This is a genomic window from Microbispora sp. CSR-4 (assembly GCF_008033685.1).
Lineage (GTDB): Bacteria > Actinomycetota > Actinomycetes > Streptosporangiales > Streptosporangiaceae > Microbispora.
Window position 1 is genome coordinate 1 of sequence record NZ_VJVX01000025.1, and the last position, 112535, is coordinate 112535.

Annotated in this window: 110 protein-coding genes, 2 tRNA genes and 1 other RNA gene (1 of these 113 running past the window's edge); 51 read left to right on the top strand and 62 right to left on the bottom strand. The window is 70.6% G+C overall.

Going from position 1 to position 112535, the window contains the following annotated elements; translation table 11 throughout:
- From FLV34_RS19310 to FLV34_RS19320, 3 genes are all read right to left on the bottom strand, one after another.
- The coding region (locus FLV34_RS19310) for a DUF222 domain-containing protein (RefSeq protein WP_187280669.1) at positions 1 to 1038 on the bottom strand (1038 nt) is incomplete at its 3' end.
- Positions 1017 to 1448 carry a hypothetical protein gene (locus FLV34_RS19315; protein WP_147943729.1) on the bottom strand — a complete coding sequence of 144 codons (432 nt, stop codon included), beginning with the start codon at positions 1446 to 1448 and terminating at the stop codon, positions 1017 to 1019. The genes FLV34_RS19310 and FLV34_RS19315, both read right to left, overlap by 22 nt.
- Positions 1449 to 2402: 954 nt before the next feature.
- On the bottom strand, positions 2403 to 3041 hold the full coding sequence (locus FLV34_RS19320; protein WP_147943730.1) for a TetR/AcrR family transcriptional regulator: 639 nt from the start codon (positions 3039 to 3041) through the stop codon (positions 2403 to 2405).
- A 63-nt stretch (positions 3042 to 3104) separates the two neighbouring features.
- Between FLV34_RS19320 and FLV34_RS19325 the strand changes: the two genes are divergently transcribed.
- Both FLV34_RS19325 and FLV34_RS19330 read left to right on the top strand, forming a co-directional pair.
- Positions 3105 to 4667 carry an FAD-dependent monooxygenase gene (locus FLV34_RS19325; RefSeq protein ID WP_142652248.1) on the top strand — a complete coding sequence of 521 codons (1563 nt, stop codon included), beginning with the start codon at positions 3105 to 3107 and terminating at the stop codon, positions 4665 to 4667.
- A 182-nt stretch (positions 4668 to 4849) separates the two neighbouring features.
- Positions 4850 to 5506, top strand: coding sequence for a GNAT family N-acetyltransferase (locus tag FLV34_RS19330; protein ID WP_142620174.1), 657 nt, complete (start codon positions 4850 to 4852; stop codon positions 5504 to 5506).
- A gap of 61 nt (positions 5507 to 5567) precedes the next feature.
- Here FLV34_RS19330 and FLV34_RS40560 read toward each other — a convergent pair whose 3' ends face one another.
- Positions 5568 to 6116 (bottom strand): hypothetical protein, encoded by a 549-nt coding sequence (locus FLV34_RS40560; RefSeq protein ID WP_168066589.1) that lies wholly within the window; start codon positions 6114 to 6116, stop codon positions 5568 to 5570.
- A 228-nt stretch (positions 6117 to 6344) separates the two neighbouring features.
- Between FLV34_RS40560 and FLV34_RS19340 the strand changes: the two genes are divergently transcribed.
- On the top strand, positions 6345 to 9347 hold the full coding sequence (locus tag FLV34_RS19340) for an AfsR/SARP family transcriptional regulator (protein WP_147943731.1): 3003 nt from the start codon (positions 6345 to 6347) through the stop codon (positions 9345 to 9347).
- Positions 9348 to 9616: 269 nt separating this feature from the next.
- On the opposite strand, the gene FLV34_RS19345 is transcribed toward FLV34_RS19340, so the two are convergent.
- Genes FLV34_RS19345 through FLV34_RS19355 form a run of 3 tightly spaced genes read right to left on the bottom strand, consistent with a single transcriptional unit; the run spans position 9617 to position 12212 of the window.
- Positions 9617 to 11086: a methyltransferase gene (locus FLV34_RS19345; protein WP_261985833.1), complete on the bottom strand. Its 1470-nt coding sequence runs from the start codon at positions 11084 to 11086 to the stop codon at positions 9617 to 9619.
- A gap of 20 nt (positions 11087 to 11106) precedes the next feature.
- Positions 11107 to 11697 (bottom strand): TetR/AcrR family transcriptional regulator, encoded by a 591-nt coding sequence (locus FLV34_RS19350; RefSeq protein ID WP_142652244.1) that lies wholly within the window; start codon positions 11695 to 11697, stop codon positions 11107 to 11109.
- On the bottom strand, positions 11694 to 12212 hold the full coding sequence (locus tag FLV34_RS19355; RefSeq protein WP_260617545.1) for a GNAT family N-acetyltransferase: 519 nt from the start codon (positions 12210 to 12212) through the stop codon (positions 11694 to 11696). The genes FLV34_RS19350 and FLV34_RS19355 overlap by 4 nt, the downstream gene beginning before the upstream one ends.
- A 98-nt stretch (positions 12213 to 12310) precedes the next feature.
- Here FLV34_RS19355 and FLV34_RS19360 point away from each other — a divergent pair, with 98 nt between their 5' ends.
- The 3 genes from FLV34_RS19360 (at position 12311) to FLV34_RS19370 (ending at position 14876) form a co-directional block, all read left to right on the top strand.
- Positions 12311 to 12787, top strand: coding sequence for a helix-turn-helix domain-containing protein (locus FLV34_RS19360; protein WP_142652258.1), 477 nt, complete (start codon positions 12311 to 12313; stop codon positions 12785 to 12787).
- A gap of 37 nt (positions 12788 to 12824) precedes the next feature.
- The gene (locus tag FLV34_RS19365; protein WP_142652240.1) at positions 12825 to 13610 is read left to right on the top strand and encodes an SURF1 family protein; all 786 of its coding nucleotides are present in this window, start codon (positions 12825 to 12827) and stop codon (positions 13608 to 13610) included.
- A 69-nt stretch (positions 13611 to 13679) separates the two neighbouring features.
- A complete protein-coding gene (locus FLV34_RS19370; protein ID WP_142652238.1) occupies positions 13680 to 14876 on the top strand; it encodes an amidohydrolase family protein in 1197 nt (398 codons plus the stop codon).
- Position 14877: 1 nt separating this feature from the next.
- Here the strand turns inward: FLV34_RS19370 and FLV34_RS19375 are convergent, their stop codons facing one another.
- The 9 genes from FLV34_RS19375 to FLV34_RS19415 all read right to left on the bottom strand — a co-directional run bounded on the left by FLV34_RS19375 (position 14878) and on the right by FLV34_RS19415 (position 22874).
- Positions 14878 to 15639 carry an ABC transporter ATP-binding protein gene (locus FLV34_RS19375; RefSeq protein WP_147943732.1) on the bottom strand — a complete coding sequence of 254 codons (762 nt, stop codon included), beginning with the start codon at positions 15637 to 15639 and terminating at the stop codon, positions 14878 to 14880.
- Positions 15640 to 15647: 8 nt separating this feature from the next.
- Positions 15648 to 16484: an ABC transporter ATP-binding protein gene (locus FLV34_RS19380; protein WP_147943733.1), complete on the bottom strand. Its 837-nt coding sequence runs from the start codon at positions 16482 to 16484 to the stop codon at positions 15648 to 15650.
- Positions 16481 to 17362 carry an ABC transporter permease gene (locus FLV34_RS19385; RefSeq protein ID WP_147943734.1) on the bottom strand — a complete coding sequence of 294 codons (882 nt, stop codon included), beginning with the start codon at positions 17360 to 17362 and terminating at the stop codon, positions 16481 to 16483. Before FLV34_RS19385 ends, FLV34_RS19380 begins: the two co-directional genes overlap by 4 nt.
- Positions 17359 to 18336, bottom strand: a complete 978-nt coding sequence (locus tag FLV34_RS19390) for an ABC transporter permease (RefSeq protein ID WP_142652230.1) — start codon at positions 18334 to 18336, stop codon at positions 17359 to 17361. The genes FLV34_RS19385 and FLV34_RS19390 overlap by 4 nt, the downstream gene beginning before the upstream one ends.
- 22 nt (positions 18337 to 18358) lie before the next feature.
- On the bottom strand, positions 18359 to 19918 hold the full coding sequence (locus tag FLV34_RS19395; protein WP_147943735.1) for an ABC transporter substrate-binding protein: 1560 nt from the start codon (positions 19916 to 19918) through the stop codon (positions 18359 to 18361).
- A 74-nt stretch (positions 19919 to 19992) separates the two neighbouring features.
- Positions 19993 to 20715 (bottom strand): DUF1684 domain-containing protein, encoded by a 723-nt coding sequence (locus FLV34_RS19400; protein WP_147943736.1) that lies wholly within the window; start codon positions 20713 to 20715, stop codon positions 19993 to 19995.
- Positions 20716 to 20801: 86 nt separating this feature from the next.
- Entirely contained in the window at positions 20802 to 21137 is a 336-nt protein-coding gene (locus FLV34_RS19405; RefSeq protein WP_142652224.1) for a YkvA family protein, read from the bottom strand.
- Between the two features lie 74 nt (positions 21138 to 21211).
- Complete coding sequence (locus FLV34_RS19410; protein ID WP_222709558.1) at positions 21212 to 22153, bottom strand: LLM class F420-dependent oxidoreductase; 942 nt, start codon at positions 22151 to 22153, stop codon at positions 21212 to 21214.
- A gap of 73 nt (positions 22154 to 22226) precedes the next feature.
- Positions 22227 to 22874 carry a TetR/AcrR family transcriptional regulator gene (locus FLV34_RS19415; RefSeq protein WP_244312735.1) on the bottom strand — a complete coding sequence of 216 codons (648 nt, stop codon included), beginning with the start codon at positions 22872 to 22874 and terminating at the stop codon, positions 22227 to 22229.
- A gap of 154 nt (positions 22875 to 23028) precedes the next feature.
- On the opposite strand from FLV34_RS19415, the gene FLV34_RS19420 reads away from it, so the two are divergent.
- Positions 23029 to 23649: a hypothetical protein gene (locus FLV34_RS19420; protein WP_142652220.1), complete on the top strand. Its 621-nt coding sequence runs from the start codon at positions 23029 to 23031 to the stop codon at positions 23647 to 23649.
- A gap of 4 nt (positions 23650 to 23653) precedes the next feature.
- Here the strand turns inward: FLV34_RS19420 and FLV34_RS19425 are convergent, their stop codons facing one another.
- The 7 genes from FLV34_RS19425 to ffs all read right to left on the bottom strand — a co-directional run bounded on the left by FLV34_RS19425 (position 23654) and on the right by ffs (position 30145).
- Entirely contained in the window at positions 23654 to 24751 is a 1098-nt protein-coding gene (locus tag FLV34_RS19425; RefSeq protein WP_142652218.1) for an aspartate-semialdehyde dehydrogenase, read from the bottom strand.
- A complete protein-coding gene (locus FLV34_RS19430) occupies positions 24748 to 26022 on the bottom strand; it encodes an aspartate kinase (RefSeq protein WP_142652216.1) in 1275 nt (424 codons plus the stop codon). The genes FLV34_RS19425 and FLV34_RS19430 overlap by 4 nt, the downstream gene beginning before the upstream one ends.
- Before the next feature lie 98 nt (positions 26023 to 26120).
- Entirely contained in the window at positions 26121 to 26651 is a 531-nt protein-coding gene (locus FLV34_RS19435) for a DUF5063 domain-containing protein (RefSeq protein WP_142652214.1), read from the bottom strand.
- A complete protein-coding gene (gene recR, locus FLV34_RS19440; RefSeq protein ID WP_142652212.1) occupies positions 26644 to 27243 on the bottom strand; it encodes a recombination mediator RecR in 600 nt (199 codons plus the stop codon). The genes FLV34_RS19435 and recR overlap by 8 nt, the downstream gene beginning before the upstream one ends.
- A 3-nt stretch (positions 27244 to 27246) precedes the next feature.
- Positions 27247 to 27597, bottom strand: a complete 351-nt coding sequence (locus tag FLV34_RS19445) for a YbaB/EbfC family nucleoid-associated protein (protein ID WP_030508658.1) — start codon at positions 27595 to 27597, stop codon at positions 27247 to 27249.
- A 177-nt stretch (positions 27598 to 27774) separates the two neighbouring features.
- Positions 27775 to 30006: a DNA polymerase III subunit gamma and tau gene (locus FLV34_RS19450; protein ID WP_147943737.1), complete on the bottom strand. Its 2232-nt coding sequence runs from the start codon at positions 30004 to 30006 to the stop codon at positions 27775 to 27777.
- A 43-nt stretch (positions 30007 to 30049) separates the two neighbouring features.
- Positions 30050 to 30145, bottom strand: an RNA gene (gene ffs / locus FLV34_RS19455) — signal recognition particle sRNA small type.
- A gap of 86 nt (positions 30146 to 30231) precedes the next feature.
- On the opposite strand from ffs, the gene FLV34_RS19460 reads away from it, so the two are divergent.
- A tRNA-Ser gene (locus tag FLV34_RS19460) sits at positions 30232 to 30317 on the top strand.
- A gap of 69 nt (positions 30318 to 30386) precedes the next feature.
- Here FLV34_RS19460 and FLV34_RS19465 read toward each other — a convergent pair.
- The gene (locus tag FLV34_RS19465) at positions 30387 to 31112 is read right to left on the bottom strand and encodes an SDR family oxidoreductase (protein ID WP_142649479.1); all 726 of its coding nucleotides are present in this window, start codon (positions 31110 to 31112) and stop codon (positions 30387 to 30389) included.
- Between the two features lie 106 nt (positions 31113 to 31218).
- Here FLV34_RS19465 and FLV34_RS19470 point away from each other — a divergent pair, with 106 nt between their 5' ends.
- Both FLV34_RS19470 and FLV34_RS19475 read left to right on the top strand, forming a co-directional pair.
- Positions 31219 to 32067 (top strand): LysR family transcriptional regulator, encoded by an 849-nt coding sequence (locus tag FLV34_RS19470; RefSeq protein ID WP_147943738.1) that lies wholly within the window; start codon positions 31219 to 31221, stop codon positions 32065 to 32067.
- A 25-nt stretch (positions 32068 to 32092) separates the two neighbouring features.
- A complete protein-coding gene (locus FLV34_RS19475) occupies positions 32093 to 32950 on the top strand; it encodes an MBL fold metallo-hydrolase (RefSeq protein ID WP_147943739.1) in 858 nt (285 codons plus the stop codon).
- A 3-nt stretch (positions 32951 to 32953) separates the two neighbouring features.
- Here the strand turns inward: FLV34_RS19475 and FLV34_RS19480 are convergent, their stop codons facing one another.
- A complete protein-coding gene (locus FLV34_RS19480) occupies positions 32954 to 34492 on the bottom strand; it encodes a dolichyl-phosphate-mannose--protein mannosyltransferase (protein ID WP_261985834.1) in 1539 nt (512 codons plus the stop codon).
- A 130-nt stretch (positions 34493 to 34622) separates the two neighbouring features.
- On the opposite strand from FLV34_RS19480, the gene FLV34_RS19485 reads away from it, so the two are divergent.
- The 4 genes from FLV34_RS19485 to FLV34_RS19500 all read left to right on the top strand — a co-directional run bounded on the left by FLV34_RS19485 (position 34623) and on the right by FLV34_RS19500 (position 38517).
- Positions 34623 to 35480, top strand: a complete 858-nt coding sequence (locus FLV34_RS19485) for a neutral zinc metallopeptidase (RefSeq protein ID WP_142649482.1) — start codon at positions 34623 to 34625, stop codon at positions 35478 to 35480.
- 56 nt (positions 35481 to 35536) lie between these two features.
- On the top strand, positions 35537 to 35833 hold the full coding sequence (locus tag FLV34_RS19490) for a type II toxin-antitoxin system VapB family antitoxin (RefSeq protein ID WP_142649483.1): 297 nt from the start codon (positions 35537 to 35539) through the stop codon (positions 35831 to 35833).
- A 90-nt stretch (positions 35834 to 35923) separates the two neighbouring features.
- Complete coding sequence (locus FLV34_RS42550) at positions 35924 to 37327, top strand: AAA family ATPase (RefSeq protein WP_147943740.1); 1404 nt, start codon at positions 35924 to 35926, stop codon at positions 37325 to 37327.
- Positions 37321 to 38517 carry a lipopolysaccharide assembly protein LapB gene (locus FLV34_RS19500; RefSeq protein ID WP_147943741.1) on the top strand — a complete coding sequence of 399 codons (1197 nt, stop codon included), beginning with the start codon at positions 37321 to 37323 and terminating at the stop codon, positions 38515 to 38517. Before FLV34_RS42550 ends, FLV34_RS19500 begins: the two co-directional genes overlap by 7 nt.
- Positions 38518 to 38564: 47 nt before the next feature.
- On the opposite strand, the gene FLV34_RS19505 is transcribed toward FLV34_RS19500, so the two are convergent.
- The 4 genes from FLV34_RS19505 to FLV34_RS19520 all read right to left on the bottom strand — a co-directional run bounded on the left by FLV34_RS19505 (position 38565) and on the right by FLV34_RS19520 (position 40188).
- Positions 38565 to 38652 (bottom strand) — tRNA-Ser (locus FLV34_RS19505).
- Positions 38653 to 38713: 61 nt separating this feature from the next.
- Positions 38714 to 39169: a tRNA adenosine(34) deaminase TadA gene (gene tadA / locus FLV34_RS19510; RefSeq protein ID WP_142649629.1), complete on the bottom strand. Its 456-nt coding sequence runs from the start codon at positions 39167 to 39169 to the stop codon at positions 38714 to 38716.
- A 32-nt stretch (positions 39170 to 39201) separates the two neighbouring features.
- Positions 39202 to 39684 carry a tRNA adenosine deaminase-associated protein gene (locus FLV34_RS19515; RefSeq protein WP_142649549.1) on the bottom strand — a complete coding sequence of 161 codons (483 nt, stop codon included), beginning with the start codon at positions 39682 to 39684 and terminating at the stop codon, positions 39202 to 39204.
- Between the two features lie 15 nt (positions 39685 to 39699).
- Complete coding sequence (locus FLV34_RS19520) at positions 39700 to 40188, bottom strand: tRNA adenosine deaminase-associated protein (RefSeq protein WP_142649550.1); 489 nt, start codon at positions 40186 to 40188, stop codon at positions 39700 to 39702.
- 138 nt (positions 40189 to 40326) lie between these two features.
- Here FLV34_RS19520 and upp point away from each other — a divergent pair, with 138 nt between their 5' ends.
- The 6 genes from upp (at position 40327) to FLV34_RS19545 (ending at position 44385) form a co-directional block, all read left to right on the top strand.
- Positions 40327 to 40965: a uracil phosphoribosyltransferase gene (gene upp, locus FLV34_RS19525; RefSeq protein ID WP_142649551.1), complete on the top strand. Its 639-nt coding sequence runs from the start codon at positions 40327 to 40329 to the stop codon at positions 40963 to 40965.
- 173 nt (positions 40966 to 41138) lie between these two features.
- Positions 41139 to 41357: a hypothetical protein gene (locus FLV34_RS19530; RefSeq protein ID WP_142649552.1), complete on the top strand. Its 219-nt coding sequence runs from the start codon at positions 41139 to 41141 to the stop codon at positions 41355 to 41357.
- A gap of 75 nt (positions 41358 to 41432) precedes the next feature.
- Entirely contained in the window at positions 41433 to 41609 is a 177-nt protein-coding gene (locus FLV34_RS40565) for a hypothetical protein (RefSeq protein ID WP_168066201.1), read from the top strand.
- Positions 41606 to 42136 carry a PH domain-containing protein gene (locus FLV34_RS19535; RefSeq protein ID WP_030508643.1) on the top strand — a complete coding sequence of 177 codons (531 nt, stop codon included), beginning with the start codon at positions 41606 to 41608 and terminating at the stop codon, positions 42134 to 42136. The genes FLV34_RS40565 and FLV34_RS19535 overlap by 4 nt, the downstream gene beginning before the upstream one ends.
- A 138-nt stretch (positions 42137 to 42274) precedes the next feature.
- Entirely contained in the window at positions 42275 to 43597 is a 1323-nt protein-coding gene (locus tag FLV34_RS19540) for a helix-turn-helix transcriptional regulator (RefSeq protein WP_147943742.1), read from the top strand.
- Positions 43598 to 43695: 98 nt separating this feature from the next.
- A complete protein-coding gene (locus FLV34_RS19545; RefSeq protein WP_147943743.1) occupies positions 43696 to 44385 on the top strand; it encodes a FadR/GntR family transcriptional regulator in 690 nt (229 codons plus the stop codon).
- A 24-nt stretch (positions 44386 to 44409) separates the two neighbouring features.
- On the opposite strand, the gene dnaN (FLV34_RS19550) is transcribed toward FLV34_RS19545, so the two are convergent.
- From dnaN (FLV34_RS19550) to FLV34_RS19560, 3 genes are all read right to left on the bottom strand, one after another.
- Complete coding sequence (dnaN, locus tag FLV34_RS19550) at positions 44410 to 45501, bottom strand: DNA polymerase III subunit beta (RefSeq protein WP_142649555.1); 1092 nt, start codon at positions 45499 to 45501, stop codon at positions 44410 to 44412.
- 68 nt (positions 45502 to 45569) lie between these two features.
- On the bottom strand, positions 45570 to 46217 hold the full coding sequence (locus FLV34_RS19555) for a response regulator transcription factor (RefSeq protein ID WP_142649556.1): 648 nt from the start codon (positions 46215 to 46217) through the stop codon (positions 45570 to 45572).
- A complete protein-coding gene (locus FLV34_RS19560) occupies positions 46208 to 47707 on the bottom strand; it encodes a sensor histidine kinase (RefSeq protein ID WP_205830621.1) in 1500 nt (499 codons plus the stop codon). The genes FLV34_RS19555 and FLV34_RS19560 overlap by 10 nt, the downstream gene beginning before the upstream one ends.
- A 132-nt stretch (positions 47708 to 47839) precedes the next feature.
- Between FLV34_RS19560 and FLV34_RS19565 the strand changes: the two genes are divergently transcribed.
- The 4 genes from FLV34_RS19565 (at position 47840) to FLV34_RS19580 (ending at position 50880) form a co-directional block, all read left to right on the top strand.
- Positions 47840 to 48715: an ABC transporter ATP-binding protein gene (locus tag FLV34_RS19565; protein ID WP_147943744.1), complete on the top strand. Its 876-nt coding sequence runs from the start codon at positions 47840 to 47842 to the stop codon at positions 48713 to 48715.
- Positions 48712 to 49461 (top strand): ABC transporter permease, encoded by a 750-nt coding sequence (locus FLV34_RS19570; RefSeq protein WP_147943745.1) that lies wholly within the window; start codon positions 48712 to 48714, stop codon positions 49459 to 49461. The genes FLV34_RS19565 and FLV34_RS19570 overlap by 4 nt, the downstream gene beginning before the upstream one ends.
- Positions 49462 to 49539: 78 nt before the next feature.
- Positions 49540 to 50331: a helix-turn-helix domain-containing protein gene (locus FLV34_RS19575; RefSeq protein WP_261985835.1), complete on the top strand. Its 792-nt coding sequence runs from the start codon at positions 49540 to 49542 to the stop codon at positions 50329 to 50331.
- An 84-nt stretch (positions 50332 to 50415) separates the two neighbouring features.
- Positions 50416 to 50880 carry an SRPBCC family protein gene (locus tag FLV34_RS19580; RefSeq protein ID WP_142649559.1) on the top strand — a complete coding sequence of 155 codons (465 nt, stop codon included), beginning with the start codon at positions 50416 to 50418 and terminating at the stop codon, positions 50878 to 50880.
- On the opposite strand, the gene FLV34_RS40570 is transcribed toward FLV34_RS19580, so the two are convergent.
- Positions 50864 to 51025, bottom strand: coding sequence for a hypothetical protein (locus FLV34_RS40570; protein WP_187280670.1), 162 nt, complete (start codon positions 51023 to 51025; stop codon positions 50864 to 50866). The two genes, FLV34_RS19580 and FLV34_RS40570, sit on opposite strands and share 17 nt — an antisense overlap.
- Positions 51026 to 51137: 112 nt before the next feature.
- On the opposite strand from FLV34_RS40570, the gene FLV34_RS19585 reads away from it, so the two are divergent.
- On the top strand, positions 51138 to 51872 hold the full coding sequence (locus FLV34_RS19585) for a metallophosphoesterase (RefSeq protein ID WP_147943747.1): 735 nt from the start codon (positions 51138 to 51140) through the stop codon (positions 51870 to 51872).
- Positions 51873 to 51876: 4 nt separating this feature from the next.
- On the opposite strand, the gene FLV34_RS19590 is transcribed toward FLV34_RS19585, so the two are convergent.
- Together FLV34_RS19590 and FLV34_RS19595 are read right to left on the bottom strand one after the other, a co-directional pair.
- Entirely contained in the window at positions 51877 to 53250 is a 1374-nt protein-coding gene (locus FLV34_RS19590) for a carotenoid oxygenase family protein (protein ID WP_261985836.1), read from the bottom strand.
- A 13-nt stretch (positions 53251 to 53263) separates the two neighbouring features.
- Positions 53264 to 53836: a hypothetical protein gene (locus tag FLV34_RS19595; RefSeq protein WP_142649562.1), complete on the bottom strand. Its 573-nt coding sequence runs from the start codon at positions 53834 to 53836 to the stop codon at positions 53264 to 53266.
- Positions 53837 to 53914: 78 nt separating this feature from the next.
- Here FLV34_RS19595 and FLV34_RS19600 point away from each other — a divergent pair, with 78 nt between their 5' ends.
- Positions 53915 to 54469, top strand: a complete 555-nt coding sequence (locus FLV34_RS19600; protein WP_142649563.1) for a PadR family transcriptional regulator — start codon at positions 53915 to 53917, stop codon at positions 54467 to 54469.
- A gap of 227 nt (positions 54470 to 54696) precedes the next feature.
- On the opposite strand, the gene FLV34_RS19605 is transcribed toward FLV34_RS19600, so the two are convergent.
- Entirely contained in the window at positions 54697 to 55338 is a 642-nt protein-coding gene (locus tag FLV34_RS19605) for a TetR/AcrR family transcriptional regulator C-terminal domain-containing protein (protein ID WP_142649565.1), read from the bottom strand.
- A gap of 75 nt (positions 55339 to 55413) precedes the next feature.
- Here FLV34_RS19605 and FLV34_RS19610 point away from each other — a divergent pair, with 75 nt between their 5' ends.
- Complete coding sequence (locus FLV34_RS19610) at positions 55414 to 55839, top strand: ester cyclase (protein ID WP_142649566.1); 426 nt, start codon at positions 55414 to 55416, stop codon at positions 55837 to 55839.
- 231 nt (positions 55840 to 56070) lie between these two features.
- Here the strand turns inward: FLV34_RS19610 and dnaB are convergent, their stop codons facing one another.
- On the bottom strand, positions 56071 to 57438 hold the full coding sequence (gene dnaB, locus FLV34_RS19615; RefSeq protein ID WP_185949022.1) for a replicative DNA helicase: 1368 nt from the start codon (positions 57436 to 57438) through the stop codon (positions 56071 to 56073).
- A gap of 290 nt (positions 57439 to 57728) precedes the next feature.
- Here dnaB and FLV34_RS19620 point away from each other — a divergent pair, with 290 nt between their 5' ends.
- On the top strand, positions 57729 to 59057 hold the full coding sequence (locus FLV34_RS19620) for an MATE family efflux transporter (protein ID WP_147943748.1): 1329 nt from the start codon (positions 57729 to 57731) through the stop codon (positions 59055 to 59057).
- A 1-nt stretch (position 59058) separates the two neighbouring features.
- On the opposite strand, the gene FLV34_RS19625 is transcribed toward FLV34_RS19620, so the two are convergent.
- The 7 genes from FLV34_RS19625 to rpsF form a co-directional block, all read right to left on the bottom strand.
- Positions 59059 to 59802: an amino acid ABC transporter ATP-binding protein gene (locus FLV34_RS19625; RefSeq protein ID WP_142649568.1), complete on the bottom strand. Its 744-nt coding sequence runs from the start codon at positions 59800 to 59802 to the stop codon at positions 59059 to 59061.
- Positions 59799 to 60824 (bottom strand): amino acid ABC transporter permease, encoded by a 1026-nt coding sequence (locus FLV34_RS19630; protein WP_261985837.1) that lies wholly within the window; start codon positions 60822 to 60824, stop codon positions 59799 to 59801. The genes FLV34_RS19625 and FLV34_RS19630 overlap by 4 nt, the downstream gene beginning before the upstream one ends.
- Positions 60821 to 61702: an ABC transporter substrate-binding protein gene (locus tag FLV34_RS19635; RefSeq protein ID WP_147943749.1), complete on the bottom strand. Its 882-nt coding sequence runs from the start codon at positions 61700 to 61702 to the stop codon at positions 60821 to 60823. Before FLV34_RS19635 ends, FLV34_RS19630 begins: the two co-directional genes overlap by 4 nt.
- A 179-nt stretch (positions 61703 to 61881) precedes the next feature.
- Entirely contained in the window at positions 61882 to 62328 is a 447-nt protein-coding gene (gene rplI, locus FLV34_RS19640; protein ID WP_142649570.1) for a 50S ribosomal protein L9, read from the bottom strand.
- Between the two features lie 19 nt (positions 62329 to 62347).
- Positions 62348 to 62584 (bottom strand): 30S ribosomal protein S18, encoded by a 237-nt coding sequence (rpsR, locus tag FLV34_RS19645; RefSeq protein WP_076439843.1) that lies wholly within the window; start codon positions 62582 to 62584, stop codon positions 62348 to 62350.
- A gap of 87 nt (positions 62585 to 62671) precedes the next feature.
- Positions 62672 to 63208: a single-stranded DNA-binding protein gene (locus FLV34_RS19650; RefSeq protein WP_142649572.1), complete on the bottom strand. Its 537-nt coding sequence runs from the start codon at positions 63206 to 63208 to the stop codon at positions 62672 to 62674.
- A 102-nt stretch (positions 63209 to 63310) separates the two neighbouring features.
- On the bottom strand, positions 63311 to 63601 hold the full coding sequence (gene rpsF / locus FLV34_RS19655; RefSeq protein WP_142620127.1) for a 30S ribosomal protein S6: 291 nt from the start codon (positions 63599 to 63601) through the stop codon (positions 63311 to 63313).
- A gap of 271 nt (positions 63602 to 63872) precedes the next feature.
- Here rpsF and FLV34_RS19660 point away from each other — a divergent pair, with 271 nt between their 5' ends.
- Positions 63873 to 64118 (top strand): hypothetical protein, encoded by a 246-nt coding sequence (locus tag FLV34_RS19660; RefSeq protein WP_240971726.1) that lies wholly within the window; start codon positions 63873 to 63875, stop codon positions 64116 to 64118.
- 55 nt (positions 64119 to 64173) lie between these two features.
- On the opposite strand, the gene FLV34_RS40575 is transcribed toward FLV34_RS19660, so the two are convergent.
- Positions 64174 to 64350, bottom strand: a complete 177-nt coding sequence (locus FLV34_RS40575; RefSeq protein WP_168066207.1) for a hypothetical protein — start codon at positions 64348 to 64350, stop codon at positions 64174 to 64176.
- Positions 64351 to 64535: 185 nt separating this feature from the next.
- Between FLV34_RS40575 and FLV34_RS19665 the strand changes: the two genes are divergently transcribed.
- Positions 64536 to 65327: a deoxyribonuclease IV gene (locus tag FLV34_RS19665; protein WP_142649575.1), complete on the top strand. Its 792-nt coding sequence runs from the start codon at positions 64536 to 64538 to the stop codon at positions 65325 to 65327.
- A gap of 43 nt (positions 65328 to 65370) precedes the next feature.
- Here the strand turns inward: FLV34_RS19665 and FLV34_RS19670 are convergent, their stop codons facing one another.
- From FLV34_RS19670 to FLV34_RS19685, 4 genes are all read right to left on the bottom strand, one after another.
- Positions 65371 to 66606, bottom strand: coding sequence for a glycosyltransferase 87 family protein (locus FLV34_RS19670; RefSeq protein ID WP_147943750.1), 1236 nt, complete (start codon positions 66604 to 66606; stop codon positions 65371 to 65373).
- A gap of 114 nt (positions 66607 to 66720) precedes the next feature.
- Positions 66721 to 68088, bottom strand: coding sequence for a glycosyltransferase family 87 protein (locus FLV34_RS19675; protein ID WP_142649578.1), 1368 nt, complete (start codon positions 68086 to 68088; stop codon positions 66721 to 66723).
- A 103-nt stretch (positions 68089 to 68191) separates the two neighbouring features.
- Positions 68192 to 70855 carry a transglycosylase domain-containing protein gene (locus FLV34_RS42555; protein ID WP_187280671.1) on the bottom strand — a complete coding sequence of 888 codons (2664 nt, stop codon included), beginning with the start codon at positions 70853 to 70855 and terminating at the stop codon, positions 68192 to 68194.
- A 450-nt stretch (positions 70856 to 71305) separates the two neighbouring features.
- Entirely contained in the window at positions 71306 to 71689 is a 384-nt protein-coding gene (locus FLV34_RS19685) for a DUF5318 family protein (protein ID WP_142620120.1), read from the bottom strand.
- 125 nt (positions 71690 to 71814) lie between these two features.
- Here FLV34_RS19685 and FLV34_RS19690 point away from each other — a divergent pair, with 125 nt between their 5' ends.
- Both FLV34_RS19690 and FLV34_RS19695 read left to right on the top strand, forming a co-directional pair.
- Complete coding sequence (locus FLV34_RS19690) at positions 71815 to 72453, top strand: PadR family transcriptional regulator (RefSeq protein ID WP_142649582.1); 639 nt, start codon at positions 71815 to 71817, stop codon at positions 72451 to 72453.
- A 13-nt stretch (positions 72454 to 72466) separates the two neighbouring features.
- On the top strand, positions 72467 to 73546 hold the full coding sequence (locus FLV34_RS19695; protein WP_142620118.1) for an inositol-3-phosphate synthase: 1080 nt from the start codon (positions 72467 to 72469) through the stop codon (positions 73544 to 73546).
- A 76-nt stretch (positions 73547 to 73622) separates the two neighbouring features.
- Here FLV34_RS19695 and idi read toward each other — a convergent pair whose 3' ends face one another.
- Entirely contained in the window at positions 73623 to 74219 is a 597-nt protein-coding gene (gene idi / locus FLV34_RS19700) for an isopentenyl-diphosphate Delta-isomerase (protein ID WP_142649584.1), read from the bottom strand.
- 102 nt (positions 74220 to 74321) lie between these two features.
- Between idi and FLV34_RS19705 the strand changes: the two genes are divergently transcribed.
- On the top strand, positions 74322 to 75623 hold the full coding sequence (locus FLV34_RS19705) for an MFS transporter (RefSeq protein ID WP_142649586.1): 1302 nt from the start codon (positions 74322 to 74324) through the stop codon (positions 75621 to 75623).
- A gap of 31 nt (positions 75624 to 75654) precedes the next feature.
- Here FLV34_RS19705 and FLV34_RS19710 read toward each other — a convergent pair whose 3' ends face one another.
- Complete coding sequence (locus FLV34_RS19710) at positions 75655 to 76920, bottom strand: adenosylmethionine--8-amino-7-oxononanoate transaminase (RefSeq protein ID WP_147943752.1); 1266 nt, start codon at positions 76918 to 76920, stop codon at positions 75655 to 75657.
- Positions 76921 to 78318: a CCA tRNA nucleotidyltransferase gene (locus tag FLV34_RS19715; protein WP_261985838.1), complete on the bottom strand. Its 1398-nt coding sequence runs from the start codon at positions 78316 to 78318 to the stop codon at positions 76921 to 76923.
- 181 nt (positions 78319 to 78499) lie between these two features.
- Here FLV34_RS19715 and FLV34_RS19720 point away from each other — a divergent pair, with 181 nt between their 5' ends.
- From FLV34_RS19720 to trxA, 8 genes are all read left to right on the top strand, one after another.
- The gene (locus tag FLV34_RS19720) at positions 78500 to 79036 is read left to right on the top strand and encodes an aminoacyl-tRNA deacylase (RefSeq protein WP_142649592.1); all 537 of its coding nucleotides are present in this window, start codon (positions 78500 to 78502) and stop codon (positions 79034 to 79036) included.
- Positions 79037 to 79082: 46 nt separating this feature from the next.
- Positions 79083 to 81341, top strand: a complete 2259-nt coding sequence (locus tag FLV34_RS19725; RefSeq protein ID WP_147943754.1) for a hypothetical protein — start codon at positions 79083 to 79085, stop codon at positions 81339 to 81341.
- Positions 81342 to 81417: 76 nt separating this feature from the next.
- Positions 81418 to 83016 carry a murein biosynthesis integral membrane protein MurJ gene (gene murJ / locus FLV34_RS19730; protein WP_142649595.1) on the top strand — a complete coding sequence of 533 codons (1599 nt, stop codon included), beginning with the start codon at positions 81418 to 81420 and terminating at the stop codon, positions 83014 to 83016.
- 415 nt (positions 83017 to 83431) lie between these two features.
- On the top strand, positions 83432 to 84955 hold the full coding sequence (locus FLV34_RS19735) for a protein kinase family protein (RefSeq protein ID WP_142649597.1): 1524 nt from the start codon (positions 83432 to 83434) through the stop codon (positions 84953 to 84955).
- 60 nt (positions 84956 to 85015) lie between these two features.
- Complete coding sequence (sigM, locus tag FLV34_RS19740; protein WP_142649599.1) at positions 85016 to 85606, top strand: RNA polymerase sigma factor SigM; 591 nt, start codon at positions 85016 to 85018, stop codon at positions 85604 to 85606.
- A complete protein-coding gene (locus tag FLV34_RS19745; RefSeq protein WP_147943755.1) occupies positions 85596 to 86588 on the top strand; it encodes an anti-sigma factor in 993 nt (330 codons plus the stop codon). Before sigM ends, FLV34_RS19745 begins: the two co-directional genes overlap by 11 nt.
- A gap of 151 nt (positions 86589 to 86739) precedes the next feature.
- The gene (gene trxB, locus FLV34_RS19750; protein WP_142649603.1) at positions 86740 to 87669 is read left to right on the top strand and encodes a thioredoxin-disulfide reductase; all 930 of its coding nucleotides are present in this window, start codon (positions 86740 to 86742) and stop codon (positions 87667 to 87669) included.
- Between the two features lie 78 nt (positions 87670 to 87747).
- Positions 87748 to 88071 carry a thioredoxin gene (gene trxA, locus FLV34_RS19755; RefSeq protein ID WP_142649605.1) on the top strand — a complete coding sequence of 108 codons (324 nt, stop codon included), beginning with the start codon at positions 87748 to 87750 and terminating at the stop codon, positions 88069 to 88071.
- Between the two features lie 218 nt (positions 88072 to 88289).
- On the opposite strand, the gene FLV34_RS19760 is transcribed toward trxA, so the two are convergent.
- Entirely contained in the window at positions 88290 to 88910 is a 621-nt protein-coding gene (locus FLV34_RS19760) for a GNAT family N-acetyltransferase (RefSeq protein ID WP_142649606.1), read from the bottom strand.
- A 353-nt stretch (positions 88911 to 89263) separates the two neighbouring features.
- Between FLV34_RS19760 and FLV34_RS19765 the strand changes: the two genes are divergently transcribed.
- Both FLV34_RS19765 and FLV34_RS19770 read left to right on the top strand, forming a co-directional pair.
- Complete coding sequence (locus tag FLV34_RS19765) at positions 89264 to 90496, top strand: PLP-dependent aminotransferase family protein (RefSeq protein WP_142649634.1); 1233 nt, start codon at positions 89264 to 89266, stop codon at positions 90494 to 90496.
- A gap of 316 nt (positions 90497 to 90812) precedes the next feature.
- A complete protein-coding gene (locus FLV34_RS19770; protein WP_142649608.1) occupies positions 90813 to 91763 on the top strand; it encodes a D-alanine--D-alanine ligase in 951 nt (316 codons plus the stop codon).
- Positions 91764 to 93874: 2111 nt separating this feature from the next.
- Here FLV34_RS19770 and FLV34_RS19780 read toward each other — a convergent pair.
- The 8 genes from FLV34_RS19780 to rpmH form a co-directional block, all read right to left on the bottom strand.
- A complete protein-coding gene (locus FLV34_RS19780) occupies positions 93875 to 94891 on the bottom strand; it encodes a ParB/RepB/Spo0J family partition protein (protein WP_147943757.1) in 1017 nt (338 codons plus the stop codon).
- 674 nt (positions 94892 to 95565) lie between these two features.
- Positions 95566 to 96339 carry a ParA family protein gene (locus tag FLV34_RS19785; protein WP_142649611.1) on the bottom strand — a complete coding sequence of 258 codons (774 nt, stop codon included), beginning with the start codon at positions 96337 to 96339 and terminating at the stop codon, positions 95566 to 95568.
- 322 nt (positions 96340 to 96661) lie between these two features.
- A complete protein-coding gene (rsmG, locus tag FLV34_RS19790; protein ID WP_142649635.1) occupies positions 96662 to 97342 on the bottom strand; it encodes a 16S rRNA (guanine(527)-N(7))-methyltransferase RsmG in 681 nt (226 codons plus the stop codon).
- A 186-nt stretch (positions 97343 to 97528) separates the two neighbouring features.
- Positions 97529 to 98023 carry a R3H domain-containing nucleic acid-binding protein gene (locus FLV34_RS19795; RefSeq protein ID WP_142649612.1) on the bottom strand — a complete coding sequence of 165 codons (495 nt, stop codon included), beginning with the start codon at positions 98021 to 98023 and terminating at the stop codon, positions 97529 to 97531.
- Between the two features lie 18 nt (positions 98024 to 98041).
- Entirely contained in the window at positions 98042 to 98992 is a 951-nt protein-coding gene (yidC, locus tag FLV34_RS19800) for a membrane protein insertase YidC (RefSeq protein WP_142649613.1), read from the bottom strand.
- Between the two features lie 4 nt (positions 98993 to 98996).
- Positions 98997 to 99311: a membrane protein insertion efficiency factor YidD gene (gene yidD, locus FLV34_RS19805; protein ID WP_142649614.1), complete on the bottom strand. Its 315-nt coding sequence runs from the start codon at positions 99309 to 99311 to the stop codon at positions 98997 to 98999.
- Positions 99308 to 99685, bottom strand: a complete 378-nt coding sequence (rnpA, locus tag FLV34_RS19810) for a ribonuclease P protein component (protein ID WP_079314209.1) — start codon at positions 99683 to 99685, stop codon at positions 99308 to 99310. Before rnpA ends, yidD begins: the two co-directional genes overlap by 4 nt.
- Before the next feature lie 61 nt (positions 99686 to 99746).
- Positions 99747 to 99884 carry a 50S ribosomal protein L34 gene (gene rpmH / locus FLV34_RS19815; RefSeq protein WP_015772801.1) on the bottom strand — a complete coding sequence of 46 codons (138 nt, stop codon included), beginning with the start codon at positions 99882 to 99884 and terminating at the stop codon, positions 99747 to 99749.
- 435 nt (positions 99885 to 100319) lie between these two features.
- Between rpmH and dnaA the strand changes: the two genes are divergently transcribed.
- The 3 genes from dnaA to gnd all read left to right on the top strand — a co-directional run bounded on the left by dnaA (position 100320) and on the right by gnd (position 104740).
- Positions 100320 to 102026: a chromosomal replication initiator protein DnaA gene (gene dnaA / locus FLV34_RS19820; RefSeq protein ID WP_142649615.1), complete on the top strand. Its 1707-nt coding sequence runs from the start codon at positions 100320 to 100322 to the stop codon at positions 102024 to 102026.
- A 524-nt stretch (positions 102027 to 102550) separates the two neighbouring features.
- Positions 102551 to 103690: a DNA polymerase III subunit beta gene (dnaN, locus tag FLV34_RS19825; protein WP_142649616.1), complete on the top strand. Its 1140-nt coding sequence runs from the start codon at positions 102551 to 102553 to the stop codon at positions 103688 to 103690.
- A gap of 105 nt (positions 103691 to 103795) precedes the next feature.
- Complete coding sequence (gene gnd / locus FLV34_RS19830; RefSeq protein WP_147943758.1) at positions 103796 to 104740, top strand: phosphogluconate dehydrogenase (NAD(+)-dependent, decarboxylating); 945 nt, start codon at positions 103796 to 103798, stop codon at positions 104738 to 104740.
- Between the two features lie 40 nt (positions 104741 to 104780).
- Here gnd and FLV34_RS40580 read toward each other — a convergent pair whose 3' ends face one another.
- Complete coding sequence (locus FLV34_RS40580) at positions 104781 to 104954, bottom strand: hypothetical protein (protein WP_187280672.1); 174 nt, start codon at positions 104952 to 104954, stop codon at positions 104781 to 104783.
- Between the two features lie 178 nt (positions 104955 to 105132).
- Between FLV34_RS40580 and recF the strand changes: the two genes are divergently transcribed.
- The 5 genes from recF to FLV34_RS42560 all read left to right on the top strand — a co-directional run.
- Positions 105133 to 106320 (top strand): DNA replication/repair protein RecF, encoded by a 1188-nt coding sequence (gene recF / locus FLV34_RS19835; RefSeq protein ID WP_142649618.1) that lies wholly within the window; start codon positions 105133 to 105135, stop codon positions 106318 to 106320.
- Complete coding sequence (locus FLV34_RS19840; protein ID WP_312845764.1) at positions 106310 to 106843, top strand: DciA family protein; 534 nt, start codon at positions 106310 to 106312, stop codon at positions 106841 to 106843. The genes recF and FLV34_RS19840 overlap by 11 nt, the downstream gene beginning before the upstream one ends.
- 502 nt (positions 106844 to 107345) lie before the next feature.
- Positions 107346 to 109292, top strand: a complete 1947-nt coding sequence (gyrB, locus tag FLV34_RS19845; protein WP_142649619.1) for a DNA topoisomerase (ATP-hydrolyzing) subunit B — start codon at positions 107346 to 107348, stop codon at positions 109290 to 109292.
- Positions 109293 to 109321: 29 nt separating this feature from the next.
- Positions 109322 to 111823 carry a DNA gyrase subunit A gene (gyrA, locus tag FLV34_RS19850; protein WP_147943759.1) on the top strand — a complete coding sequence of 834 codons (2502 nt, stop codon included), beginning with the start codon at positions 109322 to 109324 and terminating at the stop codon, positions 111821 to 111823.
- A gap of 214 nt (positions 111824 to 112037) precedes the next feature.
- Positions 112038 to 112535, top strand: partial view of a DUF3566 domain-containing protein gene (locus FLV34_RS42560; protein WP_261985839.1) — the 5' portion only. It continues 246 nt past the right edge of the window; the window shows 498 of its 744 coding nt (coding positions 1-498); the start codon lies at positions 112038 to 112040; the stop codon falls past the right edge of the window.

Consider the following 112535-nt stretch of genomic DNA (forward strand, 5'->3'; position numbering starts at 1 on the left):
GTCAGCGGCTCCGTCGGCATCGGCATTGCTCCCCGCACCGGCACCTGCCTCGGCCTCGGCCGCGTCGAGGTCGTCGGACTCGCCGGGAGCAAAGTCGCCTGTGTGCTCCCGGCCTTCCTCGAAGTCCTCGGCGTCCCGCGCGTCCTCGACATGGTCGGCGGGGTCGTCGGTGGCCGGGGCAGCGGGGTCTTGGGTGGCCGGGTCGGTGTCTTGGGTGGCCGGGTCGGCGGGGTATGGGTTGTCGTCGGTGGGGTCGGTGGGGTCGGTGGGGTCGGTGGGGTCGGTGGGGTCGGTGGGGTCGGTGGGGTTGGTGTTTTCGGGGTCGGTGGGGAGGGATTCGGCGCTGACCACGACGAGGAGCTCGGTGACGATCTTCTGCTCCAGCAGGGCGATCAGCGCGTCCGCCTGACGTACCGTCAGCGGGCGGTCATCCCCCTGCGCCCTCAGCTTGGCGTACGCCTGCAACAACGCCATCAACCGGGCGCCGGCCTCACGCGGCAGGTAGAACTCCCCTTCCACGCCGCCGCCCTTGCCCGGGCGGACCCGCAGGAACCGCCGCCCGTAATCGGCCCGCTCATCCCGTTCTTCCCCGTCGGGGTCCAGCACCGCCCGCAGGTGGCGGCCGGCCTTGGCGACCTCCGCCGCCCCCGCTTTGCCGGCCAGGTCCACCAGGATCGGCTCCGCCAGGGTGGCTTGCTCGTCGGTCAGTCCGGCCACAGCGGCGCAGATGGCCTCCACCACCCCCGCTGCCAGCTCACCCGTGGCGAACTTCTCCCGCACGACGGGGAGGCGGGGCAGTTCCGCGCCGAGGGTGAGCAGGCGGCCAGCTCCGCCCACCGTCATCCCCCCACTGGTGCGCAACCAGCAGCGGGTGGAGGCATGCCCGTGCTGCTTGGCCTGACCTGCTCGGTGGACCCGGCCGACGCGGTCGGCCAGGGCGCTGGTGATCCGATCGCGGGCGAACAGCAACTCCTCCGCCTCGGCCAGGCACACATCCACGTCATCGGGAAGCGGCGTCAGCGCCAGCTCTTGGGCCACCTCACGAACCGACCCCACCACCACCCACGACGACCGCACACCACCCCGACCACGACCCCGACCACGATCACGCCCACCCACACCATCGGAAGCACCCGCACCCGCACCAGCACTCGGGCCGGCCGCGCCAGGGTCATTCGCGCCGGTGCCGTTTGTGCCAGCAGCTTCCGCGCCATCGGCAGCACCACGCGCGGCACCAAAGCCAGCGCCATCCGCGCCAGCGGCATCTCCACGGGCGGCATCCGCGTCAGGGCCATTCGCGCCAGCGGCAGCCGCACCATCACAAGCCCCGCGCACGGCACCGGCGGCAGCCGCGCCATCGGCAGCCCCACGGGCGGCACCCGCGTCAGCGCCGTTCGTGCCAGCGGCATCCGCACCGGCAGCAACCCCGCCCGTGGCATCCGCGCCATCGCTATCTGCCCTGTCGGTATGCGTGCCTGGGGCGTCCGCGCCCGGGTCGTCCACGCTCTCGACAACGGGTGCGTCGGCGCGCTGCCGGGGCCCGAAGTTGATGATCGGGAAGGGCTCCCGGGCGGACGAGCCATCAGAGGACCACAGTGGGGAATTGGCGATCAGACGGTCCCACCACTCACCGTCGGCATCGTTCGAATGACGAAGGCGCTCAGGATCGATGTCGAACAGATCCATCACACCTCCATCAAGCGATTCGAAAACTTGTATTAATTCTCTCCTCCCCCCGGAGCTTGTGCAAGATCAACTAGCAATCTCTTGGGATCACAGATTGAGGAGACCGCCCTGGTCACGGCGTAGTTCGCCGCCGCCATACAGGCCCGCCAGAAGCTATGGGCTGGACAAGCCCTGCCGGGGGCAGTGAAGGCGCCGCTCAGAGGGCGCGGAGGCACTACCCAGCAAGCATCAAAGCCCGGAAAACGGCGCAGACGCCGCCCAGAAAGCGGGGACGACACTGCTCGGAAAACGCCGAAAGCCCCGCAAAACGGCGACGGCACTGCTCAACCAGTAGGGACGGCGATACTCAGACAGCCAGGGCGGCGCTGCCCCCAAGGCACCGAAGACCCCGCAAAACGGCGACGGCACTGCTCAACCAGTGGGGACGGCGCTGCTCAGGCAGCGGGGACGGCGCTGTCCGGAAAGCGCCGAAGGCTCGGAACGGCGAACGCCGAGAACGACGAAGGCCCGGAAAACTACGACGGCGCAGCCCGGAACGCGCCGAAGGCTCGGAACGACGGAGGTCCAGAACGACGGACCCCAGAAAACGGGGGTGCTCGGATCGCGCCGAAGGCTCGTGACAGCGAAGGCTCGTAACTACGAAGGCCCAGAACGGCGAAGACCCGGAACGGCGAAGGCCGAGAACGACGAAGGTCCCGAATGGCAGGGCGGGCTGCTCAGAAGGCGGCGATGGCGTGTTCGACGGCGCGCAGGGCGCGGTCGAGCTGGACGGCGCGGTCGGCGATCACGTCCTGCATGGGATCACCGGCACGGATCCTGTCGATGCTGGTGATGTACACGGCGCGGTAGGCGGCGACCACCAGGGCGGCCGCGAGGCGCGGGGCCGGGTCGCCCGGATCGCTTCCGGCCGCCTCGGCGAACAGGCCGGCGATCACGCCCTCGAACTCCTCGACCAGCTCCCTCGCCCGGGCCCTGAGCGCGGGCGAGTCGAGGATCACCTGCCAGAAGACCTCATATCCGGGGGCGATCCCGCCGAGCGGGTGGCCGTCCCTGAGCATGCCGAGGAACAGCCGGCGCAGCGCGGCGACAGGGGTCTCCCCCTCGGCGCGTTCCCGTACGGCGCGGGTGACCAGCTCCACCGCCTCGGGATAGCGGTCGAGGAACAGGTCTTCCTTGCGAGGGAAGTAGTTGAAGACGGTCTTGGCCGAGACTCCGGCCGCCTCGGCGACTTCGGCGACCGTGACGTTGTCGAACCCGCGCTGCACGAACAGGCCCGACGCCACGTCGGAGATGAGCGAGCGGGTCTGCCGCTTCTTCCGCTCCCGCAACCCCAAGGTCTCCGTCACCCGCCTCATTCTAGTTGCTAAAAACTTATAGCGACAGTAAGTTTACAGCAACGGTAACTACGGGGAGGGCGAATGTCGTACGACGTCGTTGTGGCCGGCGGAGGGCCGGTGGGCCTCATGCTGGCCTGCGAGCTGCGGCTGGGCGGGGCGTCGGTCGTGGTGCTCGAACGGCTGACCGAGATCGACCCGACGATCAAAGCCGGCGCGCTCAACACGCCCAGCGTGGAGGCGCTCTATCGACGGGGCCTGCTGCCCGCGCTGAGGGAGGTGCAGGAGCGGGCGATGGAAGTCGTGAGGGCGTTCATGCAGAAGCGGGCCGCCGCGGGAGGACCGCAGCGGACTCCGCCCAGGTTCGCCGGCCACTTCGCGGGGATGATGCTGAGCGCCGATCTCTTCGACGAGGACGACCCCGACCTGGCCGGCCGGGGACCGATCACCGAGATCGGCCTGGTGCCCCAGCAGCAGCTCGAACAGATCCTCGCGGGACGCGCGGCCGAGCTGGGGGTCGAGGTGCGGCGCGGCGTGGAGGTGACCGGCTTCACCGACGACGGCGAGCAGGTCACGGTCGCCACGACCGAGGGCCCGGTGCACGGCCGCTGGCTCGTGGGCTGCGACGGCGGCAGGAGCATGGTGCGCAAGCTGGCCGGCTTCGAGTTCCCCGGGACGGACCCGGAGATCACCGCCTACCAGGCCATCGCGGAGATGGAGGGCACCGACGACCTCGGCGTGGGCTGGCAGGCCACTCCCACCGGGATCTACTCCCACGGCCCGGTGCCGGGGCGCATCCTCGTCGTACGCTTCGACGACGGCGCGCCAGGCAAGGCCGACAAGACCGAACCGGTGACGACGGAGGAACTGCAGGACGCGGTCAGGCACGTCACGGGCTCCGACGTCGTCGTCAAGGGGATCACGTCGGTCACGCGGTTCACGGACAACGCGCGGCAGGCGACGACCTACCGGCTCGGGCGGGTGCTGCTGGCCGGTGACGCCGCGCACGTGCACTCGCCCTTCGGCGGCCAGGGGCTGAACCTGGGACTGGGCGACGCCGTGAACCTCGGCTGGAAGCTCGCGGCGGTCGTACGCGGGCAGGCCCCGGAGGGGCTTCTCGACACCTACACGCGGGAGCGGCACCCCATCGGCGCCTGGGTGCTCGACTGGACGCGGGCCCAGATCGCCCTGATGCGTCCCGACGCCCACGCCCGGGCGGCCCGGACGGTGGTCGCCGACCTGCTCGGCACGGTCACCGGCACCACCTACTTCGTGAAGAAGATCTCCGGTGTCTGGCAGCGGTACGACATGCCCGGCGGCGGACACCCTCTGATGGGGCGCAGCGTGCCCGACTACGAGTTCGAGGACGGCTCACGGCTCGCCGACCACCTCCACGACGGCCGCGGCCTGCTCCTCCGCCAGACCGGATCCCGGCTCGGCGGCGCGGCGGCGGACGGGTACGGCGACCGGGTCGCCACCGTCACGACGGCGATACGCGACGCGCACGCTCCCGGCGCGCTGCTCGTCCGCCCGGACGGCGTCGTCGCCTGGGTGGAGGACCCGGAAACCACCGATTCCGAGGGGCTCGCCAACGCGCTGGAGACCTGGTTCGGCGCGCCCGCGGACGTCCCCGTGACCCTCGCCTGAAGCGTTCGCCGGGCCCCATGGATCTTTGGCCAAATCTTTACCCTGGCCGCCCGCCGCGCGGGGCCCGGATCAACGCTCTGACCTGCGGTTTCATCGGGCACCACACCCCTTAACCCGCACCCCGCCAAGATGTCTCGTGTCATTTGGTATCAGGCGTGGTCAGCAGCCCCCATCATGTGCTCATGCCCGCTTTTGTCACCCTGTCCGGGCGCTCCGTGCGCCTGGAACCGCTCAGCCTCGCGGTGCTCGACGACCTCGTCGCCGCGGCGAGTGAAGACCGTTCCACATACGCCTTCACTCGCGTTCCCGCTGGCCGGGATGAGATGGCCTCCTACGTGGAGGCCGCCTTGGCTGAGCAGGCGGAGGGCCGCACGCTGCCCTTCGCCATCCGGTGGCTGCACACCGACCGCGTGGTCGGTGCCACCCGTCTGATGAACCTGGAGTATTGGCAGGGCCCGATGCCCTGGCCGCCGGGAACCAAGGGCGCGGTGGGCGAGGTCCCGTCCGTCGCGGACATCGGGTACACCTGGCTCGCCGCGTCGGCCCAGGGCACCGGTGTCAACCGGGAGAGCAAGTATCTGATGCTCTCCCTCGCCTTCGAGACCTGGCAGGTTCACCGGATCACCCTCAAGGCAGACGTACGCAACACCCGATCCCGGGTCGCCATCGAGGCCCTCGGCGCGCACCTCGACGGTGTGCGACGAGCGGACAGCCGAGGCGCCGACGACACGGTCCGAGATACCGCGTACTACTCGATCCTGAGTCCCGAATGGCCCGCCGTGCGCGAACGTCTTCGCGCGAAGCTGGGCATTCTGGAGCCGGCGTCGGAAGCAGCTTGATCAGTCAATAGAAAGGGAGCGGCCCGTCCCGGAAGGGACGGGCCGCGTCATGCGAGGGTGATCAGGCGTCGTAGCCGTAGTCCTCGTCGTAGGCGTTGTAGATGTCGCGCCAGTAGCCGCACTTGACGGGCACGTTGCTGTACAGGCCGATCTGGCAGACCTTCGCCTGGACCTGGGCGACGTCGTAGCGCCAGAAGTTGATCTGCTTGTAGCCGCCGGCGCCGCAGTACTTGTACGACTTGTAGCTGGAGGACCAGTTGTCCTCGCCGTCGTCCCAGTAGGACACCCGGAACTTGATGTACGCGCACTTGCCGCCCTGCCGGTAGGTGCGGTGGTCGTTGTCGTACAGCTTGCCGGTGATGTGGACCCGGTTCGACTCCTCGTGGTCGTAGTTCACGTCGACGTAGCCCTTGGCCTTGGCGAGGTGGTTGGAGGACCAGTAGGTGCCCCACCAGCCGTCGTAGTCCCAGTCGTGGTGGTGCGGGGCGGAGGCGGTGGCGGCGGAGGAGGCGGAGGCGGGGGCGGCGTTGGCCGCGGTCGCCAGGGCCGGCAGCCCGAGGGCGGCGACGGTGGTGGCGGCGGCGAGACCGAGGGTGATGGAGCGTCGCATTTCGGTTCTCCTGTTCGAGGACGATCCCCCCGATACGGGGTGCGTGTCGGGGTTGCAGCTCAGTGATAGGCCCGCCCGCCTGCAACCCGCTTTCAACGCTCTCGCCGTGGTTTGCAGGTCGCTTTCAAGCACCTGTACGCAAACTGAACCAACGCCCGCGGTCCTATTGCCGCCGCGTCGCACGATCTATCATTTGGTCGGAAATCTTGCCATCGGGAGACAGGTCACATGCCTGATCACGCCGCCGTGGACGGCCTGCGCTTCGCCGTGCTGGGACCCGTCCTTGCCTGGCGCGACGGCGTGGAGCTCGACCTTGGCACGCCATTGCAACGCTCCATTCTCGCGATGCTCCTGCTGAGGGAGGGGCACGCGGTCACGCCGGACGAGATGATCGACGGCGTGTGGGGCGAGGACGCGCCCCCGCGCGCGCTCGGCGCGCTGCGCACCTACGTTTCCCGCCTGCGCACCGTCCTGGAGCCGGACCGGTCCCCCCGGACCCCGCCGCGGCTGCTGACCTCCGTGGGCCGGGGATACGCGCTGCGGCTCGACTCCGGCCCCGCCGGCTTCGACCTCGCCGTCTTCGAACGCGAATGCGCCGCCGCCGAGTCCGACCGCCGCACGGGCCGGGCCGGGGAGGCCGCCCGGCGGCTGCGCGGGGCCCTGCGCCTGTGGTCGGGCGAGCCGCTGGCCGGCGCGGTCGGCCCGTACGCCGAGCACCAGCGCGACCGGCTCGCCGAGCGCCGGATGAGCGCGGTCGAGACGCTCATGGAGCTCGACCTCGAGCTGGGCCGGCACGCGGAGATCGTCTCCGAGCTGGTCGCGCTCACCGCGGAACATCCGCTGCGCGAGCGGCTGCGCGCCCAGCTCATGCTGGCCTATTACCGGTGTGGCAGGCAGGCCGAGGCGCTGTCGGTCTTCACCGACACCCGGCGGGCGCTGGTCGAGGAGCTCGGCATCGAGCCCGGGGCCGAGCTGTCCCGCCTCCACCGGCGGATCCTCGCCGCCGACCCCTCCCTCACCCCCACGCCCCCTCCCGTACGGCTCTCGCAGCAGGATGTCCACGATGACGCCGCGGCGGCCGAGACGGGCCCGGTCATCGAGATGCCGAGACCGGCCCAGCTCCCGGCGGCGGTGCCCGACTTCACCGGACGCACCGGCCTGGTGCGCAGGCTGCTCGCGCTGCTGCGTGGCGAAGGGGCGCGCGAGGGCGTGCCGATCGCGGCGATGTCGGGCATCGGCGGCGTGGGCAAGACGACCCTGGCCGTCCACGTGGCCCACCTCGCCGACGACCTGTTCCCCGACGGCCAGCTCTACGCCGACCTGCGGGGATACAGCGCCGAGCCGACCGCGCCCGAGACCGCGCTGGTGGCGTTCCTGCGGGCCCTCGGCATCCCGATGGACGTCATCCCCGACGGCCTGGCCGAGCGCTCCGCGCTGTTCCGGTCGCTGCTCGCCGACCGCAGGATGCTGGTGCTGCTCGACAACGCCCGCGACGCCGAGCAGGTCGAGCACCTGCTGCCCGGCTCACCCGGCTGCGCCGCGATCATCACGAGCCGGGGCAAGCTGGCCGACCTGCCCGCGGCCCGGCTCATCGACCTCGACGTGATGGAGCCCGAGGAGGCGTTGTCGCTGCTCGCCGCGGTCGCGGGGCCTGAGAGGGTGGCGGCGGAACGTGCCGCCGCCATGGATGTGGTCGCCGCCTGCGGTTTCCTGCCGCTGGCCGTGCGGATCGTCGCGGCCCGGCTGGCCTCCCGCCCGTCGTGGACGGTCGCCTCGCTCGTCCCCCGGCTGGCCGACGAGCGCCGCCGCCTCGACGAGATGAAGATCGGCAACCTGGCGGTCTCGGCCACGTTCGCCCTCGGGTACGGCCAGCTCGACGCCCGGCAGGCGCGGGCGTTCCGACTGCTGTCGCTGCCGGCGGGCTCGGGCATCTCGGTATTCGCGGCGGCGGCCGTGCTCGACCTCACCCCGTCCGAGGCCGAGGACGTGATCGAGTCGCTGGTCGACGCCAGCCTGCTGGAGGCGCCCGCGCCGGGCCGCTACCGATTCCACGACCTGCTCAAGCTGTTCGCCCGGCGGCAGGCGGAGGCCGCCGAGGAGCCCGCGGCCCGCACGCTCGCCCTGCGGCGGCTGCTGGGCTTCTATCTTGCGTCGGCGGGCGCGGCCCACCGGCTGGCGTACGAGGGCAGCCGGATCGCCGACGTCCTCACCGATCTGGGCATGCTCGGCCACTCCTTCTCCTCCGCCGACGAGGCAGTTGCCTGGCTGTCGGCGGAGGCCGAGGACATGTTCGGAGCGGTGGCCCAAACGGCAGGGGCACAGGACGAATCGGGCGACGACCTGCTCGCGGCGGCCGACCTGCTGCTGGCGATGGAGCCGCTGCTGGAGTCGGGCACCAACCAGCGGGACTTCGAACAGCGCACGTCGGCCCTGCTGGCGGCGACGCGCCAGGCCGGTGCGCGGCGCGCCGAGCTGCGCTGCCGCTACGTGCTGGGCCGGGTGCTGTTCGGCGCGAACCGGCTGGCCGAGGCCGAGAGCCATTTTCTCGCCGCGCGGACGCTGGGCGAGGAGACCGGCGACCACATCGTTCTCGGCGAGACGTGCAACGCGCTCGCGGTCGTCGCCGGGCGGCGGCGCCGCCACACCGAGGCGCTCGAATGGTTCGACCGGGCGACGACGGTCCACCGGCAGACGGGCAATCCCGCGGGCGAGGCGCTCGCGTCGTGCTACTCCGCCCGCGACCACCTGGGCCTCGGACGGCCGGACGACGCCATCGCGGCGGCCGAGCGGGGGCTGGCGGTCTTCACCGAGATCGGCAGCGGCGCGGGGGTGGCGCGGGCCCGCTATCACCTCGGCAACGTGCTGTCCTTTGTCGGGCGGCTCAACGAGGCGGTCGTCCACCACGCCGAGTGCCTGGCCTTCTTCCGCGCGAGCAACCAGCGAGTCTGGGAGCAGCGGGTCTGCTACCGGCTCGCCGCCACCTTCATCGCCGCCGGACGGTTCGCCGAGGCCGCCCGGCACGCCGAGCAGGCGCTGACCGTGAGCCGCGAGATCACCCACCCGTACGGCGAGGCGCAGTCACTGGCCGCGCTCGGCAAGGCCCTCGCGGGGCTCGGGGAGACCGGCCGGGGCAGGCAGGCCCTGGTCAAGGCCCTCGACATCTTCACCCGGCTCGGGTCGCCCGAGGCCGACGACATCCGTGCCCTCCTGCGCGAACAGGTCGAGACGTAGGTCATCGTCGAGCCGGCTCATCCGGACGTGGTTGATCACACCGAACACCCATCTTCGCGTGCGGGAGGCTGGACGCCCGGCCGGCCGCCCGTCGTCACACTGGGACGCGCAGGGGGCCCGGATCCTACCGGTGCGCCCCGTGACGACTCGCCGCCTCACGTCGACGACCGGCCGGGCTTGGTGCGCGGGCTCCGAAACCCCCCCCGAAGCCCGCTCACGACCACTGTCCGCCCGGCCGTTCAAACTCCGATCAACGTGGGCTTGCAACGTCAGCGTGGGCTTGCAACGTCGAGAAAGCCCTCGGCGATCAGGGACCGCAGCGCGGCGGGCGCCCGCCCGAGCACCTCACCGGGATCCTCACCGGTCAGCTCGGCGATGGCGGCGAGCAGCGGGCGCGTGGGCAGTTCGCCGTCGCACACGCCCGCCAGGGCCGCCTCCACCGTCCCCACGGCGGCCGTACGGCGTGCGCCCCGGGTCTGCCGCAGGACGATGCGGGAGGGGTCGTCGGCGCCGGGCGGGCCGACGCGCTCCTCCACGACTCCCTCGGCCGGCTTCAGCCGCGCGTCGAGCAGGTCGTCGTCGGACAGCTCGTGGGCGGTGCGCGCCGCGCGCAGCACCTCCTCGACCAGCGCGCCGGACGGCGGCTCGACCGGCTGGGTCATCTCCTCCCCCCGCACGAGCGGGCTCAGCGAGCCGGAGTCGTGCAGGGCGATCCAGCCGAAGCCGACGCCGGTCACGTCCATCGACTCGAACCAGCCGAGCCACTCGTCATATCGCTCCCGGTAGGCCGAGGTGCCGTGTTCTGCGGAGTCCCGCAGCCACAGCTCGACATATTCGGCCGGGTCCTGCACGTCGCGCTGCACGGCCCAGCCGTCGCAGCCGGTCTCGGTGAGCCAGCCGCCCACCCTGTCCTGCCAGTCCTCGCCCTTGACGTGCAGCCAGTTGGCGAGGAAGCGCGCCTGACCACCCTGGGCGAGGTGCCGGGGCGTGCGCCGTACGAGGTCGCGGCAGAACTCGTCGCCGCGCCGCCCGGCCTCCCGGTAGGTGTATCTGGCCTCGGGCGCGATGACGAAAGGCGGGTTGGACACCACGAGGTCGAAGCGCTCGTCGTCCACGGGGTCGTACATCGAGCCCTCGCGCGCCTCGACGCCGGTCACGCCGGACAGGCCCCAGCTCAGGCGGGCCAGCCGCAGCGCCCTGCGGTTCACGTCGGTCGCGACGATGTGCTCGGCCCTGGGGGCCAGGTGCAGCACCTGCACACCGCAGCCGGTGCCGAGGTCGAGCGCCCGCTCAACCGGCGCGGCCCAGCCGAGCTGCGCGAGGTTGGCCGAGGCGCCGCCCGCGCCCACGACGTGGTCGGGCCGCAGCGAGGGATCGCCGGGCCGCACCTTGCGGTCGGAGACGACGTACGCCGGGTCGCCCGTGCCGGTGTCCCACGGCTGGAGGTGCACGGTGGCCTGCAGGGAGTCGCCCAGGCGCACCAGCAGCCCGGCCTCGATGAGGCCCTGCACGGGGAGGTCGGCGGCGGCCATGCTGACCGGGGTGCCCAGCCACCACAGCCGGATCAGCGTGGCGAGGGGATCGGCGTCCCTGGTGGCGCGCAGCGCGGGCACGATCTCCTCGCGAGCCAGCGCGGCGGCGGCCATGTCGCCCAGCCGCTCACGCACGCCGTCGATCGTGTATCCGGTCTCCACGAATCTGTCGCGAAGCCGCCGGACCAGGTCAGAAGGGGCGTCCACGCATCGAATCTATCGCGGGGTCAGGGCATCTTGAGGCTGTTCCAGGCGGCCTCGCCCAGCTCGCGGATCTCCTCCTCGGTGGGCTGGTGGGCGCCGCTGAACCACAGGCGGCACATCTCCTGCGCCGGGCCGAGCCACAGCACATAGCACATGGTGGCGGGGACGGGGCGGAGCACACCGTTCTTCATGTGCGGCCGCCACCAGTCGGCGACCTGGCGGAAGAACTCGCGCCGCGACTCGGCGACCTCCGGCCCGCCGGGCTCGTTGCGCCGGGGCGGGCGCTCGCTGATCAGCAGGCGGGCGCGCTCGGGGTGCTCGCCGCACCAGGCCATGTGCATCGCGACGATGGCCTCGATGCCGGAGCGGGCGTCCTCGTGGCGGACGAGCTCGCCGATGAAGGCGGCCTGGTACATCTCCTGGATCTCGGCGTAGAGCACGCCGAAGACGTGTTCCTTGCTCGTGAAGTGGTGATAGAAGCTGCCGACGCTGACGCCGCTCTCCTGCCGGAGGCTGGCCAGGGTCGTGGCCGACACCCCGCTCTGGCTGAACCTGCGCAGGGCGCCCTCGATGATCCTGGCCCTGCCGTCTCGTCCGCTCTTCGCGCTCTTCACATAGTCAATGGTGAACCAACAGAACCTTGTTCTGCAAACGCGAGGCAGGCTTTGATCTCGACGGATGTGCCCTCTGTACTGATTGTGGCAGAGGGCCAGGCCCGGCGCACCATGGACAGCACCCGCCGGTTCTCCGTCATGACGTCCATGCCGACGGCGACCGCGCCGCGTACGGACGCCCGCCGCAGGAGGGTGCGCACGAGCCGCGACCCCACGCCGAGGCCCTGCCACCGGTCGTCCACCACGACCGCGATCTCCGCCTCGATCCCCAGGGAGCCGCCGGCCAGATGGCTCATGGCGTGCCCGATCACGGCGTCGCCGTGCAGCGCGAGCAGCGCGTCGCGCCTGTCGTCGCGCGCGACCATCGCGCGGATCAGGCTCGTGCTCGGCCGGCCCAGGCCGACGAAGAAGCGGTTCGTCAGCGTGTCCTGCGACAGACCCTCCACGAAGAGCCGCACCCGCGCCTCGTCGTCGCCCGGACGCGCCGCACGCACCTCCACGACACGGACGTCCACGAGAGGCCTCACCTGAGTTCCGAACATGGACTCAGGCTCTCCCGAACGCGCTGAGTCTGTCAAGTAGACTTAGATGGAAGGAGGAGGTTGTGGTTACGATGCGCGACATGCGGCGTTATCGGGTGGACAACTGCTCCATCGAGCGAACCCTCGCCGTGCTCGGCGAGAAGTGGACGTTCCTGGTCCTCCGCGAGGCGTTCAACGGCATCCGGCGTTTCGCCGACCTTCAGACGCGCACCGGCGCGCCCCGGCAGGTGCTGAGCGCGCGGCTGTCCCGGCTCGTCGAGGAGGGCCTGCTGCGCAAGGTGCCCTACCAGGAGCCCGGCCAGCGCCAGCGCGACGAGTATCGGCTCACCCAGAAGGGCCTCGATCTCTACCCGATCATGATCGCCCTCATGCACTGGGGCGACCGCTATCTGGCCGATCCCGAGGGACCACCGGTCGTGGTGACCCACCGCGACTGCGGCGCGCCCGTCACGCTGCACCTGGTGTGCGAGGAGGGCCACCGGGTCGACGGCCCGCGTGAGGTGACGCCCCGCCCCGGGCCCGGCGCACGACTGAGTACCCCAGCCTGAGAGCGGGACCATCCGGGTCGCTGCCTAGGCTGGTGACGTGTACCGTTTCCTCCTTTCGCGCCGGTGGGTCGGGCTGCACCTGCTCGTGCTCGTGCTGATCCCCGCCTTCTTCTTCCTGGGAAGGTGGCAGTGGGGGCGGTTCGAGGACCGGTCGGCCGAGAGCACGAGGATCACCGCCAACCTCGCCGCCGCGCCCGTGCCGCTCGACCGGCTCGACCAGATCGGCGCGTCCGTGGCGGAGCGGGACCGGTATCGCCTCGTCACCGCCACCGGGCGGTACGACCCCGCCCACGAGCTCGTGGTGCGCAGGCGGACCCAGAACAGCCGCGTCGGCTTCTACGTGATCACTCCGCTCGTCACGCCCCAGGGCGCCGTGCTGGTGAACCGAGGGTGGGTCCCGGCCGGGGCGACCGCCGACACCCCGCCGCAGGTGCCCGCCCCGCCCACGGGAGAGGTGACGGTCACCGGACGGCTCCGGCCGGCCGAGACGCAGGACAACACCGGCATCAGGAACCGATCGGGCCTGCCGTCCGGCCAGATCCTGCTGATCGACACGCCCACGATCGCCAAGGGCCTGCCGTACAAGGTCTATGGCGGTTTCGTGGAGCTCACCGCGCAGCAGCCGCAGGGCGGCGAGGCCCCCGAGCTCCTGCCGCCGCCCGACGTCGGCGCCGGAGGCGGGCTCAACCTGGCGTACGCCGTGCAGTGGTGGCTGTTCATCGGGATCGCGGTGGGCGGCTGGGTGCTCCTGGTGCGCCGGGAGGCCCGCGACCTCCGTACGCAGGAGGCGTCACAGGCCGTGACGGTACGCACCGCAATGTGAGCGAACGGATACCAACCGGAGACCTCGCAGCTTGTACCGTGTTATCCCTTGGCCCTACCGTTTACTATCGTGAATACGCCGCTGCATCCCGACCCAGAGCCGAGGCGGCGGGACTACGTGATCATCTCAGTCGATGATCACCTGATCGAGCCGGCCGACCTCTTCGAGGATCGCCTCCCGGAGAAATACAAGGACCTCGCGCCCAAGGTCGTGGAGACCGACTCGGGCCACCAGGTCTGGCGGTACGGCGGCGCCACCTATCCCTGCGCGGGGCTCGACGTGGGCGCGGGCCTGCCCAAGGAGCAGTGGACGCTCGACCCCGTACGCTTCGAGGACATGCGGCCGGGCTGCTACGACATCGAGGCCCGGGTCGGCGACATGGACCGGGCCGGGATCTGGGCGGCGCTGTGCTTCCCCGGCATGCTGGCGAGCCAGGCGGGGGTGGCGTTCGGCCGCACCCGCGACCAGGACCTCGGGCTCGCGCTCGTCCGGGCCTGGAACGACTGGCACGTGGACGTGTGGGCCGGCACCTACCCCGAGCGGATGATCGCGCTCCAGCTTCCCTGGCTCCCCGACCCCGAGATCGCGGCGAAGGAGATCAGGGCCAACGCGTCACGCGGGTTCAAGGCCGTCGTGTTCCCCGAGTTCCCCACCCGGCTGCGGCTGCCGTCCATCCACAGCCGCCACTGGGACCCGTTCTTCGCCGCCTGCGAGGAGACCGGCACGGTCGTGTGCCTGCACACCGGCGCGTCCTCCTGGGCGCCGGTGCCCTCGCCGGACACCCCGGTCGAGGCGATCACCACGCTGATCCCGGCGAGCGCCATGTTCGCCTGCGCCGACTGGCTGTGGTCGGGAGTGGCGCTGCGCTTCCCCAAGCTGCGCATCCTCATCGTGGAGGGCGGCGTCGGGTGGCTGCCGATGCTGGCCGAGCGGGCCGACTACGCGCTCGATCACCCCGTGGCGGGCGAGCCGAGCTGGGAGGGCGGCCTCAAGCCCAGCGAGGTGCTGCGGCGCAACTTCTACTTCGGCACGCTCGACGACAGCGCGCTGAGCTCGGTGCGGCTCGCCGTGGGCATGGAGCGCGTGCTGCTGGAGTCCGGCTATCCGCGCGCGGAGTCCACCTGGCCCGACACCCAGCGCGCCGTGGCCCGCAACCTCGGCAGCCTGCCGCCCGCCGACATCGCCAGGGTCTCGTACGGCAACGCCGCCCGCCTGTTCGGCCACCCCCTGCCCTCGCGGGCCTGGCTGCGGCAGGAGCAGCTCTAGCTCAAACCGAGGGCAGCCGGGGGACGCTGTCGATGAGCCGTCGCGTGTAGGGGTGGCGGGGAGCGCCGAGCACCTGTGCGGTGTCTCCCTGCTCGACGATGCGCCCCCGCTCCAGCACGGCCACCTCCTGGCAGAGGGCGGCCACCACGGCCAGGTCGTGCGACACCATCACGACCGTCAGCGCGCGGGTCTCCCGGAGCTCCTGCAGCAGGTCGACGACGCGCACCCGGGTGGAGACGTCGAGCGCGCTGACCGGCTCGTCCGCGAGCAGCACGCGGGGCTCGCACACGATCGCCCGCGCGATGGCGATGCGCTGCCGCTGCCCGCCCGAGAACTCCTGCGGATAGCGGCTCGCGGCGTCCTCGGGCAGGCCGACGGAGCGCAGGGCCTCGGCGACCCGGGCGGCCATGTCCTGCTTGAGGCCCAGGGACCGCAGGGGTTCCGAGACGATCCGGCCCACCCGCTGCCGGGGGTCGAGCGAGGAGTACGGGTCCTGGAACACCGTCTGCACGCCGCGCCGGAACTCCCGCATCTGAGCCCGGTCGCGCGGCGCGAGCTCCCTGCCCTCGTAGAGGACCTGGCCGCTCGTCGGCCTGGCCAGCCCGAGCAGCAGGCGCAGCAGCGTGGTCTTGCCCGCGCCCGACTCCCCCACCAGCGCGAGGCTGCGTCCGGGCGTGACGGCGACCGAGACGTCCGTGAGCACGGGGGCCGAGCGGCCGTAGGCGAAGTGCGCGCCCCGCACCTCCAGAATGGGCCGAGTCATGGGCCGGGTCATGAGGTCCTCCCGTCGATGGCATCGTCGAGAGCGCTGTCGAGAGCGCCGTCGAGCCGGCGCGCGCTGCCCACCAGTTCCCTCGTGTACGGGTGGCTCGGAGCGTTGACGACCTCGCCGACGCTCCCGGACTCCACCGCCACGCCGTTCTTGAGGACGATGACGCGTTCGGCGATGCGCGAGACGACCGCAAGGTCGTGGCTGATGAACAGCAGTGCCATCCCCCGTTCCCGCACCAGGCCGTCGAGCAGCGTGAGGACGTCGGCCTGCACGGTGACGTCCAGGGCGGTCGTGGGCTCGTCGGCGATGAGCAGGGCGGGGTCGCAGGCGAGGGCCATGGCGATCGCCACCCGCTGGCGCTGGCCGCCGGAGATCTCGTGGGGGTAGGCCCGGGCGATCCGATCGGGATCGGCCAGCCGCACCTCCTCAAGCGCGGCCCGCACCGCCGCGTGCAGGGCGCGTCCCCGCAGCCCTCTCCGGCGCCGGAGCGGCTCGGCCACCTGGCGGCCGACACGCATGAGCGGGTCGAGGGCGGTGAGCGGCTCCTGGAAGACCGTGCTCGTCGCCCGGCCGCGCAGCGAGGTGAGCCGCCGCTCCCCGGCCCCCACCACCTCGATGCGGTCGAGGCCGGGCACGTCGAACACGACACTGCCCGAGACGGTCATCCCGGGAGGCGTGAGACCCATGATCGCCAGGGCGGTCATGGACTTGCCCGACCCCGACTCCCCGATCAGGCCCAGCCGCTCGCCCGCGCCGAGCGTGAACGACACGTCCGAGACGAGGTCGCGGCCCTCGGCGCTGCGCACGTGCAGCCCCTCGACGGTGAGCAGGGTCACCTCGTCCTCCTCCGGGTCGGGTCGGCCACGTCGCGCACGCCGTCGGCGATGAGGTTGACGCCGACGACGAGCACGACGAGCAGGACGCCGGGGGCGATCACCCCCGCCGGGGCGATGAACACGCTCGCCTGGGCCTCCTGGAGCATCCGCCCCCAGGAGGCGTTCGGCGGCGGTGCGCCCAGGCCGAGATAGGACAGGCTGGCCTCCGCCAGGACGGCCAGGCCGAACTGCAGCGCGAGGTTGACCGACAGCGTCGGCCAGATGTTCGGCAGCACGTGTTCGACGATCACCCGGGGCCATGACGTCCCCGAGGTGCGCGAGGCCGTGATGAAGTCCTGGGCCAGGACGCGCTTGACCAGCACCCGGGTCAGCCGGGCCACGATCGCCGACATCGCCAGCCCGATCGCGATGATCGCCGAGCCGAGGGACGCCTCCCGCGCGGCGGTCACCAGCATGGCCAGCAGCACGGTCGGGAACGCGATGAGGATGTCGAGGAGGGCCGAGAGCGTGTCGTCGAGCCAGCGGGTGGCGAAACCGGCGGCGAGGCCGCCCGCGAGCCCCACGAGCCCGCCGATCAGCACCGAGCCCGCGCCCGCCTCCAGGGCCACCCGCGCGCCGATCATGAGCTGGGTGAGCAGGTCTCTGCCGAGCTTGTCGGTGCCGAGCAGGTGGGGCAGGCCCGGCGGCATCAGCCTGCCGCCCGTGGTGTCGTCCGGCGCGTACGGCAGCCAGAAGAACGACACGACGGCCACGGCGAGCACGAGACCGGCCAGGACGCAGCCGGCGATCAGCGTCGCCGACCGGGGGACACGGCGGGAGACACGGCGGGAGACACGGCGGGAGACACGGCCGGAGACACGGCGGGGGCCGGCGGTCATGCGCCGTCTCCCGAGAATCTCCCGCCGAGGGAGCGGCGCAGCCGCGGATCGATGAGCCGCTGCACGAGGTCGGCCGCGAACCCGATGACCAGCACCGCGAACGTGCTCACCACGAGGATCCCCTGGATGACCGGATAGTCATGCTGCGCGAAGCCCTTCACGAGCATGGTGCCGAGCCCGGGCAGCGCGAACACGCTCTCCACCACGACCGCGCCGAGGAAGGTGGTGGCGAGCTCGATGCCCAGGATCGAGACGACCGGCACCACCGCGTTGCGCAGGCCGTGCCGCCACATCGCCCCGATGAACGACGAGCCGAGCGCCCGCGCCGTACGCAGGTAGTCGCTGCCCAGCACGTCGAGGGTGGCCGACCGCACGTAGCGGATCAGCGAGGCCGACATGACCAGGGCGATCGTGACGACGGGCAGCGTCAGCGAGGTGAGCGCCTCGCCCGGGTCGGCCCAGTCGTCCTGGGGGAACCCTCCGGCCGGCAGCACGCCGAGATGGAGCGCGAACACCGTGATCAGCAGCATGCCGACCCAAAAGACGGGCACCGCGATGCCGAGCTGCGACAACGCGCTGAGCACCGAGCCATACCAGGTGCTCGCCCGGTAGGCCGCGACGAACCCGACCGGTACGGCGATCACGACGGCCAGCAGGAAGGACAGCAGCGTCAGCGGCACCGTCACGACCAGCCGGGCGGCGATCTCGGGGCCGACGGGAAGCGTGCTGACGAACGAGGAGCCGAGGTCGAGCCGCGACATCTCGCCGAGCCACGAGACGAACTGCTGGAGCAGCGGCCGGTCGGTCCCGATCGCGTGGCGGGCCGCCGCGACCTGCTCCGGGCTCGCCCCGACCGACAACAGCGCGTTGGCGGGGTCGCCCGGCAGCAGGCGCAGCAGCAGGAACAGCACCACGGCGGCCAGGAACAGCGAGACGACGAGGAACGCCGTCCGGCGCAGCAGATAGGCGATCATCAGCGCGCCACGGACGAGGGCATCAGCCCCGGCCGCCGCTCTTCTTGATGCCGTACGCGTAGAACTGGGAGTTCAGGCCGTTGACGGGGTAGCCCGACAGCGACGACGACGCCACGACGATCTGCGGGTAGAGGTAGAGCCAGTCGCTGGCCGCGTCGGCGGCGATCTGCTGGTTGACCTTCTTCAGCAGCTCGGTCTGCGCCTCGGCCGTGTCGGACTGCTCGGCCTCGTCGACCCACTTGGTGACCTGCGGGTTGTCGTAGCCCCAGTAGAAGTCGGGGTTGCCGTACCAGACCACGTCGCGGTCGTTGACGTGCTCCTGCAGCGTCGCCGCGAAGTCGTGGTTCTTGTAGACCTTGGTGTACCACTGGTCGGCCGTGATGACGTTGATGTTCACGGTGATCCCGACCTTGGCCAGCTCCGACTTCACGAACGTCGCGACCGTGGGGTGGGGGTCGTAGTTCGGCGTGTCGAGCGTGAAGGAGAAGCCGTTCGCGTAGCCCGCCTGGGCGAGCTCCTGCTTGGCCAGGTTCGGGTCGTACGGGTTGACCGAGGTGAGGTCCTCATACCAGGGGTCGGTGGGCGGCACCATCGAGCCGATCAGCGTGCCGTAGTCGCCCCAGATCGAGCTGAGCAGCTTCTTGTTGTCGATCGCCGAGGTGATCGCCTTGCGGACGAGCACCTTGTCGAACGGCGCCTTGCGGTCGTTGAACGCCAGCAGCAGCTTGGTCGTCGACTTGCCGTTGTTGATCTTGTAGTCGGCGTTGTTCTCGAAGTTCGCCAGCGCGTCGGGGCTCTGCTCGCTGGTGACGACGTCGACCGCCTTGGTCAGCAGCGCGTTGTTCAGCGCGGTCGCGTCGGTGAAGTAGTGGAACACGACCTGCTTGTTGGTCGCGGGGGTGCCCCAGTATCCGGGGAAGCGCTCAAGGGTGAGCGTGGAGCCGCGCTTCCACTCGCCCAGCGTGTAGGGACCGGTGCCGTCCTCGGTGGTCGTCAGGTTCTTGGCCTGGGAGTTGATGATCCACACGTAGCTGAGGTTGTAGACGAGCGAGATCGACTTGCTGGCGAGCTTCACCTTGACGGTGGAGTCGTCCGGCGTCTCGATGCTCTTGATCACCGTGAGGCTGCTCTTGCGGGCCGACTGGGAGTCGGGGCCGATGACCTTCTCGATGCTGTACTTGACGTCGGCCGAGGTGAGCGGCTTGCCCGAGTGGAACTTCACGCCGTCGCGCAGCGTGAAGGTGTAGGTGAGGCCGTCCTTGCTCACCGTGTGGTCCTTGGCCAGCAGGTCCTCGACCTTGCCGTCGTCGGTGAGCCGGAACAGGCCCTCGTAGACGTTGCCGTTGAACGCCTCCGTCACGCCCTGTCCGCCCCCGGCCGTGTTGTCGAGGTTCTGCGGCTCGTAGAGCGACCCGACCTCGATCGTCGCGTCCGGGTCGTACGCCGCCGTCGCCCCGGCGCCGCCCGTCGAGCCGGAGGACCCGGAAGACCCTGCGGACCCGGAGGAGCCCGATCCGCACCCGGTGAGGGCGAGCGCGAGCACGAGTGCGGCGCCGAGCAGCGACGTCGTCTTGCTGTTCACTGTTTCTCCTGGTCGGCGGCCATGCGGCCGCTTGGTGCTGTGAGTGAGAAGAAGGGGGGAGAAAGGGTGAGAGATCAGTGCGGCAGGAAGCCGTCACGGAAGACGGGGAGCTTCTCCCCCGCCTCGACGGGCACGTCCAACCGGTTCCGCGGCGGCGGCAGCGGACAGTTGTAGAAGGGCGAGAAGGCGCACGGCGGCGCGAAGGCACGGTTGAAGTCCAGGACGACACGGCCGCCGGGCTCGGGCTCCACCGTCAGGAACCGCCCGCCGCCGTACGTCGCCGAGCCGTTGGTGCGGTCGCCCACGACGAGGAGCAGCGTGCCCTCGTCGTCGAAGGCGGCCAGGTTGTACGGCGTGCCGTCGAGCGTGAAGGTGATGTCGCCGGGCACGGCGTGATCGCGGGTGCCGCCGGCGTCCTTGAGGTGCTCGAAGGGCAGCAGGCGCGTGTCGGACACCGGGGTGAAGACGGCCTCGATCACCCATTCGGGAGCGAACGGGAAGACGTCGATGGTCTCGAAGTGCCGGATGGCGGGCGACTCCGCGTCCCACAGCCGGATGCCGTGCTCGGGCTCGCCGGTCGCGATGTGGGTCCGCTCGATCCGCGTCGCCGTGACGCTCGGCGGCCGGCCGGCGAGGGCCTTCTCAAGGGACACCTCTTCACCCGGCGCCGGCCACAGGGTCTCCACCAGGGCCAGGTTGCCCAGCGGGGCCCGTACGGCGGCCAGCCGCTCCGCCCGCGACGCCTCCCACCCGGCTCGGGCGGCTTCGATCGTGGCTGCGGAGGCGCGTGAAGACATAGTGGTAATGCTCGTTTCGGTAGATCAGCACCTTTGGTGATGTTTGAGCATTACCCTACATTCTAGGTAGGATTATGACCAATTGATCACTTCACCGTGGTGCGGGGGTCCCTCTCCCACTCGACGAACTGGCCGCTCTCGCCGAGCAGCGCGGTCGCCAGCCAGAGGAACACGCCGAAGTCGTCCACGATTCCCAGACCGAGCAGGAAGTCGGGGATCACGTCGATGGGCGAGACGATGTAGGCCACGGCCATGCCGAGCATGGCGAGCTTGCCCTTGGTCAGGCCCCGATACTCGCCCTTCACCGCGGCGCGGAGCATCCGGGGCATGGCCCGCAGCCGGGCCGAAAGGCCCGGCGAACCGGGCTTGGAGACCTCGCGGTAGGCGCGCCAGGTGGCCGCCGCACGTCCTGCCTTCGCCATGAGGACACCTCCAGGGGGTCACCTCTGCCCGCTTTGCCCTCCGGTTAACGTACGGCGACGGCCACCAGGTTCCGTCAGGCTTCCGGCGCGAGCGCGCGTACGGTCTCGGCGAGCGGGAGATCGCCGCCCGCCAGCGGGGCCAGCACGGGCGTGTCCAGCCCGGCGGCCACGTACTCGCGCACCCGGGTCCGGCAGGTCGCCGGGTCGCCGTGCACGACGAGGTCGTCCACCACCTCGTCGGGGATCGCCTTCAGCGCGGCCTTCCGGTCCCCGGCCGCCCACGCCTCCTGCATGGGCCGCAGCAGCTCTCCCCGGCCCAGCCACTCGTGGAACGCCGCGTACACCGGCACGGTCAGATAGGCGGCCAGCAGCCGGCGGCCGATCTCGCGGGCCTTCGCCGTGTCTTCGGTCACGACCACGAACAGCCGCGCGGTCAGCTCGGTCTCCGGGCCCAGCTCGGCCCGGACCTTCCGTACGTCCTGCGGCGACAGCCAGTTGGTGATCGCGCCGTCGGCCTCGCGGGCGGCCAGGCGGAGCATCCCGGGCCGCAGCGCGGCCAGCACGATCTTCGGCGGCGTCGCGGGGGCCTTCTCCAGCCGGAATCCCTTGACGGCGAAGGTCTCGTAGCTTTCGCCGACCTTCTCCCCGGCCAGCGCCGCCCGCAGGAAGCGCAGGGTGTCGCGGACCCGCGCGTACGGCTTGTCGAACTCGCCGGCGTTCCAGTTGCCCACGATGACCGGGGACGACGCGCCGATGCCCAGCACGAACCTGCCGGGGGCGAGATCCGCCAGCGTGGCCGCCGACATGGCCAGCAGGGCCGGGCCGCGGGTGTAGACGGGGACGATCGCGGTGCCCAGGCGCAGGGACGGCGCCCACTCGGCCGCCAGGGCCAGCGGGACGAACCCGTCCGTGCCGCCCACCTCGGCCGACCACGCGTCGGTGTAGCCCAGTGCGGGCAACTCGGCGACGAGCTCCTTCGACTCGACCGGCGTCTGCCCGAAGAACGGAATCGTCATGCCCCAGCGGTCCACGGCCACCCCTCTCACGGTTGTGACCCGACCATACCAACCGGACGGTATGGAGTCTCGGTCACGCCCGAAGTTCGTGCACCACCTCGATCACTTCTCTGGCCACGCCCTTGATGCCGGGCAGATGCGACAGGCCGACCAGCCGGTCGACGAGCGGGACGACGCGGTCGATGAGCCGATAGGTGCGGGCGCAGCCGGGCGAGTTGTCGTGGACCCAGAACAGCACGACCCCCATCCACAGCAGCCACAGCAGTTCGGGAAGCTCCTCGCGCAGCTCGTCGTCCATCCGTCCGGCCGATCCCTCGACCACCTCCCGATAGAGCGCGATGGCCGACTCGCGGGCGGGCGCCGACTCGGCGCTGAACGGGCTGAGGGGATTGCTGGGCTCCGCCGCGTGCTTGAAGAACTTCACCGCGAACTCGTGGTAGGGCTCGGAGATCCGCACCCATTCCCGCAGCACGCCGCCGAGCCGCCCGGCGAACGACCTCTCGGCGGCGAACACCTCACGGCAGGCCGCCTCGTGCGTTTCCTGCGCGCGGTCGTAGTACGCCTGGATCAGCTGTTCCTTGGACCTGAAGTAGTAGTAGGCGTTGCCCACCGACACGCCGGCCTCCGCGGCGATGGCACGCATGGTGGTCGCTTCGTACCCCCGATCCCTGAACAACCGGAGGGCCGTCTCGACGATCTGCTCCCGTGTACTCTCGGCCACGCTCGTCACTGTACGGCTCGGGCCCGTGTCAGGTCATGAACCGACAAGATGATCCACGAGTCGCGGCAAACCACGTCGTGGCAGCGGGCAGGCCCTTACCCATGTGTGGCATTGAAGATCTCAGCCCCCGTCGTCGATAGAGGAAACGAGGCACGTGGAAGTCCGCCCGTCATGGCGGGGGCTGGCCGGCATCGGCACCGCCGTACTGATCTGCCTGCCCATGCAGCACACCAAGGACCCCCTCCCCCCTCCGTCACCCCCGCCCACTCCGGACGTGAGGGTGGAGGTCAAGGGAGAGATCTCCCTCCCGCCACTGCTGGCCGGCACGTTCATCGCCACGGTGAAGACCTGGAACACGACGGCGGCGGACGAGCGGATCGGCCACGAACGGGCGGCCGGCCTGCTGCTCGACGCCGGGGTGCGCCGGAAGTCGACCGGAGGCTGCACCGACCGCCGCCGCCCCTATTGCACGTCGCTGGAGGCGATCCGGTACGGCACGCTGATGCGCACCATCGACCTGCGGCGCGACAGCGGCTGCCCGGTGACGGTCACCGGCGGCACCGAGACCGGGCACGCCGACGGCCGCTACAGCCACGGCAACGGCTACAAGGTGGACCTCGCGCACAACCGGTGCCTCGACGCGTACATCACCGGCGTCTATCGCTACTGGCGCACGCGCGCCGACGGCGCGGCGCTTTACCGCGCCGCGCCGTCTGACGCTGGAGCCGATATATGGGCCGACGAGCCGACCCACTGGGACGTGCTGTTCCGGTGACGACCTACGCGAACTCGGTCGCGACCAGCGCGGCGATCTCCGCGGTGTTCAGCGCGGCGCCCTTGCGCAGGTTGTCGCCGCACAGGAACAGGTCGAGCGTGTTCGGGAAGTCGATCGCCTGGCGGATCCGCCCGACGTACGTCGGGTCGGTGCCCACCACGTCCGCCGGCGTGGGGAACACGCCGTTCGCGGGGTCGTCGAGCACCACGACGGTCGGCGCGGCGTCGAGGATCGCCCGGGCGCCGTCGACCGTGACCTCCCGCTCGAACGTCGCGTGGACGGCCAGCGAGTGGGTGGTCACCACCGGGACGCGCACGCAGGTCGCCGAGACCTTCAGGTCGGGAATGCCGAGGATCTTGCGCGACTCGTTGCGGACCTTCAGCTCCTCGGAGCTCCAGCCGCCGTCCTTGAGCGAGCCCGCGAACGGCACCACGTTGAGCGCCAGCGGGGCCGGGAACGGCGAGCCGGCCAGGTCGGGCACGGCCTTGCGCACGTCGCCCGCCACGGTGCCCATCGTCCGGTCGCCCGCGACGGCCTCCAGCTCGGCGTACAGCCGCTCCGGCCCGGCCACCCCGGCGCCGGACACCGCCTGGTAGGAGGCGACGACCAGCTCGCGCAGGCCATACTCGCGGTGCAGGGCGCCCATCGCGGCCATCATCGACAGCGTGGTGCAGTTGGGGTTCGAGATGATCCCCTTGGGCCGGTTGCGGGCCTGCTCGGGGTTGCACTCGGGCACCACCAGCGGCACGTCCGGGTCCATCCGGAAGGCGCCGGAGTTGTCCACGGCCACCGCGCCGCGCGAGGCGGCGATCGGCGCCCACTCGGCGGAGACCTCGTCGGGCACGTCGAACATCGCGATGTCGACGCCGTCGAACGCCTCCGGCGACAGCGCCTGGACGACGACGTCCTCGCCGCGCACGCTCAGCACCTTGCCCGCCGACCGCGGCGAGGCGATCAGCCGGATCTCGCCGTACGCGTCGGACAGGTCGGTGCGGCCGGTCAGGATGTCGAGCATGACGGTGCCGACGGCACCGGTCGCGCCGACAACGGCAAGTGTGGGCTTGCGGCGGGAGGCCTCTGCCTGCTCGCTGCGCTCGCTCATCGTCCGGTACCTCCGTAGACAACGGCCTCGACCTGGTCGGCGTCGAGGTCGAACGCGCGGTGGGCGGCGGCGACCGCGGTGTCCACCTCGTTCTGTCCCACGACGACGGAGATGCGGATCTCCGAGGTCGAGATCATCTCGATGTTCACCCCGGCGTCGGCCAGCGCGCCGAAGAACTTGGCGGTGACACCCGGGTGCGAGCGCATGCCCGCACCGATCAGGGAGACCTTGCCGATCTGGTCGTCGTACAGCAGCGACTCGAAGGCGACCTGGTTCTGGATCTTCTTCAACGCCGTGAGGGCCGTCTGGCTGTCGTTGGCCGGGAGCGTGAAGGAGATGTCGGTGCGACCGGTCGCCGCGGCCGACACGTTCTGGACGATCATGTCGATGTTGATCTCGGCGTCCGCCAGCGTGCGGAAGATCGCGGCCGCCTCGCCGACCTTGTCGGGCACCCCGACCACAGTGATCTTGGCCTCGCTCCGGTCGTGCGCGACCCCGGAGATGATGGGCTGCTCCACTTCGGTTCCTTCGCTGTAGGGGTCGGAGACGACCCAGGTGCCTTCCCTCGTGCTGAACGAGCTTCTGACGTGGATGGGCAGGTCGAACCTGCGGGCGTACTCCACGCAGCGCAGATGCAGGATCTTCGCGCCGCAGGCGGCCATCTCCATGGCCTCCTCGTAGGAGATCCGCGGGATCTGCCGTGCCGTACGGACGATGCGGGGATCGGCGGTGTAGATGCCGTCCACGTCGGTGTAGATCTCGCAGACGTCCGCGCCGAGCGCCGCCGCGAGCGCGACGGCCGTGGTGTCCGACCCGCCCCGGCCCAGCGTCGTGATGTCCTTGCTGTCCTGGGAGACGCCCTGGAACCCGGCCACGATCGCGATCTGGCCGGAGGCCACGGCCTCCTGGATGCGGCCCGGCGTCACATCGATGATGCGCGCCTTGCCGTGCGTCGAGTCGGTGATCACGCCGGCCTGCGACCCGGTGAAGCTGCGCGCCTCGTGACCGAGGTTGGCGATCGCCATCGCGAGCAGCGCCATCGAGATCCGCTCACCCGAGGTCAGCAGCATGTCGAGCTCGCGGCCGGGCGGCAGCGGCGACACCTGCTGGGCGAGGTCGAGCAGCTCGTCGGTCGTGTCGCCCATCGCGGAGACCACCACCACGACGTCGTTGCCCGCTTTTTTCGTCGCGACGATCCGCTGGGCGACCCGCTTGATGCAGGACGCGTCGGCTACGGAGGAACCACCGTACTTTTGCACAACGAGCGCCACTGGAATCTCCAACGAATCAGGACGTGGAGCTCACAGTGTACTTGGACGTCCCAAACTGAGACCGGCACCGACCAGCATGTGGACGCCCCGCGGTCCGGTCAGACCGTGGTGCCCTCTTCCACCACGTCGAGCCGGGTGTGCGCGACCAGCGCCTGCAGCGCCCGCAGCGCCGCGCCCGCGTGGTTGCCCCAGGTGTTGAAGTAGGAGTACTGCCACCACCACAGCGCCTCAAGCGGACGGCCCGCCTGGTAGTGCCGCAGCCCGTGGATCAGGTCGGCTGCAACAGCCGCGAGGTCGTCCGACAGCCGGTAGGGCGTGACCACGGTGTCCTTGTAGGGGTCGAACACCTCGGCGTAGTCGTCCACCGGGGCGAGGCGGGCGGCGAGAGCCGTACGGAGGGGATCGATGTCGGGGTCCTCGCTCAGCGCGGGCTCGACGTTGCCCTGGAGGATCACGTCCTGGGCGGCCCCGAGCTGGGTGCCCGCGAGGCTGACCTGGGCCACTTCCACCAGGAGGAGCGGCAGCGTCGCGTCGCCGCCCTCACCGCCGGCCAGGCGGGTGAGGCCGTCGATGAAGTTCTGCGCGTGTCCGGCGACGCGTGCGGCCAGGTCGTTCCACTCGTCAGACATCCAGCAGCCTCCGTCCTTCGAAAGCGCGGCCCAGAGTGACCTCGTCGGCGTACTCGAGATCACCGCCCACAGGCAGACCGCTGGCCAGTCGGGTCACTTTCAATCCCAGGGGCTTGACGAGCCTGGCCAGGTAGGTGGCCGTCGCCTCGCCCTCGAGGTTCGGGTCGGTCGCGAGGATGAGCTCGGTCACCTGGCCGTCGGCCAGCCGGGTCATCAGCTCGCGGATCTTCAGGTCGTCCGGGCCGACGCCGTCGATCGGGCTGATCGCCCCGCCGAGCACGTGGTAACGACCACGGAACTCGCGGGTCCGCTCGATCGCCACCACGTCCTTCGACTCCTCGACCACGCAGATGACGTGCGGGTCACGCCGCGCGTCGCGGCAGATCCGGCACTGCTCCTCTTCGGCCACGTTTCCGCACACGCGGCAGAAGCGCACCTTCTCCTTCACTTCGAGCAGCGCGTGCGCGAGCCGCTTGACGTCGGCCGGATCGGCCGCGAGGAGGTGGAACGCGATCCGCTGCGCGCTCTTGGGACCGACGCCGGGCAGCAGCCCGAGCTCGTCGATCAGGTTCTGGACGACCCCTTCGTACATGCTCTAGAACCCCGGCAGCTGGCCGCCGAGGCCGCCCCCGAGTCCCTGCGCGAGCGGGCCGAGCTTCTCCTGCTGCAGTTCCCCCGCGGCGCGTACGGCGTCCCGCACGGCGGCGAGCACGAGGTCCGCGATCGTCTGCGCGGTCTCCTCCGGGTCGCTCGCGTCGATGGCCAGCGGGCTGATCTCGAGGTCGAGAAGCTCTCCGCTGCCGTTGACGGTGGCGACGACCAGGCCGCCTCCGGCACTGCCCTCGACCTCGGCGTCGCTGAGCTCCTGCTGCGCGGTGACGAGCTGCTGCTGCATCAGCTGAGCCTGCTCCAGCAACTGCTGGAGGTTGACATCCCCTGGGTTCACGATGGTTGCGCTCCTCAGCGTCCAGCGACGTGTTCGTCGCGACCGAGCCTACGGCGTCCGCCCCCGTTTCCGCACCGGCGTGCGTACGTGTTCCGCGCCGGGTCGCGGGCGGGCGGACACCGGTTACCCCACCAGTCTCCGTCCATGCGGCCGCCGTTCTTCAGGCAGGGACGGCGCTCAGGAGTGGTCGATCTCCTCGATGATGCGGCCGCCCAGCTCGCGCTGGATCAGGGCCATGCCCGACAGCTCGCTGACGTCCGCGTCGTCGTCGTTGAGCGGGTCCACGTCGTCGTCCGGACGGGAGGATCCGCTCTTGCCACGGCCGGGCACCGTCTCCGGCCAGGCCTGTCGGGGGCCGGTCTGGGCGGCGGCCCTGGCCGCCGAGCGCGCCGCGGCCAGCCCGGGGCTCGGCGCGGACCGCGGCGCCGGACCCGAGGCCGAGGACGGCGACGGCGCGTCGTAGTCGTCGGACGGCGCGTCGGGCCACGTCTCGTCGGTCGTGCCCGCGGGCGACGCCGCGGGTGCGGCGGCCTTCCGCTCCGGAGCCGGGGCGGCCTTGGGAGCGGCGGCCGGCGCGGGCGCGGGAGCCGCCGCGGCGGGCGGGGCGGTGGGTGCCGTTGGCGCGGGAGACGGCGCAGGGGACGGCGCAGGAGACGGGGCGGGCGGCTGCGGACCGGACGGCCCGCGCGTGGCGGGACCGGCCGGGCCGGGGCCCGAACCGCCGACGACGACGTCGACGCGCCAGGTGCCGCCGAGCACGTCGCCGAGCGCGGCGGCCACCACCTCGTCGCGCTTGCCCTTGAGGAAGCCCTGCACGTCGCCCGGCTTCTCGAAGCCGACGGTCACGACGTTGCCCTCGACGCCGAGCAGCCTGCCCTGCGCGTTGAGGATCATCCAGGCCACCCGCTGGCGGTTCTTGATCGCTTCGAGCACCTGGGGCCAGGCCTGCTGCACCGGCCCGCCGCCCGCGGCGGGGGCCTGGGCCTGCTGCGCCTGTGGAGGCGGCGTCGCCGCCCCGGCGCCGGGCCGTACGGGGGTCGGCCAGTCGTCGGCCGCCGGAGCCGGTGCCGAGGTAGGAGCCGGGGCCGGTGTAGGAGCCGGTGCGGCGGGCGCGGGCGGTGGAGCAACGGGAGCCTGCGGAGCCGTGGACGCCGGTGGCACTGTGGACACCGGTGGCACTGTGGACACCGGTGGCACTGTGGACGCCGGAGGCACTGCGGGCATCGGCGGCGCGATGGTGTGGGTCCCGGCCGCGACCCCGCGTTCCAGCCGTTCGAGCCGGGTCAGCAGCGCCGCCTCGCCCTGGTCGGCGCCGGGCAGCAGCACGCGGGCGCACATCAGCTCCAGCAGCAGCCGGGGGGAGGTAGCGCCGCGCATCTCGGTCAGCCCGGCGTTGAACACCTCGGCCGCCCGGGTCAGCTCGGCGGGGCCCATCGACGCCGCCTGCGCCTGCAGGCGCTCCAGCTCGTCGGCCGGCCGGTCGAGCAGGCCGCTGCCCGCCGCCTCGGGGACGTTGGAGAGGATCACCAGGTCACGGAAGCGTTCGAGCAGGTCCGTGGCGAAGCGGCGCGGGTCGTGACCGCCCTCGATCACCCGGTGCACGGCCTGGAACACGGCCGCGCCGTCCCGCTTGGCGAACGCGTCGACCACCTCGTCCAGCAGGTCGCCGTCGGTGTAGCCGAGCAGGGACACCGCCCGCTGATAGGTGATGCCGGACTCGTCGGCGCCCGCGAGAAGCTGGTCGAGGATCGACAGGGTGTCCCGGGCCGATCCCGCGCCCGCCCGTACGACCAGCGGTAACGCGGCCGGCTCGTACGGCACCGATTCGGAGTCGAGGATCTCCTCCATGAGGCGGCGCAGGGTCGCGGGCGGCATCAGCCGGAAGGGGTAGTGGTGGGTGCGGGACTTGATCGTCCCGATGACCTTCTCCGGCTCGGTGGTCGCGAAGACGAACTTGAGGTGCGGCGGCGGCTCCTCCACCAGCTTCAGCAGCGCGTTGAAGCCCTCACGGGTGACCATGTGGGCCTCGTCGATGATGTAGATCTTGTAGCGCGCCGAGACGGGAGCGAAGAAGGCCCGCTCACGCAGGTCGCGGGCGTCGTCCACACCGCCGTGCGACGCCGCGTCGATCTCGATGACGTCGAGGTGGCCGGGCCCGGTGGGGGCCAGCGCGACGCACGACTCGCACTCCCCGCAGGGGTCGGGCGTGGGGCCCTTCTCGCAGTTCAGCGACCGGGCGAGGATGCGGGCGCTGGAGGTCTTGCCGCAGCCGCGCGGGCCGCTGAAGAGATAGGCGTGGTGAATCCGGCCGCTGCGCAACGCCTGGCGCAACGGGTCGGTGACGTGCTCCTGCCCCTTGACCTCGGCGAATGTCCCTGGCCTGTACTTGCGGTACAGCGCAAGACTCATGCCGCCTCCTCGAAGGGTCGACCCGGCCGGAGTACCCCGCTAACGGAGAGACCCCTCGCACACCCGCCAGAGCCCGCTTATCCTTGCTGCCTTCCGGCCCTGGGGAGGTTCACAGGATGACGCCGCGCGAGGGGTCCGTTGCACAGTCTAGCCACTCGGCGGCCGTGCGCGGGCCGTCGAGACAACAGTCGAAACCACGCCGGAAAGTGGGCTAAGCTGTCCGACGGAGGATTCGCCTAGTTGGCCTAGGGCGCACGCTTGGAAAGCGTGTTGGGGGCAACCCCTCAGGAGTTCGAATCTCCTATCCTCCGCGCAGTTGGTTGAGCAGCAAAACGCGAAAGGCCCGGTCGATCCAGCCGGGCCTTTCGCGTATCCGGGATTCACCAGGGGATCGGCCCGGCGTCGTCGAAGAACCCGCCGGTCGGGCCGTCGTCGGGCAGGGTCGCCAGCTTGATCGCGATCGCCGCGCCCTGTTCTGGCGTACGGACGCCGCGGAAGCCGTTCAGGTCGGTCGCGCAGAACCCCGGGCAGCCGGCGTTGATCAGGATGTTCGTGTCGCTCAGCTCCTTGGCGTACTGCACGGTGACGGCGTTGAGGAACGTCTTCGAGGGCGCGTACGCCGCGGAGATCGGGCCCGTTTCGGCGCCCGGAGCGCTCTGCCGGGTCAGCGAGCCGACGGTGCTGGACATGTTCACGATCCGCGGGGATGCCGAGCGGCGCAGCAGCGGCAGCATCGCGTTGGTGACGCGGATGACGCCGATCACGTTGGTCTCCACGACCGCCCGCATCGTGGCGGGGTCCACCGTGGTGGGCGTCTGCGGCATGCCCCCGGTGACCGCCGCGTTGTTGACGAGCACGTCGAGACGTCCCGCGCGCTCCTCGATCAACTCGGCGGCGGCGGCCACGCTCGCGTCGTCGGTCACGTCGAGCGGCACGCCGAACGCGTCGACCCCCGCCGAGCGCAGCTTCTCCACCGCGGACTCGCGACGCTCGTCGTCCCGGGCGCCGACGCCGACACTCCAGCCGAGGGCGCCGAGGCCGGCCGCGATCTCGAATCCGATCCCCTTGTTCGCGCCGGTGACCAGCGCGATCGTCTGTTCGCTCATGCGTCTCATCCTGGGCGCGACCCCGCCGGAACCTCCAACACCGTTTGGTCCACCATCGATACCTCGCGGGTATCGATCCCGTGCTCCCCGGAGATAGCGTGGCGGCATGGAGACGCGGGAGCTGCGGTATTTCGTCACCGTCGCCGAGGAGCTGCACTTCGGACGGGCCGCGCAACGGCTCGGGATCGCGCAGCCGCCGCTGTCACGGGCGATCGGCCGGCTCGAACGGCGGCTCGGCGTGGCGCTGTTCGAGCGCACGAGCCGCTCGGTCGCGCTGACCGAGGCCGGGTCGGTGCTGCTGCAGGAGGGCAGGGCGGCCCTCGACGCGGTCGAGGCCGCCGAGCGCCGCACCCGCCGCACCGCGCTCGCCGCGACCGGCAGCCCCGGCCTGGTCCTCGTCACGAAGGCCGGTGCGGCCGGCGAGCTGCTGCCCAAGCTGCTCGACGCGTACGCCGCCGAGCCCGGCGCGGTCGCGGTCGACGTGCTGTTGTGCGGCATCGGCGAGCAGGAGCGGCTGCTGCGCGACGGGCGGGCCGACGTGGCGCTGCTGCACCGGCCGTTCGACTCGGCGTCGGGATTCGACACCGAGGAGCTGCGTACGGAGGGGCAGGTGGCCGTCCTGCCGGCCGGGCATCCCCTGTCCTCCCGGCCACATGTGCTGATGGCCGACGTCACCGCCCTGCCCGGACTGCCGCTGCCGCGCTGGCCCAACGTCGACGGCACCTATCCGGACGGTCCCGGTCCGCAGGTCCGCGATCACACGCAGCTTCTCCAGACGATCATCCTCGGCCGGGCCGTGGCGGTGCTGCCGGAGTCGACCCGGGCCTATCTGCCTCCCGACCTCGCCGCGGTGCCGGTGCTGGACGCCCCGAAGGTGACGACGCTGATCGCGTGGCCGCCGCACAGCCGCTCGCAGGCCGTCGCCGGGTTGGTCCGGGCCGCCACCCGTCTCTAGATCGTGTCCCCCTAGGGTGGGCCGCATGGAACTGATCGACTTCCCGGCGAGTCCGCGTGCGGGAGACCTCGACGTCCGGTGGATCCACGGCTCGGAGTCGGCCAAGCACAACACCGACCCCGACATCCAGGTGCACCGCTACGACGAGCACACGTACGTCCTGCGCCAGAACAAGGCGATCAACTACGAGGCGCCCTTCATGTTCCTGATGTTCGGGAACACCCGGGCGCTCCTGCTCGACACCGGCGCGACCGCCTCACCCGCGTACTTCCCGCTGCGCCGGACGGTGGACGAGATCGTGGACCGCTGGCTGGCCGATCACCCCCGCGAGGACTACGGGCTCGTCGTCGCCCACACGCACGGCCACGGCGACCACATCGCGGGCGACGGCCAGTTTCGCGACCGCCCGCACACGGTGATCGTGGACCCCGCGCCGGAGCGCGTACGCGAGTTCTTCGGCCTCGGCGACGATCTCGACGTTCTCGGGTCCGTCGACCTGGGCGGCCGCGTCCTGGACGCGGTGGCGAGCCCCGGGCACCACAAGGCGGCGGTGACCTTCTACGACCGCGCCACCGGCCTGCTGCTGACCGGTGACACCGTCTATCCCGGGCGGCTGTACGTCGCCGACTGGCCGGCGTTCGAGCAGACCATCGACCGCCTGGTGAAGTTCGCCGAGGCCCGCCCCCTCACCCACGTGCTCGGCTGCCACATCGAGATGACCACCACGCCGGGCGAGGACTACCCGATCCGCACCACCTATCAGCCCGACGAGCCGCCGCTCCAGATGACGGTGGAGCACCTGCGGCGGATCCGCGACGCGGTGGCGGAGATCGGCGGACGGCCCGGCGTGCACGTCTATCCCGAGTTCATCGTCTACGCGTAGCGCTCAGATCCAGGAACGCAGCAGCATGCGGCTCAGCCAGGCGTCGTACGGCATGGGCACGGCGGTGAGCACGGGCGACAGCCACCAGAAGTTCACCAGCGCGAGCAGCGTGAACGCGCCCACCACCGCCGCCCCCGTGGAGCGCCGCGCGGCCGGCGCGCCCGGCGGCCCGAGGACGAGCCCGCATGCCAGCACGATCGCGAGGACCATGAACGGCACCGCCGGGAGGGCGTAGAACAGGTACATCGTGCGGTCGTCGGCCAGCGCGAAGTAGAACCACGGCAGCCATCCCGCGCCGTAGGCGAGCAGGACGGCGCCCGCCCGCCAGTCGCGGGTCGCCAGATACCACGCCGCCATCGCGACCAGCGCGAGCAGCCCGCCGTACCAGATCACCGGGGTGCCGGTCCCGAGGATCTCCTGCGAGCAGGAGGCGGCGCCGCACGTGCCGTCGGGCGACCGGTAGAAGAACGCGACCGGCCGCAGCAGCAGCGGCCAGGTCCACGGGTCCGACTGGTAGTCGTGGTGGGTGCTCAGCCCCTGGTGGAAGCCGAACACCTGGCTCTGGTAGTCCGCCAGCGAGCGGAGCGAGTCGAAGACGAAGTAGACCCAGCCGTTCGAGGTCGCGCGGTCCCAGTTGCGGCCCCATCCCCCGGCCGAGGCGAACCACCCGGCGAACGACGCGACGTACACGGCGACCGGCACGGCGCCGAGCCAGGCGAGGCCGAGCGGCCAGTCGAGGCGGGCCGCTTGCCGGTAGGGCCGGGACAGGCCGACGGCACGCCGTGCCCCGCAGTCCCAGACGAGCGTCATGACCGCGAACGCCACGACGAACAGCAGGCCGGTCCACTTGGTCGCCGACGCCGCGCCCAGGCACACCCCGGCCGCCAGCCGCCAGGGCCGCGGGCCGAGCCGGGGCGGAGGCCCGTGCAGGTCGGAGGTGCGATACCACTCCGTCAGGCGGGTGCGGGCCGCGTCTCGGTCGGCGACCAGGCAGGCGAAGCCCGCGAGCACCCAGAACATGAGGAAGATGTCGAGCAGCGCGGAGCGCGACAGCACGAGGTGCAGGCCGTCGAGGGCCAGCAGCAGCCCGGCGAGGCAGCCGAGGAGGGTCGAACGGGTCATCCGGCGGGCGGTCCGCGCCAGGACCAGCACGCTGAGCATGCCCGCGAGCGCGGCGACGCACCGCCACCCGAAGGGCGTGACGCCGAAAAGCCACTCGCCCGCCCCGATGAGCCATTTGCCGAGCGGGGGGTGGGCGACGTACGCGGCACACTCCTCGACCGTCCCGCACGCCTTGAACACGTCCGTGTCCCCGCGTACGAACGCCTGGTCGGCCCCGTCGGCGAACTGCCGCTCGACCCCGAACCTGATCAGCGAGTAGGCGTCCTTGGCGTAGTAGAGCTCGTCGAAGACGAAGGCGTGCGGAACATCGAGGCGATAGAAGCGGAGAAATCCCCCGAAAGCGGCCACGGCCAGCGGGCCGAACCACCCCCGCCCGCCCGGCATCGGCGGCACCAGCCGGGGTAAGGCGGTCAGAGGCACGCGGTGATCCTAACCCGGCAAAACCCGAAGATCAGGGCAAGACGGATCCGGCATGGCGGCCGCCTCGCATGATCACGCTTATCCAGGGCAGTAGCCCCGCCAAGCCACCACTCCATCAGGAGCGTCGCAGATGGATTTCGATGACCGAGCGCAACTCGACGCCTCGCAGGTCGAGGACGTCGGCCGTGGAGGAGGGTTACGCGGCGGGGGTCTGGCCGTCGGCGGCGGAGCCGCCGGCATCATCGCCCTCATCCTGGCCCTGATCTTCGGCGTCAACCCCGGCGACATCACGGGCCGCGACGAGCCCACCGGCCTGCAGCCGACCAGCGACCTGAGCGCGCAGTGCAAGACCGGCGCCGACGCCGACCAGTCGGAGAAGTGCCGGGTCGTGGGCGTCGTCAACAGCATCCAGAAATACTGGGGCGAGCAGATCGACGGCTATTCCGGCGCGAAGACCACGCTGTTCTCCGGCGGGGTGCAGACCGGCTGCGGCGCCGCGGACTCCTCCGTCGGCCCCTTCTACTGCCCCGCCGACAAGCACGTCTATCTCGACCTTTCGTTCTTCGACGAGCTCCAGTCGCGGTTCGGGGCCAAGGGCGGCCCGTTCGCCCAGGCGTACGTGATCGCCCACGAGTACGGCCACCACGTGCAGGACCTGCTCGGCACGATGAACCGGGCCGGCCAGGACCAGGGCGCGCAGAGCGGCTCGGTGCGGCTCGAACTCCAGGCCGACTGCTACGCCGGCGTGTGGGCCAAGAACGCCGTGGACACCGGCTTCTACGCCAAGCCGTTCACCGACGCCGACATCCAGGAGGCGCTCGACGCCGCCGCGGCGGTGGGCGACGACCACATCCAGGAGCAGATGCAGGGCAGGGTCAACCCGGACGCGTTCACCCACGGCACCTCCGCCCAGCGGCAGAAGTGGTTCACGAACGGCTACGCGTCGGGCGACCCGGCGCGCTGCGACACCTTCTCCGGGGGCATCTGAGACCGTGAATAGGGCCTCGGGCGCGAACCTTTGCGTCGTCTCCTAAACTACATACCGTGATCTTTAAGTTGGTCGGCGACGGACGGCCCTATCCCGAGCACGGACTGTCGTCCCGCGAGTGGGCGCAGATCCCGCCCCGGCAGGTCCGGCTCGACACTCTGATCACCACGAAAGCGGTGCTCGACCTGCACTCGTTGCTGGCCAAGGACTCGACCTTCTACGGCGACCTGTTCCCCCACGTGGTGCAGTGGAAGGGCGAGCTCTACCTGGAAGACGGCCTGCACCGCGCCCTGCGCGCCGCCCTCCACCAGCGCTCGGTGCTGCACGCCCGCGTGCTGGAGGTCCAGGACTAGGGCGCTTCCCGGGCGAGATCCACTGTCCGGCTGCTTCGGTAGCCTGACGGTCATTTGACTGACCTGCCCTCGAAAGAAGGGAGCCGGACAGTGCCCGACGACGCCGGACTCCACGCCCTCCGCGAGGCGGCTCGGCTGTCTCCCGACAACCTTCCCCTGCGACGCCACCTCGCCGAGCAGCTTCTGACCAAGGGCTACCTCGCCGAGGCCGAAACCGAGTTCCGCGCCGCCCTCGTGCTGGCGCCCCAGGACCCGGACGTCATCACCGGTCTCGCGGAGGCCTTCGTACGGCAGAGCGCGTACGGCGCCGCGCTGTCGGTGCTGGAACCGCTCCTCGCGGATCCCGGGCACGCGCCGCGCGCCGGGCTGCTCGCCGCGAGGGCGCTGCTGGGCGAGGGCGACGTGGCCGGGGCGGCGCGCCGGTATCACGACGCGGTCGCCCGTGATCCCTCGCTGGCCGACCCCGGTCTCGCCGAGCGACTGACGCCCCAGCCCCAGCCCGTCACACCCGCCCCGCCGTACGCGCCGGAAACGCCCCTTAACCGCGCAGAGGACCCCGACGACGCCGAGGCCGAGCGCTCGGGCGTCACGTTCGCCGACGTGGCCGGCATGGAGGCGGTCAAGGAGTCGCTGCGGGTGAAGCTCCTGCTCCCCGTCCAGCAGCCCGAGCTGTTCGCCGCGTTCGGCAAGCGGGCGGGCGGCGGCGTGCTGCTGTACGGCCCTCCGGGCGCGGGCAAGACCCACCTGGCCAGGGCCGCGGCCGGCGAGCTCGGCGCGGCGTTCATCAGCGTCGGGCTGGCCGACATCCTCGACATGTACATCGGCTCCAGCGAGCGCAACCTGCGGGCCACGTTCGAGATGGCCCGCCGCCACCGGCCGTGCGTGCTCTTCTTCGACGAGGTGGACGCGCTGGCCGCGCGCCGGTCCGACATGCGGCAGGCGCACACCCGGCAGCTGGTCAACCAGTTCCTGGCCGAGCTCGACGGCGTGGAGGAGCACGCCAACGAGGGCGTCCTGGTGCTGGCGGCCACCAACGCGCCCTGGTACATCGACGCGGCCTTCCGGCGTCCCGGGCGGTTCGACCAGATGGTGTTCGTGCCCCCGCCCGACGCCTCGGCGCGCGCCGCCATCCTGCGCATCCTGTGCCGCGACAAGCCGCTCGCCGAGATGGATTACGACGCGGTGGCGAAGGTCACGGACGGCTTCGTCGGCGCGGACCTCAAGGGCGTGGTCGACCGCGCGGTGGAGACCAAGCTGCGCCAGTCGATCAGCGCGGGCCGTCCCCTCCCGCTGACGACGAACGACCTGCTCACCGTGGCCCAGGCGACGCGGCCGACGGCCGTGAAGGAGTGGCTGGGCACCGCACGCAACTACGTGCTGCACGCCAACGACTCCGGCGCGTGGGACGAGCTGATGCCCTGGATCGACGGCAAGACCGGCAAGACCGGCATGACGGGCATGAAGGGCATGAAGGGCAGCAAGGGCAGATGGTGACCGCCGCACCGCTGGAGCGGGCGCGGACACTGCTGGAGCTGAACCGTCCCGCGGAGGCCGAGCGGGAGCTGCGGGGCCTGCTCGCCGAGGAGCCCCAGAACGTCAGCGGGCACGCCTTCCTCGCGGTGGCGCTGGCGCGGCAGCGCAGGCCGGCCGAGGCGATCGGCGAGGCCGCGGAAGCCGTACGGCTCGCGCCGGACCACTGGTTCCCGCACTACGTGGCCGGTCAGGCGTACTACCGGGCGGGCCTGCCCGGGGAGGCCGCCGAGGCGACACGGGCGTGCCTGGAGCTCGCCCCCGAGCACGCCCCGGCCTGGGAGCTGCTGGCCCGGGTGCACGTCGACGCCGCGCAGTGGCCGCAGGCCGCCGACGCGGCACGCCACGGGCTCGCCCTCGCACCCGAGGACGCCGACCTGGCCGGCCTGCTCGCGGTGGCCCTCACCATACTCGGCGACGCCGCCGGAGCCAAGGAGGCCGCCGCGAGGGCCGTGGGGCTCGATCCCGAGAGCGCCCTGGCCCACCTGGCGTACGGACGGGCGCAGCTCGCCTTCGGCTCACCCGGCGAGGCCGCCCGCGCGTTCCGCGAGGTGCTCCGCCTGTCTCCGGGGTTCGACCAAGCCAGGGATCTCCTGGTGATGGCGCTCAAGCAGCGCAACCCCGTCTATCGTCTGCTCGCGCGACTGCGCGGCACGTTCTTCGGCGGATGGCGGATGCTGCTCCTGCTGCCCGTCGCGCCTCCGGTCATCGCCCTGTTCGTCCTCATCGCGCTCCTGCACTGGGCGGCCTGGGTGGCCGAGGCGGTCACCACGCTGCGCCTGGCCCGCGCCAGGGCCACCCGGCTGCTCTTCGAGGGCGCGGAGGCGCGCACGGCCCTCGTGTGCTGCTGCCTGCCTGTCGTGGGCGCGGCGCTGCTCGTCACGGGCGTGGCGACCACCCAGGAGGCGGTGGGCACGGGCGGCGCGGCGATCATGGCGCTGGTCACCCCCGTGCAGGAGGCGGCGCACACGAGCGCGCCCCGGGGCCGGGCCCTCCTGTACGGCTGGGCGATCCTTCTGGGACTGGCCGCCGCCCTGGCGATGCTCCTGTCCTCCACCTCCGGCGCGCTGCTCACCGCCTACGCCGCGCTGGCCGGCATCTGGATCGCGGCCGGCGTACGGCGCCTGACCACCCCCCGGCCGAGCGCCCTCTGAACGCACGAGAGCCGCCGACCTGATCACGCAGGTCAGCGGCTCTTCGGTGGCGGTGGAGGTGGGATTTGAACCCACGGTAGGTTGCCCTACACACGCTTTCGAGGCGTGCGCCCTCGGCCACTAGGCGACTCCACCGCGCAGCAGCTTACCGGACGAACACCACTGCGCGTGCATCCGTTTTCTTCCGCCCGCCGGATCAGGCGCGGCGGTCCGAAAAGAACTCGGTCAGCACGGCCGCGCACTCGCCCGCGAGCACGCCCATGACCACCTCGGGACGGTGGTTGAGCCTGCGGTCCCGCAGCACGTCCCACAGCGATCCGGCGGCCCCGGCCTTCTCGTCCACCGCGCCGTACACGACGCGGTCCACCCGGGCGAGGACGGCGGCTCCGGCGCACATCGTGCAGGGTTCCAGGGTCACGACGAGCGTGCAGCCCGTCAGCCGCCAGTCGCCGGTCCGCGCCGCGGCCGCGCGCAGGGCGAGCACCTCGGCGTGGGCCGTGGGGTCGGCGCTCGCCTCGCGGTCGTTGCCCGCCACCGCGAGCACCTCTCCCGGCTCCCCGGAGCCGGGCCGCTGCGGGCCCAGCACGACGGCGCCGACCGGCACCTCGCCGCGCCCGCCCGCCCGTACGGCCTCCGCGAGCGCCAGCCGCATGGCGGCCTCGTACGCACCGGGCGGCGAGGCGGTCACCGCAGCCGGTCGAGCTCGTCGGCGAAGCCGAGCCGTTCGGCGATGAGGGAGAGGATGTCGGCGGGCAGCACGCCCTCTTCCATGCTGAGCTCCACGAGCTCCTCCGCGCTCAGCGAGAAGTCGGCGAGCAGCTCCAGGTCGCCGACCGGGCGGATGCCGAGGTCGGGCGCGTCCTTGTCGACCACGACGCCGGCCAGCTCGGCGAAGATCTCGCCCAGGGGGTCGTTCTGCACGGCGTGCGCGTCGGAGATGAACACGCGGGGGTCGAGGTCGTCCTCATAACGGATGATCGCGAACCACTCGTCCTCGACCTCCACGCACAGCAGCGCGAGCTCCTCGCCGCTGAGCCCGAGGGCCTCCTGCAGGGCGTCGCTCAGGTCGTCGGCGATCTCGGCCTCGCCGAGATCGACCTCGGCGCCGGCCCAGCGGCCGTCGATGCGGGCGAAACCGGCGGAGAAAAGGTTGGATCTGGAGGGCATTGCCGTCTCCCCAGGTCAGCCGATGGCGGCGTCGACGGCGCGTTCGAATGGCTGGGAGAAGCCCAGCCGCGCGGCGATGCTGGACAGGACCTCATCGGGCAGCAGATCGAGGTCGCCGGACAGCGCGCCCAGCTCCATCTCGTCGAGCCCGAGGTCGGCGAAGATGGACAGGTCCCCGGCGGGAAGGACGCTGTCGAGCTCCTCCTCCTCGGGGACGGGCACGTCGAGGTATTCGAGCACCTGCTGCGCAAGCGGCCACTCCCAGGCGGCCGTGATGTCCGAGAGGAAGACGTCCACCTGCTCGCCGAAGACCCGTAACGCCACGAAGAAGTCATCCCCTACGGCGACCATGCCAATCGTGGTTCCCATGCTGGGGGTCTGGCGGAGGGCGTGGATGAGGCCGTCCAGGTCGGAGGTCAGCGCCACCGGGAGCATCTCCGCTTCCCAGTGGTCCTCCTCGCGATAGACAACGATGGCGAAGTCAAGAGTGTCCACGTCTGTCATCGTCTTCCCCACCGCACGGTCTTCACGCAGGCAATGGTCGCAGAATCGGAGTCGCACCGTATGGCGCTCGCTCCAAATCGTGATCAAAGACTCAGCCGGCGTCGAGGCTTTGCCCAGGAGACGGTAACTTCTGTTCCCATGGAGACCCTCGTCGTCGACCACCCGCTCGTCGCACACAAGCTCACCACCCTCCGCGACGTGCGGACCGACTCGCCGACGTTCCGCCGTCTGGCCGACGAGCTGGTCACGCTGCTCGCCTACGAGGCCACCAGAGACGTCCGGGTCACCGACGTGACGGTCGACACACCGCTCGCGACCACCCATGGCGTACGGCTGGCGCGCCCCGCGCCGCTCGTGGTGCCGATCCTGCGCGCAGGGCTGGGGATGCTCGACGGGATGACCCGGCTCCTGCCGACGGCCGAGGTGGGCTTCCTCGGCATGATCCGCGACGAGTCCACGCTGAAGGCCCAGACCTACGCCACGCGGCTGCCGGAGGACCTGTCCGGCCGGCAGTGCTACGTGCTCGACCCGATGCTCGCGACGGGCGGCACCCTGGCCGCGGCGATCAACTTCCTGTTCGACCGCGGCGCGCGGGACGTCACCGCGATCTGCCTGCTGGCCGCGCCCGAGGGCATCGCCTACCTGGACGAGGCGTTCCGCGGCGGCGACCGGCCGATCCGGGTGGTGACGGCCGCCCTCGACGAACGGCTCAACGAGAACGGCTACATCGTGCCCGGCCTCGGCGACGCCGGCGACCGTCTGTACGGCGTCGTCTGACCTCCCGCCACACCGATTCCCTCCGGGGTGATTCCCGGGGGTCTGATTTCCCTTCCTTTCCACGTGGTCCGTCCACATCCCACCTGTGGTTACACTACGCGCCCGGTAGGGTACTCAGTGTGATGACGACGTCACCTCGCGCTCTCGCGAGCGGCGCGCCACCAGGGAGAGCGATGATCCAGCATCCGGCCGACGAGCCCTACGAAGAGCTCGAGGCCCTGCTCAGGGACGAGTTCGCGGAGGTGCATCCTCCCGCGACGGTGACCCGGTGTGTTCAGGCGGCCCACCACGGCGCCATCGAGGTCACCGGACAGGCGCATCCCGCGCTGGTCGAGCGCATCGCCCGCAAGCATCTGCGGGTCCTGGCGACCGCCGCGGCGGAGCGGGGCTGACCGTCGTCACGATCACGAAAACCCGTTGGCGATTAGCCGCTTTACCAAACGGGGCGTCTGGGTAATGTATTGGTCATGGGAGTGGTGACGGCGGTGCAGGCGAAGAAAGTCATCAAGTGGACGCTCATCGTGTCGGCGGGCTTCTACCTGCTCACAAGACCGATTGACGCGGCTCACACGGTCCATGGGGCCTTCAACGGGATCATCAACGCGGCCGACTCGATGGCGCAGTTCTTCGCAACCCTGACATGAGACTTGTGACCCACGGGGACTCGGCCCCGTCGTCGGTCAACCGTTACCTCCTCCCCCACGAACAGCAAGTCATCATGGTCCGGCGCCACCCCGCCGTCCTCCTGCGCCCTATCGCCGAGATCTTCGGCGGCCTCATCCTCGCCGGAGTCCTCAGCAAGTTCCTGAGCGACAACGGCGCGAGCCAGGCCCTCGCCCTCGTCTGGTGGGCCTGGCTTCTGCTGCTGGTTCGTTTCGTCTGGAAGGTCGCGGAGTGGTCGGTCGACTACTTCGTCGTCACCTCCCAGCGCATGCTTCTCACCACGGGCCTCATCACGCGCAAGGTCGCGATGATGCCCCTGAGCAAGGTCACCGACATGAGCTTCCAGCGCTCGCTCCTCGGCCGCATGCTCGGCTACGGCGAGTTCGTGATGGAGTCGGCCGGCCAGGATCAGGCCCTGCGCACCGTCCCCCACATCCCCTATCCGGAGACCTTGTACCTGGAGGTCTGCCAGATGATCTTCCCCAGCAAGGACGGGGACGACGACTGACCGAAGGCCCTCCGTCCGATATCTCGACACCGTGATCGAACCTTCATCGTCGTGATTCTTGACGGAGGGTTACACGATTCGGTCGCTTCGTGCCATTATGGCGACACTATTGACCCTTCCCCCGCCCTGAGAGATCAGATGCCGAGTCAGGGAACCATCGGCGACCGCGTCCGCGGATTGCGGTTGAGCAGGCGCATGTCACAGGCCCAGTTGGCCGGACCCGACCTGTCGGACAGTTACGTCTCACTCATTGAGTCCGGAAAGCGGACGCCTACGCCCGTCGTCGCCCGGCTGCTCGCCGAGCGGCTCGGTTGCACCACCGAGTTCCTGCTCCACGGGATCGAACCTCGGCAGCGCATCGACACCGAGCTCGGCCTGCGACATGCCGAGCTCGAGCTGTATCACGGCGATCCCACCGTGGCGGCCGACCGCTTCGGGGAGATCGTCAAGGCGGCGGGTGAGGACAACGCCATGCTGGCCGCCCACGCGCGCCTCGGTGTGGCGCGGGCGCTGGAGGCCCAGGGCCGCATCGGCCGGGCCGTCGAGGCGTACGAGCGGCTGCGCCGCGAGGCCGCCGCGCACCCCGAGCGCCTCGCCGACCTGCCGCTGACGGTGGCGCTGTGCCGCTGCTACCAGCGGGCCGGCGACCGGCTGCGGGCGCGCGACCTCGGCGCCCAGGCGCTCGGCCAGATCGACCGGATCGGCGTGATCGAGGGCGAGCTGGCCACGGAGCTGGCGCTGGCGCTGGTGGAGACCGAGACCGGCCTGCCGTACGTCGAGCGGGTGCTCTCGGCCGCGGGCCCGGCGAACGCGACCGACCGCAGCGCGGAGGTCCTCGCGCTGTGGCAGGCCAGCGTCACGGCGGCCGAGGGCGAGGACTCGGCCCTGGCCGTGCAGCTCGCCGAGGACGCCCTCGCGGCGGGCCGTCCGGCGCGGATCGCCGTGCGGCGCGCCCGCATCGCGATGCACTGGGCTCGCATCACTGCGGCGAATCCCGAAGGCGCCGATTTGGACCGAGCCAACGCTCTGGCGCAGTCCGCGGCGGACGTTCTGGCGGGGTTCCCGGCCGAACGGCAGGATCACGCACGGAGCCTCGTAGTGCTGGGTTTCGTACGGTTCCGGACCGGAGACACGGAATCCGCAGCCGAGCTCGCCGGTCAGGCACTGGATCTGTTGGACGGCGCCAAGGGGACCACCGCGGCGACCGCGAACATGATCCTGGCCGAGATCGCCTTGGCACGGTCCGAAGATCCGGCCGCCGCGCTGGACCGCGCGCACGACCTGCTGGACGGCGAGACGCCCGACCGGGAGACCGCCCGGGCCTGGCGCATGCTCGGCGACCTGTGGGGCCAGGCCGGTGCCCTCGACCGGCAGACAGGGGCATATCGTAGAGCCCTGGAAGCGGTCGGAATCCGCGTGAACATACCGGGCTCCATGACCACGACGGTGCTCGCTCGATAGCCTCCCTGGGGCTCCGGACTTGTGCTGGAGGCTCTGGAATAATGAGGGTCTACCACTCATTCCATCATCGGATGATTGGCAACCCAAAGGAGGCTGACGTGAGCCTGCGGACGGCGCAGCGGGCGTCTCTCGTGGACCAGGTGATCGACCAGCTCAAGGAGCAGATCACCTCCGGCTCCTGGCAGATGAATGCCAAGATTCCCACCGAGACGGTGCTCGCCGAGCATCTCGGAGTCGGCAGGAACACGGTGCGTGAGGCGGTCCGCGCGCTGACGCACGCCGGGCTGCTGGAGTGCCGCCAGGGCGACGGCACGTACGTGCGGGCCACCAGCGAGCTGTCGGGTGCGATGGCCAGGCGGCTGCGCGCGGCCGAGCAGCTGGAGATCCTGGAGGTCCGGCGCGCCCTGGAGGTCGAGGCGGCCCGGCTCGCCGCGACCCGGCGGACCGACGGGGACATCGCGTCGATCGAGGCCGCGCTGGCCGAGCGCGAGAAGGCATGGTCGGGCGGCGACCCCGACGCGTTCGTCGAGGCCGACCTCGCCTTCCACGTGGCCGTCGTCGAGGCCACGCACAACAGGGTGCTGATCGACCTCTACATCGACTTCTCCGCGGCGCTGCGGGCGAGCATCGCGGCGGCCGGCGGCTCCCTGGAGCAGAACTACATCCCCCACGACGCGATCGTGCGCGCGATCGTCGCCGGCGACGCCACCGCGGCCGAGCGGGCCGGTCACGCCTGCATGGAGCACATCCTCATCGCCCTCACCGACTCCGCCGCCATCCCCTCCTGAGCCCCCGCCCGGCGGCGAGCGTGCTCAGCCGAGCCGCAGGGACATGACGAGATAGCGGAAGCCGGGGTCCTCGCCCTCGTCGGTGATCAGCGAGGGGCGGGTCGGCGAGTCCATGTGGATGCGCGCCCGCCCGGTCTCGACCCCCGCCAGCCCGTCGAGCAGGAAGTGGGGCTGGAAGGCGATCTGGATGTCCGGGCCCGCCAGCTCGGCCTCGACGACCTCCGCGCCCCTGCCGATGTCGCCGCCCCCGGCCTGGATCAGCACCTGCCCCTGGGAGAACGACAGCCGGACCGCGGCGTTGCGCTCGGCGACCAGCACGACGCGCTTGACGGCCTCCACGAACGGCGCGACCTCCACGTCGGCGTGGTTCGTCCACTCGGAGGTCAGCCGGGACCGGTAGTCGATGAACTGGTCGTCCAGCAGCCGCACGGTCGTCGTGCGTCCCTGGCTCTCGAAACCCGCCACGTTGTCGCCCAGGCCGATCGCCACCTCGCCGCCCCGCAGCGATCGGGCCACCTCGACCAGCACCCGCGCCGGCACGACCACGCCGTGCCGCGCGTCCTGCCGCTCGGGATGCCACAGGAACTCGGCGGCGGCGATGCGGTAGCGGTCGGTCGCGGCCATCGACACCCGCGGCCCCTCGATGTCAACGCGGATGCCGGTCAGCATGGGCAGCGTGTCGTCGCGGCTCGCGGCGGCGGCCACCTGGTTGACCGCGGTGGCGAACGCGCCGCCGCCCACGGCGCCGACCTTCGGCGGCATCGGCGGGATCACGGGGAAGTCCTCGTCGGGCATCGTGATCAGGCCGAACTCCGTGCTGCCGCAGGTGAGCACCGCCTCCGAGCCGCTTCTGACGATCTCGACAGGCCGGGCGGGCAGGCTGCGGGTGATCTCGGCGAGGACCTTGCCGGGGATCAGCACCCGCCCCGGCTCGGCGACATCGGCCTCGACGTCGGCACGGGCCGACACGTCGTAGTCGAAGGCGGACACCCGCAGGTCGTCACCCGCCTCAAGCAGCAGGCCCGCGAGGACGGGCACGGCGGGCCGGGCGGGCAGCACCCGGGCCGCCCACGCCACCGCGTCCGCCAGAACGTCGCGGTTCACCTGGAATTTCATCCCGACCTCCTGCCTGTGCCACAGCTCGCTCCCAAACGTAGCGGGCAGCACCGACAATCCCGGCGGCGCTACTTGCTGTTGAGGAAGGCGAGCACGGCCAGGACCCGGCGGTTGTCGTCGTCGGAGGGCGCGAGGCCCAGCTTGGTGAAGATGCTCGCGGTGTGCTTGCCCACCGCGCTGTCGCTGAGGAACAGCCGCTGCGCGATCGCGGCGTTCGATCTGCCCTCGGCCATGAGTTCCAGCACCTCGCGCTCCCGGGGGGTGAGGCGGCCGAGCGGTTCGTTGCGCGCGTTGCTCGCCAGGAGCCGGGCGATCACCTCGGGGTCCATGGCCGTCCCGCCGCCCGCGACCCGGCGTACGGCGTCGACGAACTGCTCGCCGTTGAACACCCGGTCCTTCAGCAGGTAGCCGACGCCGCCGGACCCGTCGGCCAGCAGCTCCCTGGCGTACAGCTGCTCGACGTGCTGGGAGAGCACGAGGACCGGCAGGCCGGGCACCTGCCGCCGCGCGGCCAGCGCGGCCTGCAGCCCCTCGTCGGTGAAGGTCGGCGGGAGCCGTACGTCCACGACGGCGACGTCGGGACGCTCGCCGACCAGGGCGGCGAGCAGCTCGGGGCCGGACTCGACCGCCGCGACCACCTCGAAGCCGTGTGCGCGCAGCAGCGCGACCAGCCCCTCCCTCAGCAGATGGAGGTCTTCGGCCAGCACTACACGCACGCGCCGTTCTCCGTTTCCCTGTTCCGCACCGTCGACGCCAGCGCGATGGCCAGCAGGCCGCCGCCGAGCGCAATCATGCCGACGATGACCGGCCACTGGAAGGGCTCGGGCACGTGCAGGGCCAGGAACCACGACTTCACCGGCGATCCCACCAGCTTGAACACCATCGCGACCAGCCCCTGCGGGAACAGCGGGATCGGCCACAGCACCCAGCACAGGCGCCCGAGCAGGCGCCACGGAGTCGTCGGCGCCGGCCGCTGCCGGAACGCCCGGGGCAGTTCGATGACGGCCGTGGTCGGGCCGCCCACGGGGCTGTTCACCGCGAGGACGCCGTCGAAGGCCCCGAGCCTGCGCTCGATGCCGCGCAGGCCGGTGCCGCGCTCGGGATCCGCACCGCCGTGGCCGTCGTCGGTCACCGTCACGCGCAGCGCCGGGCCCTGCGTGCTCAGGTCCACCCACGCCTCGGTCGCGTCGCCGTGCCGGGCGGCGTTGGCCAGCAGCTCGCTGACCGCGAAGTACGCCGCCGACTCCAGCGGCGCGGAGGCGCGCTCGGGCAGGTCGACCGTGACGTGGACGCGCAGCGGGCTGTCCAGGGCGAGGGCGCGTACGGCGTCGCCGAGGCCGCGCTCGGCCAGCACCGGGGGATGGATGCCGCGCACCAGCCGCCGGATCTCCTGCAACGCGGTCGCCGACGCCTCCCTCGCCTTGCCGAGCAGCGCCCGGGCGGCCTGCGGGTCGCTTTCGAGCAGTTGCTCGGCCGCGCCGATCGTCATGCCGATCGCCACCAGGCGGGCCTGGGCGCCGTCGTGCAGATCGCGCTCGATCCGGCGCAGCTCGGCGGCCTGGGAGTCGACCGCCTCGGTGCGTGCGGCGTCGAGGCGGCTGACCCGCTGGGCCAGCCTGGCCTTCTCGGTCGGCCCCAGCAGGGCTGCGGCGAACTGGCCGTGCAGGCGCACGGCCCACGGCGCGTACCAGGGCGCGGCGATCATCGCGAGCAGGATCCAGACCACGCCCATCGCCGCGTTGCCTCCGGCCGCCCACGCGACGCCGTACGCGACCGCGAGCAGCGGTGCGGCGACCACGAAACCGCCGGCCGCCGGCGCGGAGAGCAGGAAGGCGAGGTCGCGCCAGGTGGCGGGGTCCTTGGTCATCCAGTTCCACCGCTTGTTGAAGGCCGGGATCGTGGGCTTCCTGTAGAGGGTGCGGCCGTCGCGATACCAGCCGTCGGCCTGCGGGACCGGCGGGGGGGGCTCGGGCCGGTACGGCTCGTCGATCGCGATGCCCGACCAGCGGGCGGCCAGCACGCGCTGCCGCCGGGTCACGGCCCGCGCGAGCCGTACGGCCGGGGGAAAGACGATCACCAGGCCGATCAGGAAGGTGAGCAGCACCGCGGTCAGCATGGCCAGGCCGGCGGCCAGGCCCAGCAGGGAGAGGCCCGCGAGGGCGGTGCTGCGGGCCAGGGCGGTGAGGGTCGAACGAGGTGCGGCCATGAGTCCAGTCTGGGCGCTGACGCCGGGTGGGCACAGTGGCCGAAGGCGCACGATGGGGGTGGAGGAAAGTGCACCCCCATCGGGTCCACAGCCGCATTCTCCGCGGACCGTCCGATTCCTAGCGTCTTTGCCATGGCAATCATCACCGTGGACCACCTCCGCAAGACGTACGGAACGCGGGTCGCGGTCGAGGACGTGTCGTTCTCCGTGAAGGAGGGCGAGGTCTTCGGCATCGTGGGCCGCAACGGGGCAGGCAAGACGACGACGGTCGAGTGCGTCGCCGGGCTGCGCACCCCCACCGCGGGCACCGTCACCGTGGACGCGGACCTGAAGGAACAGGTCGGCGTGCAGCTCCAGGAGTGCTCGCTGCCCGACAAGATCCGGGTCGGGGAGGCGCTGGCGCTCTACGCCTCGTTCTACGCCCGGCCGGCCGACTGGCGGGCCCTGGCCGAGGAGGCCGGCCTCGACCTCCGCGCGCCCTTCGGGAAGCTGTCGGGCGGGCAGCGCCAGCGGCTGTCGGTCGCGCTCGCGCTGGTCGGAAGCCCGCGCATCGCGATACTCGACGAGCTCACCACCGGCCTCGACCCGCGCGCCCGCCGCGAGACCTATGACCTGATCGCCCGGATCAGGGAGCGCGGCGTCACCATCCTGCTGGTGACCCACTTCATGGAGGAGGTGGAGCGCCTGTGCGACCGGGTCGCGGTCATCTCCCGGGGACGGGTGCGGGCGGTGGACACCCCCGAAGGGCTGGTCGCCCGCGCCGGCGGCGAGCAGCGCCTGGTCTTCCACACCGCCGAGCCGGTCGACGCCCTGCGCGCACTGCCCGAGGTGGCGTCCGTCACCGTCGCCGACGGCGCGAACGCCCCGGAGGTCACCGTCACCGGCACCGGCGAGCTGCTCAGCGCCGTCACCGCCGTGCTGCCCCCGTCCCGTACGCGTGGCCTGCGCATGGAGCGCACCACCCTCGACGACGCGTTCCTCGTTCTGACCGGCCAGGAGGAGTCATGACGAAAGCATTCGGAAAGCTCGCGGCCGTGGAGGCCCGGCTCTTCCTCCGCGAGCCGATGGCGGTGTTCTTCGCGCTCGTGCTGCCGGTGGGGCTGCTGCTGGCGCTGGGCACGACGATCCCCGCCTTCCGCGAGGCGGATCCCTCGCTGGGCGGGCAGCGGCTGGTGGACGCGCCCTTCACGGCGATGATGGTGCTGCTGTCGGTCGTGACGCTCGGGCTCAGCGTGCTGCCGGCCGGCCTGGTGCTCTATCGGGAGCGCGGCGTGCTGCGGCGGCTGTCCACCACGCCGGTGCGGCCGAGCGCGCTGCTGTCGGCCCAACTGCTGATCAACGTGGTCGTGGCCGTGATCGCCACCACGCTGACGCTGATGCTGGGCCACCTGGTCATCGGGGTGCCGCTGCCGGGCTCGCCCTGGGCGTTCGCGGGCGTCTTCGTCCTCGGCACGCTCACCATCCTCGCCATCGGGCTGCTGCTGTCCGCCGTCGCGCCGAGCTCCCGGGTCGTGCAGGGGGTGGGCGCGGCCCTCATGTTCCCCCTGCTGTTCCTCGCCGGGATGTGGCTGCCCCGGCCGCTGATGCCCGAGGTCCTGCGCCGGATCAGCGACTTCACCCCCACGGGCGCCTTCGGGCAGGGGCTGATGGACACCCTGGGCGGACACGCCCCCCAGCCGCTCCACCTCGCCGTACTGGCGGGCTGGGCGCTGGCCGCCGGTCTCGCCGCCGCCCGGCTCTTCCGCTGGGAGTAGCCGATGCGGCCCGTACGGCCCGGCGCCTACCTCACAGGTAATCGCCGGGCCGATCGGCGACCGGATAGCGTCCAGGGCGTGACCGTCGCAACGCCCTATCAGCGGTCGTTCGGGGAGCTCCTGCGCCAGTGGCGCGAGCACCGGCGGATGAGCCAGCTGGACCTGTCCAACCGCGCCGAGATCTCCACCCGGCACATCAGCTTCCTGGAGACCGGCCGGGCCACGCCGAGCCGTGACATGGTGCTCCACCTCTCCGAGCACCTCGATCTCCCGCTCCGGGAGCGCAACCACCTGCTGCTGGCCGCGGGATACGCCCCCGTCTATGGCGAGTCTCCGCTCGCCTCGCCGCAGATGGCGGCGGTGTACGACGCGATCAGGCGGCTGTTGTCGGCCCACGATCCCTTTCCCGCCGTGGTGGTGGACCGGCTCTGGAACCTCGTCGACGCCAACGACGGCATCGGGCTGCTGGCGGAGGGCATCGACCCCGACCTGCTGGGCAACGTGCTGCGGGGCAGCCTGCACCCCGAGGGGCTCGCCCCGCACATCGTCAACCTGGGCGAGTGGCGGGCGCACCTGCTCGGCCAGCTGCGGCGGCAGATCACGCTCACCGCCGACCCGCGGCTCGCCGAGCTGTACGCCGAACTGCGCGAATATCCCTGCGACCAGCCCGAACCCGAGGTGGAGCTGCCCGGCCCCGGGGACATCCTCGTGCCGCTCCGGGTGCGGCGGGCCGGGCGGGAGCTGTCGTTCTTCAGCATCGTGGCGACCTTCGGCACCCCGCTCGACATCACGGTCTCCGAGCTGGCCATCGAGTCGTTCTATCCGGCCGCCCCCGCGACGGCGGCGTTCCTCCATGGCAGCTCTTCGTGATCGTCCGGAGATCATCCGGCGTCCGTGCGGCGATACGGCCCTGCCACAATTCCCTCAACCAAGATCCAGGGTGAGGAGACCGGGGTGCCCGCACGGGTGCTGACCAACACGTTCCACGTGGACGCCGCGCCGGAGGAGGTCTTCGAGCACCTCACGACGCCCGAGAGTTACATCGGCCTGTCGCCGCTCGTGGTGGCCGTGCGCGACGTCGACCGGTCGGAGCCGGGGGTGGTGCGTTACACCTCGATCGAGCGGTTCCGCTTCCTCGGCCTGAAATACGACAACCCCATCGCCGTCACGCTGCTGACCGAGCGCACGGCCGAGCGACTGTCCGTACGGGGCCAGGTGGACAGCCCCGGCGGCGTGCGGATGGGCTACCGCTTCGACCTGTCGCCGGAGGACGGCGGCACGCGCGTGGACGACCGGCTCGACCTGAGCGCGCCGTGGCTCGTGATCGGCTTCGCGGCGGGCCAGGCGCGGAAGGTGCAGCTCGCCAGGGCCCGCATCCTCGCCGAACGCCTGTCCGGGCGGTCTACCCGCGGTTCGTGAACGACTCCTGCGACCGCCCGCGCCAGATCGGGGTCTGTGCCGCGGATCGCCGCTCCAGCTCCTCGTTGAAGGCCCGGATCTCCGGGACGTCCTCGACGCCGGTGGTGATGATGCCGCAGGTGGTGAGCTCGATGTCGTCGTGCATGCCGTGATGCCGGCGTCCGGCCGCGACAGCCCTGTCACGGTCTCGGTGAGATCTGCCTCACACGATCCTTGCGTGAGAAGCTGGAGTTCCCATTCCGCACGGGAGGTATCACATGCTCGTGCTGGCGCACGTCAGTGACATCCACATCGATGGAAGCGAGCGGAACACCTCGCGTGCCGCCCGCGCGCTCACTTACGCGCGGTCGCTGCGGCCCGACGCGATCGTGCTCACCGGCGACCTCGCGGACCACGGCGCGGTGGAGGAGTACGAGACCGTCCGCGAGCTGATCGCCGGTGACGACGTGCCGCTCGTGCTGTGCCCGGGCAACCACGACACCCGCGGCGACCTCCGCAAGGTCCTGCTGGAGCAGGACGGCGACCGCCCGGTCAACCAGGCGCTCAACCTCGCCCACGCGACGATCGTGCTGTGCGACTCCAGCATCCCCGGCCGCCCCGAGGGCGCGCTGGACGACGACACCCTGGCCTGGCTCGACTCCGTGCTCGCCGCCACACCCGGCGTCCCCGCCTTCGTCGGGATGCACCACCCGGCCGTCGCACTCGGCATCCCGTACGTGGACGGCATCCGGCTCGGGCGGCCGGAGGGGCTGGCGGAGGTGCTGGGCCGCCACCCGCATGTCGTCGCGGTGCTGGCCGGGCACGCCCACACCGCGGCGGCGACGACGTTCGCCGGGCTGCCGCTGCTGGTCGCGCCGGGAGTGGTGAGCACCGCGCTGCTGCCGTCCGAGGCATCGGGGCGTCCTGCGCTCGACTACGACCTGCCTCCGGCCATCGCCCTCCACGTGCTGGACGACGGCCGGATCACCACTCACTATCGCCCGGTTCCCTGATCTTTCACGGAGCCTCGTCGGGGATCCACGAGCCGTGGAACCCGGCCGGCACCCGGCGCGGCAGCCGTACGGACGCCACCCGGGCCAGGTCCGACGCGTCGAGCACCAGCAGCTCGGCACCGTGCTCGGTGGTCGCGATCGACAGCAGCCAGCCCTCGTCCTCGGCCCCGGCGTCCGACGCGGGGACGAACACGGCCTCGCCCGGCGAGGGCTCGCCCGTCTGGTGGGCCCGGCTCGTGCCGTTCGCGGTGTCGTACTTCACGATCGCGTCCTTGCCGACCGCGTAGACATAACGGCTGGTCAGGCCGGTGCGCGTCTCGTTGATCGTGGGAAACTCGACGTCCAGGTCGTCGAGCTGCTCGTCGCGCGCGACGCCGGTGGCGGGGTCGAGCGTCCAGCGGTGCAGGGCCGCGCCCCCGGTGTGGGCGGCCGGGCTGGCCGCGCCGCCGATGGTCGGCCAGAAGCCGCAGAACGCCCCCGGCGAGTAGCGCACCGCGTCGACGACGACGCGCCCGTGGTCGTCCTCGCTCGCGTTGCCCACATGGAAGACGTAGCAGGGGTCGATGTCGAACCACCGCACATCGCCGGTGGCGCGGCTCATCACGCCCAGCCGCGCGCCGTACGCGTCGTCCCACCGGTACGGCATGCCCCGGCCCACCAGGGCGAAGTCGAAGACGACCGGCAGGTCGAGCCACACCACGTGGTGCCGGGTGATCGCGAAGTCGTGGGCCATGGTGGGCCCCGGCACGTCGATCGGCCGGCTCTCCACCAGCTCGCCGCCGGCCGACAGCCGGTGATAGGTGAGGTAGGGCTTGGCCCAGCCGTACCCGAAGAAGTGCAGCTCCCCGGTGATCGGGTCCTCCTTCGGGTGCGCGGTCATCGCGGTGGCCAGCCTCCCCCCGAAGTCGCAGGGGCCGACCGTGTCGAGCTCGCGCGTCATCTCGTACGGCAGGCCGTTCTCCACGAGCGCGAGGATCTTGTCGGCGTGCCGGATCACATGGGTGTTGGCGGGCACGGCCGCGAGGTCCACCCCGCGCTCGTGCACGTACGGCGCGCCGGCGAAGCGCTTGGTGCGGACCCAGCGGTTGCGGTACCACTCGGCCCGCCCGTCGCGCAGCCGGATGCCGTGGATCATGCCGTGGCCGACGAACCAGTGCCCGCCGTCCTCCCCGGGGCGGGGGTTGGGGCCGTTGCGGAAGTAGCGGCCGGTGAGCTCGGGCGGCAGCGTGCCCTCGACGGGCAGGTCGATCGCGTCGATCTCGTCGGGGACGGGAGCGAGGCGGCCGGTCAGGTAGGAGGCGGTCGGCTTCATGGTCGTCGGCTCTGTGGTCGTCTGTGTCGTGGTGGTCGGTGTCGTGGTGGTCGGCTGCGTTGTCATGGCGGGGCTCCGATCAGGCGGCGTAGCGGGCGCGGACGATCTGGGGGTAGCGGATGGTGAACAGCGCGGGGAGCGCGAAGCCGCAGACCTTCACCGCGATGATCGCGACGGTGGCGTGCGGGGCGAAGGCGAACAGCAGGGCGAGGCCGACGGCGTTGAGGGTGAAGCCCACCGCCCACACAGCGGTGATGACGGCGTTGACCCGGTAGAACAGCGGGGTCGCCTGCACCTCTGCCGGGGTCGTCCGGCGGGCGATGCCCAGCGTGAACGGCTTGCGGATCGCCAGCGACCCCCAGGCGGTGAGCGCCAGCCAGGCCACCGAGACGGCCGGGCCGTACTCGCCGAAGGGCGCCGGCATGATCGTGAACGCGGCCAGCGTCAGACCCGCGAAGAACACCCCCGAGCTGAGCTCGATGACCAGCTCGTCCCAGCCGCGCCCGCCCCTGCGGTCGGCGGCGAGCAGCACGAGCGAGACGAGGAGCGCGGCCGTGGCTCCGAGCCTGGCCTCGCCGTTCGTGCTGAGGACGGCGAAGGCGATCCACGGGAGGAAGGTGAGGACGTAGCGAAGCACGGGGGGTTCCTTCATTCGACGTTCCATCAGTGACATGTCGAACGTAGAACCTCCACTAGCGACATGTCAACACAGGAATGTACGATCGGAGCCATGAGTCTTCGTCATGCCATGCTCGGTCTCCTGTCGGCCGGGCCCGCCAGCGGCTACGACCTGCTGAAGACCTTCGAACTGTCGCTGGAGAACGTCTGGCCCGCGACCCAGAGCCAGCTCTACGCCGAGCTGGGCCGGCTGGCCAAGGAAGGGCTGGTGCGGGTCGCGGCGGAGGGCCCGCGCGGGCGCAAGGAATACGAGATCACCGAGGAGGGCCGGGCCGAGCTACGCCACTGGCTGGTCGAGGTGCCGCCCACCATGTCCCGGCGCAGCGACATGCTGCTGCGGGTCTTCTTCCTCGACCAGGTCGGCGCCGACGCCGCCCGCGGCTATCTGGAACGGCTGGCCGAGCGGGCCGTCCACGAGCACGACCAGCTCCTCGGCATCCGCGAGTTCGTCATCGGCCAGGGCGGCGACGCGCTGCGGCTGTACGGCGACATCGCGCTGGAGTGGGGCCTGCGCCTGACCGCCGCGCAGCGCGAATGGGCCGAATGGGCCGCCGCGCGGATGGCGGAGCTGGAACCCGAAAAGGCCGGTCGGCCTCGGGCCGAGTAACGACCTCCGGGGCCCGGCGCTATCCCCGAGCCGTCCTCGGGCCCGGGGCCGAGTGACGCCTTCCCGGGCCCCGCGCCGTCCTCGGCCCTCGCGAGGAATCCCGTGCCCACCGCCTCGGCTCTCCTCCCCGGCGACCCGCCTGGGTGACTGCCGGCCTGCGCCGGACGGTGACCGGGCCGCCGGTCCGCGCCCGACGTGGCGTGTGCGCCGCACCCCGAGGACGCCGCCTATCGGGAGGCTTTGCGGAGAGCACCGGGCCCGAGGCCGTCGAGCAGGGCGTCGAGCGCGCGGTCGAAGCGCTCCTGATGGTCCTGCGGGCTGCCGAGCCCGGCGCGCACCGCCTCGGCCAGCACGGGATACTCCCCCGGGTCGAGGCTCTCCATCACACCGGCGACGTCCGGTTCGCCGTGCCCCGGTGTGCTTCCGGCCTCGGCCAGCGTGTGCCCCACCACGAACGTCGCCACCGCGTTGACGAGCCGAAGCCCCTCCAGCGCGCCGAACCCCTCGTCCCGCAGCACGGCCGCCATCCGTTCCACGGTCGCCAGGCCGCCGGGCGCGAGCACCGGCCGGGTGGCGACCAGCGGCAGCAGGGCGGGGTGCGCGAGCAGCTCCCGCCGGATCGCGACCGCGAAGGCGCGCAGCCACTCCCGCCACGGGCCCACCGGCTCCACCGTTACCCGCGAGACCGCCATGTCGATCAGCCCGTCGAGGACGGCGTCCTTGTTCGGCACGTAGTAGTAGAGCGTCATCGCCTCCACGCCCAGCTCCGCGCCGAGCTTGCGCATCGACAGCGCCGCGATGCCCTCCCTGTCGACCAGGGCCAGCGCGGCGGCGAGCACCTTCTCCTTGGACAGTCCCGCTCTCGGCATCGGTCCTCCACTTGACGTCTCTTACGGCGTAAGAATATCGTTCTCTTACGCCGTAAGAAAAGAAGGGGAGCAATCATGAGCACCGCCGCGAAGACCGTCGTCCAGGGCCTGTTCGACGCCATCAACGACCGGAGGCTGGGCGACCTGCGCCGCTACATGACCGACGACGTGATCGACCACAACAAGGTGATCCACGGGGAGCCCGACGAGCCGGGCGCGGCGTTCGACGCGATCGCCCAGCAGCTCGACGCGTTCGACCCCTTCCACCTGAAGGTCGAGGAGATGATCGGCGAGGGCCACCGGGTGACCGCGCGGCTGACGATGACGGGGGTGAACTCCGGCTCCCACCCGCGGATGCCGGAGCCCACCCACCGTTCGTTCACGGTCGAGGCGATCTTCATTCTCACGTTGCGGGAGGGGAAGATCTCCGAGATGCGCGCGGTGAGCGACCGCCTGGGCATGTTCTTCCAGCTCGGCTGGGACTGGCCCGAGGTCGACTGACCTGTGTACGGCCGTCAGGGGCTCGCCGCGGCCCGGCCGCCGAACGACTCGCCGTCCGTGCCAGGCCCGTGGCCCACGGCCTCGATCAGGCCGTCCCGGAGGGTGACGGCGTCGAGCAGCCGGAGACCGTCGAAGACCTTGACGTTGACGATCGTCGTGGTGCCGGATGGGTTGTCATGATTCCTCGCGACCCATACGACATAACACGAAATCGAACAAATGATCAGGAAGCTAGTGCGTCGCCATGTCCACGAAGCGGCTGTAGTGACCCTGGAACGCCACGGTCACCGTGGCCGTGGGGCCGTTTCGGTGCTTGGCCACGATCAGGTCCGCCTCGCCCGCACGCGGCGACTCCCGTTCGTACGCGTCCTCCCGGTGCAGCAGGATGACCATGTCGGCGTCCTGCTCGATCGAGCCCGATTCACGTAGGTCCGACACTTGCGGGCGCTTGTCCGTACGCTGCTCGGGGCCACGGTTGAGCTGGGAGATCGCGATGACCGGCACCTCCAGCTCCTTGGCCAGCAGCTTCAGCGCACGGGACAGCTCCGAGACCTCCTGCTGACGGCTCTCGGTCTTCTTGGGCGAGCTCATGAGCTGGAGATAGTCGACGATCACGAAGCGCAGGTCGTGACGCTGCTTCAGGCGGCGGCACTTGGCCCGGATCTCCATCATCGACATGTTCGGGGAGTCGTCGATGAACAGCGGCGCCTCGGCGACCTCGCCCATCCGGCGGGCCATCCGCGTCCAGTCGTCGTCGCTCATCATGCCCGAGCGCATCGTGTGCAGCGCCACCCGCGCCTCGGCGGACAGCAGACGCATGGTGATCTCGTTGCGCGACATCTCCAGCGAGAAGATGACCGTGGTCATCCCATGCTTAATCGCCGCAGATCGGGCGAAATCCAGACCTAGGGTGCTTTTTCCAATCGCCGGGCGGGCGGCCACGACGATCATCTGGCCGGGGTGGAGGCCGTTGGTCAGGGCGTCGAGATCCTGGAAACCGGTCGGGACGCCGACCATCTGGCCGCCGCGGCTGCCGATGGCCTCGATCTCGTCGAGGGCCGACGGCATGATCTCCGACAGCGGGAGGTAGTCCTCGGAGGTGCGGCGCTCGGTGACCTTGTAGATCTCGGCCTGCGCGCGGTCGACCAGGTCGTCGACCTCCTCGCCCTGGCCACCGTAGCCGTAGGAGACGATGCGGGTGCCGGCCTCGATGAGGCGGCGCAGCACGGCCTGCTCGCGGACGATCTTGGCGTAGTAGCCGGCGTTGGCGGCGGTGGGCACGATCGCGGTCAGCGTGTGCAGGTAGGCGCCGCCGCCGACCCGGGCGACCTCGCCGCGCTTCTGCAACTCGTCGAAGACGGTCACCGAGTCGGCGGGCTCGCCCCGGCCGTACAGGTCGGTGATCACCTCGAAGACGATCTGGTGGGCCGGCCGGTAGAAGTCGTCGGCGCGCAGCACCTCGATGACGTCGGCGATGGCGTCCTTGGACAGCAGCATGCCGCCCAGCACCGACTGCTCGGCCTCGATGTTGTGTGGCGGCGTCCGCTCGAACGTCGAATCGGAGCCTCCGGGTCCCCCCGGGAAGTCGAGCACGCTCACCCTCACACCCCCTGCCCAGCGGTCACAGCAACCCCAGCCCGGGGCGCAAGTCTCCCCAACCCCGGGGCCGGGCGGCAACTTGACCAGTGGACAACCCTGTGGACAACGTGTGCAGTCCGCTCCCCCGACATGTGAAAAGCCTGGGGACGACCCTGTGGACAGCGGTGTGACCACGTCGGCGAAGACCGCCGCCACCTGGGATTTCGATATCCACGGCCTGTGGAGGAAAGAAAGTCACCGGAGATTTCGATACCGATCGAGCATGGCTCAGTAAGCCGCAAAATAGGCTTATGCCACTTACCTCTGGGACCGGACACGGCCGTGCCCATGACAGGGAGATCCTCAGGCTCGCGATCCCGGCATTCGGGGCACTGGTGGCCGAGCCGCTCTTCCTGCTCACCGACTCCGTCATCGTCGGCCACCTCCCCGATCCAGCGCTCGGCGCTCTCGGCGTGGCCAGCGCGGCCCTGTCGGCCCTCGTCGGGCTGTGCGTGTTCCTCGCGTACGCCACCACCGCCGCGGTCGCACGGAGACTGGGGGCGGGGGACGTCAGGCAGGCGATGCGCCAGGGGATGGACGGCCTGTGGCTGGCCGCGATCATCGGACTGGCCGTCGGTGTGGTGTGCTGGCCTCTTGCTCCGTTTATCGTACACCTGTTCGGAGCGACCGGCCAGCTCGCCGCGCAGGCCGTCACCTATCTGCGCATCAGTCTCCTCGGCACCCCCGGCATGCTGCTGGTCCTCGCCGGCACCGGCGTGCTGCGCGGGCTGCAGGACACCCGCACGCCGCTGGCCGTGTCCATCGCGTCGTTCGGGCTGAACGGGCTGCTGAACATCTGGTTCGTGCTCGGCCTCGGCTGGGGGATCTCCGGATCGGCCTGGGGCACGGTCGTCGCGCAGTCGCTGGCCGCCGCGACCTACCTCGCGCTGGTCGTGCGGACCGCCCGTGCGCACGGCGCCTCGCTGCTGCCCGACCTCGCCGGTGTGCGGGCCGCCGGCGCCGCCGGGTTCGCCCTGGTCGTCCGTACGGCATGCCTCCAGGCCGTGCTGCTCGTCGCCACCTCGATCGCGACCCGGATGGGCGACGACCAGATCGGCGCGCACACGATCGCCGCCCGCATCTGGACGTTCCTCGCCTTCGCGCTCGACGCCATCGCGATCGCGGGGCAGGCCATCACGGGCCGCGCGCTGGGCGCGGGCGACGTCACGGGCGCCCGCGAGGCCACCAGGCGCATGGTGATGTGGGGTGTCGGATGCGGCGTCGTGTTCTGCGCGGCCGTCCTGCTCGCGCGCCCGCTGGTGCCCGCCCTGTTCGACGCACACGGCGAGGCGGCCGCCGAGCTGCTCTCCGTGCTGTGGCCGGTCGCGCTCCTGCAGCCGGTCGCGGGCGTCGTGTTCGTGCTCGACGGCGTGCTCATCGGGGCCGGCGACCAGCGCTACCTCGCCTGGGCGGGGCTGTGGACGACGCTGGCCTACCTGCCGTTCGCCGCCGTCGCGGGCACTCTGGTGGCCCTGTGGCTCGCGCTCGGCGTCTGGATGACCGCCCGGCTCGTCACGCTGGCCCTCCGCGCGTACGGCACCGCCTGGATGGTCACGGGCGCCTCACGGACGGCCGCCTGACTCACATGCGGCGGGCCTCCAGCACGCGCTGGAGGAACGCCTGCGTGCGCGGATGCTCGGGCGCGCTGAAGATCTGCTCGGGCGGGCCGCTCTCCAGCAGCACGCCGCCTTCGAGGAAGCACACGATGTCGGCGATGTCGCGGGCGAAGCCCATCTCGTGGGTGGCCAGGATCATCGTCATCCCGGCCTCCTTGAGCTCGCGGATCACGCCGAGCACCTCGGTGACCAGCGTGGGATCGAGCGCTGAGGTGACCTCGTCGAGCAGCAGCAGGCGGGGATCGGTCGCGACCGCGCGGATGACCGCGACCCGCTGCTGCTGGCCGCCGGACAGCCGGTCGGGATACTCCCCCGCCTTGTCGGCCAGCCCGAACCGGTCGAGCAGCTCGCGCGCCCGCGCCTCGGCCTCCTCGGGCCGCACGCCGTGCACCTTGCGGGGCGCGAGCGTGATGTTGTCGAGCACGGTCATGTGCGGGAACAGGTTGTACGCCTGGAACACCATGCCGATGCGGCGGCGCACGTCGTCGGGGTCGGCCCGCACGTCGGTGATCTCGGTGCCGTCCAGGTGGATCGCGCCGTCGTCGATCGTCTCCAGCAGGTTGACGCAGCGCAGCAGCGTCGACTTGCCCGAGCCGGACGCGCCGATCAGGCAGACCACCTCGTGCGGAGCGACCTCCAGGTCGATCCCGCGCAGCACGCTCAGCCCCTGGTAGTGCTTCCAGACGCCCTCGACCTTGAGCAGGCTCATGCCGTGCCGCCTCCCGTCTGGCGCCGGGCCGCCCGCGCGGCGAGATGGTCGGTGAACCGGGCCATCGGCACCGTCAGCAGGATGAACAGCAGCGCGGCCACCAGGTAGGGCGTGAAGTTGAAGTCGAGGTCCTTGTGGATCTGCGCCTGCCGCAGCGCCTCCAGCGGGCCGAGCACGGAGACCAGCGCGGTGTCCTTCTGCAGCGAGACGAAGTCGTTGAGCAGCGGCGGGATCACCCGGCGGACGGCCTGCGGCAGCACCACGTGACGCATGGTCTGGCCCTGCGTCAGCGCCAGCGATCGCGCCGCCGCCCGCTGGCTCGGGTGCACCGACTCGATGCCCGCCCGGAACACCTCGGCGACGTACGCGCCGTAGGACAGCACGAGCGCGATGATGCCGAGGGTGACCGGGTCACTGGGTGCGCCTTGCAGAGCGAGTGCCGGAATGCCGAACCCGACCAGATAGATGAGCAGGATGGTCGGGATGCCGCGGAAGACGTCGGTGTAGATCACGGCCAGCGCGCGCAGCGGGAAGAACACCGGTGAGCGCAGGCCGCGTACCACTGCGACGAGGAGCCCCAGCACGAGGATGAACACCTCGGCGATGAGGAACATCTCGATGTTGAGCACGAAACCACGCAGCACGTCGGGCAGCGCGGCGACGAACGCCTCGGGGCTGAGGAAGGTCTCCCGCACCCTCGGCCACCCCGGCGACGAGGTGATCCCGACGACGAGGGCGACCACCACGACGATCGTGGACGCGGTCGCGACGGAGACGGACCGCCGTGCCCGGCCGCGCAGCTCCGCCTCCCGGCGGAGCTGGCGCTCGCTCTTCACCCATACGGGTGACTCCCCGCGTCCGGGGCTTCCCACCGGCGCGGCGGCCTCCGAGGGCAGCGACGTTCCCCCCGGCTCGGCCCGCAGATCCCCCTCCCGCGATCCCGCGGCCTCCGGATTCCCCGCCGGCGACTCCGCGGCCTCGGGTTCTGCCACGGGCGAGCCGGCCGCCTCTCCTTCGGTCACTTGAGCTCCGGCGCGCCCGCGGCGGCGGTCAGCCACTGGCTCTCGATCTGCGCCAGCTCACCGGACGACTTCAGCTCGCCGAGCGCCTTGTCGACGCAGCTCACCAGCGGGTTGCCCTTCTGGAACAGCAGGCCGAACTCCTCGGGCTCCCCGGCGTTCGCGTCGAACTGCCCGACGATCTTCGAGCCCTCCACCTGGGCGGCGGTGACGTAGAAGGCGGTCGGCAGGTCGACGACGATGGCGTCGATCTGCTTGTTCTTCAGCGCGTTGACCGCGTCGACCTGCTGGTTGAACACGCTCGGGTCCTTGGAGGGCTGGATGACCGACCGCACCGCCTCCAGCGCGGTGGTGCCGGCCTGCACGCCGATCTTGGCGTCCTTGAGCTCGGCGAGGCTCGTGGCGGAGGCGAACTTCGTGCCGTCGAGGGCCACGACGCCCTGCTTGACCGTGTAGTAGCCCTGGCTGAAGTCGACGGCCTTGGCCCGGCTGGGGGTGATCGAGATCTGGTTGACGTCGAAGTCGAACTGCTTGGGCCCCGGGGCGAACGACGAGTCGAACGGCACGACCGCCCAGGTGACCTCGTCCTTGGTGAATCCCATCTTCTCGGCCACGGCGTAGGCGACCGCGCTCTCGAACCCCTGCCCGTTGGAGGGGTTGTCGTCCTTGAACCACGGCTCGTACGCCGGCTTGTCGGTGCCGATCGTGAGCTTGCCGGGGGTGATGAGCTTGAGGCTCTCCTTCGCGCACGCGTCCGCGGCGGCGGAGCCGGCCGGGCTCGCGGCGGCGCTCGCGGTGGTGGAGGTGTCGTCCGCCGGAGCGCAGGCGGCGGCCGCCAGCACGAGAGCGCCGGACGCCAGCAGGAGTGAGGGACGGCGCATCGCAGCCTCCATCGAGGGGTGTTTCCACGAAATCCGCTGAATCGGACGGCAAGATACTAGCGTTCCGTATAACCCCTGTTGACCTGAGGGGAATCACTCCTCGCCGGACGGCCCGCAGAACCGCGAAGGGCCCCTCTCCGGCGTACGGAGAAGGGCCCTCGACGGAACTGCGACGGGTGTCAGCCCGCGACCACCTCGACGTCGATGGTGGCGGCGACCTCCGGGTGCAGCCGGACGCTCACCTTGTGGGTGCCGACGCTCTTGATCGCGTTGCCGATCTCGATGCGGCGGCGGTCGAGCTGCGGACCACCGGCGGCCTTGACGGCCTCGGCGATGTCGCCGGTCGTGACCGAGCCGAACAGCCGGCCCGACTCGCCCGCGCGGGTCGTGAGGCGCACCTTGAGGGCGCCGAGCTGGCCGGCGACCTCCTTGGCGGAGCCCAGGTCGCGGATCTCGCGGGCGGCGCGCGCCTTCTTCAGCGAGGCGACCTGCGACTCGGCGCCGCGGGTCCAGCGGATGGCGAAGCCACGAGGAATGAGGTAGTTGCGGCCGTAGCCGTCCTTGACCTCGACGATGTCGCCGGGAGCGCCGAGGCCGGAGACCTCAGTGGTGAGGATGAGCTTCATTTGTCCTGAGTCTCCTTTCTCAGCGCGCGGTGCTCGTGTACGGCAGCAGGGCCATCTCACGAGCGTTCTTGATAGCGGTCGCCACGTCGCGCTGGTGCTGGGTGCAGTTGCCCGTCACCCGGCGAGCACGGATCTTGCCGCGGTCGGAGATGAACTTCCGCAGCAGTCCCGTGTCCTTGTAGTCGACGTAGGAGATCTTGTCGTGGCAGAAGAGGCAAACCTTCTTCTTGGGCTTGCGCACTGCCGGCTTCGCCATCGTGGTGCTCCTCTCAGAGCCCCGCATGAAGCGGGAATGGTCGCTCGGTTGTGTTTACGGTGGTTGGGACCGGAAGGCCCCGGTGACCTAGAAGGGCGGTTCGTCGCTGAAGTCGCCGCCGAAGCCGCCGCCGCCCTGCGGGCCGCCGCCGAAGCCGCCGCCACCGCCGGAGCCGTAGCCCCCCTGCGGAGCAGGCGCCGCGGTCGCCCACGGGTCGTTGGCAGGTCCGCCGAAGCCGCCGCCGCCACCGCCCTGGCGCGAGGTCTTGTTGACCTTCGCCGTGGCGTTGCGCAGCGAGGGGCCGACCTCGTCGACCTCGACCTCGTAGACCGTGCGCTTCTCGCCTTCCTTGGTCTCGTACGACCGTTGGCGCAGCCGTCCCTGGACGATCACCCGCATGCCGCGCTGGAGGCTCTCGGCGACGTTCTCCGCCGCCTGCCGCCAGACGTTGCAGGTGAGGAACAGGCCCTCGCCGTCTTTCCACTCGTTGGTCTGCCTGTCGAGGAACCGCGGAGTGGACGCGATGCGGAACCGGGCCACGGCCTGCCCCGTCGGGGTGAAGCGCAGCTCCGGGTCGTCGACAAGATTGCCGACGATCGTGATCTGGGTGTCGCCTGCTGCCATCGGTCGCTTTCGCCTTCCTATCCCGTCAGCTGAGCCGTCAGAGGCTCAGAGTACGGCCCGGGCCCGACAAATCGCCGGGCTTCGGGGTGCTGCCAGTGAAGCTCAGTGGAGCTCGGGGCGGATGACCTTGGTGCGGAGGATGCCCTCGTTCAGGTTGAGCTGGCGGTCCAGCTCCTTCACGGTGGCAGGCTCGGCGGTCAGGTCGACCACGGCGTAGATGCCCTCGGACTTCTTGGCGATGTCGTAGGACAGGCGGCGACGGCCCCAGACGTCGACCTTCTCCACGGTGCCGCCGTCGTTGCGGACGACGCTGAGGAACTGGTCGAGCGACGGCTGCACGGTGCGCTCGTCGAGGGACGGGTCGAGAATGACCATCATCTCGTAGCGACGCATGTGTGATCCAACCTCCTCTGGACTCTTGCGGTCACGACGCCTTGCCGTGACAGGAGGACCCTGCGCCTCGCGCCGGGAGGCATGCCCCCCGGCCCTTATCAGACGCAGTCGAATAAGGCTATCAGCCACTTGGCCCCACCCGGCCCGGAGAGTGAAACTGGAGGTCGGAGAGGGGGTAGGCGCGATGCGAAACACCATCGGCCGAAAAAGAAGAAGCCCCGGTCACTTCATACTCGACACGGACGGCAGGCCGCACCCGCGGGAGAACGCGATGACGATCGCGACGCTCGTGTGCGGCCTGGTGGCGTTCGTCACGGGCTTCATCGTGGCGGCCCACATGATCGCGTCGTGGGTGGGCGCGGTCGGGTTCTGGGGCGGGCTGTACGCCCAGTTCGTCTCGTCGACCACCAGACAGCGGGCGCTGATCATCGTGGGGATCGTGGGGTCGTTCGTCGGCGCCGCGCTGGGCATCGCGCACGGGGGCTTCTTCCCCCGCGGTTTCTCGCTGCGCAACTGACGCCGCGCGACCGACGCGTGCACAACCGACACCTGCGCACCTGGCCTGTGACCGTTCAGCCGCCGATGTGCAGGTCCACGCCGAGCAGCACGAGGAACCACAGGAAGACCGCGATCAGCGCCTGGGCGACCTGCTTGAGGAGCGTGGGGGTGATGTAGTCGTGGAGCCAGGCCACATAGAGGCCGACGAGGATGTAGATGAGAAGGACGAAGCTGCCTAAGCGATATCTCATGCTCGTCTCCTTGACGACGAAGTAGTATCGCGCGCGGGTCTGGGGGGCGCGTGCACACGCGACTGCCCTGTTTCGCACGCTTGAAACAGCGCGCCCTCTTGAAACGCTCTTGGAGAGCGCCTAGAGTTCGCCCCTCGCGTCCGGCGGCCTCGCGATCAGGCAACAAGCATTGGTGGAGGAACGGCATGGACAGCCACAACGGCGCCCGCCCGCGGATCGGAGCCCACGTCGACCAGGACGATCCGCTGGCGCACGCGGCGGCCCGCGACGCCGACGTGGTGCAGTTCTTCCTCGGCGATCCCCAGGGCTGGAAGGGCCCGGTGACGCCCGCCACCGCCGACGCCCTGCGCACCTCGGACGTGGACGTCTACGTGCACGCGCCGTACGTCATCAACGTGGCCACCGCGAACAACCGCATCCGCATCCCGAGCCGCAAGCTGCTCGATTCGCATCTGAAGGCGGCGGCGGCCATCGGCGCCAAGGGCCTGATCGTCCACGGCGGGCACGTCAACGCGGGCGACGACCCGCAGACCGGCTTCGACAACTGGCGCAAGGTCTTCGAGCGCACCGAGTGCCCGATCCCCGTGCTGATCGAGAACACGGCCGGCGGCGGCAACGCGATGGCGCGGAAGCTGGAGCGCATCGCCCGGCTGTGGGACGCGGTGACGGCGGGGGCGCCGGACCCCTCGGTCGTCGGCTTCTGCCTCGACACCTGTCACTTCCACGCGGGCGGCGAGGAGCTCGCCGGCCTCGTGGAGCGGGTGAAGGCGATCACGGGCCGCATCGACCTCGTGCACTGCAACGACTCGCGCGACGCGTTCGACTCCGGGGCCGACCGCCACGCCAACCTCGGCAACGGCCAGATCGACCCCGAGCTGATCCTGGAGGTCTGCCGGGCGGCCGGGGCGCCGATCGTGGTGGAGACGCCGTTCGAGGGCCAGGCCGACGACATCGCGTTCCTGCGCAAGCACCTGTAGCCGTTCGTCCACACCCTGTGGATAACTCTGCGGATTGAAAACGTCAGGAAGCGGGTACAGGCGTCTGAACGCCTCGCTCGTCCCGCACCCCCGCGGGCCTGCGCGTGGCGCGCCACAACTGCACGTACGACGTGACGGCCGCGGCGAGGAAGACGAGGTTGCGCAGGACCAGCACGAGCGTCCCCGGCAGGGTGCCCGTCCAGCTGTAGTCCAGCTCGATCCAGGGATACATGACGCCCGTCAGCAGGGCGGCGACCATGACGAGCAGGGCGGCCGGCCGCTGCGTCGGGCCCGGCCGGTCGCGCCGCACCGACAGGATGACGGCGGCGATGCCGATCACCCACACGAGGTACTGCGGTGACAGCACCCGGCTGGTGGCGACCAGGAAGAGCACGGTCGTGAGAGCGGCGTCGTAGTACGACCGGGGGCTGGGGGCCGCGCGCAGCCACCACAGGCCGATCAGCGCCAGCGCCACGGGCGTGGCGGCCAGGCTCACCATCGTCGCGACGCCCACGCCGCCGCCGACGGCCTCCATCGCGCCGTGCCGATAGGTGGTGTAGCCGTCCCACCAGCCGAGGGCCCGGGCGAGCGCGAACGGCGTGGCGGCGAGCGACTCGATCTGCAGCCCGCGCTTCTCCTGTGCGGTCAGGAAGTCCAGCGCGTGCGGCATCGTCAGGGCGGCCACGCCGCATCCCCCGACCGCGACCGCGACCGTGAGCCACGACGCGGTCAGCAGCTCGCGCCACCGCCGCAGGCCGGCGAGCAGCGCGACCGGCCAGACCTTCACGAGGAGCCCGGCGCCGATGAGCGACCCGCGCACCACCGGGTTGGCCGACGCCGTCAGCGCGAGCACCGCCACGAGCGTGACCATGAGGTCATAACGGGAGACGAGCACCGGGCCGAGCAGGGCCGCGCCCACCGTCCACGCCCACGGCCCCGTACGGCTCCCGCCGCGCCGGCCGGTGGAAAACCACCAGACCAGGAACAGGATCGCGAGGTCGCACAGTGCCGCCAGCAGATAGAAGGCGACGTGGTAGCCCAGCGGCAGCAGCCGGGGGGCGAGCAGCGGCAGCGCCGCGAACGGCGGGTACTGCCACTTCTCGTCACCCGCCGGGAACTGTCCCTCCGCCAGGATCTCGGACCAGTGGCGATAGAGGGTGACGTCGTTCCTGAACGCCACGCCGTGCCCGGTCGGGATGGTCTGGGTCGCGACGAGGAGGAGCATCACCCTGGTCACGACCCACACCAGCAGCAGGAGCCATGGTGGCCTCCGGCGCATCGTGTCTCCCCCGTTCGTCGCGGACACTCTCACGCGACGCTACGCGATGCCTCCGCGCGGACGGCTCGGAACCGCGCCGCGACGGGCGCGAAATCCGATGTAAGTTTCACGGCTTCACACCGTCTCCGGCTGCTGCCGCACCCCTCGCGAGAGGAGCGAACGGCGCAACACGAGACGGTCCTCGGCGTGATCGAACACCCCGCCCGACGGGTCGTCGACCTCTCCCTGGCGGATGACGTCGTGCTCGGGCCGCAGGATGTCGCGGACGACGAGCGCCATGAGGATGACGATGGTCAGCGCCCGGGCCCAGACCGACAGGAAGTAGGGGTCGTCGCCGATGCCCTCCCCGGCGTGGTCGGGATACTGGGTGATCAGGTAGAGCCAGATGGAGAAGAAGTACCAGCACTCGGCGACCTGCCAGGCGGCCAGCGCCCCCCACCTCGGCCTGGCCAGCACCGCGAACGGCACCAGCCACAGGACGTACTGCGGCGACCAGACCTTGTTGGTGATCATGAAGGCGGCCAGGGCGAGGAAGCACAGCTGCATCAGGCGCGGGCGGCGCGGCGCGGCGAGCGCCAGCACAGCGACGCCCAGCAGGAGCACCGCCAGCGCGGCCATGGCCATGGTGTTCAGCTTCTCCGCGTCGCCGAGAAAGGCCAGGAAACCGGGCCTTTCCATGCCGAACCACTCGGTCTTCTGGAAGAAGAACCACAGCCCGCCCCAGTCGGCGCCGCGCTCGCTGCTGAACGCGTAGAACTTCTCCCAGCCCTCGAAGTTGACCAGCATGATCGGCACGTTGACCAGCAGCCACGCGCCCGCGGCCCCGGCGAGGGTCTTGAGGAACGGCACCCACTTCGCCGTACGCACCGTGAGCAGGAACAACGCGCCGAAGAACATCAGCGGGTAGAACTTCGTGGCCACGGCGAGGGCCAGCAGCACACCCGCCAGCCACGGCCGGTTGCGGGCCCAGGCCAGCAGGCCGCCCAGCGCGAGGGCGCCGGCGGCGAGGTCCCAGTTGATGTACGCGCAGAGGATGACGGCCGGGCCGACGGCGTACCAGAGGGCGTCCCAGCGGCGGGCGGGACCGGCGAGCGCGGCCATGAGCAGCACGCCCACGACCAGCGCGATTCCCATCAGGATCACGGTGACGTCGTAGAACACGACCCCGTCGCCACCCGCGAGGCGGCGGGCGAACTCCATGATCCCGCCGATGCCCACCGGGTATTCGACCGGATAGTCGACGTACGGGATCTTGCCCTCGTTGAGCTTCTCGGCCCAGAACAGCGGATAGATGTCGGTGTAACAGAAGTTCGTGAACTGCCCGACGCCGCCGTTCCAGGCTCCGCCGAACCGGCAGGGATATTTCCACAGGTACGCGAGAACGGCGCCGAGCCCCGCGAGAAGCCCGAGAGGCAGGTACGGCACCGCCCGCGCGGCGACCCCGGGCAGCGGGGCGGAGTCGTTCGTGGTCCGGGTCGTCATGCTCGGTATTGCACCATTCAACGCCTCGGCTTGGCGACTCCGCGCGCCGAAGGGGCCCGCGGCGGGAGTCGCCGCGGGCCCCTTCGGGACGCCGGATCGCGGATCAGGCGCCGCTGCCGTTCCTGCCGTTTCCCGACCCGGTCGGGAGCGCGGCCGGGGGCTGGTTGATGTTCAACGGGACGTCGTCGCCGCCGGGGCCGCCGTCCGAACCGCCCGGGCCCCGGTCGTCGCCGAGGCCGTCGCCGCTGTCACATCCCGGGCCGCCGTTGAAGCAGCCGCCGTCGTCGGGGAAGTCGGTCGGGAAGTCCGTCGGGAACCCGGCGTCGTCCGGCTCCGGGCTGGGCGTCGGCGTCGGGCTCGGCACGATGTTCTCCGGGCTGCCCAGCCCGGCCTTCTGCGGGAACTGCTCGACGGGCTTGCCCGCGAGCGCCTCCATCATGAAGTTCCGCCAGATGGTGGTCGGGTAGGTCGCGCCTTCGATGCCGGCGCCGAGCGATATCTCACGGGGCTTGGAGTAGGGATTGTTCGGGCCGTACTTCTTGCTCTTCTTGCCGCCGGGGGTCTCCGGGCAGTTCGCGTAGATGGGCTGGACGATCTTTCCCGACTTGGTGACGCACTGCTCGCGGTACATGCCGACCGCGGTGGAGATCTGCGGGGTGAAGCCGACGAACCACGCTTCCTTGTTGTCGTTGTTCGTGCCGGTCTTGCCGGCGGCCGGGCGGCCGATGCCCCTGCCCGCCGCCGTACCCGTCTTGAGGACCTCCTCCATCGCCGCCACGGAGTCGGCCGCCGCCTCGGGCGTGATCACCTGCTTGACCTCACGGCGCTCGGCGAAGACGACCGCCTTGTCCTTCCGGACCTCCTTGACCACGTGGTAGTCGACGTGCTTGCCCTCGTTGGCGAAGATCGAGTAGCCGGCGGCCTGCTCGACCGGGGTGACCAGGGCGCTGCCGATGGAGAACGCGTACTTGTGCTCCTTGACGTCGTCCTCCATGCGCTGCTTGCCGAGCCCGGCCTCCTCCGCGATCTGCTTCACCGCGCTGAGCTGCCCGATCGTGCCGTTCTCCTCGTCCAGCTTGTACGCCATCGAGGCGAAGGCCGTGTTGACCGAGTCGGCGGTCGCCGTGATGACGTTGATCGCGTTCCCCACGTTGTGGCTGTTGCCGATGGGCTTGGTGCCGGGGAGCTCCTCCGGCACCGTCTTGTTGCCGGGCACGAAGCTGTTCAGGCTGTGCCCGGCGTCCAGCCAGGCGGCCAGCACGTACGGCTTGAACGCCGAGGCGGCCTGCTTGTAGGAGTCGAACGGTTCGTTCCAGTTGTCCTTGACGTAGTCCTCACCGCCATAGAAGGCGAGCACCCGTCCGTTCTTGGGGTCCACTGCGGCCAGACCGGCGTGGATCTCCTTCGGCAGGCTGGCGGTGGTGCCGATGACCGCCTTCCTGGCGGCCTGCATGAGCTTCTTGTCGAAGGTCGAGACGATCTTGTAGCCGCCGCTCCTGACCTGGTCGGGCGGCAGGTTCATCCGGGTCTTCAGCTCCTGCAGCACCTGGACGACCATGTAGCCCTTCAGGCCGCCCAGCTCGTTGCTGTTGCGATCGGGAACCGTCTTGGGGAACTTGGCCGTGCCCGGCAGCTTGCCGTACTTGGCCGGGTCGAGCCTCGCCATGGCGTTGACGACGTCCTTGAACCGGCTCTGCAACCGCGGGGAGTCGGCGTCCAGGGCGGGCGTCTGGATGCGCGCGGCGAGATAGGCGCCCTGCTCCACGGTGAGCTGTTCGACGTGCTTCTTGAAGTACGCCTGCGCGGCGGCCTCGATGCCGTACGCCCGGCCGAAGGGCACCGTGTTGAGGTACTGCAGGAGGATCTGGTCCTTGGTCATCGACTTGTCGAGCTTGACCGCGACGAAGATCTCCTTGATCTTTCGCTTGATCGACACTTCCTGGCTGAGGCCGTCGTAGTAGTTGCGGGCCATCTGCTGGGTGATGGTCGAGGCGCCCTGGAGCTGCTGCCCGGTCGCCGTCATGTAGACCGACCGGATCATGCCGGGGATCGAGATGCCGCTGTCGGTCCGGAAGGTGTCGTTCTCGATCGCGATGACGGCGTCCTGGACGTGCCGCGGCACCTTGTTGATGTTGTCCAGGATGACGCGCGGGGTGCCCACCTTGGCGATCAGCGTCTTGCCGTCGTTGTAGTAGATGGCGCTGCCCTGGGCCACGGCCTCCGCCTGCGTCGCCTCGGGCACCGGGGTGTTGGCGTAGGCGACCGCGATCATGCCGAAGGTGCCGGCGGCCAGCACGGTGAAGGCCGCCAACAGGATCTTCCAGCTCGGGACGAAGCGCCGCCAGCCCGTACGGCGCGGCTTCTCGTCGTCCTCGTCGAAGTCGTCGAAGTCACGCGGATCCCGGGGGCCGCGCCCGCCGGGCCCACCCGGACCACCGGGTCCACCGGGTCCACCGGGTCCACCGGGTCCACCGGGGCCGCCGGGTCCACCGGGGCCGCCGGGGCCGCCGGGGCCGTGGCCACCCCGGCCCGGGGGCCTGCGGCGGCGGCCGCCGGTCTGGATGGCCTCGGTGCGCTGCTCGTCCCCCCGGGGATCGCGGCCGTCGCGGGGGAATCCGCCCGTCGGCATGCCCATCGCCTGGGTGCGCTCGTCCGCGCCGGGACGGCCGGGCCTGCCAGGGCCCACAGGACCGCCCGGGCCACCAGGACCGCCGGGGCCGGCCGCGTAGCGCGGGTCACGGTCCATCGGCGGGCGTCCGCCGCCCACCGGTCCCCGGCCTCCCTGCTGCGGTCCCGGAACCGGTCGCTGCGGCCTGCCCTGCTCCGGTCGCGGTTCGGGCCGGGGTTCCGGCCTGGGGGGCACCGCGTTCATGGCCGCCGTGTCCTCGAAGGCTGCCGCCTCACGACGGCGGTCGGGTCCGGCCGGCCGGGCGCCGCGGGGCGGCTGCGGGACCGGTCCCCTGCCGGGCTGCCGCGGCGGGACGGGCTCGCCGTACTCTCCGTAATCTCCGTAATCGCCGAACTCGTCGGATTCCCGGGGCGAGCGACGACGGCGCCCAGGGCGGGATGATCCACCGGAGCCCGAGGCGTCCTCGGGACGGCCGGTCGGCTCCGGTCCGTAGCTGCTGTAAGTCACGCGTCCTCGTCAGATGGTTCGGGGAATTATCGACGTCGGCCGGCAGGCCGGCGGGCCGCCTCCTGGAGGTGGAGGTCCGCCCTACAGGGAAGGGCCCGGGGGATCGGCTGTTCCGAGGACGAACGACACCGCCAGGTGGTTCCAAGAACAACCTTGGCAGACCTCCACCACGTAGACGCGGAATTCGCGGTATTCCCGCGCCATCGCGGTGAGCTCGGCCATCCCTTTTGCCTGGCCGGCCACTCGTCCTAATTCGTCCCCATATACGTATGTGACGTTGGTCACGTTGCGTCGTTCACATATGGGGCAACTGCGGCTCGTCGGCTCTCCGTGGAACCGGGCCGCGCGGAGCAGGTAGGGGTGGGCGTCGCACACGTCCCGCGCCCGCATGCGGCCGGCGCGGACGGACTGTACGGCCGCCCGCTTAGCGAGGCCGTAGTCCACGACCGACCGCTGTGACCACATGCGGCCAGATTACGACCCTTTGCCGAATCTTGCCCAACCGTTGACCCGTTGCCATCTATGACACCCCGACGTATCCTGCGGATGTATCGAGTCGATACATCGGTCGGACACAGGGGGTGGTTCCAGTGACGGGCTCTCGTGGAGGTGTGCTGGAGCTCGCCGTCCTGGGATCGCTGAACGAGACGCCCTTGCACGGATATGAGCTGCGCAAACGGCTCAACACGCTGCTCGGCATGTTCCGTGCCTTCTCCTACGGCTCGCTGTACCCCTGCCTCAGGGGTCTGCTCAACGAGGGCCTCATCGCCGAGGAGGAGCCTCCTGAGGACACGGTTCTCGGCCGTAGGTCGAAGATCGTCTACAAGATCACGGCGGAGGGCAAGGAGCGGCTGCAGGAGCTGCTCAGCCAGTCGGGGCCGTCCTCCTGGGAGGACGAGAGCTTCGGCATCCACTTCGCCTTCTTCCGCCACACGGAGGCGGAGGTGCGGCTCCGCATCCTGGAGGGCCGCCGCAGCCGCCTTGAAGAACGCCTCGACCGCGTCCGTGAGGCTCTCGCCCGCACGAGAGAGCGGCTGGACACCTACACGCTTGAGCTCCAGCGCCACGGGCTGGAGTCGGTCGAGCGCGAGGTCCGCTGGTTGAACGAGCTGATCGACTCGGAACGGCGGAGCCGTTCGGCTCCCGGCGAGGGGGGTCACCCTCCGGATCCCGCGCAAGCCGTACAGGAAGAGACCCAGAGGGCGGACACGCCCGAGGCAGATAGGTAAAGGAGCGAGTGCTATGGGTTCGGTGCGCGTAGCCATCGTCGGTGTGGGCAACTGCGCCTCATCGCTGGTGCAGGGCGTCCATTACTACAAGGACGCGGATCCGAGCAGCCGTGTGCCGGGCCTCATGCACGTGCGGTTCGGTGACTACCACGTCGGTGACGTGGAGTTCGTCGCGGCCTTCGACGTGGACGCCAAGAAGGTCGGCCGCGACTTGTCGGAGGCCATCGTCGCCTCCGAGAACAACACGATCAAGATCTGCGACGTGCCGCCGCTCGGCGTCACCGTGCAGCGTGGCCCGACGTTCGACGGCCTGGGCACGTACTACCGCGAGATCATCGAGGAGTCCGACGAGGAGCCGGTGGACGTCGTCCAGGCCCTGAAGGACGCCCGGGTCGACGTCCTGGTGTCCTATCTCCCGGTGGGCTCGGAGGAGGCCGACCGCTTCTACGCGCAGTGCGCGATCGACGCCAAGGTGGCGTTCGTCAACGCGCTGCCGGTCTTCATCGCCTCCGACCCCGAGTGGGCCGCGAAGTTCACCGAGGCCGGCGTCCCGATCGTGGGCGACGACATCAAGTCGCAGGTCGGCGCGACGATCACGCACCGCGTGCTGGCCAAGCTGTTCGAGGACCGCGGAGTCGAGCTGCTGCGCACCTACCAGCTCAACTTCGGCGGCAACATGGACTTCATGAACATGCTGGAGCGCACCCGCCTCCAGTCCAAGAAGATCTCCAAGACCCAGTCGGTCACGTCGCAGATCCCGCACGAGATGGCCAAGGCCGACGTCCACATCGGCCCGTCCGACCACGTGCCGTGGCTGGACGACCGCAAGTGGGCCTACGTCCGCCTTGAGGGCCGGTCGTTCGGCGACACCCCGCTCAACCTGGAGTACAAGCTCGAGGTCTGGGACTCGCCCAACTCCGCCGGCATCATCATCGACGCGGTGCGCGCGGCCAAGATCGCCCTCGACCGGGGCATCGGCGGCCCGCTGCTGTCGCCCTCGTCCTACTTCATGAAGTCGCCGCCGGAGCAGTACTCCGACGACGCCGCCCGCGAGGCCGTGGAGAAGTTCATCCGCGGTGAGGCCGAGCGCTGACGTCCGTCGTCCGCGTGTCCCGCCCCGGTTCCGCTCGATCGGACCGGGGCGGTCCCATGTCCACGCCCGGTGGACCTCAGTGGTTCGTGAGCGGGCGCGCGGCCGGCGGCAGGGCGGCGGCGTCGGCCACCGGCCAGGCCAGCGGATCCGGCCCGAGCGCGACGAGCTGAGGCACCTGCTCCCTGGCCCAGGGCGAGATGTCCCGCTCCCCGCTCATCACCTCGGCGGCGAAGCGCGCCCAGGGCTCCCACCTGACCTCGCCCACCTCCTCGGCGTTGGGCGCGGCCTCTCCGGTGACCACGGCCCGGTAGACCGGGCACAGCTCGTTCTCCACCGTGCCGTTGTCCATCACGGCCCGATAGGAGAAGCGCGGCAGGATCAGGTCGACGGACTCGACGGTCAGGCCCAGCTCGAACCCGAGGCGGCGGATCACCGCCGACGACAGCGGTTCGCCCGGCAGGGGATGCCCGCAGCAGCTGTTGGTCCACTGATCGGGCCAGGTCAGCTTCGAGCCCGCACGGCGTGACAGCAGCACGCGCCCGCGGTGGTCGAAGACGTAGCTGGAGAACGCGAGATGCAGCGGCGTGTCGGCGCTGTGGACGGTGGATTTGGGGGCGGTGCCGATCGGGTTTCCCTCGCCGTCGACCAGCACGACATGTTCCTGTGACGTCACTCTGCGAGAGTACGTGATCACCTTGCCGCGGGGTGAGACCTACGGGTCTTTATCAGGGTCGCTCCGGATGTCCGCGCGTGATCGCCCGCGTAGGCTGTCGCCGTGTCCTACGCCTCTGATCTGCGGGTGGTCCTGCGGGGTCGAAACTTCCGGCGGCTTTTCGCCACACGGCTCGTCTCGCAGTTCTCCGACGGGATCTTCCAGCTCGCCGTCGGCGGCTACGCGTTCTTCAGCCCGGAAAGGCAGGCGAGCGCGACCGCCATCGCGGCGGGCCTCGCCGTGCTGCTCCTGCCGTACAGCGTCCTCGGGCCCTTCGTCGGGGTGTTCATCGACCGCTGGTCGAGGCGGCAGATCCTCGTCATCGCGCCGGTCGTGCGCGGCGTGCTGCTGGTGGTGGCCGCCTGCCTCGTCGCGGCGGGCGCCTCCGACGTCGTCTTCTACGCGGCGGCGCTCGGCGTGCTCGCGGTCAACCGCTTCTTCCTGTCGGCCCTCAGCGCCGCGCTGCCCCACGTCGTGCCGTCCGAGAACCTGATGATGGCCAACGCGGTCACGCCCACCTCGGGCACGGTGGTGACGTTCGTCGGGGCGGGCGCCGGCGTCGTGCTCCGCGTGATCTCCGGGTCGGACGACCGGGGCGTGGCCGTGCTGCTGGTCTGCTCCGGCGTCGTCTTCGGCCTGAGCGCGCTGATCGCGCGGACGATGGAGCGCTCGCTGCTCGGCCCCGCGTACGACCCGAACCGCCCGCAGGCCCGCGAGGCCGTACGGCACGTGCTCGCCGGCCTGGTGGACGGCGCGCGGCACATCGCGCACCGGCGTTCGGCGGGGGCGGCCCTCAGCGGCGTCGCCACCCACCGCCTGATGTTCGGCATCTCCACGGCGGCCGTGGTGATGCTCTACCGCTACCACTTCACCCACGACCCCGACGACGCGCTGAAGGGCATCGCGCTCGTGCTGGGCGCCGTCGGCGCGGGCAGCTTCGCCGCGGTCCTGGTCACGCCGTGGGCCACCGAGCGGGTCCGCATCGAGATCTGGGTGCCGGTGATGCTCGTGACCTGCGGCGTGCTGGAGTTCGCCCTGTGCGCGACGTTCCACAAGTGGGCGTTCGTCGCCGCCGGGCTGGTGATCGGCGTCGCGGGGCAGAGCGTGAAGATCTGCGCGGACACCGTCGTGCAGCGCGACATCGAGGACGCCTATCTCGGCCGCGCCTTCTCCGTCTACGACATGCTGTTCAACGGCATGACGGTGCTCGGCGCGGTGCTGGCGGCGGCGCTGCTGCCGCGCGACGGCGTGTCGTATCTCGCGCTCGCCGTGATCGGCGTGGGCTATCTGCTCGGCGCGGTGGTCTACCGGCTGATCCTGCCCTCCGCCGTACGCCGCAGGCCGCCGGTGCCCGCCGTCGACTGACTCCCGTCGGCAGGCCTCCCGTCGGCCGGCGTCACAGCGCCGCGGTGGCGGCGACCATGGCACCGGTGATGCGGGCGATGTCGCCGGGCGCGCAGGCGTACGGCGGCATCGTGTAGATCAGCCGGCCGAAGGGCCGCAGCCACACGCCGTGCTCCATCACGATGTCTTGAATTTTCGCGACATCGACGGGCCGGTCGGTCTCGATCACCCCGATCGCGCCCAGCACCCGCACGTCCCGTACGCCGGGGGCGCCCGCGGCCGGGGCGAGACCGTCGAGCAGGCCCGCCTCGATGCGCGCCACCTCCTCCCGCCAGGGCCGTTCGGCGAGCAGGTCGAGCGAGGCGCCGGCCACGGCGCAGGCGAGCGGGTTGCCCATGTAGGTCGGGCCGTGCATCAGCACGCCGATGCGCTCGGCCACCCGCGCGGTGCACAGCGTGGCGGCGAGCGTCATGTAGCCCCCGGTGAGCGCCTTGCCCACGCACATGATGTCCGGCCTGATCCCGGCGTGGTCGCAGCCGAACATCTCCCCCGTACGGCCGAAGCCGGTGGCGATCTCGTCGGCGATCAGCAGGATGCCGTGCTCGTCGGCCAGCTCGCGCAGCCGCCGCAGGTAGGCGGGGTGATAGAACCGCATGCCGCCCGCGCCCTGCACGACGGGCTCCACGATGATCGCGGCCAGCCGGTCGGCGTGGGCCTCGACGGCCGCGGTCAGCTCCGCCAGATAGGCCTCGTCGGGACCCGCCTGCGTGGTCCCGCCCGGGCGGCGGCCGTAGTCGTGCGGCGGCATCGGCGCGAAGACGTGCCGCGGGAGCATCCCGGTGAACAGGTGGTGCATGCCACCGACCGGGTCGCAGACCGACATCGCGGCGAACGTGTCGCCGTGGTAGCCGCCCCGCACGGTCAGCAGGGCCGAGCGCCCGCTGTACTGCACCGCCATCTTGATCGCGACCTCGACCGCCACCGAGCCCGAGTCCGCCAGGAAGACGTGGTCGAGCCCGGTCATCCCGGCCAGCCGGTGCGCGAGCCGTACGGCGGGCTCGTGGGTCAGGCCGCCGAACATGACGTGCGCCATGTCGCCGAGCTGGTCGCGGGCGGCCCGGTTGAGCCGCGGGTGGTTGTAGCCGTGAACGGCCGCCCACCAGGAGGCCATGCCGTCGATCAGCTCACGGCCGTCGCCGAGCGTGATCCGCACGCCCTCGGCCCGGCGGACGACGTGCACCGGCACCCCGGACGGCACGGCCGTGTAGGGATGCCAGACGTGCTCGCGGTCGAGCCGGAGGACCTCCGCGGCGTCCACCTACGAGATGATCCCGTTGTCGCGCGCCCAGTCGAGCAGGGCCTGCCGCGCGGCCTCCTTGCCGATCATGCCCTGGTCCATGCGGATCTCCAGCATGTGCTTGTAGGCCCTGCCGACAACCGGCCCCGGCGGCACGCCGAGGATCTCCTGGATCTCGTTGCCGTCGAGCTCAGGGCGGATCTTGGCCAGCTCCTCCTCGTCGGCCAGCCGGGCGATGCGCTCCTCAAGCTGGTCGTAGGTGCGCGACAGTGCCTGGGCCTTGCGCTTGTTGCGGGTGGTGCAGTCGGCCCTGGTCAGCTTGTGCAGGCGTTCGAGGAGGTGCCCCGCGTCGCGGACGTAGCGGCGCACGGCGCTGTCGGTCCACTCGCCCGTCCCGTAGCCGTGGAAGCGCAGGTGCAGCTCCACGAGCCTCGACACGTCGGACACCACGTCCTTGGGGAACTTCAGCTCGGCGAGCCGCTTCTTGGCCATCTGCGCGCCGACGACCTCGTGGTGGTGGAACGACACGCGGCCGCCGGGCTCGTTGCGCCGGGTCTTCGGCTTGCCGATGTCGTGCAGCAGGGCGGCCCACCGCAGCACCCGGTCGGGGCCGGACGTCTCCAGGTCGATGGCCTGCTCCAGCACGATCAGCGTGTGCTCGTAGACGTCCTTGTGCCGGTGGTGCTCGTCGATCTCCAGCCGCAGCTTGGGCAGCTCGGGCAGGACGTGGGCGGCGAGCCCGGTGTCCACCAGCAGCGCGAGCCCCTTCCTCGGGTGGGCGCCGAGGATCAGCTTGTCGAGCTCGTCGCGGATGCGCTCGGCCGAGACGATCTCGATGCGGCCGGACATCGCGGTCATCGCCTCGACCACCTCGGGGGCCACGGTGAACCCGATCTGGCCCGCGAACCTGGCCGCCCGCAGCATCCGCAGCGGGTCGTCGTCGAACGACTGCTCGGGTTTGCCCGGCGTCCGCAGGACCTTGGCGGCCAGGTCGGGCAGCCCGCCGTACGGGTCGACGAACTCGTGGCCGGGCAGCCGGACGGCCATCGCGTTGACCGCGAAGTCGCGCCGGGCGAGGTCGCCCTCGAGCGAGTCGCCGTACATCACCTCGGGCTTGCGCGAGGCGGGGTCGTACGACTCGCTGCGGTAGGTGGTGATCTCCAGCAGCCAGCCGCCCTTGCGCACGCCGACGGTGCCGAAGTCGATCCCGATCGTCCAGACGGCGTCCGCCCAGTCCTTGACGATCTCCAGCACCCTCTCGGGGCGGGCGTCCGTGGTCAGGTCGAGGTCCTTGCTCGCGCGGCCGAGGAGGACGTCGCGGACGGAACCGCCGACCAGGGCCAGCTCGTGCCCTCGGGCCGAGAACAGCTCACCGAGCTCGTCGGCGACCGGGGCGATCCGGCGGAACAGTTCGTTCACGGCGCGCTGCTGGCTGTCGCTCAGATTTGAAACGGACAAGGCTGGGTAGGTCCTTCGGTCACGGAACAGAAACTCTCCCCCGATGGCCCAGGTGTTCAGGTGTCACCCAGGGGAGACACACCTAGCGATCACTAGGCCACGGACGGTTCGGGGGCGCTGGACGACGCAAGGAGCACACGAGATGAAAGACGCTCTCGCGATTCACCGCTGGCTCCTCGCCCACCAGATCCACCATGAGATCGTACGTCTTCCGCGCCCGTTGACATGCTCGGACGAGCTTCCCGAGGTGCTGGGGGTCTCACCCGAGAGGTGCCTGTGCGTCTCGCTGTTCGAGGTGTCGGCGCGAGGGCGGACACAGGAGGTGGCGGTGGTGACCGCGGTGAACTCCTGTCCCGGGCCGGCGGACGTGGGCGCCGCTCTGCGCGCCCACAGGGTAACCCCCGCGTCGGCCTACACCGTGAACTCCGCGACCGACTACGCGCACGGCCTGGTCTGCCCGCTCCTGCTGCCCGACGACCTGACCGTGCTGGTCGACCAGCGTCTGCTGGAGCGGGCCGATCCCGACGAGGTCGTCCACACCGCGACCGGCGAGCGCCGCACCGCGTTGCGCATGCCTGCCATCGACCTGTTCGACCTGGTGGCGGCCAAGCCCGTCGACCTGAGCGCCACCCAACGGAGGGGTCTCGCGAGCCTCGTGAGTCCTATGCGGACTGCTTAGGCCATAGCATTCTGGGCGTGCGCCGTACCTCACCGCCGGCCGGCACATGATCCGTAAGGCCGCGCTGCTGACATCGCTGACCGCCCTGCTCGCCTTCCCCGCGGGCATGGCCGGTACGGCTGTCGCGGCACCACCTCCGGGTCGTGTCGTGGCCGTGGCACCGGCCGATCCGCTCGTGGTCAGCGAGATCACGCCGGAGGTCGTGCGCGTCGCCACCGACCCCATCACGGTCGCGGGGACCGTCTCCGGCACGCCGGGATCGTTCGTCCGGGTCGCCGTCCGCTACTCCCGGGGCAGGCCGTTCGCCTCCCGGGCCGAGATGGCGGCGTACCTGTCGGAGCAGGGATACGGCACCACCAACTGGAGCACCAGGATCCAGGCCACGGCGCTCGACCAGTCGGGAAAGCTTCCCTTCCGGTTCACCGTGACCCCCGCGGAGCTGGGCATGCCCAGGCCCGGCGTCTATCCCTTCGAGATCGAGCTGACCGACGCGGGCACCGGGCAGCGGCTCGGGATCGAGCGGACCTTCCTGACGTACGCCCCCAAGGGCGAGCAGATCCCCAAGATCAAGCTGGCCGTCGCCCTGCCGATCGTCGACCGGCCCCACCGCGCCGACGACACGACGTTCATGGACGACGACCTGCCGGCCTCGCTCGCGTCCGGCCGCCTGGCGGCGCTGCTCCAGACGGCGCAGGACACCGGCGACGCGGTGACCTGGTTCGTGGACCCCGCGCTGCTCGACGACGTCCGCGTCCTGTCCTCCGGCCCCCGGAATGTGCGCGGCACCCGCAAGGACGCCGACCAGGCCGCGGGCCAGTGGCTGAACGGCCTGCGCAGCGCGCTGACGGACAAGACCGTCATCTCCACGCCGTACGCCGATCCGGACATGACCGCGCTGGTCCACCACGGCCTCGACAAGCAGGCCGCGGCGTCCGTCCAGCGCGGGGCGGCGCTCGCGAGCGAACTGCTCGGCCGGGAGATCCCCAGCACCACCACGTGGCCGGCCGGCGGCAAGATCGACCGCGACGCGGTGGACGAGCTGGCCATGTCGGGCGTGACGTCCGTGCTGCTGTCGGGCGACGCGCTGCCGCCGCGGCCCGAGGGCCAGGGCGCGACGCAGACCGGACAGCCCGTCCCCCCGCCCGCGCAGCAGACCACGCCCGACGGCGCCGCCACGCTCGAAACCGTCGCCGAGAACCCGCTCACCGCGCTGCTGGCCGACCCCACGCTCAGCGAGCTCCTCGGCGGGAACGTGTCGGCTCCCGGCGCCGCGATGCTCGCGCGGCAGCGGTTCCTCGCCGAGACCGCGATGATCGCCTTCGAGCAGCCGGTAGCCCTTCCCGGCCAGACCGGCGGCACGGGACAGAGCGGCACAGGCCAGAGCGGCACCGTGCAGAACAGCACGGCGAAGGCGGCCACGCGCACGGTGATCGCGGCCCCGCAGTCGCATCTGTGGACGCCCGACCCGGCGTACGTCTCCAGCCTCCTGCAGGCCGCCTCCGGCGCCCCCTGGCTGCGCATGACCCCGCTCGACTCGATCAAGCCCGGCCGGGTCCAGGTGCCGCGCGCCGACCTGACGTACACCGAGCGCGACCGCCAGGCCGAGCTGAGCCGCACCTACCTCGCGACCGTACGCAAGCTGGAGCGCAAGGCCGACGCCGTGGCCACCGTCACCGAGCAGCACACGGACGTCTTCCACACGGCCATACTCCGGCTGTCGTCGGCCTCCTGGCGGGGCGACGGCAAGCGCGCGATGACCTTCGCCGGGCAGGTGCAGAAGGCCATCGACGCGCGCATCGACGACGTGTCGGTGCTCGACACCCCGCGCGCGGTCGCGGGCAGCAACGGCCAGGTCCCGGTCAGCGTGGCCAACAACCTGGACAAGGACATCCAGATCAAGATCCGGGTCACCTCGGCCAGCAAGTCGCGGCTCGCTATCGACGCCCCCGGAGGGGTCTACATGACCCCCACGACCACGATCCTCGCGGGGCGCAGCCAGCTCGTGAACGTGCCGGTGATCGTGCGCGACGAGGGCGGCGACGCGAGCATCTCGGTGCAGCTGCTGACCGACGGCGACGAGAAGTACGGCAGCGCCGTGCGGGTCGTGGTGCGCGCGACCGGCTACACCGGCATCGCCCTCGTCATCGTGGGGGCGGCCGTGGTCATCATGCTGGCCGCCGTGGTGATGCGCATCCTGCGCCGCAGGTCGCGCAAGGCGTTCCCGTTCGACGCCTCCGGCGGCGAGGACGGCCCGCCCGGCGACCGGCAGGGAGCCGTCCCGGCCGAGCGCACCCAGTCGCCGTAGTCTTGGGTCGCCTTCCCGGGACCACTGGAGGAAGGCGGCCACCCCAAGTCAGGCCGCCGCGAACCGAAGGACAACCATGAGCAGGATGCTGCGGGCCAGCGCGATCATGGCGGCCGGGACGATGGTCTCGCGGCTCACCGGCTTCGTCCGTACGGCGATGCTCGCCGCGGCCATCGGCACCCTCGCGCTCGGCGACGCGTACAACGCGGCCTACCAGATCCCCTACATCCTGCTCGACCTGCTGCTCCAGGGCGTGCTCAGCGCCGTGGTCGTTCCGGTGATCGTGCGGGCGCAGAAGCGGGACCCCGACGGGGGCCAGGCGTTCGAGCAGCGGCTGATGACGCTGGGCGTGGTGGTGCTGACCGCCGTCGCGGTGATCGGCGTGCTGCTGGCCCGGCCGATCATGGAGCTCTACACCGCCTCGAACTGGTCGGAGGACAAGGTCGCGGTCGCCACCACGCTGGCCCGATATCTGCTCCCGCAGATCGCGTTCTTCGGGATCGGCTCGCTGGCCGGGGCGATCCTGAACACCCGGGACCGGTTCGCCGCCCCGATGTGGGCGCCGGTGCTCAACAACATCGTGGTAATGGGGGTCCTCGCCGCCTACTACGTCATCGGCACGTCCGACATCGAGAAGGTGAGCGACCGCGACCTCATGTTGCTCGGCCTCGGCACCACCGCGGGCATCCTCGCCCAGGCGCTGGTGCTGATCGTCGCGCTGCACCGGGTCGGGTTCCGGTTCCGCCCCCGGTTCGGGGTGCGCAACACCGGTCTCGGCGAGGCGGCCAGGGCCGCCGTGTGGACGTTCGCCTTCGTCGGCATCAACCAGATCGGGTTCTGGGTCACCACCAAGCTCGCCACCGGCGCGGGCGACCGTGCCCCGGGCGCCGGCAACAGCGCGTGGTCGTACGCGTTCCAGCTCTTCCAGCTTCCGTACGGGATCATCGCGGTGTCGGTGATCACGGCGATGCTGCCCAGGATGAGCAGGCTCGTGGCCGACGGCGACCTCGCCACGGCCCGCGGGGAGTTCTCCTCCGGGGTGCGGCTGGTCTCCTCCGTCATCGTCCCGTCGGGTCTGCTGCTGATGGTGCTCGGCCCGGCGGTCACCACGCTGATCTTCTCGTGGGGCAACATGACGACGGGCAACGCGATCTACATCGGTCACGTGCTGCAGGTGTTCGGCGTCGCGCTCGTGCCGTTCTCGATCTTCCAGCTCCTGCTGCGGGTCTTCTACAGCTTCGGCGACACCCGCACCCCGGCGATCATGGCCGGGGTGAACGTGGTCGTCAACGCCTCGCTCAGCCTCGTCGCCTACTTCACGCTCCCCGACCGGTACATCGTCATCGGCCTGGCGTTCGCCTACCTGATCACGTACGTCGTCCTCTGCGGCGTCGCGTGGGTGCTGGCGAGCCGGAAGATCGGCGGGCTGGGCGGCCGGGAGATCGTCGCCGGCCTGGGCAGGATGTACGCGGCGGCGATCCCGGCCGCCGCGCTGGCGCTGGCGGTCCTCTGGCTGGCCAGGGAGATCACCTCGATCAGTCCCATCAGTGCGGCGGTGGTGCTCGTGGTGGGCGGCGGCGCCGGGCTGCTGCTGTACATGTTCGCCGCGCACCGGCTGCGGGTTCCCGAGGTCCGCTCCATCATTGGACTTGTCGCAAGCCGGGTAGGACGGTAAGAGTCCTCAAGAACGACCGGCGACTGGAAGGTAACGCGAAAGTCCGATTCGGACGTCTTCGATCGGGAAGGCGGGCACAAGCGGCACGGCACTAGCATGGTGCGCCAGGGAGTGTTGAGACACACTCAGAGAACGTCCCGCAGAACTTGCCCTACCGATGGATTCGGCCGGGCGGGTGACCGCGAGGGTGGAGGAGGACCGGCGGCGACGGCCGTACGGGCCTGTTCCGGCTCGCGGATGCTCGTCTCCGGGGTCTCGCCGACCCGGCGGTGCTCCGCTCGGCGACCACGGCAGGCAGGAGGTTTTAGGGGCGCGATCTGGTGTTTCGGACCGGCGAGCGGAAGCGGGAAGGCGTGGGCGGAACCACCCGGCATCGGCTGGTGCATGCCGATGAGCCGCGGAGCGGGGCGGCCGCATGAGCATGTCCACGGTCGAACCGGGGACCAAGCTGGCGGATCGGTTCCGCCTGGAGGACAGGGTCCACGAATCCGGCGGCGCGACCCTGTGGAAGGCGCTGGACGAGATCCTCGCCCGCCCGGTCGCGGTCCACACGTTCGCACCCGATTTTTCCCGAGTCGAGGAAGTCGTCACCGCCGCCCGCCTGGCGAGCCGCCTCACCGACCCCCGCCTCACCCAGGTCTTCGACGCGGCCGACGAGGACGGCACCGCGTACGTCGTGAGCGAGTGGGTCAGCGGAGAGTCGCTGCTCGACCTGCTGGAGAGCGGGCCCGTCGAGCCCGAGCGGGGCGCGGCCCTGGTCGCCGAGGCCGCCGAGGCCCTGGCGCACGCGCACGCGGCGGGGCTCACCCACCTGCACCTGACCCCCAGCCGCCTGGTCTGGACGAGCGGCGGCACGGTCAAGCTCCTCGGTCTCGCCGTCGACGCCGCGATCCTCGACCTGAGCAGCGAGGACCCCGCCAAGGAGGACGCCGAAGGGCTGGGCCGCCTGCTCTACGCGGCGCTGACCGGCCACTGGCCCGGCGACTCCGACTGCGGGCTGCCCCCCGCGCCCCTGGACGACGGCAAGATCTGCACGCCCCGGCAGGTCACCGCCGGCGTCCCCGGCTACCTCGACGCCATCACCTGCCGCGCGCTGCTGCAGGAGCCGCGACGCGGGCAGCCGCCGCTGGCCACCCCGGCCGACGTGGCCGAGGCGCTCGCCGAGGTGCCCCGCCCCGCGCCTGCGCCGGTCACCACCGCGCCGCCCGCGTTGAACCTGCGCAGCGAGGCGCCGGACGGGCTGGGCATGTCCACCATGCCGCCCCGCGTGCCGTCCCATCTGGCACACCAGATGTCGATGGTCCCTCCGCCACCGCCGCCGCGCCCGCAGACCGGCGCCGCGAGCAAGATCCTGCTGACCGTCATCGTCCTGCTCGTGATGGCGGCCGTCGGCGTGGGCGCCTGGACCGTGGGCAAGAACCTCGGCAACACCCCGCGCGGGGTGGCCCAGTCGGACAGCGCGCAGTCGCCGTCCCCCTCGCGGAAGCCGGTCGCCGTCAAGCCGGTGAGCGCGGCGGGGTTCGACCCCCTCGGCACCGACCGCGCCGAGAAGCCGGAGCTCGCCCCGCTGGCCATCGACGGCAAGCCGTCCACCGACTGGCACACCGACAGCTACAGCACCGCCGACCTGGGGCGCCTCAAGGACGGCGTCGGGCTCATCCTCGACATGGGCAAGCCGATCCCCATCGCCGACGTCGTCGTCTCCCTGGGCAACGCCGGCGGATCGACCGTGCAGCTCAAGGTGGGCGACGCGGCGGATCTGTCTTCTTTGAAGACCGTGGCGGAGAAGAAGGGCGCATCGGGTTCGGTGACGCTCACCCCGGAAAAGGCCACGACGGGCCAGTACGTTTTGATCTGGTTCACCCGGCTTCCCGCCTACAACGGGCAGTATCGTGGCACTATCTACGACGTAACGGTGCATTCCCCAGGATCGGCATAGCAGGGACTTGTGAATTCCCCACCAGACAATCCCCCGACGGCTGAGCACGCGCGACGCGCGATGTCCGATGCCGATCTGCTGGCCCGCCACCTCGGCGGCGACCCTCACGCGTTCAGCGAGATCGTCAAGCGGCATCGCGACCGGATGTGGGCGGTCGCCCTGCGCACGCTCGGCGATCCCGACGAGGCCGCCGACGCGGTTCAGGACGCGTTCGTCTCGGCGTACCGGAAGGCGGACAGCTTCCGCGGCGAGGCGGCGGTCACGACGTGGCTCCACCGCATCGTGGTCAACGCCTGCCTCGACCGCATGCGCCGCAAGTCGGTGCGCCCGGTCGCCGACGACGAGCTCATCGAGGCCGCGGAGCGCGAGGCCCCGGCGACCGACCAGGCCGGCGAGCGCGAGGTCTCCCTGGAGGTCACGGCGGCGCTCAAGCTGCTGCCGCCCGACCAGAGGGCGGCCCTCGTGCTGGTCGACATGATGGGGTACGCGGTGGACGACGCGGCGACGGTGCTGGGCGTCCCGCCGGGGACCGTGAAGAGCCGCTGCGCAAGGGGGCGCGCCAAACTCGCCCCGATTCTTTCGCATCTACGGAACCGATCCGACCTCACTCGCGTCTCATCCGGGAAGGGAGCAGAACTTCGTGACGGGTGACACGCACTACGACCTGGAGGTTCTCGCCGAACTGGCGGAGGGTCTCCTCGACGACACGACGGCCCGGCGGGTCCGCGAGCATCTCGCGGTCTGCGACCCCTGCGGGGAGAGCCTTGCCGACCTGGCCGCGGTCCGGGAGGTCCTGGCGGCGATGCCGGTGCCGGCGATGCCTCTGGGCGTCGCCAGGCGTATCGACCGGGCGCTTGCCGCCGAGGCTCCGGACTGGGACCGCGTCCTGCGGGACGCCCCATGGGACAGCGCTCCACAGGAGCCGGCCCCGTGGGACAACGCCCCATGGGACGACGTTCCGTGGGAGACGGTCGAGCCTCAGGTCGCCGCTTCGGCGGAAACCACCTCGGAAATCGCCGCCTCGGAAATCGCCGCGGAGACGCAGCCGGAGCCGGAGCGCGGGACCGCGCCGGTGGTTCCGCTGGGTGTCGTCGCCGACGACGGGACGATCGTGCCGGCCAAGCGCCGTTCGGGACCGCGTACGGCGGGCCGCAAGGCGTCCAGGCGGCGCTCGTGGGCGTTGCCGGCCGCGGTCGCCGCTGCGGCGGCCGTCGTGATCGGGAGCGGCGGTCTCGCCACCGGCCTGCTCTCGTTCGGCGACTCGCCGTCCCGGCAGGGGGTGAGCCAGGGCGAGCCCGGCAAGAGCCCGGACAAGGTCGAGGCGCTGACCTACTCGACGTACGCCAGCGGCCACAACTACACCAGCCGGGAGCTGCGCGGGCCGCTGCTCGGGTACTTCGGCGTGGCGCCCGGCTCGGGCACCAACGACGACGAGGACCTCGACACCTGCGTCAAGCGGTTCTCGACCGAGCTCGACCGCACGCCGATCGGCGTCGACAAGGCCCTCTACAACGGCAACGAGGCCACCGTGATGGCGTTCTGGGAGGACAAGAGCAGCAACGCCGTACGCGTGGTCGTCGTGGACTCGCAGTGCCACAAGCTGCGCCCCGAGGTTCTGGCCTCCTGGAAGTGACCGCGCGGCGCGAGCCGTACCATCGGCAGTGACGAAGCCCCCCGCGACCTCCGGGGGGCTTCGCCGTATCGGGGATCCCCCGGGGAATGACCGGGGCCTAGGATCTGTTGACGGCACTGCATATCCACCGGGAGCGAAGAAGGCGGGTCCGTTGAGCGACGTTCGTAACGTGATCATCATCGGGTCGGGTCCGGCCGGCTACACGGCGGCCGTCTACACCGCGCGCGCGGACCTCAAGCCTCTCGTCTTCGAGGGGTCGGTCACCGCCGGCGGCGCGTTGATGAACACCACCGAGGTGGAGAACTTCCCCGGGTTCCCCGACGGCATCATGGGCCCGGACCTCATGGACAACTTCCGCAAGCAGGCCGAGCGCTTCGGCGCCGAGCTGGTGGCCGACGACGTGGTCGAGGTGGACCTCACCGCGAACCCCAAGGTCGTCAAGACCCACACCGACACCTTCTACGCCAAGTCCGTGATCCTGGCCACCGGGTCGGGCTACCGCGAGCTCGGGCTGGAGAACGAGAAGCGGCTGTCGGGGCGGGGCGTGTCGTGGTGTGCCACCTGTGACGGGTTCTTCTTCCGCGACCAGGAGATCGTGGTCGTCGGCGGCGGCGACACGGCGATGGAGGAGGCGATCTTCCTGACCCGGTTCGGCAAGTCGGTGACGGTGATCCACCGCCGCGACTCGCTGCGCGCCAGCAAGATCATGCAGGACCGGGCGTTCGCGAACGAGAAGATCCGCTTCATCTGGGACACCGAGGTCGTCGACGTGCTCGGCGAGGACCGGATCTCCGGTGTGCGGCTGCGCAACGTCAAGACCGGCGAGGAGTCCGAGCTGCCGGTGGGCGGCCTGTTCATCGCGATCGGCCACGAGCCGCGCACCGGCCTCGTCAAGGGCCAGATCGACCTTGACGACCAGGGGTACATCAAGGTCGAGTCGCCGTCGACGCGGACGAACATCGACGGGGTGTTCGCGGCCGGAGACGTCGTCGACCACACCTATCGTCAGGCCATCACGGCCGCCGGGACCGGATGTGCGGCGGCGCTGGACGCCGAGCGCTGGCTGACGCTGAACGCCTGAATTCCGACATCGGGAATGCGGGGACTGTCCCCGCGGTTGTCTGCACCGCCACACCACTCATGCAAGGGGAGAGATACCGTGGGCGCGATCAAGAGCGTGACGGACGCGAGCTTCGAGGCCGAGGTCCTCAAGAGCGACAAGCCGGTTCTGGTCGACTTCTGGGCCGAGTGGTGCGGTCCGTGCCGTCAGGTCGGGCCGATCCTCGAGGAGATCGCCGCCGAGAACGCCGACAAGCTGACCATCGTCAAGCTGAACATCGACGAGAACCCGGTCACGCCGCGTGACTACGGTGTGCTCCAGATTCCGACGATGAACGTCTACAAGGGCGGAGAGGTCGTCAAGCAGATCATCGGCGCCAAGCCGAAGGCCATGCTGCTTCGTGAGCTCGAGGGCGTCATCTGACGCCGTAGCCGCCGGCCTCATCCGAAGAGCCCCCCGTGCCTGTGCCGCGTGCCTGTGCCCGGGGGGCTCTCGCGTTCTCCGGGTCCCGTACGCGGGACCGCCGGGACCGGTGGGGTTTCCGAGCCGGGACCGGTGGCCGGAACCAGTGGGCCGGGCGAGACCGGTGGGCCAGGGCCAGGGCTGTTCTCGCCGGGCCAGGGCGGGGCCTGGCGTGCCTCTCAGACGGGCCGCAGTGCCCGCTCCGGGGACATCGACCCCAGCAGGCGCTCCAGTGCCACCTCGACGTCCTCACGCCACGACACGGCCGTCTTGAGCTCCAGCCGCAGGCGGGGGAAGCGCAGATGCGGGCGCACGGTCTTGAACCCGACCGACAGCAGATAGTCCGCGGGCAGCACACAGCCGCCCGGCTTCTCCCACTTCAGGTCGCCGAACGCCTCGATCGCCCGTACGCCGCGGCGGGTCAGGTCCTTGGCGACGCCCTGCACGAGCATCCGGCCCAGCCCGCCGCCGGTGAACTCCTGCACGATGTGCGCGGTCATCAGCAGCACGGCGTCCGAGCTGACCGGAGAGGTCGGAAACGCCACCGAACGCGGGACGTACAAGGGCGGGGCGTAGAGCACGAACCCGGCCGCCACCCCGTCCACGTAGGCGATCTTCCCGCAGCTTCCCCATTCGAGAAGGGTCGCGGAGATCCACGCCTCCTTCTCCAGGGCCGGATCACCCGCCTCCGCGGCGCGCTCGCCGCTGACCGGGTCGAGCTCCCAGAACACGCACCGCCGGCACCGTCGCGGCAGGTCATCGAGATTGTCCAGCGTGACATTGACCAGCCGACGCGACACGTGATGCCCCAATCCCCGTCAGGAGTCCTGCCAGAAAAGCGCGCGAATACGGCGTCTCCAGCTCGCATCGTAACTCAGGGGAAGGTCCGGGAGCGGGTGCGCCACAACAGCCGCCGACGACCATTAAAGGGGTTGGGCGGGCCGAAACCAGTGGTGCGGGAATGCAAGAAAAGGGGCCCTTGATGGTCAATACCCTGTTGTGATCGGAGTGGCGCGTTACCGTACCCTGGATTTCTCGGCTACGTGATCGGAGGTGGACCGTGGCACAAGAGCTTGATCACGGTCGGACGAACGCGACTCATGGGTCGCGCATTGACGCCTACGTCGACAGGTACGCCGCCCGCGCTGCCGGGATGGTCGCCTCCGAGATCCGAGCTCTCTTCGCCGTCGCGTCGAGGCCCGAGGTGGTCTCGCTCGCCGGCGGCATGCCGTACGTGAACGCGCTCCCCCTCGACCTCGTCAGCGAGCTCGTCGCCGACCTGGTCGCCTCGCGCGGCTCCGTGGCCCTGCAGTACGGCTCCGGGCAGGGCGACCCCGCCCTGCGCGAGCAGATCTGCGAGGTCATGCGCATGGAGGGCATCGAGGCGAACGCGGACGACGTGGTCGTCACGGTGGGCTCGCAGCAGGCGCTCGACCTGATCACCCGGATCTTCATCGACCCCGGTGACGTCGTGCTCGCCGAGGGACCCTCGTACGTCGGCGCGCTCGGGACGTTCAGCGCCTACCAGGCCAAGGTCGTGCACATCGCGATGGACGACCAGGGCCTCATCCCCGAAGCCCTCGCGCAGACCATCTACGCGCTCCAGGCGGCCGGCAACCGGATCAAGTTCCTCTACACGATCCCCAACTTCCAGAACCCGGCCGGCGTCACGCTCAACGAGGTGCGCCGCCGCCAGGTGCTGGAGATCTGCCGCCGCGCCGGTGTCCTCGTCGTGGAGGACAACCCGTACGGCCTGCTCGGGTTCGACGGGGAACCGATGCGGGCGCTGCGGGCCGACGACCCCGAGGGCGTGGTCTACCTCGGCTCGTTCTCCAAGACCCTCGCCCCCGGCTTCCGCGTCGGCTGGGCCCTCGCCCCGCACGCCGTACGCGACAAACTGGTGCTGGCCATGGAGTCGGCGGTGCTGTCGCACTCGTCCTTCACCCAGCTCGCCGTCGGGCAGTACCTCGCCACGCAGCCGTGGCGGGAGCAGATCAAGTCGTTCCGCGAGCTTTACCGTGAGCGGCGCGACGCGCTCCTCGGCGCGCTCGACGTGCTCATGCCGCCCGGTTGCACATGGACCCGCCCCGCCGGCGGGTTCTTCGTCTGGATGACCCTCCCCGAGGGGCTCAACTCCAAGGCGATCCTCCCCCGCGCGGTCGCCGAGCGGGTCGCGTTCGTGCCCGGCACCGGCTTCTACTCCGACGGCGGCGGCTCGCGGAACATGCGCCTGTCGTTCTGCTACCCGGAGCCCGAGCGCATCAAGGAGGGCGTGCGCCGCCTGGCCGGCGTGATCGAGCAGGAGCTGCGGCTTCGGGACACGTTCGGCACGGGCTCCACACCGGGGCGCTCCGGCGTCGACACTCCCGGCCCGGATCTCGCCTAGACACGGTACGGCCGCTGCCCCAACGTGACGGAGGAGCCGCCCATGGCACCGCTCATGGGCGGCTCCGGCACAAGTGCGACCTCGTCTGAGACCTGACGCGACGACGCGGCGGCGCGGGCGGGGCACTAGCCTGTTCAGGCTGGCCGTACTGACTTGTCGAGGCGAGAAAGGCCCTCTTCGTGAGCGAGCGAACGATGACCCAAGGATCGCCCCCCGCGCGTCCGTGGAGGGGGACGCGACTCGGGCCAGGCGAAACGACGAATCACCGCCGGACCGCGATCGGCGCCGTGGTGGAGCGCATGGGCGGTGAGGCGTGATGAGCGACCTGGGCCACGTGCTCATCCTCGCGGGAGGGCTCTCCTACGAGCGTGAGGTCTCCATCCGCTCCGGACGCCGCGTCGCCGAGGTGCTGCGGGCCGCCGGTGTGGACGTGGAGACCCGCGATGCCGACGCCACCCTCGTGCCCGGCGTGCTGGCGGACCCGCCGGACGCCGTCTTCGTCACCCTGCACGGCGGCGCCGGCGAGGACGGCGCGATCCGCTCGGTGCTGGAACTGCTCGGCGTGCCCTACGTCGGTGCGACACCGGACGCCTGCCGGGTCGCCTTCGACAAGCCCACGGCGAAGGCGGTCGTCCGCTCCTGGGGCCTGAACACACCCGACTCGGTCGCGCTGCCCAAGGAGACGTTCCACGATCTCGGCGCCACGGCCGTGCTCGCCCGCATCATCGACCAGCTCGGCCTGCCGCTCTTCGTGAAGCCCTCGCGCGGCGGGTCCGCGCTGGGCGCCTCCATGGTGCGCACAGCGGAGGAGTTGCCCGCCGCGATGGTCGGTTGCTTCGCATACGGCGACACCGCGCTCATCGAGCGGTACATCCAGGGCGTGGAGGTGTCGGTCTCCGTGGTGGATCTCGGCGACGGACCGGTCGCCCTGCCGCCCGTGGAGATCGTGCCCGACCGCGGCGTGTACGACTACGCCGCCCGCTACACCGCTGGGCAGACGGAGTTCTTCGCACCAGCCCGGCTCTCTCCCGAGGTCACCGAGGCGTGTGCCGGCATGGCGGTCGCCGCCCACACCGCGCTCGGCCTGCGCGACATCTCCCGCACCGACATCATCGTCGATGCCGACGGCAAGCCGTACTTCCTCGAAGTGAACGTGGCCCCCGGCATGACGGAGACCTCTCTGCTGCCCATGGCGGCGGAGGCCGCTGGCCGCGATCTCGGCACGCTCTGCAAGGGACTCCTGGAGCTCGCCGCCGCCCGAGGCTGATCCGCCTCCGTTTCACGTGAAACACTCCCCCCTCCAGGCAAGTCCTAGAGGGGGAGTTGGTGTGCCTTGGGGGCGTCTGCCTGGGGCAGTGAAGACGGCGGCGCAGGCGTGTGATCGGCGGGGTCCGCGCGGTCCCTGGCCAGGGCAGGTTGGTATGCCCTGGAGCGGTGAGGACGGCGCGACGGGAGTCTACGGGGCGCTGGCCGGGGGGCGAGCTGGGTGCCTCGTGGTCTTGGGTGCGCCGCCGGTAAGGCGCGCGGGGTTCTTTGGCCCGGGCGGGTTGGTCTGGCTTGGAGTCATGAAACGGTCGCAGGATCGGTCTGCATGGGGGCGGGCAGCCGAAGGAGTCATGTGATCCTTGGCCGGGTTCCGGTCACTGCGCCGGAAGGAACCTCCGGTCCTCGCGAAGCCCGCTCCGCTGGGCCTTCGCTGCGGTCCTCGATCCCTTCCGCTCCGCTCCCTAGCCCGGACAATGGTTGACGCACGGACTCCAGGGGCGGCCCCGACGAAGCTGACGCGCCTATCCGCCCTCGACGGCATCCCCCTGAACGGCTGCCACAACACTCACACCACCTACGACCCCGCCACCACTTGGCAACTCCGTCACGACACCTTTGCCGCTCGGCATCGAGGCTCCAGTGCCCCCTGGGCATCGTCGGCTGGTCGACGCTGTCCGATCGACGTGGATGTTGCGCATGATCTGCTTGCACGTACACGAGCGGTTCGGCGGTCGCCGCCGCCGTCAACGCACCTCCAGTTCGTCCCGGTCGAGCGTGCCGCGCGTCATCCGCCGCCACAGGCCGATTACCCGGCCAGGACGAGAGCGTTGGGCACGGCGACGAGCAGCAGGAACGACGGAGTAGGTTTCCGCGGCGGCCCATCGGAAGCAGACACGAAGGGCCGCCCCTCTCCTCCTAGCCTTCTCCCCCGGGTCCACGCTGCCTCCCCGAGCCCACGCCCCCTCCCATCGGGCCCGGCACACCGGCGGCCGTCCGTCCCCGCCTCGGCAGCCGGGAGATGCGTCTGACTCTTGCGCTGGGGCGCTCGAACAAGGCGTCGGGTCGCTGGTGCAGGACTCGTCAGGCGTAGGAACTCTCAGGGCCGCCGAGGTGGCTTGGGATGATCTCGACCATGGGCGTCCGGCGAGGTTCGGGGGACGACACCGAACGGCCCGAGGCGTGTCGTCAGAGGCTCCCGGGCGCCGTGGCGGCCGGGCCGGGGCGTACCTCGTGGAGACCTCACCGCAGGAGGCGATTGCTCTGCTCTACTCCGCTCTCGGGCGCCGATCAACCCCGTCGGCCCCGCCAGGGCGGCTCGAATGGACGTACGTCAGTACGCCGTCTACGTTCACCGGGTGGAGGGAGCGGAGCGGAAGGGAGCAAGGACCGCAGCGAAGGCCCAGCGGAGCGGGCTTCGCGAGGACCGGAGGTTCCTTCCGGCGCAGTGACCGATCCAGCCCCGACACCGGTCAGCCGATGACCACCAGCGAGTGGCTCGACCGCCTCACGCCCAAGGCGACCGCCGTGCTCGCCGTCGGCACCTGCGCTGAGGCCCGTGGAGATCCCATTACCCGGCGCCGATCAACGGGCGGCCGGCTGCCGGAGGGCACGGGCACAGCCATGCGGTTGGCCTCCTACGGCCGGCCAACCCGTGTGAGCGCCGGGAAGCCCGGTCGGCAATCTGCCAGGAGCACAGCGGGGCATGGTCAGGCATTGGTGCGGGCGACGAGAGCTCGCATCTGTCTCCCGCCACGGCCGAGGTGTGCGCACGCGACGTGGCCACGTTCGTACCTCAAAGGAAGGCCATGGCCGCCGGAGACGGCTGGTTGTCCAGGAGGCCGGTGAGCGGACGGGCTGCGAGCCTGCTGCAATGGGGGCGACACACGACCTCAGGCTCAATTTACGGGGGCGCCGGGGCGCGATGTTTCACGTGAAACCTGCGGCAGGGTGCCTGTAGCTGCTGCGGCGGGTGCGGCGGCATCGGTGGGTGTGCAGTGACGGCCATTGCCTGCGCCTGGGCCGGAAACGCCGCGAGGGCAGCACCCACCTGGATGCCGCCCTCGCCGCCCCCAGGACCATGGGGGCGCGGTCTTCCTGCCGCAGGCGCTGCGGTCACTCCGCTGTGATGCCCCTGCTGCGCATCGCGTGGGCGGCATCCGGTGCCATCGTGTCGATGATGCGCTCCAGGTCGTCGATCGTGGAGAACTCGACCACGATGCGACCCTTCCGGCTGCCGAGATCGACCTTCACCTTCGTCTCGAAGTGGTCCGAGAGGCGATCCGCCAGATCGCGCAGTGCCGGGGCGGTCGGCTTCTTCGCCCGGGGCTTGCGTGGAGCCGGCCCCGCGGTCGCCTCGCCCAGAGCAACGATCTCCTCGACGGTCCTGACCGACAGCCCCTCGGCCACGATCCGGGTCGCCAGGTGCTCCTGGGCGGCGGGGTCGTTCAACGCCAGCAGCGCCCGCGCGTGCCCGGCACTGATGATCCCGGCCGCCAGCCGGCGCTGCACCTCGGGAGGAAGGTTCAGCAGTCGCAGGGTGTTGCTGATGTGCGAGCGCGACCGTCCGACCTTCTTGGCCAGCACCTCGTGAGTGGCTCCGAAGTCGTCCAGAAGCTGCTGATAGGCCGCCGCCTCCTCCAGGGCGTTCAACTGCTCCCGCTGGAGGTTCTCGATCAGCGCCTCGCGGAGCATTTCGTCGTCCTGGGTGCTCCGGACGATCGCGGGGATGCGGTCGAGCCCGGCGATCTGCGAGGCGCGCCACCGCCGCTCCCCCATGATGAGCTCGAAACGGCCGTCCTCCACGGCGCGGACGACGACCGGCTGCAGCAGGCCGACCTCCTTGATGGACGCCGCGAGCTCGTCGAGCCGGTCCTCGTCGAACACCTCTCGCGGCTGCCGTGGGTTCGGGGAGATGGAGTCGACCTCGATCTCCTGGAAGTAGGCGCCCTCCACCGGACGCAGGCCCGTCGCCGGCGTGCCCGGCGCGGTCGGCTGGAGACCGAGAGGCGGAGCGCTCGCCGTGGACGCCGGATCGACGATCGGTCCCGTGGGGATCAGTGCCCCAAGACCCTTGCCCAGTCCCCGACGCTGCTGGCTCCCCGCTGCTCCTTCACGCCCGCACCCGCACAGAAGCCAATGCCCAGCGACTCGCGGTCACTGGGCACCGGCACGCACACACCAGGAGAGAGTACCGCTGCGAAGCCCCGCCATGAGTCGACGCGCGTCCCAGCTGTGGACAGCCCACCGCCGAACAGCAGCGTGTGGGGTCGTACGTAAGGAGCGGAGCGGAAGAGGTCGAGGACCGCAGCGCAGGCCCAGACCTGACCCCAGGCAAGCTCCGGGCCTGCGAGCAATTTCTGGGTGGAGCGGAGCGGGTTTCGCGAGGAATTCGCGCGGGTGGAGCAGGCTTCGCGAGGAGCGGAGGTTGCTTCCAGCGCAGTGAGGTCCTAGACACCGACATCCGGAGAAGCCGGTCGACCGCCGGCTCTGTAAGCCGTCGTCGGCGGGCTGGGCCAAACCGACGTCCCCCGCCAGAGCAGCGTCCCTAAGTCTGTGGCGCTCGAATCCGTGAACGTCCCGATGCCATCAGATGCCTGAACCCTTGCCTGTCACAACCGGCACATGCGGCGGCTGTGGCCGCCCAGGGCGTCACGGCACAGCAGCGGGTGCCGTTGTGGCGCCTCGCGTCGGTGCTGTCTCTCCGGGGTTGCCCCGGCGCGTTGGCTGCGCCGGGGCCGGGAACGCTTCGCCGGCGCGTGCTCGTCCACACGCCGCCGTCTCTCCTGCCGTCTGTGCGGGCTCTGTCAAGCGCCGGTGAGGGCCGCCGCACGGTAGGCGATCTCGCGAGCGGCGCCCATGTAGGCCAGTGCCCCGCTCGAACCCGGGTCGTACGTCATGACCGACTGGCCGTAGCTGGGGGCCTCGGAGACGCGGACGCTCCTGGGGATGACGGCGTCGAGCACGGTGTCTCCGAAGTGGGAGCGCACCTCCTCGGCCACCTGAGAGGCGAGCCGGGTGCGCCCGTCGTACATCGTGAGCAGGATGGTGGAGACCGACAGCGTCTGGTTGAGGTGGGCGCGCACCAGCTCCACGTTCTGCAGGAGCTGTGTGAGCCCTTCCAGGGCGTAGTACTCGCACTGGATGGGGATCAGCACCTCCTGCGCCGCCGCCATGGCGTTCACGGTCAGCAGGCCCAGCGACGGCGGGCAGTCGATGAGGATGTAGTCGAACTCCATCGAGTCGAACGAGGCGAGCGCCCGCCGCAGACGGGTCTCCCGGCCGACCATCGGAACCAGCTCGATCTCCGCGCCCGCAAGGTCGAGCGTCGCCGGAGCGCAGAACAGGTTGGGCATGTCGGGGACCGGCTTCACGATCTGCGACAGCTGCATGTCGTCCACGAGCACCTGGTACACCGACGGCATCCCGGACCGGTGTTCGGTCGCCAACGCCGTAGACGCGTTGCCCTGCGGGTCGAGGTCGACCACGAGAACGCGCTGATCGTGCATGGACAGCGCTGCCGCGAGGTTGACCGCCGTAGTGGTCTTCCCCACGCCGCCCTTCTGGTTGGCCACCGTCATCACGCGACACCGGGAAGGCCGGGGCCAGGACCCCTCGTCGCGCGTCGAGTAACCGACGGAAGGCGCAGCCGCCTGCGGGGGCGTGGCGGCTGTTTCACGTGAAACCACAGAACTCAGTGCCTCTCGTACCAGCGGCGAATCGCCAGGGTTAAGGGGGGTCTGGGACACGGTCGTCGTCCTTTCGACCGGCGAGACAGGGGGACGAGGCCAGCCCACCCCGGAGGACCGGCCTGCTGTCGCGATCTCCCAGCGTAGGGGGAGCCGAGTCTCCGGCCAACCCAGGCCCGCTGTCACACCGCCTGATCCGGCGTCCGCCACCGGCTCACCTCTTTCGTCGCCTCCGCGTTTCCGTTCGCGGAGATCGTCCGGCGACGACGCGAACGAGGGTCGCGGGCGGCTCGACCCTACCGCGCCCCACTGTGGCCAACTCGACGTGCCTCACGCCGAACGAATCCAACCGGGGGCGGGCGGCGTCCAGCTCCTCCTGTGCCCGCTCCCCCTTCATCGCGAGCAACTCCCCGCCCTCGTGTAGCAGCGGCATCGACCACGACAGCAGACGGTCGAGCGGCGCGACCGCCCGCGCCGTCGCCACGTCGAAGACGCGCTTGCCGGCGAGCTCCTCGGCCCGCCCGCGCAGCACCTCCACGTTGTCGAGCTTGAGCGCCTCGACGCACTCCGACAGGAACACGGTGCGACGCAGCAGCGGCTCCAGCAGCGTCACCGTCACGTCGGGCCGGACGATCGCGAGCACAAGGCCGGGCAGGCCGGCGCCCGAGCCGATGTCGATCAGCGTCGAGTCCGGCGGGACCGCCTCCTCCACGACCGCACAGTTCAGCAGGTGCCGGTCCCAGATGCGGGGCACCTCGCGCGGCCCCAGCAGTCCCCGCACCACGCCCGGCCCGGCGAGCAACTCGGCGAACACCCGAGCCCGCTCCAACGCCTCGCCGGTGAAAATCTCCCGGGCCACCGGGGGCGCCTCGGGCAGCTCGTTGCTCTCCGTCATCACTTCACTCATCCAGGAACGCTCTTGGCCAAGGGTAACCGTCCTTCCCTCTCGGCGACGGCCTGCGGTGCGGACCCGGCCAGAGCGGGAGGGCGGGAAGGGACGTACAGGACGGAAAAGCCGCCGGTCCCGGATGTCGGGACCGGCGGCTTCCCCGCGTCGAAACTGTCGGAACTGTGAGAGCGGTCAGGCGGGCAGGACCACCACGAAGCGGCGGGGCTCCTCGCCCTCGGACTCGCTGCGCAGGCCCGCCGCGGCGACCGCGTCGTGAACGATCTTGCGCTCGAACGGCGTCATCGGCTTGAGCGCCTTCGGCTCGCCGGTGCGCTTGACGTCTTCGGCGGCCGCGGTGCCCACCTTGGTGAGCTCGGCACGGCGCCGCTCCCGATAGCCGCCCACGTCGAGCATGAGCCGCGAACGCTCCCCCGTCTGACGGTGCACGGCCAGGCGCGTCAGCTCCTGCAGCGCCTCCAGCACCTCGCCGCCGGGTCCCACGAGCTCATCGCCCTTGACGCCGACGATCGAGACCACGGCACGGTCTCCCTCGACGTCCATGTCGATGTCGCCGTCCAGGTCGGCGATGTCGAGCAGGCCCTCCAGGTAGTCCGCCGCGATCTCGCCCTCCTGTTCCAGGGCTTCGATGTCGGGAGCAGGCTTGAGGGTCTCCTCAGCTTCGGTCACGTCCGGACTCTCCTTCTCCTACGACTTCTTGCTGCCGGTGCGCTTGCTGCGGGGCTGGCGCGTCGGCTGCTGACGGACGATCTTGGGGGCGGGTTCCGGCTCAGGCTGCGCCGGCGCCTTGGGCTTTCCCACCAGCTTGGTGAAGATGCCGTTCGTCGGCTCGGGAGTGGTGATGTTGCCCTTCTCGTCCACGACCGGCATCGGGTGACGGCTGTAGAACCAGTGCTGCTGGCCGAGTGTCCACAGGTTGGTGGTCACCCAGTAGAGGATCAGACCGAGCTGGAAGTTCAGGCTGAAGACGGCGAACAGCGGCGAGATGTACATCAGGATCTTCTGCTGCTGCGCCATGGGGTTGTCCGGCATCTGCGCCATCGAACGCTTCACGCTCTGCCGGACGGTGAGGAACGTGGTGCACGAGCTGATGGCCACGAAGCAGGCGAGGACGATCTTCGTCGTCACCGGCTGGGCGCCGAGGCTCCGGATGACCTCGGCGCTGTCGAAGAACTTCGCGGCCAGCGGCGCGCCGAGGACATGCGCGGCACGCGCGCTGTTCACCAGCTCCTTGGTCATGCCGAATACGGCCCGGTCCTCGGCGATGGCCCGCAGCACGGTGAACATCGAGATGAAGATCGGGAACTGCGCGACGATCGGGAGGCAGCCACCGAGCGGGTTGGCCCCGGCCTCCTGGTACAGCCGCATGACCTCCTGGTTCATGCGCTGCTTGTCGTTCTTGTACTTCTTGCGCAGCTCCTGGACCTTGGGCGCCAGCTCCTGCATCTTGCGCGACGAGCGCATCTGCTTCATGAAGAGCGGGAAGATCAGCAGACGCATCAGCACGGTCAGCGTGATGATGGTCAGCGCCCAGTTGAGACCGCTGCTGGAGGGGATGAAAGTGCTGTAGCCGGCGTGGATCTGGGTGATCACCCAGGCCACCGCCGTATACAGCCAATTCAGGAATGGCAGCTCCACCGAGCTAGCTCCCTTGCGTTTCGTCGTGAGACCGGACTCGGCGTGGGGGCACCGGGTCGAAACCTCCAGGATGGAACGGGTGACACCGTCCGATACGCCTGACGGTCAGCCATGCCCCGCGCGCCGCTCCATGAACGGCGACGGCTTCCAGACCATAGGCGCTGCAGGACGGCTCGAACCGGCACCTCGGCCCCAGCATCGGGCTGATGAAGGCACGGTAGAACCGGATGATCGCGAGCAGCACGCGAGCGACCGGCCCGGTCGCGGGCCGATCGGCCTCCCCGGCCGTCGCGGCCGGAGTCGGTTGCTGCGCTGTCATGACCGTCCATCCGTCGGGGTCCGGGAATCGGACCCACGCCGCCGGAGTAAACGACTCAGCGCGACGTCGAGTTCGGCGGCCAGGTGCTCGCTGCGCGCGGACGCGGCCGGTGGATTGGCGCGTACCACCAGAAGGCTACCTCTCGGCAGCAGTGGCAGACGGCTCCGCACAAGGTGTCTCAACCTGCGCCTGACCTGGTTCCGCACCACGGCGCCACCGACTGCCTTGCTCACGACGAAGCCGACCAGCGGTGGCTCGTCGGCGTCACGCAGGTTCAGGTGTGCGACCAGGGTCGGACGCCCGGCGCGACGCCCACGGCGAATCGCGTCGGCGAACTCGTCACCCCGCCGCATGCGGGACGCGGACGGCAGCACCGGGCCTTCCTCGACGTATGGCCGCCCGCTCCGCTCGGCACGGGCGGGCGGCGTCTGGTCGTCAGACCGTCAGCTCGGCGCGGCCCTTGCGGCGGCGCGCGGCCAGGATGGCGCGGCCGGCCCGGGTGCGCATGCGCAGCCGGAAGCCGTGGGTCTTCGCGCGGCGACGGTTGTTCGGCTGGTAAGTACGCTTGCTCACGGGTGGGCTCCATGCTTCGGGTACGTCCGCGGCGTTCCGCGGGCGCGGTACATTCCAAGGTCACGGCTCGTCAGATGCGCGGGCATGCGAAAAAGCCGTCGCGTGATTAGCCGACCGGGATACGTTACGGGCCCACCGTACGTCAGGTCAAACCGGCACACGTGACGGCAAGCGAGTACGGCGAGCGACCATGGGCCGTTAGGCTGTGGACAACGCCTTGAACGCAGGTTGCGCACACCGCTACCGTCGGCCGTCCGGCCCTTCCCCCCATCAGCGTGAATGTGCCCGGGGAGAATGCACGGGCTGTGCACATCGTGTGGATCATATGTGGATGGCAGCCGGACGAGGACCGGTGCGGCGAGGCGCACAGGACTGAGAAACGACACGGATCGCGGCGGGCGAGCGGGGCCGCGTAACGAGAGGAGGGGCCGAGCCATGGAAGGCGTCGATCTCAACGCTGTATGGGCTCGGGCGCTCAGGACCCTGCTCGACGAGGGCGTCTCGGGGCAGCAGCGCGCGTTCCTCCAGATGACGCAGCCCTCCGGCCTCATCAACGACACGATTCTCCTGGCGGCCCCCAACGACTTCGCCAAGGAGGTCATCGAGGTACGGCTGCGCCCGCTGATCGTGCACGCGTTGTCGCAGGAGCTCGGCCGGCCCGTGCGGATCGCCGTGATGGTGGATCCCGGCGCCGGTCTGCCCGCCGCCTCGGACCCCGCCGCGGCGTCGCCGGCCGATCATCGTCCACAGGCGCCGTCCACAGATTATCCACAGCCCCGTCCGCAGGCTCCGCGCTTTCCCTTAGCTGAGGACGGCCCGATCCGCCGCGACGCCGAGCCGCATTATCCACAGGGCCAGCAGTATCCACAGCCTCCGCAGCACATGTCCCCGCCGGACCACGCGCAGCGGCCCGGCGGCTACTCCCCCGAGCCGCCCGCCGCGCCCAAGCCCGAGCCGGTGCCGGGCCCAGTGGCCGGTCCCGCATCCGGCCCCGTGTCCTCCGGTCCCGTGCCGGGCCCGGTGCCAGGCGCCGTACCCGGTTCTGTGCCGGGCGGCCCCGGGCAGAACCGCTGGGACGCCCGCAGTGGCCGCACCTCCGGCGAGCCGGCCCGGCTGAACGCCAAGTACACCTTCGAGACGTTCGTCATCGGCGCCAGCAACCGCTTCGCGCACGCCGCCGCCGTCGCGGTCGCCGAGGCCCCCGCCAAGGCGTACAACCCGCTGTTCATCTACGGCGACTCAGGGCTGGGGAAGACCCACCTGCTGCACGCGATCGGCCACTACGCGCAGAGCCTGTACGACGGCGCCCGGGTGCGGTACGTGAGCTCCGAGGAGTTCACCAACGACTTCATCAACTCCATCCGCGACCACAAGGCCGACGGGTTCCGCTCCCGCTTCCGGGCTGTGGACATCCTCCTTGTCGACGACATCCAGTTCCTGGAGGGCAAGGAGCAGACGCAGGAGGAGTTCTTCCACACCTTCAACACCCTCCACAACGCCAGCAAGCAGATCGTCATCTCCAGCGACCGGGCGCCCAAGCAGCTCGTGACGCTGGAAGACCGGCTGCGCAACCGGTTCGAGTGGGGGCTGATCACCGACGTCCAGCCGCCCGAGCTGGAGACCCGCATCGCGATCCTGCGCAAGAAGGCGATCCAGGAGGGCCTGGCCGCGCCGCCCGACGTGCTGGAGTACATCGCCAGCCGCATCGCGACCAACATCCGCGAGCTCGAGGGCGCGCTCATCCGGGTCACCGCGTTCGCCAGCCTCAACCGGCAGTCCGTGGACATCCAGCTCGCCGAGATCGTCCTCAAGGACCTCATCAGCGAGGACGCGAGCCCGGAGATCACCATCTCCCTCATCATGTCCACAACCGCCGAATACTTCGGTGTGTCGCTCGACGACCTGTGTGGAAGCTCACGCTCGCGCGCCCTGGTCACCGCCCGCCAGATCGCCATGTATCTGGCCCGCGAGCTGACCGACCTGTCGCTGCCGAAGATCGGCCAGCAGTTCGGGGGACGCGACCACACCACCGTGATGCACGCGGAGCGTAAGATCCGGTCGCTCATGGCGGAGCGGCGCTCGATGTACAACCAGGTCAACGAGCTGACGACACGGATCAAGCAGCGGGCACGCAACGCTTAGTACACAGCTGTGGATAACTCTGTGGATCAAAAACGCCGCCCTCGGCGGCGGCTCCGTCGCGATACCCCCACCCTCTCCGGCCCTCCAACACGCCGTCCCCACTTGGGGACAACTTTGGGGAGAACCTGGGGATCGTTTGGGGAATACCCGTGGACGACCTGGGGACGCCCTGTGCGTACACGTCACACACAACTCAGGTGTCCCTTTTACCCCGTGGACAACCGGTGGAAACCTCGTGGATTACTCGTGGACAGAGGGCACTCCGCCTGGGGAACGGGTGTGGGCACAGCGCGGCCGCCCACAGTCCACAGGGGGTCCGTCCACGTTTCCCCCACACCGGCAGTGGATGAATCAGCTCCGCTGAGCTGCGAAAATGCTCGACATCCACATATCCACACTGCCTAATGAGACGACTTGTATCTCTCTCCCTAAGAACTCAAGAACCATAGAAGGGGTTCTGGAGGCGCACAGGTGCGGGAGAGTGAAGACTTGACGAAGCAGCGACACCCAGGAGGCTGATCCACGTGATGTTCCGGATCGATCGCGACGTGCTCGCCGAGGCCGTGGCGTGGACGGCACGGAGCCTTCCGGCCCGTCCCTCGGTGCCGGTGCTCGCCGGCATGCGGCTGGAGGTGACCGACGACCAGCGGCTGAAGCTCTCCGGCTTCGACTACGAGGTCTCCGCGGAGGTGACCCTCGAAGTGCAGACCGGAGAGCCGGGAGTGGTGCTGGTCTCCGGCAAGCTCCTCGCCGAGATCACCCGCGCGCTCCCCGCACAGCCGGTCGAGCTGGTCGTGGACGGCGCCAAGGCCGTCGTCACCTGTGGCAGCGCCCGGTTCACACTTCTCACCATGCCTGTGGAGGACTACCCGTCCCTGCCGGCCATGCCGCCCGCCGCCGGACGGGTCGGCAGCGACGTGTTCGCCTCCGCCGTCGGCCAGGTGGCCGTCGCCGCGGGCAAGGACGACACCCTCCCGATGCTCACCGGCGTACGCATGGAGATCGAGGGCGACACGGTGACCCTCGCCGCCACCGACCGCTACCGCCTCGCCGTACGCGAGCTGAAGTGGCAGCCCGAGCAGCCGGACTTCCAGGCCATCGCGATGATCCCGGGCCGTACGCTGGCGGACACGGCGAAGGCGCTGGGCGGCACGGGCGCGGAGGTCGAGATCGCGCTGAGCTCTGCCGGCGGCACCGGCGAGGGCATGATCGGGTTCTCCAGCTCCGGACGGCGGACGACGACCCGGCTGCTCGACCCCGAGTTCCCCAAATATCGCTCGCTGCTGCCCACCGAGTTCTCCGCCCGCGCGGACCTGTCCACAGCCTCGTTCGTCGAGGCCGTCAAGCGCGTCGCGCTGGTCGCCGAGCGCAACACCCCCGTACGGCTGGCCTTCCGCGGCGGAGAGGTCGTCCTGGAGGCCGGCAGCGGCGACGAGGCACAGGCTGTGGAGGCGCTGCCGGTCGATTTCGACGGCGACGAGATCAACATCGCCTTCAACCACCAGTTCCTGCTGGAGGGCCTGGGGGCGATCGACTCCGACGTCGCGCGGCTGCAGTTCACCACGCCGACCAAGCCCGCCATCCTCACCGGGGGCAAGCCTGTGGACGACGGGGGCAGCGAGGACTACCGCTACCTCATCATGCCCATCCGCCTGTCCAGCTGACACGGCCCGAACACCCCGGGCGTACGATCTCCTGCGGGCATGGACCCCTTGTGCATGGGTACGCGTGCCTCCGTGGACGACGCAGACGTTTGAGGGGTGGCTCAGATGCAGATCGGCATGATCGGGCTCGGCAAGATGGGCGGGAACATGGCCGAGCGACTGCGGCGCGGCGGGCACGACGTCGTCGGCTACGACCGTGATCCCTCCATCAGCGACGTGAGCAGCCTGAAGGAGCTCGTCGAGAGGCTTCAGGCGCCGCGCGCGGTCTGGGTCATGGTCCCCGCGGGGAAGCCCACACGCAGCACGGTCGAGCAGCTGCGCGAGCTGCTGTCGGAGGGTGACATCGTCATCGACGGCGGCAACTCGCACTACCTGGACGACCAGCGGCACGCGGCCGACCTCGGCACCCACGGCATCGGCTTCGTCGACGTGGGCGTCAGCGGCGGCGTCTGGGGCCTGGAGTACGGCTACGCCCTGATGACCGGTGGCGAGGAGGAGCACGTCCGCCGGCTCATGCCGATCTTCGAGACGCTCAAGCCGGAGGGCGAGGACGGCTTCGTCCACGCGGGCGGCGTGGGCGCGGGCCACTTCGCGAAGATGGTCCACAACGGCATCGAGTACGGCATGATGCAGGCCTTCGCCGAGGGCTGGGAGCTGCTGGAGGCCAGCGACGCCGTCACCAACGTCCCCGAGACGTTCAAGAGCTGGCGGCACGGCACGGTGATCCGGTCCTGGCTGCTCGACCTGCTGGTGCGGGCGCTGGAGGAGGACCCCGACCTCTCCGAGCTGAAGGGCTACGCGGAGGACTCCGGCGAGGGCCGGTGGACGGTCCAGGCGGCCGTGGACCACGCGGTGCCCCTGCCGGCCATCACGGCCGCGTTGTACGCGCGTTTCGCCTCGCGCCAGGCCGACTCCCCGGCGATGAAGATGGTCGCGGCGCTGCGCAACCAGTTCGGCGGGCACGCGGTCGCCTCCGCCGAGGGCCAGACCGGCAAGGGCGCCGACGCCCCCGGCGCCGACGTCACCCCGCCGGTCGAGGTCGAGGGCTGACGCGCCTCGACGTTCCCGGCCCACGTTTGCCGGCCGACGTTCACGGGCGGCGTTCACGGGCGGCGTCCACACCCTGTGGACGCCGGGGGGCTCGCCCGGATGACCTGTCCTCGTCGGCGAGGCGGTCCCGCGCGAGCGCGGCCCGGCGGACCGAGCCGGACAGCTCGTCGGACGTCTGGGCCTGATCGCTCGCCCGCCGGACTCGTCCGTACACAGGGCGATCCGGGCCTTCTGCCGAGTCTGGTCGCCGGTCGACGGCTCTTCAGGCGTTGATCTTCCACAGGCTGTGGACGAACCACCCCGCACCGGCCCGTTTCTCCACAGCGAGCCGTTTCTCCACAGGACGTCGCGGCCGGGACACGAAGGCCGGGCACCGGCACTAGCCTGGCGGGGTGCACGTGGCGAGCCTGTCCCTCACCGACTTCCGGTCATACCCGGAGGTCGAACTCGTGCTGGAACCGGGGGCGACGGCGTTCGTCGGGCCGAACGGGCAGGGCAAGACCAACCTGGTCGAGGCGCTCGGCTACGTCGCGACCCATTCGAGCCACCGCGTGGCCACCGACGCGCCGCTCGTACGGCACGGCGCGCAGCGGGCGATCGTGCGCGCGGCGGTGGTCAGGGACGACCGCCGGGCGCTGGTCGAGATCGAGATCAACCCGGGCCGGGCCAACCGCGCCAGGGTGAACCGCTCCCCCGTCCCCCGGCCGCGCGACGCCCTCGGCCTGTTGCGGACCGTGCTGTTCGCCCCGGAGGACCTCGCGCTGGTCAAGGGCGACCCGTCCGAGCGCCGCCGGTTCATGGACGACCTGCTCGTCGCCCGCGTCCCCAGGTTCGCGGGTGTGCGCGCCGACTACGAGCGGGTGCTCAAGCAGCGCAACGCGCTCCTGCGTACGGCCGCGGCGACGCGGGCGGGACGGCGGCGCGGCGGCCGCAGGCAGGAGGACGACGCGGCCTTCGCCGCCGCCGGCGCGGGAGACGTCCTGAGCACGCTCGAAGTCTGGGATTCCCACTTGGTGCGCCATGGCGCGGAGCTGCTGGCGGCGCGGCTGCACCTGGTGGACGCGCTGCGTCCGCTCGCGGCGAAGGCGTACGCCACTCTCGCCCCGTCGTCCGGACTCGCCGATCTCGAATACCGGCCGTCGGGGTTATCCACAGATATCCCCACCCTGGGGACAAACCGGGAACTACTGGCCGAGCACCTGCGGGGGGGCCTCGCGGAGGCGCGTCAGGCGGAGCTCGAACGCGGCGTGACCCTCGTCGGCCCCCACCGCGACGACCTGCTGCTGCGGCTGGGCGAGCTGCCGGCCCGGGGCTACGCGAGCCACGGCGAGTCGTGGTCGTTCGCCCTCGCGTTGCGGCTCGCCGCCTACGACCTGCTGCGGGCCGACGGCGGCGACCCCGTGCTGATCCTGGACGACGTCTTCGCCGAGCTGGACGGTCAGCGGCGCAGGCGGCTCACCGAGATCGTCGCCCCGGCCGAGCAGGTGCTCATCACGGCGGCGGTGCCGGACGACGTGCCGCCCGAGCTGGCCGGTGCCCGGTTCGACGTGATGGAAGGGAGCGTGACCCGTGTCCGATGAGATATCCACAGGCGGTGGACAATCCCCGCAGGGCTCGGCCGCGCGAGGCGCCGCGCTGGCGCGGGAGAAGCTGGCCCAGGCGAAGGCCGACGCGCTGAAGCGGGGGCAGCTCCCCCGCAGCGAGCCCCGTCGCCGTTCCGGGCCGGGCGGCGCGCGGCGTGACTCCGGCGATCCGCTGCCGTTCGGCCGGGCGATCCGCGACCTGCTCGCCGCCCGGGGATGGGAACAGCCGGTCGCGGTGGGCGGGGTGTTCGGCCGCTGGGCGGAGATCGTCGGCCCCGACCTGGCCGCCCACACCAGGCCGGAGAGCTTCGAGGACGGCGAGGTGGTGGTCGCCGCCGACTCGACCGCCTGGGCGACCCAGGTCAGGCTCCTCGCGTCCACGCTGGTCAGGCGGCTGAACGAGGAGCTCGGCGACGGCACCGTGACCCGGGTCAAGGTGCACGGCCCCGGCGCGGGCCCCCGCCCGGAGGGCGGCCTGCGCGTACGCGGGAGTCGTGGGCCGGGCGACACGTACGGCTGACGGGGGCGACCGAACCTCGGACCCGTTAGGCGACACCCGCCGGACGTAAGCCGGAGCGGCCGTGGCGAAAGGCAAGCCCGGTCGGCGACCAACCTCGAACCGACCGTGGTGAAACGCCGCGTCGGTCCGTGACGAACCCCGGGACCGGCCGCGCGACGGCCCGCCGGATCGGCCCACGGGGAGCCGCGAACCGACCCGCGGAGACCCCGAACCGGCCCAAAATCGCGTCTGAGGCTTCGACCCCCGTTCCGTGTGGGGGGTGCTCAGAAACATGATCGTCAAGCGACAGGGCATCACAGCCCCCGTGAATGCCACCTGTTGTCTCTCGGACCGGTAGAATGCAGATGGACTCAAGGACACGTCCGGTTTGCGTCACCCCGGTCCCACGGGCCGACATCCCCTGGGTGTGCGCATCGGGGCACTCACGACGGTGACGGGCACGGCAGGGGCAGCCATTCCACGGTGTCGCCCGCCGCGTGTCCGCGGCAGGAGGATTTCGCACTTGTCCTACGACGCTAGCTCTATCACCGTTCTCGAAGGGCTGGAAGCGGTCCGCAAGCGCCCCGGCATGTACATCGGTTCCACCGGTGAGCGCGGGCTGCACCACCTCGTCTACGAGATCGTCGACAACGCCGTCGACGAGGCGCTGGCCGGTTACAACGACCTGATCGAGGTCACCCTGCTCGCCGACGGCGGCGTGCGCGTGATGGACCACGGACGCGGCATTCCCGTGGGCATCGTCGCCGCCGAGGGCAGGCCGGCCGTCGAGGTCGTCTTCACCGTGCTGCACGCCGGTGGCAAGTTCGACAGCAAGTCGTACGCCGTCTCCGGCGGCCTCCACGGCGTGGGCGCCTCGGTAGTCAACGCCCTGTCGACGCGACTTGAGGTCGAGGTCCGCACAGACGGCCACGTGTGGCGGCAGAAGTACGTGATGGCCAAGCCGACGGCCCCGCTGGAGAAGGGCGAGCCGACCGACGAGCACGGCTCCACGATCAGCTTCTGGCCCGACCCGGCGATCTTCGAGACGACCACGTGGAACTTCGAGACGCTGGCGCGCCGGTTCCAGGAGATGGCCTTCCTCAACAAGGGCCTGAAGATCACGCTGATCGACGAGCGGCCCGACCACATCATCGACGGCGCGCCCAAGGTGGTCACCTACCACTACGAGGGCGGTCTGTCCGACTTCGTCAAGCACCTGAACTCGAAGAAGGAGCCGATCCACAACTCGGTGATCGACTTCGAGGAGCACGGCGACGGCATCTCGGTCGAGATCGCCATGCAGTGGAACGCCTCCTACTCCGAGTCGGTCTACACGTTCGCCAACACGATCAACACGGCCGAGGGCGGCACCCACGAGGAGGGCTTCCGCGCGGCGCTGACCACGATCGTCAACCGGTACGCGCGCGAGCAGAAGTTCCTCAAGGAGGGCAAGGACGACAACCTCAGCGGTGACGACGTCCGTGAGGGCCTGGCCGCGATCATCTCGGTGAAGCTGGCCGACCCCCAGTTCGAGGGCCAGACCAAGACGAAGCTGGGCAACACCGAGGCGAAGTCGTTCGTCCAGAAGGCCTGCAACGACCACCTGCGCGACTGGTTCGAGCGCAACCCGGGCGAGGCCAAGGAGATCATCAACAAGTCGCTCCAGGCGGCCCGCGCCCGCATCGCGGCGCGGCAGGCCCGCGACCTCACCCGGCGCAAGTCGCTGCTGGAGAGCGGCAGCGGCCTGCCCGGCAAGCTGGCCGACTGCCAGTGGTCGGAGCCGGAGAAGTGCGAGCTGTTCATCGTCGAGGGCGACTCGGCCGGCGGCTCGGCCAAGGGCGGGCGCGACCCCAAGTTCCAGGCGATCCTCCCGCTCCGCGGCAAGATCCTGAACGTCGAGAAGGCCCGGATCGACAAGGTCCTCAAGAACAACGAGGTCCAGGCGCTCATCACGGCCCTCGGCACCGGCGTGCACGACGAGTTCGACATCTCGAAGCTGCGTTACCACAAGCTGATCCTCATGGCGGACGCCGACGTGGACGGCCAGCACATCACGACCCTGCTGCTGACGCTGCTGTTCCGTTTCATGCGCCCGCTGATCGAGGCCGGGCACGTCTACCTGTCCCAGCCGCCGCTCTACAAGATCAAGTGGGACCGCAAGGGCGAGGACGCGTCGTACGCGTACTCCGACCGGGAGCGGGACGCGATCATCGAGGACGGCGTCGCCCGCGGCCGGCGCGACCCCCGGCTCCACGACGGTGTGCAGCGGTTCAAGGGTCTGGGCGAGATGAACGCCTCCCAGCTCTGGGACACCACGATGAACCCCGACACCCGGGTGCTGCGCCAGGTCACCCTCGACGACGCCGCGCAGGCCGACGACCTGTTCAGCGTGCTGATGGGTGAGGACGTCGAGGCCCGCAGGAACTTCATCATCACCAACGCACGCGACGTCCGCTTCCTCGACGTCTGAGCAAGCGTGGCCGACCAGAAGGACTTTTCGTGACGGAAGTGAACACGCCGCCTGGGCCTCCCGCCGATCGCATCGAGCCGGTCGACATCCAGGCCGAGATGCAGCGCAGCTACATGGACTACGCGATGTCCGTCATCGTGTCCCGCGCGCTGCCCGACGTCCGCGACGGCCTCAAGCCCGTGCACCGCCGTGTGCTGTACGCGATGTTCGACGGCGGCTACCGGCCCGACCGCGGCTACTTCAAGTGCTCCCGCGTCGTCGGCGACGTCATGGGCTCCTATCACCCCCACGGCGACACGTCGATCTACGACACCGTCGTACGGCTTGCGCAGCCGTGGTCGCTGCGCTACCCGCTCGTCGACGGGCAGGGCAACTTCGGCTCGCCGGGCAACGACCCGGCCGCCGCGATGCGGTACACCGAGTGCCGTCTCGCGCCGATCGCCATGGAGATGCTCCGCGACATCGACAAGGAGACCGTCGACTTCCAGCCCAACTACGACGGGCGGTCGCAGGAGCCGGTCGTCCTCCCGTCGCGGTTCCCGAACCTGCTGGTCAACGGGTCGGCCGGCATCGCGGTGGGCATGGCGACGAACATCCCGCCGCACAACCTCCGTGAGGTCGGCGAGGCCGTCAAGTGGGCGCTCGACAACCCCGAGGCCACCGACGAGGAGCTGCTCGACGGGCTGCTCGCGCGGGTCAAGGGTCCCGACTTCCCGACCGGTGCGCTGATCGTCGGCCGCCGCGGCATCGAGGACGCCTACCGCACCGGCCGCGGCTCGATCATCATGCGGGCCGTCGTCGAGGTCGAAGAGGACGCCAAGGGACGGCAGTGCCTGGTCGTCACGGCCCTGCCGTACCAGGTGAACCCGGACAACCTCGCGCTCACGATCGCCGAGCTGGTCAGGGACGGCAAGATCACCGGGATCGCGGACGTCCGCGACGAGACGTCCTCGCGCACCGGCCAGCGACTCGTGATCGTGCTCAAGCGCGACGCGGTCGCCAAGGTCGTGCTGAACAACCTCTACAAGCACACCCAGCTCCAGACCACGTTCGGCGCGAACATGATCGCGCTGGTGGACGGCGTGCCGCGGACGCTGCGCCTCGACCAGTTCGTCCGGCACTACATCACGCACCAGATCGAGGTCGTGGTCCGGCGGACCCGGTTCCTGCTGCGCAAGGCCGAGGAGCGGGCCCACATCCTGCGTGGTCTGCTCAAGGCCCTCGACCGGCTCGACGACGTCATCGCCCTGATCCGGCGGTCGCCGTCGGCGGCCGAGGCGCAGGGCGGCCTGATGACGCTGCTGGACATCGACCAGGTCCAGGCGCAGGCCATCCTCGACATGCAGCTGCGCAAGCTGGCCGCGCTGGAGCGGCAGCAGATCCAGGACGAGTACGACGGCCTGATGGCGCAGATCGCCGACTACCAGGACATCCTGGCCTCCGAGCCCCGCCAGCGCCGGCTCGTGTCGGACGAGCTCGGCGAGATCGTCGCCAGGTACGGTGACGAGCGCAAGACCGAGATCACCGCGTACGAGGGCGACATGTCCATCGAGGACCTGATCGCCGAGGAGGACGTGGTCGTCACGATCACGCGCGGTGGCTACGCCAAGCGGACGAGCACCGACCTCTACCGGGCGCAGCGGCGCGGCGGCAAGGGGGTCAGGGGCGCGCAGCTCCGCCAGGACGACATCGTGGAGCACTTCTTCGTCACCACGACGCACCACTGGCTGCTGGCCTTCACCAACAAGGGCCGGGTCTACCGCTTCAAGGCGTACGAGCTGCCCGACTCGGGCCGGGACGCGCGCGGCCAGCACCTGGCCAACCTGCTCGCCATGCAGCCCGACGAGCACGTGATGGAGATCCTGGACCTGCGGGACTACAACGTCGCGCCCTACCTGGTGCTGGCCACCCGCAGCGGCCTGGTGAAGAAGACGCGGCTGTCCGAGTACGATTCGCCGCGATCCGGTGGCCTGATCGCTATCAATCTGCGCGAGGATGACGAGGTGATCGCCGCCCGTCTCGTCTCCGAGGGTGACGACCTGCTGCTCGTGTCCAAGAACGCGCAGTCGATCAGGTTCACCGCCTCGGATGAGGCGCTGCGCCCGATGGGCCGCGCCACCAGCGGTGTGATCGGCATGCGGTTCGTGGACGGCGACGAACTGCTCGCGATGAACGTCATGAGCGACGGCGACGACGTGTTGATCGCGACCGAGGGCGGGTACGCGAAGCGGACACCCGCCGACCAGTACCCGGTGCAGGGCCGGGGCGGCAAGGGCGTATTGACGGCGAAGATCGTCAGTTCTCGTGGCAAGCTGGTCGGAGCCGTCATGGTGCGTCCCGAGGACGAGGTCTTCGCGATCACCTCTGCGGGCGGGGTGATCCGCACCAGCGCCGGTGAGATCAAGCAGTCGGGCCGCCAGACCATGGGCGTCCGCTTGATGAATCTGGCCGAGGGTGACAGCGTTGTGGCCCTCGCTCGCAACGCCGAGTCGTTGGAGACCGAGGAGAACGGGGCAGGAGGCGAGGCATGAGCGAGCGTAGCGGGCGAATCGCTGAGCACAGCACGATTCGCGGATGCGCACCCGAGCCGTCAGATGAGGGCGTGGCATGAGTGACACCGGCGGACCGCGGACACCCGGCGCCAAGAGACCTTCGGGCGCCCGCCCGACGTCGTCTTCGAACGGCGTTACCGCACGGGCGCACGATGGCGGTAGCGTCGCCAAGGTGGCTTCCGAAGGAGATGACGTGACCGCCGCCGACAAGGCGAAGGCCGACGACACCATGCGCATCCGGACCTCGGCCGCCGACCAGCCGTGGAAGCGGCAGCCGGGCTCGGACGGCGCGTCCGAGAACGGCCGGTCCGAGAACGGCCGACCGGACGGCGGCAGGGCGGACAACGGCAGGGGCGACAGCGGTGGGGCGACCGCGCAGTATCCCCGGCCCGCCGGCCTCGGTACGTCCACACCCTCTGTGGACAACGGCCGTCCGTCTGTGGACAACGCTCGTCCTTCCGTGGACGGCGGCTCCGTACGCGGCCTGAGCTTCGGGCCTGCCGGTGGAGACCGGCCCGAGCCCGCCAAGAAGGACAAGAAGCAGCTCGGCGTGCGTCCGCCGCGCAAGGCCCACCTGGTCCTGCGCAGGATCGAGCCGTGGTCGGCGATGAAGTTCAGCTTCGTCGTGTCGCTGGTGTGCTTCGTCGTGCTCTTCGTGGCCGTCGCCGTGCTGTACGGCGTGCTGTCGGCG

Bases quoted from the DNA above. Each gene is read 5' to 3' on its own strand.
- FLV34_RS19315 (WP_147943729.1), bottom strand. From the start codon at position 1,448: ATGGCGCGGATGCCACGGGCGGGGTTGCTGCCGGTGCGGATGCCGCTG.
- FLV34_RS19320 (WP_147943730.1), bottom strand. From the start codon at position 3,041: ATGAGGCGGGTGACGGAGACCTTGGGGTTGCGGGAGCGGAAGAAGCGG.
- FLV34_RS19325 (WP_142652248.1), top strand. From the start codon at position 3,105: ATGTCGTACGACGTCGTTGTGGCCGGCGGAGGGCCGGTGGGCCTCATG.
- FLV34_RS19330 (WP_142620174.1), top strand. From the start codon at position 4,850: ATGCCCGCTTTTGTCACCCTGTCCGGGCGCTCCGTGCGCCTGGAACCG.
- FLV34_RS40560 (WP_168066589.1), bottom strand. From the start codon at position 6,116: ATGCGACGCTCCATCACCCTCGGTCTCGCCGCCGCCACCACCGTCGCC.
- FLV34_RS19340 (WP_147943731.1), top strand. From the start codon at position 6,345: ATGCCTGATCACGCCGCCGTGGACGGCCTGCGCTTCGCCGTGCTGGGA.
- FLV34_RS19360 (WP_142652258.1), top strand. From the start codon at position 12,311: ATGCGCGACATGCGGCGTTATCGGGTGGACAACTGCTCCATCGAGCGA.
- FLV34_RS19375 (WP_147943732.1), bottom strand. From the start codon at position 15,639: ATGACTCGGCCCATTCTGGAGGTGCGGGGCGCGCACTTCGCCTACGGC.
- FLV34_RS19385 (WP_147943734.1), bottom strand. From the start codon at position 17,362: ATGACCGCCGGCCCCCGCCGTGTCTCCGGCCGTGTCTCCCGCCGTGTC.
- FLV34_RS19390 (WP_142652230.1), bottom strand. From the start codon at position 18,336: ATGATCGCCTATCTGCTGCGCCGGACGGCGTTCCTCGTCGTCTCGCTG.
- FLV34_RS19400 (WP_147943736.1), bottom strand. From the start codon at position 20,715: ATGTCTTCACGCGCCTCCGCAGCCACGATCGAAGCCGCCCGAGCCGGG.
- FLV34_RS19405 (WP_142652224.1), bottom strand. From the start codon at position 21,137: ATGGCGAAGGCAGGACGTGCGGCGGCCACCTGGCGCGCCTACCGCGAG.
- FLV34_RS19410 (WP_222709558.1), bottom strand. From the start codon at position 22,153: ATGACGATTCCGTTCTTCGGGCAGACGCCGGTCGAGTCGAAGGAGCTC.
- FLV34_RS19425 (WP_142652218.1), bottom strand. From the start codon at position 24,751: ATGAGCGAGCGCAGCGAGCAGGCAGAGGCCTCCCGCCGCAAGCCCACA.
- FLV34_RS19435 (WP_142652214.1), bottom strand. From the start codon at position 26,651: ATGTCTGACGAGTGGAACGACCTGGCCGCACGCGTCGCCGGACACGCG.
- recR (WP_142652212.1), bottom strand. From the start codon at position 27,243: ATGTACGAAGGGGTCGTCCAGAACCTGATCGACGAGCTCGGGCTGCTG.
- FLV34_RS19450 (WP_147943737.1), bottom strand. From the start codon at position 30,006: ATGAGTCTTGCGCTGTACCGCAAGTACAGGCCAGGGACATTCGCCGAG.
- FLV34_RS19465 (WP_142649479.1), bottom strand. From the start codon at position 31,112: ATGAGCGAACAGACGATCGCGCTGGTCACCGGCGCGAACAAGGGGATC.
- FLV34_RS19470 (WP_147943738.1), top strand. From the start codon at position 31,219: ATGGAGACGCGGGAGCTGCGGTATTTCGTCACCGTCGCCGAGGAGCTG.
- FLV34_RS19475 (WP_147943739.1), top strand. From the start codon at position 32,093: ATGGAACTGATCGACTTCCCGGCGAGTCCGCGTGCGGGAGACCTCGAC.
- FLV34_RS19485 (WP_142649482.1), top strand. From the start codon at position 34,623: ATGGATTTCGATGACCGAGCGCAACTCGACGCCTCGCAGGTCGAGGAC.
- FLV34_RS19500 (WP_147943741.1), top strand. From the start codon at position 37,321: ATGGTGACCGCCGCACCGCTGGAGCGGGCGCGGACACTGCTGGAGCTG.
- tadA (WP_142649629.1), bottom strand. From the start codon at position 39,169: ATGCGGCTGGCGCTCGCGGAGGCCGTACGGGCGGGCGGGCGCGGCGAG.
- FLV34_RS19515 (WP_142649549.1), bottom strand. From the start codon at position 39,684: ATGCCCTCCAGATCCAACCTTTTCTCCGCCGGTTTCGCCCGCATCGAC.
- FLV34_RS19520 (WP_142649550.1), bottom strand. From the start codon at position 40,188: ATGACAGACGTGGACACTCTTGACTTCGCCATCGTTGTCTATCGCGAG.
- upp (WP_142649551.1), top strand. From the start codon at position 40,327: ATGGAGACCCTCGTCGTCGACCACCCGCTCGTCGCACACAAGCTCACC.
- FLV34_RS19530 (WP_142649552.1), top strand. From the start codon at position 41,139: ATGATCCAGCATCCGGCCGACGAGCCCTACGAAGAGCTCGAGGCCCTG.
- FLV34_RS40565 (WP_168066201.1), top strand. From the start codon at position 41,433: ATGGGAGTGGTGACGGCGGTGCAGGCGAAGAAAGTCATCAAGTGGACG.
- FLV34_RS19535 (WP_030508643.1), top strand. From the start codon at position 41,606: ATGAGACTTGTGACCCACGGGGACTCGGCCCCGTCGTCGGTCAACCGT.
- FLV34_RS19540 (WP_147943742.1), top strand. From the start codon at position 42,275: ATGCCGAGTCAGGGAACCATCGGCGACCGCGTCCGCGGATTGCGGTTG.
- dnaN (WP_142649555.1), bottom strand. From the start codon at position 45,501: ATGAAATTCCAGGTGAACCGCGACGTTCTGGCGGACGCGGTGGCGTGG.
- FLV34_RS19560 (WP_205830621.1), bottom strand. From the start codon at position 47,707: ATGGCCGCACCTCGTTCGACCCTCACCGCCCTGGCCCGCAGCACCGCC.
- FLV34_RS19565 (WP_147943744.1), top strand. From the start codon at position 47,840: ATGGCAATCATCACCGTGGACCACCTCCGCAAGACGTACGGAACGCGG.
- FLV34_RS19570 (WP_147943745.1), top strand. From the start codon at position 48,712: ATGACGAAAGCATTCGGAAAGCTCGCGGCCGTGGAGGCCCGGCTCTTC.
- FLV34_RS40570 (WP_187280670.1), bottom strand. From the start codon at position 51,025: ATGCACGACGACATCGAGCTCACCACCTGCGGCATCATCACCACCGGC.
- FLV34_RS19585 (WP_147943747.1), top strand. From the start codon at position 51,138: ATGCTCGTGCTGGCGCACGTCAGTGACATCCACATCGATGGAAGCGAG.
- FLV34_RS19590 (WP_261985836.1), bottom strand. From the start codon at position 53,250: ATGACAACGCAGCCGACCACCACGACACCGACCACCACGACACAGACG.
- FLV34_RS19595 (WP_142649562.1), bottom strand. From the start codon at position 53,836: ATGAAGGAACCCCCCGTGCTTCGCTACGTCCTCACCTTCCTCCCGTGG.
- FLV34_RS19600 (WP_142649563.1), top strand. From the start codon at position 53,915: ATGAGTCTTCGTCATGCCATGCTCGGTCTCCTGTCGGCCGGGCCCGCC.
- FLV34_RS19605 (WP_142649565.1), bottom strand. From the start codon at position 55,338: ATGCCGAGAGCGGGACTGTCCAAGGAGAAGGTGCTCGCCGCCGCGCTG.
- FLV34_RS19610 (WP_142649566.1), top strand. From the start codon at position 55,414: ATGAGCACCGCCGCGAAGACCGTCGTCCAGGGCCTGTTCGACGCCATC.
- FLV34_RS19620 (WP_147943748.1), top strand. From the start codon at position 57,729: ATGCCACTTACCTCTGGGACCGGACACGGCCGTGCCCATGACAGGGAG.
- FLV34_RS19625 (WP_142649568.1), bottom strand. From the start codon at position 59,802: ATGAGCCTGCTCAAGGTCGAGGGCGTCTGGAAGCACTACCAGGGGCTG.
- FLV34_RS19635 (WP_147943749.1), bottom strand. From the start codon at position 61,702: ATGCGCCGTCCCTCACTCCTGCTGGCGTCCGGCGCTCTCGTGCTGGCG.
- rplI (WP_142649570.1), bottom strand. From the start codon at position 62,328: ATGAAGCTCATCCTCACCACTGAGGTCTCCGGCCTCGGCGCTCCCGGC.
- rpsR (WP_076439843.1), bottom strand. From the start codon at position 62,584: ATGGCGAAGCCGGCAGTGCGCAAGCCCAAGAAGAAGGTTTGCCTCTTC.
- FLV34_RS19650 (WP_142649572.1), bottom strand. From the start codon at position 63,208: ATGGCAGCAGGCGACACCCAGATCACGATCGTCGGCAATCTTGTCGAC.
- rpsF (WP_142620127.1), bottom strand. From the start codon at position 63,601: ATGCGTCGCTACGAGATGATGGTCATTCTCGACCCGTCCCTCGACGAG.
- FLV34_RS19660 (WP_240971726.1), top strand. From the start codon at position 63,873: ATGACGATCGCGACGCTCGTGTGCGGCCTGGTGGCGTTCGTCACGGGC.
- FLV34_RS40575 (WP_168066207.1), bottom strand. From the start codon at position 64,350: ATGAGATATCGCTTAGGCAGCTTCGTCCTTCTCATCTACATCCTCGTC.
- FLV34_RS19665 (WP_142649575.1), top strand. From the start codon at position 64,536: ATGGACAGCCACAACGGCGCCCGCCCGCGGATCGGAGCCCACGTCGAC.
- FLV34_RS19670 (WP_147943750.1), bottom strand. From the start codon at position 66,606: ATGCGCCGGAGGCCACCATGGCTCCTGCTGCTGGTGTGGGTCGTGACC.
- FLV34_RS19675 (WP_142649578.1), bottom strand. From the start codon at position 68,088: ATGACGACCCGGACCACGAACGACTCCGCCCCGCTGCCCGGGGTCGCC.
- FLV34_RS19685 (WP_142620120.1), bottom strand. From the start codon at position 71,689: ATGTGGTCACAGCGGTCGGTCGTGGACTACGGCCTCGCTAAGCGGGCG.
- FLV34_RS19695 (WP_142620118.1), top strand. From the start codon at position 72,467: ATGGGTTCGGTGCGCGTAGCCATCGTCGGTGTGGGCAACTGCGCCTCA.
- FLV34_RS19720 (WP_142649592.1), top strand. From the start codon at position 78,500: ATGAAAGACGCTCTCGCGATTCACCGCTGGCTCCTCGCCCACCAGATC.
- FLV34_RS19725 (WP_147943754.1), top strand. From the start codon at position 79,083: ATGATCCGTAAGGCCGCGCTGCTGACATCGCTGACCGCCCTGCTCGCC.
- murJ (WP_142649595.1), top strand. From the start codon at position 81,418: ATGAGCAGGATGCTGCGGGCCAGCGCGATCATGGCGGCCGGGACGATG.
- FLV34_RS19735 (WP_142649597.1), top strand. From the start codon at position 83,432: ATGAGCATGTCCACGGTCGAACCGGGGACCAAGCTGGCGGATCGGTTC.
- sigM (WP_142649599.1), top strand. From the start codon at position 85,016: ATGTCCGATGCCGATCTGCTGGCCCGCCACCTCGGCGGCGACCCTCAC.
- FLV34_RS19765 (WP_142649634.1), top strand. From the start codon at position 89,264: ATGGTCGCCTCCGAGATCCGAGCTCTCTTCGCCGTCGCGTCGAGGCCC.
- FLV34_RS19770 (WP_142649608.1), top strand. From the start codon at position 90,813: ATGAGCGACCTGGGCCACGTGCTCATCCTCGCGGGAGGGCTCTCCTAC.
- FLV34_RS19785 (WP_142649611.1), bottom strand. From the start codon at position 96,339: ATGACGGTGGCCAACCAGAAGGGCGGCGTGGGGAAGACCACTACGGCG.
- rsmG (WP_142649635.1), bottom strand. From the start codon at position 97,342: ATGACGGAGAGCAACGAGCTGCCCGAGGCGCCCCCGGTGGCCCGGGAG.
- yidD (WP_142649614.1), bottom strand. From the start codon at position 99,311: ATGACAGCGCAGCAACCGACTCCGGCCGCGACGGCCGGGGAGGCCGAT.
- dnaA (WP_142649615.1), top strand. From the start codon at position 100,320: ATGGAAGGCGTCGATCTCAACGCTGTATGGGCTCGGGCGCTCAGGACC.
- gnd (WP_147943758.1), top strand. From the start codon at position 103,796: ATGCAGATCGGCATGATCGGGCTCGGCAAGATGGGCGGGAACATGGCC.